This is a genomic window from Pseudomonas sp. FW300-N1A1 (assembly GCF_058789115.1).
Window position 1 is genome coordinate 1 of record NZ_JBYTBK010000024.1, and the last position, 84,719, is coordinate 84,719.

Annotated in this window: 77 protein-coding genes, 1 tRNA gene and 2 pseudogenes; 39 read left to right on the plus strand and 41 right to left on the minus strand. The window is 59.7% G+C overall.

Features of this window, described 5'->3' with window-relative positions:
- Positions 1 to 127 precede the first annotated feature (127 nt).
- Complete coding sequence (locus tag AC3WQN_RS16640) at positions 128 to 1,474, plus strand: CoA transferase (RefSeq protein WP_103400011.1); 1,347 nt, start codon at positions 128 to 130, stop codon at positions 1,472 to 1,474.
- Positions 1,475 to 1,514: 40 nt separating this feature from the next.
- On the opposite strand, the gene AC3WQN_RS16645 is transcribed toward AC3WQN_RS16640, so the two are convergent.
- From AC3WQN_RS16645 to AC3WQN_RS16655, 3 genes are read right to left on the minus strand one after another with little or no spacing between them, the layout of a single operon-like run.
- On the minus strand, positions 1,515 to 2,384 hold the full coding sequence (locus AC3WQN_RS16645; protein WP_103400012.1) for a DNA-3-methyladenine glycosylase family protein: 870 nt from the start codon (positions 2,382 to 2,384) through the stop codon (positions 1,515 to 1,517).
- On the minus strand, positions 2,381 to 3,808 hold the full coding sequence (gene arcD, locus AC3WQN_RS16650) for an arginine-ornithine antiporter (protein ID WP_103400013.1): 1,428 nt from the start codon (positions 3,806 to 3,808) through the stop codon (positions 2,381 to 2,383). Before arcD (AC3WQN_RS16650) ends, AC3WQN_RS16645 begins: the two co-directional genes overlap by 4 nt.
- A gap of 25 nt (positions 3,809 to 3,833) precedes the next feature.
- Positions 3,834 to 4,109, minus strand: coding sequence for a hypothetical protein (locus tag AC3WQN_RS16655; protein ID WP_146038371.1), 276 nt, complete (start codon positions 4,107 to 4,109; stop codon positions 3,834 to 3,836).
- Between the two features lie 134 nt (positions 4,110 to 4,243).
- On the opposite strand from AC3WQN_RS16655, the gene arcD (AC3WQN_RS16660) reads away from it, so the two are divergent.
- The 12 genes from arcD (AC3WQN_RS16660) (at position 4,244) to AC3WQN_RS16715 (ending at position 18,780) form a co-directional block, all read left to right on the plus strand.
- Positions 4,244 to 5,671: an arginine-ornithine antiporter gene (gene arcD / locus AC3WQN_RS16660; RefSeq protein ID WP_103400014.1), complete on the plus strand. Its 1,428-nt coding sequence runs from the start codon at positions 4,244 to 4,246 to the stop codon at positions 5,669 to 5,671.
- 37 nt (positions 5,672 to 5,708) lie between these two features.
- A complete protein-coding gene (gene arcA, locus AC3WQN_RS16665; RefSeq protein WP_103400015.1) occupies positions 5,709 to 6,965 on the plus strand; it encodes an arginine deiminase in 1,257 nt (418 codons plus the stop codon).
- 67 nt (positions 6,966 to 7,032) lie between these two features.
- The gene (locus tag AC3WQN_RS16670) at positions 7,033 to 8,043 is read left to right on the plus strand and encodes an ornithine carbamoyltransferase (protein ID WP_095145266.1); all 1,011 of its coding nucleotides are present in this window, start codon (positions 7,033 to 7,035) and stop codon (positions 8,041 to 8,043) included.
- A 219-nt stretch (positions 8,044 to 8,262) separates the two neighbouring features.
- Positions 8,263 to 9,192: a carbamate kinase gene (arcC, locus tag AC3WQN_RS16675; RefSeq protein ID WP_103400016.1), complete on the plus strand. Its 930-nt coding sequence runs from the start codon at positions 8,263 to 8,265 to the stop codon at positions 9,190 to 9,192.
- Between the two features lie 12 nt (positions 9,193 to 9,204).
- Positions 9,205 to 9,567, plus strand: coding sequence for a DUF5064 family protein (locus AC3WQN_RS16680; RefSeq protein WP_103400017.1), 363 nt, complete (start codon positions 9,205 to 9,207; stop codon positions 9,565 to 9,567).
- 137 nt (positions 9,568 to 9,704) lie between these two features.
- Positions 9,705 to 11,213, plus strand: coding sequence for a transcriptional regulator GcsR (gcsR, locus tag AC3WQN_RS16685; RefSeq protein ID WP_103400018.1), 1,509 nt, complete (start codon positions 9,705 to 9,707; stop codon positions 11,211 to 11,213).
- A 371-nt stretch (positions 11,214 to 11,584) separates the two neighbouring features.
- Entirely contained in the window at positions 11,585 to 11,968 is a 384-nt protein-coding gene (gene gcvH, locus AC3WQN_RS16690) for a glycine cleavage system protein GcvH (protein ID WP_095078536.1), read from the plus strand.
- Positions 11,969 to 11,979: 11 nt separating this feature from the next.
- Positions 11,980 to 14,832 (plus strand): aminomethyl-transferring glycine dehydrogenase, encoded by a 2,853-nt coding sequence (gene gcvP / locus AC3WQN_RS16695; protein WP_103400019.1) that lies wholly within the window; start codon positions 11,980 to 11,982, stop codon positions 14,830 to 14,832.
- A 205-nt stretch (positions 14,833 to 15,037) separates the two neighbouring features.
- A complete protein-coding gene (locus AC3WQN_RS16700; RefSeq protein ID WP_103400020.1) occupies positions 15,038 to 16,414 on the plus strand; it encodes an L-serine ammonia-lyase in 1,377 nt (458 codons plus the stop codon).
- A 41-nt stretch (positions 16,415 to 16,455) separates the two neighbouring features.
- Entirely contained in the window at positions 16,456 to 17,580 is a 1,125-nt protein-coding gene (gene gcvT / locus AC3WQN_RS16705) for a glycine cleavage system aminomethyltransferase GcvT (protein ID WP_103400021.1), read from the plus strand.
- Positions 17,581 to 17,980: 400 nt separating this feature from the next.
- Positions 17,981 to 18,193, plus strand: coding sequence for a cold-shock protein (locus AC3WQN_RS16710; RefSeq protein WP_007931076.1), 213 nt, complete (start codon positions 17,981 to 17,983; stop codon positions 18,191 to 18,193).
- Between the two features lie 98 nt (positions 18,194 to 18,291).
- A complete protein-coding gene (locus AC3WQN_RS16715) occupies positions 18,292 to 18,780 on the plus strand; it encodes an RDD family protein (RefSeq protein WP_095078540.1) in 489 nt (162 codons plus the stop codon).
- Between the two features lie 291 nt (positions 18,781 to 19,071).
- Here AC3WQN_RS16715 and nadA read toward each other — a convergent pair whose 3' ends face one another.
- Positions 19,072 to 20,130 carry a quinolinate synthase NadA gene (gene nadA / locus AC3WQN_RS16720; RefSeq protein WP_095078541.1) on the minus strand — a complete coding sequence of 353 codons (1,059 nt, stop codon included), beginning with the start codon at positions 20,128 to 20,130 and terminating at the stop codon, positions 19,072 to 19,074.
- Between the two features lie 361 nt (positions 20,131 to 20,491).
- Here nadA and AC3WQN_RS16725 point away from each other — a divergent pair, with 361 nt between their 5' ends.
- From AC3WQN_RS16725 to AC3WQN_RS16765, 9 genes are all read left to right on the plus strand, one after another.
- Entirely contained in the window at positions 20,492 to 21,451 is a 960-nt protein-coding gene (locus tag AC3WQN_RS16725; protein WP_103400022.1) for an alpha/beta fold hydrolase, read from the plus strand.
- 740 nt (positions 21,452 to 22,191) lie between these two features.
- Positions 22,192 to 22,938 (plus strand): methyltransferase domain-containing protein, encoded by a 747-nt coding sequence (locus AC3WQN_RS16730; RefSeq protein WP_103400023.1) that lies wholly within the window; start codon positions 22,192 to 22,194, stop codon positions 22,936 to 22,938.
- 13 nt (positions 22,939 to 22,951) lie between these two features.
- Positions 22,952 to 23,869: a class I SAM-dependent methyltransferase gene (locus tag AC3WQN_RS16735; protein ID WP_256587264.1), complete on the plus strand. Its 918-nt coding sequence runs from the start codon at positions 22,952 to 22,954 to the stop codon at positions 23,867 to 23,869.
- Entirely contained in the window at positions 23,866 to 25,011 is a 1,146-nt protein-coding gene (locus AC3WQN_RS16740) for a M50 family metallopeptidase (RefSeq protein WP_178081895.1), read from the plus strand. The genes AC3WQN_RS16735 and AC3WQN_RS16740 overlap by 4 nt, the downstream gene beginning before the upstream one ends.
- Positions 25,012 to 25,021: 10 nt before the next feature.
- A complete protein-coding gene (gene tglA / locus AC3WQN_RS16745) occupies positions 25,022 to 25,177 on the plus strand; it encodes a 3-thiaglutamate biosynthesis pearlin carrier peptide TglA (protein ID WP_158248601.1) in 156 nt (51 codons plus the stop codon).
- Between the two features lie 64 nt (positions 25,178 to 25,241).
- Positions 25,242 to 26,156: a peptidyl (S)-2-mercaptoglycine synthase subunit TglH gene (gene tglH, locus AC3WQN_RS16750; RefSeq protein ID WP_103400025.1), complete on the plus strand. Its 915-nt coding sequence runs from the start codon at positions 25,242 to 25,244 to the stop codon at positions 26,154 to 26,156.
- A complete protein-coding gene (gene tglI, locus AC3WQN_RS16755; RefSeq protein ID WP_103400026.1) occupies positions 26,146 to 26,952 on the plus strand; it encodes a peptidyl (S)-2-mercaptoglycine synthase subunit TglI in 807 nt (268 codons plus the stop codon). Before tglH ends, tglI begins: the two co-directional genes overlap by 11 nt.
- Positions 26,953 to 27,075: 123 nt before the next feature.
- Positions 27,076 to 29,400 (plus strand): lantibiotic dehydratase, encoded by a 2,325-nt coding sequence (locus tag AC3WQN_RS16760; RefSeq protein WP_256587265.1) that lies wholly within the window; start codon positions 27,076 to 27,078, stop codon positions 29,398 to 29,400.
- Entirely contained in the window at positions 29,397 to 30,677 is a 1,281-nt protein-coding gene (locus AC3WQN_RS16765; protein ID WP_178081896.1) for an MFS transporter, read from the plus strand. The genes AC3WQN_RS16760 and AC3WQN_RS16765 overlap by 4 nt, the downstream gene beginning before the upstream one ends.
- 129 nt (positions 30,678 to 30,806) lie before the next feature.
- On the opposite strand, the gene AC3WQN_RS16770 is transcribed toward AC3WQN_RS16765, so the two are convergent.
- The 18 genes and pseudogenes from AC3WQN_RS16770 to AC3WQN_RS16855 all read right to left on the minus strand — a co-directional run bounded on the left by AC3WQN_RS16770 (position 30,807) and on the right by AC3WQN_RS16855 (position 44,657).
- Positions 30,807 to 30,882: transfer RNA gene (locus AC3WQN_RS16770), tRNA-Lys, on the minus strand.
- A 62-nt stretch (positions 30,883 to 30,944) separates the two neighbouring features.
- Positions 30,945 to 31,637 (minus strand): 7-cyano-7-deazaguanine synthase QueC, encoded by a 693-nt coding sequence (queC, locus tag AC3WQN_RS16775; protein WP_103400028.1) that lies wholly within the window; start codon positions 31,635 to 31,637, stop codon positions 30,945 to 30,947.
- Between the two features lies 1 nt (position 31,638).
- A complete protein-coding gene (queE, locus tag AC3WQN_RS16780) occupies positions 31,639 to 32,286 on the minus strand; it encodes a 7-carboxy-7-deazaguanine synthase QueE (protein ID WP_103400029.1) in 648 nt (215 codons plus the stop codon).
- A gap of 167 nt (positions 32,287 to 32,453) precedes the next feature.
- The gene (gene ybgF, locus AC3WQN_RS16785) at positions 32,454 to 33,284 is read right to left on the minus strand and encodes a tol-pal system protein YbgF (protein ID WP_103400030.1); all 831 of its coding nucleotides are present in this window, start codon (positions 33,282 to 33,284) and stop codon (positions 32,454 to 32,456) included.
- Between the two features lie 6 nt (positions 33,285 to 33,290).
- Positions 33,291 to 33,788 carry a peptidoglycan-associated lipoprotein Pal gene (pal, locus tag AC3WQN_RS16790; protein ID WP_003178634.1) on the minus strand — a complete coding sequence of 166 codons (498 nt, stop codon included), beginning with the start codon at positions 33,786 to 33,788 and terminating at the stop codon, positions 33,291 to 33,293.
- Between the two features lie 52 nt (positions 33,789 to 33,840).
- Positions 33,841 to 35,121: a Tol-Pal system beta propeller repeat protein TolB gene (tolB, locus tag AC3WQN_RS16795; protein ID WP_172736433.1), complete on the minus strand. Its 1,281-nt coding sequence runs from the start codon at positions 35,119 to 35,121 to the stop codon at positions 33,841 to 33,843.
- 17 nt (positions 35,122 to 35,138) lie between these two features.
- Positions 35,139 to 36,218 (minus strand): cell envelope integrity protein TolA, encoded by a 1,080-nt coding sequence (gene tolA, locus AC3WQN_RS16800; protein ID WP_103400031.1) that lies wholly within the window; start codon positions 36,216 to 36,218, stop codon positions 35,139 to 35,141.
- Complete coding sequence (tolR, locus tag AC3WQN_RS16805; protein WP_172736453.1) at positions 36,218 to 36,670, minus strand: protein TolR; 453 nt, start codon at positions 36,668 to 36,670, stop codon at positions 36,218 to 36,220. Before tolR ends, tolA begins: the two co-directional genes overlap by 1 nt.
- Positions 36,671 to 36,693: 23 nt before the next feature.
- Positions 36,694 to 37,389 carry a protein TolQ gene (tolQ, locus tag AC3WQN_RS16810; RefSeq protein WP_095078554.1) on the minus strand — a complete coding sequence of 232 codons (696 nt, stop codon included), beginning with the start codon at positions 37,387 to 37,389 and terminating at the stop codon, positions 36,694 to 36,696.
- Positions 37,379 to 37,846 carry a tol-pal system-associated acyl-CoA thioesterase gene (ybgC, locus tag AC3WQN_RS16815; protein ID WP_095078555.1) on the minus strand — a complete coding sequence of 156 codons (468 nt, stop codon included), beginning with the start codon at positions 37,844 to 37,846 and terminating at the stop codon, positions 37,379 to 37,381. The genes tolQ and ybgC overlap by 11 nt, the downstream gene beginning before the upstream one ends.
- Positions 37,847 to 37,982: 136 nt before the next feature.
- Positions 37,983 to 39,044, minus strand: coding sequence for a Holliday junction branch migration DNA helicase RuvB (ruvB, locus tag AC3WQN_RS16820; protein WP_103400032.1), 1,062 nt, complete (start codon positions 39,042 to 39,044; stop codon positions 37,983 to 37,985).
- Positions 39,045 to 39,653: a Holliday junction branch migration protein RuvA gene (ruvA, locus tag AC3WQN_RS16825; RefSeq protein WP_095078557.1), complete on the minus strand. Its 609-nt coding sequence runs from the start codon at positions 39,651 to 39,653 to the stop codon at positions 39,045 to 39,047.
- A gap of 119 nt (positions 39,654 to 39,772) precedes the next feature.
- Positions 39,773 to 40,297 carry a crossover junction endodeoxyribonuclease RuvC gene (gene ruvC / locus AC3WQN_RS16830; RefSeq protein ID WP_103400033.1) on the minus strand — a complete coding sequence of 175 codons (525 nt, stop codon included), beginning with the start codon at positions 40,295 to 40,297 and terminating at the stop codon, positions 39,773 to 39,775.
- 176 nt (positions 40,298 to 40,473) lie between these two features.
- Positions 40,474 to 41,220, minus strand: a complete 747-nt coding sequence (locus tag AC3WQN_RS16835; RefSeq protein ID WP_103400034.1) for a YebC/PmpR family DNA-binding transcriptional regulator — start codon at positions 41,218 to 41,220, stop codon at positions 40,474 to 40,476.
- A 117-nt stretch (positions 41,221 to 41,337) separates the two neighbouring features.
- Complete coding sequence (gene aspS, locus AC3WQN_RS16840; RefSeq protein WP_103400035.1) at positions 41,338 to 43,113, minus strand: aspartate--tRNA ligase; 1,776 nt, start codon at positions 43,111 to 43,113, stop codon at positions 41,338 to 41,340.
- Positions 43,114 to 43,218: 105 nt separating this feature from the next.
- Positions 43,219 to 43,440, minus strand: a complete 222-nt coding sequence (locus AC3WQN_RS16845) for an FmdB family zinc ribbon protein (protein ID WP_010457489.1) — start codon at positions 43,438 to 43,440, stop codon at positions 43,219 to 43,221.
- 178 nt (positions 43,441 to 43,618) lie between these two features.
- A complete protein-coding gene (locus tag AC3WQN_RS16850) occupies positions 43,619 to 43,954 on the minus strand; it encodes a ribbon-helix-helix domain-containing protein (RefSeq protein ID WP_103400036.1) in 336 nt (111 codons plus the stop codon).
- Positions 43,955 to 44,247: 293 nt separating this feature from the next.
- Positions 44,248 to 44,657, minus strand: a pseudogene (locus AC3WQN_RS16855) (Dps family protein).
- Positions 44,658 to 45,146: 489 nt separating this feature from the next.
- Here AC3WQN_RS16855 and AC3WQN_RS16860 point away from each other — a divergent pair.
- The gene (locus AC3WQN_RS16860; protein WP_103400037.1) at positions 45,147 to 45,752 is read left to right on the plus strand and encodes a cold-shock protein; all 606 of its coding nucleotides are present in this window, start codon (positions 45,147 to 45,149) and stop codon (positions 45,750 to 45,752) included.
- 94 nt (positions 45,753 to 45,846) lie between these two features.
- On the opposite strand, the gene AC3WQN_RS16865 is transcribed toward AC3WQN_RS16860, so the two are convergent.
- Positions 45,847 to 46,053 (minus strand): SlyX family protein, encoded by a 207-nt coding sequence (locus AC3WQN_RS16865; protein ID WP_095145248.1) that lies wholly within the window; start codon positions 46,051 to 46,053, stop codon positions 45,847 to 45,849.
- 3 nt (positions 46,054 to 46,056) lie between these two features.
- Positions 46,057 to 46,482, minus strand: coding sequence for an HIT domain-containing protein (locus AC3WQN_RS16870; protein ID WP_095078627.1), 426 nt, complete (start codon positions 46,480 to 46,482; stop codon positions 46,057 to 46,059).
- Between the two features lie 923 nt (positions 46,483 to 47,405).
- On the opposite strand from AC3WQN_RS16870, the gene AC3WQN_RS16875 reads away from it, so the two are divergent.
- The gene (locus tag AC3WQN_RS16875; RefSeq protein WP_095145245.1) at positions 47,406 to 48,704 is read left to right on the plus strand and encodes an OprD family porin; all 1,299 of its coding nucleotides are present in this window, start codon (positions 47,406 to 47,408) and stop codon (positions 48,702 to 48,704) included.
- Positions 48,705 to 48,959: 255 nt separating this feature from the next.
- Here AC3WQN_RS16875 and AC3WQN_RS16880 read toward each other — a convergent pair whose 3' ends face one another.
- Both AC3WQN_RS16880 and AC3WQN_RS16885 read right to left on the minus strand, forming a co-directional pair.
- Positions 48,960 to 49,796: a mechanosensitive ion channel family protein gene (locus AC3WQN_RS16880; protein WP_095078563.1), complete on the minus strand. Its 837-nt coding sequence runs from the start codon at positions 49,794 to 49,796 to the stop codon at positions 48,960 to 48,962.
- 138 nt (positions 49,797 to 49,934) lie between these two features.
- A complete protein-coding gene (locus tag AC3WQN_RS16885; protein WP_103400038.1) occupies positions 49,935 to 50,420 on the minus strand; it encodes a YajQ family cyclic di-GMP-binding protein in 486 nt (161 codons plus the stop codon).
- 143 nt (positions 50,421 to 50,563) lie between these two features.
- On the opposite strand from AC3WQN_RS16885, the gene AC3WQN_RS16890 reads away from it, so the two are divergent.
- From AC3WQN_RS16890 to AC3WQN_RS16900, 3 genes are read left to right on the plus strand one after another with little or no spacing between them, the layout of a single operon-like run.
- The gene (locus AC3WQN_RS16890) at positions 50,564 to 51,481 is read left to right on the plus strand and encodes a putative 2-dehydropantoate 2-reductase (protein WP_103400039.1); all 918 of its coding nucleotides are present in this window, start codon (positions 50,564 to 50,566) and stop codon (positions 51,479 to 51,481) included.
- A 45-nt stretch (positions 51,482 to 51,526) separates the two neighbouring features.
- Complete coding sequence (locus AC3WQN_RS16895; protein ID WP_103400040.1) at positions 51,527 to 53,566, plus strand: sensor histidine kinase; 2,040 nt, start codon at positions 51,527 to 51,529, stop codon at positions 53,564 to 53,566.
- Between the two features lie 2 nt (positions 53,567 to 53,568).
- Entirely contained in the window at positions 53,569 to 54,150 is a 582-nt protein-coding gene (locus tag AC3WQN_RS16900; protein WP_103400041.1) for a cob(I)yrinic acid a,c-diamide adenosyltransferase, read from the plus strand.
- A gap of 277 nt (positions 54,151 to 54,427) precedes the next feature.
- Here the strand turns inward: AC3WQN_RS16900 and AC3WQN_RS16905 are convergent, their stop codons facing one another.
- From AC3WQN_RS16905 to secA, 4 genes are all read right to left on the minus strand, one after another.
- Entirely contained in the window at positions 54,428 to 55,372 is a 945-nt protein-coding gene (locus tag AC3WQN_RS16905; RefSeq protein WP_103400042.1) for a Nudix family hydrolase, read from the minus strand.
- Complete coding sequence (locus AC3WQN_RS16910; protein WP_103400043.1) at positions 55,369 to 56,001, minus strand: glutathione S-transferase; 633 nt, start codon at positions 55,999 to 56,001, stop codon at positions 55,369 to 55,371. The genes AC3WQN_RS16905 and AC3WQN_RS16910 overlap by 4 nt, the downstream gene beginning before the upstream one ends.
- Positions 56,002 to 56,117: 116 nt before the next feature.
- Positions 56,118 to 57,335 (minus strand): bifunctional glutamate N-acetyltransferase/amino-acid acetyltransferase ArgJ, encoded by a 1,218-nt coding sequence (argJ, locus tag AC3WQN_RS16915; protein WP_103400044.1) that lies wholly within the window; start codon positions 57,333 to 57,335, stop codon positions 56,118 to 56,120.
- A gap of 118 nt (positions 57,336 to 57,453) precedes the next feature.
- Entirely contained in the window at positions 57,454 to 60,189 is a 2,736-nt protein-coding gene (secA, locus tag AC3WQN_RS16920; protein WP_103400045.1) for a preprotein translocase subunit SecA, read from the minus strand.
- Between the two features lie 307 nt (positions 60,190 to 60,496).
- Here secA and AC3WQN_RS16925 point away from each other — a divergent pair, with 307 nt between their 5' ends.
- A complete protein-coding gene (locus tag AC3WQN_RS16925) occupies positions 60,497 to 60,952 on the plus strand; it encodes a DUF721 domain-containing protein (protein WP_103400046.1) in 456 nt (151 codons plus the stop codon).
- A 222-nt stretch (positions 60,953 to 61,174) separates the two neighbouring features.
- On the opposite strand, the gene AC3WQN_RS16930 is transcribed toward AC3WQN_RS16925, so the two are convergent.
- Entirely contained in the window at positions 61,175 to 62,662 is a 1,488-nt protein-coding gene (locus AC3WQN_RS16930) for a helicase HerA-like domain-containing protein (RefSeq protein WP_103400066.1), read from the minus strand.
- A 190-nt stretch (positions 62,663 to 62,852) separates the two neighbouring features.
- On the opposite strand from AC3WQN_RS16930, the pseudogene AC3WQN_RS16935 reads away from it, so the two are divergent.
- Together AC3WQN_RS16935 and AC3WQN_RS16940 are read left to right on the plus strand one after the other, a co-directional pair.
- Positions 62,853 to 63,884: pseudogene (locus AC3WQN_RS16935) on the plus strand (HAMP domain-containing protein); the annotation flags it as partial.
- Positions 63,885 to 63,977: 93 nt separating this feature from the next.
- Complete coding sequence (locus tag AC3WQN_RS16940; RefSeq protein WP_492589509.1) at positions 63,978 to 64,742, plus strand: methyl-accepting chemotaxis protein; 765 nt, start codon at positions 63,978 to 63,980, stop codon at positions 64,740 to 64,742.
- Between the two features lie 24 nt (positions 64,743 to 64,766).
- Here AC3WQN_RS16940 and AC3WQN_RS16945 read toward each other — a convergent pair whose 3' ends face one another.
- Both AC3WQN_RS16945 and purU read right to left on the minus strand, forming a co-directional pair.
- Positions 64,767 to 64,946 carry a hypothetical protein gene (locus AC3WQN_RS16945; RefSeq protein WP_103400048.1) on the minus strand — a complete coding sequence of 60 codons (180 nt, stop codon included), beginning with the start codon at positions 64,944 to 64,946 and terminating at the stop codon, positions 64,767 to 64,769.
- 128 nt (positions 64,947 to 65,074) lie between these two features.
- Positions 65,075 to 65,923 (minus strand): formyltetrahydrofolate deformylase, encoded by an 849-nt coding sequence (purU, locus tag AC3WQN_RS16950; protein ID WP_103400049.1) that lies wholly within the window; start codon positions 65,921 to 65,923, stop codon positions 65,075 to 65,077.
- A gap of 349 nt (positions 65,924 to 66,272) precedes the next feature.
- Between purU and mvaT the strand changes: the two genes are divergently transcribed.
- Positions 66,273 to 66,647, plus strand: a complete 375-nt coding sequence (gene mvaT / locus AC3WQN_RS16955; RefSeq protein WP_083356977.1) for a histone-like nucleoid-structuring protein MvaT — start codon at positions 66,273 to 66,275, stop codon at positions 66,645 to 66,647.
- A 99-nt stretch (positions 66,648 to 66,746) separates the two neighbouring features.
- Here the strand turns inward: mvaT and sbcB are convergent, their stop codons facing one another.
- From sbcB to AC3WQN_RS16970, 3 genes are all read right to left on the minus strand, one after another.
- Entirely contained in the window at positions 66,747 to 68,174 is a 1,428-nt protein-coding gene (sbcB, locus tag AC3WQN_RS16960) for an exodeoxyribonuclease I (protein ID WP_103400050.1), read from the minus strand.
- Positions 68,175 to 68,327: 153 nt separating this feature from the next.
- Entirely contained in the window at positions 68,328 to 68,687 is a 360-nt protein-coding gene (locus tag AC3WQN_RS16965; RefSeq protein ID WP_103400051.1) for a pilus assembly protein PilZ, read from the minus strand.
- A gap of 234 nt (positions 68,688 to 68,921) precedes the next feature.
- Positions 68,922 to 69,296, minus strand: a complete 375-nt coding sequence (locus tag AC3WQN_RS16970) for a tetratricopeptide repeat protein (protein ID WP_103400052.1) — start codon at positions 69,294 to 69,296, stop codon at positions 68,922 to 68,924.
- Positions 69,297 to 69,452: 156 nt separating this feature from the next.
- Here AC3WQN_RS16970 and pyk point away from each other — a divergent pair, with 156 nt between their 5' ends.
- A complete protein-coding gene (gene pyk / locus AC3WQN_RS16975; RefSeq protein ID WP_103400053.1) occupies positions 69,453 to 70,904 on the plus strand; it encodes a pyruvate kinase in 1,452 nt (483 codons plus the stop codon).
- Positions 70,905 to 71,024: 120 nt separating this feature from the next.
- Here the strand turns inward: pyk and AC3WQN_RS16980 are convergent, their stop codons facing one another.
- From AC3WQN_RS16980 to AC3WQN_RS16990, 3 genes are read right to left on the minus strand one after another with little or no spacing between them, the layout of a single operon-like run.
- The gene (locus tag AC3WQN_RS16980; protein WP_103400054.1) at positions 71,025 to 71,774 is read right to left on the minus strand and encodes an enoyl-CoA hydratase-related protein; all 750 of its coding nucleotides are present in this window, start codon (positions 71,772 to 71,774) and stop codon (positions 71,025 to 71,027) included.
- A gap of 29 nt (positions 71,775 to 71,803) precedes the next feature.
- A complete protein-coding gene (locus tag AC3WQN_RS16985; RefSeq protein ID WP_103400055.1) occupies positions 71,804 to 72,739 on the minus strand; it encodes an iron-sulfur-binding ferredoxin reductase in 936 nt (311 codons plus the stop codon).
- Complete coding sequence (locus AC3WQN_RS16990; protein WP_103400056.1) at positions 72,732 to 73,838, minus strand: GGDEF domain-containing protein; 1,107 nt, start codon at positions 73,836 to 73,838, stop codon at positions 72,732 to 72,734. Before AC3WQN_RS16990 ends, AC3WQN_RS16985 begins: the two co-directional genes overlap by 8 nt.
- 316 nt (positions 73,839 to 74,154) lie before the next feature.
- Here AC3WQN_RS16990 and AC3WQN_RS16995 point away from each other — a divergent pair, with 316 nt between their 5' ends.
- The 6 genes from AC3WQN_RS16995 (at position 74,155) to AC3WQN_RS17020 (ending at position 82,061) form a co-directional block, all read left to right on the plus strand.
- On the plus strand, positions 74,155 to 75,678 hold the full coding sequence (locus AC3WQN_RS16995; RefSeq protein ID WP_103400057.1) for a fumarate hydratase: 1,524 nt from the start codon (positions 74,155 to 74,157) through the stop codon (positions 75,676 to 75,678).
- A gap of 277 nt (positions 75,679 to 75,955) precedes the next feature.
- A complete protein-coding gene (locus AC3WQN_RS17000) occupies positions 75,956 to 77,722 on the plus strand; it encodes an ATP-binding protein (protein ID WP_103400058.1) in 1,767 nt (588 codons plus the stop codon).
- Positions 77,716 to 79,044, plus strand: coding sequence for a sigma-54-dependent transcriptional regulator (locus AC3WQN_RS17005; protein ID WP_103400059.1), 1,329 nt, complete (start codon positions 77,716 to 77,718; stop codon positions 79,042 to 79,044). Before AC3WQN_RS17000 ends, AC3WQN_RS17005 begins: the two co-directional genes overlap by 7 nt.
- 189 nt (positions 79,045 to 79,233) lie before the next feature.
- Positions 79,234 to 80,553, plus strand: a complete 1,320-nt coding sequence (locus AC3WQN_RS17010; protein WP_095078587.1) for an MFS transporter — start codon at positions 79,234 to 79,236, stop codon at positions 80,551 to 80,553.
- Between the two features lie 401 nt (positions 80,554 to 80,954).
- Entirely contained in the window at positions 80,955 to 81,290 is a 336-nt protein-coding gene (locus AC3WQN_RS17015; RefSeq protein WP_103400060.1) for a hypothetical protein, read from the plus strand.
- A gap of 138 nt (positions 81,291 to 81,428) precedes the next feature.
- Entirely contained in the window at positions 81,429 to 82,061 is a 633-nt protein-coding gene (locus tag AC3WQN_RS17020) for a flavin reductase family protein (protein ID WP_103400061.1), read from the plus strand.
- On the opposite strand, the gene AC3WQN_RS17025 is transcribed toward AC3WQN_RS17020, so the two are convergent.
- Both AC3WQN_RS17025 and AC3WQN_RS17030 read right to left on the minus strand, forming a co-directional pair.
- Positions 82,062 to 82,325, minus strand: a complete 264-nt coding sequence (locus AC3WQN_RS17025; protein WP_095078590.1) for a hypothetical protein — start codon at positions 82,323 to 82,325, stop codon at positions 82,062 to 82,064.
- 9 nt (positions 82,326 to 82,334) lie between these two features.
- Complete coding sequence (locus AC3WQN_RS17030) at positions 82,335 to 82,700, minus strand: putative quinol monooxygenase (protein ID WP_103400062.1); 366 nt, start codon at positions 82,698 to 82,700, stop codon at positions 82,335 to 82,337.
- Positions 82,701 to 83,035: 335 nt separating this feature from the next.
- Between AC3WQN_RS17030 and AC3WQN_RS17035 the strand changes: the two genes are divergently transcribed.
- Entirely contained in the window at positions 83,036 to 83,965 is a 930-nt protein-coding gene (locus AC3WQN_RS17035) for an AraC family transcriptional regulator (RefSeq protein ID WP_103400063.1), read from the plus strand.
- Positions 83,966 to 84,719 lie beyond the last annotated feature (754 nt).

Here is an 84,719-nt window from a genome sequence, read left to right on the forward strand (position 1 = left end):
AGCAAGCTCCCTCGCCACGAAATATCGAGCACCTCCCCTCTGTGACGTATCGACACCTCTCCCGTGGCGAGCGAGCTCCCTCGCCACAATTGCTCTATGCTCAGCCCTCTCTTGCGGAGGGCCTTCGATGACCGATTTCCTGACGTCCATTCAAGCCGCGCTCGGTTTGCCTGCGACGGCCATCACGTTCACCGCCGACGGTGCCCTGCCCTCGGCGTTTGCCGTCACCGACCTGGCCTGCGCCAGCATCGCGGCGGCCGGCCAGGCCGTCAGCGAACTGCTGCGGCAACAGACCGGGCGCCTGCCGCCCCTTGAAGTCGACCGCCGCCTCGCCTCGTTCTGGTTTTCCACCTCGCTGCGCCCACTGGGCTGGAGCGTGCCGCCGCTGTGGGACCCGATCGCGGGTGACTATGCGACACACGATGGCTGGATTCGCCTGCACACCAACGCCCCGCACCATCGCGCCGCCGCCGAGTCGGTCCTCGGTGCTTGTGCCGACCGCAAGACGATGGTCGCCAAGGTCGCGCAATGGGCGAAAGACGATCTGGAGCGCGCGGTGGTCGAAGCCGGTGGTTGCGCCGCGCAAATGCGTTCATGGCAAGCCTGGCAGGCTCACCCCCAAGGGATGGCGGTCAACGCAGAACCGCTGATTGATCTCTCAACCGCTGGCAGCGCACGTTCGCCAGCCTGGCAAGGCTCGGTCGCCCAACCCTTGGCGGGCGTCAAGGTACTGGACCTGACCCGCGTGCTGGCTGGGCCCATTGCCAGCCGATTCCTCGCGGGCCTGGGCGCCGATGTGCTGCGTATCGATCCACCGCACTGGAACGAACCCGGTGTAATTCCGGAAGTCACCCTCGGCAAACGCTGCGCGCGCCTGGACTTGCACGACAGCAGCGAACGCCAGGTATTCGAAAGCCTGCTCAAGGAGGCCGATGTCCTGCTGCATGGCTACCGTGCCGACGCTCTGGAGCGCCTCGGCTATGGCGCCAGCGAACGACAGAAACTCGCCCCGGGCTTGATCGACATCAGCCTCAATGCCTACGGCTGGAGCGGCCCCTGGCAGCATCGCCGGGGCTTCGACAGCCTGGTGCAGATGAGCTGCGGCATCGCTGAGGCCGGCATGCACTGGAAGCACGCTGGCACGCCCACCCCGCTGCCCGTTCAGGCACTCGACCACGCCACCGGCTACTTGATGGCCGCCAGTGCGATCATGGCCCTGACCCAGCGCCTGAAAACCGGGCAAGGGGGTACGGCACGCTTGTCATTGGCGCGAACCGCGAAACTGCTGATTGAACAAGGCCCCGGGACTAGGGCGCCATTACGGGCTGAAGAGACCCGCGACCGAGGCTCGCTGATCGAGCAAACGGCCTGGGGCCCGGCGCATCGCTTGCAGGTACCGCTGAAGATCAGCGCAACGCCGTTGCAGTGGGCGATCCCGGCCGGGGAGCTGGGCGCCCATCGGGCACAGTGGTGAGGCTCACGCCACGGACGTGCTCGCGCTGACCACCTGACACTCAGTCGGCTCGACTCAACGACGTCCACAACACCTGCGCCGCGTACGCCCGGTGCGGTCGCCAGGCTTCGGCGCGGGCCAACAAGCCGCCCGGCGTGACCGGCCCGCCTTCCAGCGCCTTCAGTGCGTTGATCAAGCCCACATCCCCTGACGGAAAGGCATCGGCTTCACGCATCTGCCGCAAGGCGATGTACTGCGCCGTCCAGTCGCCAACGCCCCACAGCGCCAGCAATGGCGCGGTGCAGGCGGGTAAATCACTTTTAGGCTCAAACAACCGGGGATCGTCGAGCAGTGCCTGCGCCACCCCCGACAAGGTCCGCCCACGGCTGCGGGGCATACCGAGGGCCGCCAGATCCGCCTCGGCCAGTACCCGGCTCGACGGAAAGACGTGGGTCAGCGGCGCGAATGACGGCAGCAGACGCTCGCCATACTGCGCAACCAGTTTGCCCGCCAGCCTGATCGCCGCGCCGACGCTGATCTGTTGCCCCAGCACCGCGCGAATCGCCAGCTCCAGGCCATCCCAGGCTCCGGGCACCCGCAGACCGGGATGCCCGGCAATCAACCGCGCCATCAGCGGGTCCGTCGACAGGTGCCGATGAATCCCGGGCAAGTCGGCGTCCAGATCGAACATCCGCCGCAGCCGCCGCACAATTTCCGGTACCGCCAAAATGTCAGGAAACCGCAGCACGACGTCTAGGGCATCACCCTGCGCCTGGGTGATCGAAAACGTGCCGTGCGCACCACCCAGACTGATGCTGCGCGAATACACGCCATCGACCACCGTCTCCAATCCGGCAATCGCCCGGGCCGATAGAAACCCCAGCATCGCCGGCCAGTCATAGGCCCCTTGATAGTCGAGCCGCAGCCTCACAACGACAGCACACCACTGTACAGTCCGTAGGAGGCCACCCCGGCGCCCGCGATGACACAGGCAAAGATGCCTTTCTCGATGTGGGTGAACAGTGGCTGGCCCTGCTCCCGCTTGGCCTTGGCGAACAGAATCACTCCCGGCGCATACAGCAGCGCCGACAACAGCAGGTACTTGACCCCGCCTGCGTACAACAACCAGACCGCGTAACTGAGCGCGATGGCACCGATGATCAGGTCCTTGGTGCGCTCGGCGGACGCGTGTTCATAGGTCTCGCCACGCCCGCTCAACAACACCGCATACGCTGCCGACCACAGGTAGGGCACCAGGATCATCGACGATGCCAGATAGATCAGGCTGGTGTAGGTACCTTCGGAAAAGAGGGTGATCAGCAGGAAGATCTGGATCATCACGTTGGTCAGCCACAAGGCATTGACCGGCACGTGGTTGGCGTTTTCCTTTCTCAGGAATGCCGGCATGGTCTTGTCCCGGGCCGTGGCGAACAGGATCTCGGCGCACAGCAACGCCCACGATAGCAACGCGCCCAACAGGGAAACCGCCAGGCCGAGGCTGATCAGCAACGCCCCCCATGGCCCGACAATGTGTTCCAGCACCGCCGCCAGCGATGGGTTCTGCAGATTGGCCAGTTCCGGCTGGGTCATGATGCCCAGCGACAACACGTTGACCAGCACCAGCAATGCCAGCACCCCGACAAATCCGATGACCGTGGCCCGGCCCACATCCGAACGCTTTTCGGCGCGGGCCGAATAGACGCTCGCGCCCTCGATGCCGATGAACACGAAGACCGTGACCAGCATCATGTTGCGCACCTGATCCATCACGCTGCCGAAGTCCGGGTTGCTGTGCCCCCAAATGTCACGGGTGAAGACATCCGCCTTGAACGCCACCGCGGCAATCACGACGAACATCACCAGCGGCACGATCTTGGCCACGGTGGTCACCTGGTTGATGAACGCCGCCTCCTTGATCCCGCGCATCACCAGAAAATGCACGGCCCACAGCAACAGCGAAGCGCAGCCGATGGCAATCGGCGTGTTGCCCTGGCCGAAGACCGGAAAGAAATAACCCAGGGTGCTGAACAGCAGCACGAAGTAGCCGACGTTCCCTAGCCAGGCACTGATCCAGTAGCCCCAGGCGGATGAGAAACCCATGTAGTCGCCAAATCCGGCCTTGGCGTAGGCATAGACCCCAGAGTCCAGTTCGGGCTTGCGGTTGGCCAGGGTCTGAAAGACAAACGCCAGGGTCAACATGCCCACGGCCGTGATGGCCCAACCGATCAGGATTGCCCCGGCGTCAGCGCGAGCCGCCATGTTCTGTGGCAAGGAGAAAATCCCCCCGCCAATCATCGAGCCGACCACCAGGGCGATCAACGCACTGAGTCGTAGCTTTTGCGCCGGTTGCGACATCGTCACCTCTCAAATCGACTGTTTGTCATGTTGGCGAACCATAACAAGGGTTCACCCGATTAATTATCCAGCGCGGCATATCGTTTATCAGACAAGGATAAAAATAGACCGCTTTTAGAACTATCTCATCTATACCGCTGGGGTATTTTCGCCAGTTTTCAGGCTTATTCCAGATAAATCCATGCTGTACTGAAAACAGCCGCCAAAAATTTGCAGATTCTTGAAAACGAACTAGCTTCAAACCCGGCAGCAATGGCAACAATTCCCGTTCAAATCCATCCGAGGCCTCTGGGAGAGGCATCTCAGCCCGTTCCTTAAGCATTCATAAGTCACTCGCTAACAATGGAATGTCGCAATGAACTGATCTACGTCAGCTGATGGAAACGCAAGCAGTTCTACTCTGTGGTCTCACTTCTCCTGCATTGGAGTCACGCAATGTCTGAATCTCCCGGAAAACTACGACTTGGTGCCTTAGTCGCGCTGGTGGTCGGCTCAATGATTGGTGGCGGGATCTTCTCTTTGCCACAAAACATGGCGGCAAGTGCCGATGTCGGTGCTGTCCTGATTGGTTGGGCGATTACCGCTGTCGGTATGTTGACCCTGGCATTTGTCTTCCAGACACTGGCCAACCGCAAGCCTGACCTGGACGGCGGCGTTTACGCCTACGCCAAGGCCGGTTTCGGTGACTACATGGGTTTCTCCTCCGCCTGGGGCTACTGGATCAGTGCCTGGCTGGGGAACGTCGGTTACTTCGTGCTGCTGTTCAGCACCTTGGGCTACTTCTTCCCGATTTTTGGTGAGGGCAATACCGTAGCCGCAGTGATCGGAGCCTCGGTGCTGTTGTGGGCCGTGCATTTCCTCGTCTTGCGGGGGATCAAGGAAGCGGCGTTCATCAACCTGGTGACCACCGTCGCCAAGGTCGTACCGCTGTTGCTGTTTGTCATGATCGCAGTGTTCGCGTTCAAGCTGGATATCTTCACTGCCGACATCTGGGGCCTGAAAAACCCTGACCTGGGCAGCGTGATGGACCAGGTGCGCAACATGATGCTGGTCACCGTCTGGGTGTTCATCGGTATCGAAGGCGCGAGCATCTTCTCCGCCCGTGCCGAAAAGCGTTCTGACGTCGGTAAAGCCACCGTGATCGGCTTCATCACCGTGCTGCTGTTCCTGGTGCTGGTGAACGTACTGTCGCTGGGCATCATGACCCAACCGGAACTGGCCAAGCTGCAGAACCCGTCGATGGCCGCCGTGCTTGAGCATGTGGTCGGTCACTGGGGTGCGGTGCTGATCAGCGTCGGCCTGATCATCTCCCTGCTTGGCGCACTGCTGTCGTGGGTCCTGCTGTGTGCGGAGATCATGTTCGCCGCCGCCAAAGACCACACCATGCCGGAGTTCCTGAGAAAGGAAAACGCCAACCACGTACCGGTCAATGCCTTGTGGCTGACCAACGCGATGGTGCAGGTGTTCCTGATCATCACCCTGTTCTCGGCCAGTACTTACCTGTCGCTGATCTACCTCGCCACCTCGATGATCCTGGTGCCTTACCTGTGGTCGGCGGCCTACGCCCTGCTGCTGGCGGTGCGCGGCGAGACTTACGAGAACGCCCTGGCCGAACGCAAGAAGGACCTGATCATCGGTGGTATCGCCCTGATCTATGCGGTCTGGCTGATCTATGCCGGTGGGTTGAAGTACCTGCTGCTGTCCGCCCTGCTCTATGCCCCTGGCGTGATCCTGTTCGCCAAGGCCAAGCACGAGTTGGGCAAACCGGTTTTCACCAACGTCGAGAAGCTGATTTTCGCCATGGTGGTCGTTGGCGCCCTGGTGGCAGCCTACGGTCTCTACGACGGCTTCCTGACCCTGTAACAACCAAGTTTGTATTGTCATCTGGAGGATCACTGTAATGAGCACGGAAAAAGTTAAGTACGGCGTACATTCCGAAGCCGGCAAACTACGCAAAGTCATGGTTTGCTCCCCGGGCCTGGCCCACCAGCGGCTGACCCCGAACAACTGTGACGAACTACTTTTCGATGACGTTATCTGGGTTAACCAGGCCAAGCGTGACCACTTCGACTTCGTGACCAAGATGCGTGAGCGCGGTGTCGAAGTGCTGGAAATGCACAACCTGCTGACCGAAACCATCCAGAACCCGGAAGCCCTGAAGTGGATTCTGGACCGCAAGATCACCCCGGACACCGTGGGTGTCGGCCTGTGCAACGAAGTGCGCAGCTGGCTCGAAGGCCTTGAGCCACGCAAGCTGGCCGAGTACCTGATTGGCGGTGTGGCCGGTGAAGACCTGCCGGACAGCGAAGGTTCCAGCGTCATCAAGATGTATCGCGACTACCTGGGCCACTCCAGCTTCCTGCTGCCGCCGCTGCCCAACACCCAGTTCACCCGCGACACCACCTGCTGGATCTACGGCGGCGTGACACTCAACCCGATGTACTGGCCGGCACGACGTCAGGAAACCCTGCTGACGACCGCCATCTACAAGTTCCACCCTGAGTTCACCGGTGCCGAATTCGAAGTCTGGTACGGCGATCCGGACAAGGATCACGGCCAGGCCACCCTCGAGGGCGGCGACGTCATGCCTATCGGCAATGGCGTAGTGCTGATCGGCATGGGCGAGCGGACCTCGCGCCAGGCCATCGCCCAACTGGCCCAGTCGCTGTTCGCCAAAGGCGCCGTGGAAAAAGTTGTGGTCGCCGGCCTGCCGAAATCCCGCGCGGCGATGCACCTGGACACCGTGTTCAGCTTCTGCGACCGCGACCTGGTCACTGTCTTCCCTGAAGTGGTCAAGGAAATCGTGCCGTTCGTGATTCGTCCTGACAGCAGCAAGCCTTATGGCATGGACGTGCGCCGGGAAAACAAATCCTTCCTCGACGTGGTTGCCGAGTCCCTCAACCTCAAGACCCTGCGCGTCGTGGAAACCGGTGGCAACAGCTTCGCCGCCGAACGCGAGCAGTGGGACGACGGTAACAACGTGGTGGCCGTTGAGCCTGGCGTGGTGATCGGTTACGACCGCAACACCTACACCAACACCCTGCTGCGCAAGGCCGGGATCGAGGTCATCACCATCAGCGCCGGCGAGCTCGGCCGCGGCCGTGGCGGCGGCCACTGCATGACCTGCCCGATCGTACGCGACCCAATCGATTATTAACCTTTAGCCAAGGCCCGCGCCTATCCGGCGAGGGCCTTGGGGATAACCGAACCCAAGGAGATCCATCATGGCTTTTAATATTCACAACCGTAATTTGCTGAGCCTGGAACACCACACCCCTCGCGAATTGCGCTATCTGCTCGACCTGTCCCGCGACCTCAAGCGCGCCAAGTACACCGGCACCGAGCAGCAACACCTCAAAGGCAACAACATCGCGTTGATCTTCGAAAAAACCTCGACCCGCACCCGCTGTGCGTTCGAAGTCGCGGCCTATGACCAGGGCGCCAACGTGACCTACATCGACCCGAACTCCTCGCAGATCGGCCACAAAGAAAGCATGAAGGACACCGCCCGCGTGCTGGGGCGCATGTACGACGCTATCGAGTACCGTGGCTTCAAGCAGGAAATCGTCGAAGAACTGGCCAAGTTTGCCGGCGTACCGGTGTTCAACGGCCTGACCGATGAGTACCACCCGACCCAAATGATCGCCGACGTCCTGACCATGCGTGAGCACGCCGACAAGCCGATCCACGACATCAGCTACGCCTACCTGGGCGATGCGCGCAACAACATGGGTAACTCGCTGCTGCTGGTCGGTGCCAAGCTGGGCATGGACGTGCGTATCTGCGCTCCCAAGGCCCTGTGGCCGGCGGACGACCTGGTCGCTCGCTGCAAGCAATACGCAGAAGAAAGCGGCGCCCGCATCACCCTGACCGAAGACCCGAAAGCCGCGGTCAAAGGCGTGGACTTCATCCACACCGACGTCTGGGTCTCGATGGGCGAACCGGTTGAAGCCTGGGCCGAACGCATCAAGCAACTGCTGCCGTACCAGGTCAACGCTGAACTGATGAAAGCCACCGGCAACCCACGCACCAAGTTCATGCACTGCCTGCCGGCCTTCCACAACAGCGACACCAAGATCGGCAAGCAGATCGCCGAGCAATACCCGCATCTGGCCAACGGTATCGAAGTCACTGACGACGTGTTCGAATCGCCGGCCTGCATCGCCTTTGAGCAAGCGGAAAACCGCATGCACACCATCAAGGCGATCCTGGTATCGACCCTGGCTGACTTGTAACGGCTGACGACTGCCCGTTCCAACTGGAACGGGCTCCTGTGGCGAGGGAGCTTGCTCCCGCTCGGCGGCGTAGCCGTCGCAAACGCTTCAACTGCAATGCATCAGAGTTTCTGCATTGCACCCGATTGCGAGCGCTACGCACTCGAGCGCGAGCAAGCTCGCTCGCCACAGGAATCCGTCGTTTCCACGGTAAACGCTTTTCCTAGAAGGACTGCAATTATGCGTATCGTCGTTGCCTTGGGCGGTAACGCCCTCCTGCGTCGTGGTGAACCCATGACGGCAGACAATCAACGCGCCAATATCCGGATCGCCACCGAACAGATCGCCAAGATCCACCCTGGCAATCAACTGGTGATCGCTCACGGTAATGGCCCGCAAGTCGGCCTGCTGTCGCTGCAAGCTGCAGCCTACACCTCCGTCTCCCCTTACCCGCTGGACGTGCTCGGTGCCGAAACCGAAGGCATGATCGGCTACATCATCGAACAGGAACTGGGCAACCTGCTGGCCTTCGAAGTTCCGTTCGCCACCCTCCTGACCCAGGTTGAAGTCGACGCCAACGACCCGGCGTTCAAGAACCCGAGCAAGCCGATCGGCCCGGTCTACACCAAGGCCGAAGCCGAAGCGCTGGCCGCCGAAAAAGGCTGGGCGATTGCCCCCGATGGCGACAAGTTCCGCCGCGTGGTGGCCAGCCCGAAACCCAAGCGCATCTTCGAGATCCGTCCGATCAAGTGGCTGCTGGACCAGGGCAGCATCGTGATCTGCGCCGGCGGTGGCGGCATTCCGACCATGTACGACGAGAACCACAAGCTCCAGGGCATCGAAGCGGTGATCGACAAGGACCTGTGCTCGGCGCTGCTGGCCGAACAGCTGGAAGGTGATTTGCTGGTGATCGCCACCGACGTCAATGCCGCGTACATTGATTTCGGCAAGCCGACCCAGAAAGCCATCGCCCAGGCACACCCGGACGAAATGGAAAAACTCGGCTTCGCGGCAGGTTCCATGGGGCCCAAGGTTCAAGCCGCCTGCGAGTTCGCCCGCAACACTGGCAAAGTCGCGGTAATCGGTTCACTCTCGGACATCGAAGCGATTGTCCAGGGCAAGGCCGGGACCCGCATCAGCACGGCCAAGCCCGGCATTACTTACCTGTAAGGAGAGACGTCTATGGCACAGTTTGAGCCAGGCCACTTGCACATCGAGCGTCACGCACTGACCCCGGATGATGTCAGCTACAACGTGCACCTGGACTACGAAGTCAGCAAGAATTCAAAGGGTGACAAGGGCATCCAGTTCACCATGCATGGCAATATCCAGGGCAAGGATATGAGCGAGATGTTCTTCCTGCCCAAGGAGGAGGCCTACAATTTCGCCAACAACGTGACAAAAATCGCCGAGAAGTACGGCATTCCAAAGACACACAGCCAGATCGGCTCGGTTCACAAACATTACGATTTGATGTTTGAAGACATACGGGTGCAGTTGAATATGAAATCGGGTGACCCGGTAAACCCCGAACATTTCGAATAACCCAGCGACCTGAGGGTGCGGTGTGACCGCTCCCTCAGGGATCCGCGTTGACCCGAAGTCCTGCACTGGATTTCACCTTCCCCCCCGCGCCAAGGCATACTTGCCCCCCTTCGCACTGCAGACCCTAAAACCGCCCCATGCGTATCCACGTCAGCTTCATCGACCGCGTCGGCATTACCCAGGAAGTCCTGGCCTTGCTCGGTGGGCGAAATCTCAACCTGGATGCGGTGGAAATGGTCCCGCCGAACGTTTACATCGATGCCCCGACCCTCAGCCCTCAAGTGCTTGAAGAGTTGCGCGATGCGCTGTTCAGCGTGCGCGGCGTGCAAGCGGTCACCGTGGTCGACATCCTTCCCGGCCAGCGTCGGCACCTGCAACTCGATGCATTGCTGGCGGCCATGACCGACCCGGTGCTGGCCCTCGACAGTGCCGGCAACATCCTGCTGGCCAATCCGGCACTGATTGCCCTGTACGGCCGTGAGCCGGCCGGGGAAAGCGTGACCGAGTTGTTTGCCGACCCAACGTTGCTCGACGCCCTGCTCGAACACGGCTTTCGCCTGGCACTGCGCGAGATCACCGTCAATGGCCAGACCTTGCTGCTGGACGCCACACCGATCACCGATGCCGGCGCCCTGCTGACCCTGTACCAACCCAACCGTATTGGCGAACAACTCTCGGCACTCCACCACGACCACGCCGAAGGGTTCGATGCCTTGCTTGGCGAGTCCCCGGTCATTCGCACCCTCAAGACTCGCGCGCAACGGGTCGCGGCCCTCGATGCCCCGCTGCTGATCCAGGGTGAAACCGGTACCGGCAAGGAGCTGGTGGCCCGCGCCTGCCACGCCATCAGCGCCCGGCACAGCGCGCCATTCCTGGCATTGAACTGCGCGGCATTGCCGGAGAACCTCGCCGAAAGCGAACTGTTCGGCTATGCACCCGGCGCCTTCACCGGCGCGCAACGGGGTGGCAAGCCGGGGCTGATGGAGCTGGCGAACCAGGGTACGGTGTTTCTCGACGAGATCGGTGAGATGTCGCCGTACCTGCAGGCCAAGTTGCTGCGCTTCCTCAACGACGGCAGCTTCCGCCGGGTGGGCGGTGATCGTGAGATCAAGGTCAATGTACGGATCCTCAGTGCGACCCACCGCGACCTGGAAAAGATGGTCTGCGAGGGCCAGTTCCGCGAAGACCTGTTCTATCGCCTCAACGTGCTCAACGTCGAAGTGCCGCCCCTGCGCGAGCGCGGCCAGGACATTCTGTTGCTGGCGCGCTACTTCATGCAGCAGGCCTGTGCACAGATCCAGCGCCCGGTCTGCCGCCTGGCGCCCGGCACCTACCCGGCCCTGCTCGGCAACCGCTGGCCGGGCAATGTGCGGCAGTTGCAGAACGTGATCTTCCGCGCGGCCGCGATCTGCGAAAGCAGCCTGGTGGACATCGGCGACCTGGATATCGCCGGCACTTCCGTGGCACGGCAAGGCGACAGCGAGGTCGACAGTCTGGAGCAGGCCATGGAGTCGTTCGAAAAGACCCTGCTGGAAAAGCTCTACGTCAATTACCCCTCGACCCGCCAACTGGCCAGCCGCCTGCAAACCTCCCACACCGCCATCGCTCATCGGCTACGCAAGTACGGGATTCCCGGCAAGGCCTGAGCCCCGATAACGGCCCCGTGGCGAGGGAGCTTGCTCCCTCCCCACAATTGGCCGCAAGGCAGCGGTTCTTCGCGCCAAAAGCGACCTCTACCTGTACTGAAAGCGCTACAGCGGAACGATATCGCTACACACCTCCTCCGACGTGACTACGCAAGGCTTTGATCCCCATAGGCTTTTTTCCACGCCTTGATCTGTAGCGATTTCGCTACAGACGCACTCGTCCATTATCCAAAAATATCTCGTAACTTATTGATTTTAAACAATTTAAAAACATTGGCCGCGATTTTGCTTTGTAACCATTCATAAAACAGGGCTTTGCCCGAACAATCCATCGCGTCCACCAGACAAGTCTGGCCCCCTGAGGAGTTTCCATGAGCGAGTTGCGTTTTACTGAAGATCACGAATGGCTGCGTACCGAAGCTGACGGCAGCGTTACAGTCGGCATCACCGCGTTCGCGCAGAACGCCCTGGGGGACGTTGTTTACGTACAGCTGCCAGAGCTGCAGTCCTACGAGCAAGGCGCCGAAGCCTCCACCGTTGAATCGGTCAAGGCCGCCAGCGGCGTGTACATGCCGTTGACCGGTGAAGTCGTCGAAACCAACTCGGCACTCGAAGGCAACCCTGAGCTGGTCAACGAAGACCCGCTGGGCCAAGGCTGGTTCTTCCGCTTCATTCCGGCGGACGCCGGCGCTGTCGGCCAACTGCTGGACCAGGACGCCTACGACCGCCTGATCAAAGCCCAAGCCGAAGCCTGAGGAGACCGCACATGACTCAAGTCAACCTGAGCACTGCCAACGAATTCATCGCGCGCCACATCGGCCCGCGTTCGGGCGACGAGCAAGCCATGCTCAACAGCCTGGGGTTTGATTCCCTGGAAGCCCTGAGCGCCAGCGTCATCCCCGACAGCATCAAGGGCACCAGCGTGCTGGGCCTGGGCGACGGCCAGAGCGAAGCCGAGGCCCTGGCGTCGATCAAGGCCATCGCTGGCAAGAACCAGCTGTTCAAGACCTACATCGGCCAGGGCTACTACAACTGCCATACGCCGTCGCCGATCCTGCGCAACCTGCTGGAAAACCCGGCCTGGTACACCGCCTACACCCCGTATCAGCCAGAAATCTCCCAAGGCCGCCTGGAAGCGCTGCTGAACTTCCAGACCCTGATCAGCGACCTGTCCGGCCTGCCGATCGCCAACGCCTCGCTGCTGGACGAAGCCACCGCCGCTGCCGAAGCCATGACCTTCTGCAAACGCCTGAGCAAGAACAAGAGCAGCCATGCGTTCTTCGCTTCCAGCCACTGCCACCCACAAACCCTCGACGTGCTGCGCACCCGTGCCGAGCCATTGGGCATCGACGTGGTGGTGGGCGATGAGCGTGAACTGACCGACGTCAGCCCGTTCTTTGGTGCGCTGCTGCAATACCCGGCCAGCAACGGTGACCTGTTCGACTACCGCGAACTGACCGAGCGCTTCCACGCCGCCAATGCCCTGGTCGCTGTCGCGGCCGACCTGCTGGCCCTGACCGTGCTGACCCCGCCGGGCGAGTTCGGCGCCGACGTGGCCATCGGCAGCGCCCAACGCTTCGGCGTGCCCCTGGGCTTCGGTGGCCCGCACGCGGCCTACTTCGCCACCAAGGACGCGTTCAAGCGCGACATGCCGGGCCGTCTGGTCGGTGTGTCGGTAGACCGTTTCGGCAAGCCGGCCCTGCGCCTGGCCATGCAGACCCGCGAACAACATATCCGTCGCGAGAAAGCCACCAGCAACATCTGCACCGCCCAGGTGCTGTTGGCCAACATCGCCAGCATGTACGCGGTGTACCACGGCCCTAAAGGCCTGGTACAGATCGCCACGCGCATTCATCACCTGACCGCGATCCTGGCCAAAGGCCTGGGCGCGCTGGGCCTGAACGTCGAGCAAGACAGCTTCTTCGACACCCTGACCCTGGCCACGGGTGCACAAACCGCCGCCCTGCACGACAAGGCTCGCGCCCAGCGCATCAACCTGCGCGTGGTCGATGACCAGCGCCTGGGTCTGTCCCTGGACGAAACCACGACCCAGGCCGACATCGAAACCCTGTGGAGCCTGCTGGCCGACGGCAAGTCGCTGCCGGACTTCGCCGCACTGGCCGCCACGATCCACAGTCGCATCCCGGCGTCGCTGGTTCGTCAATCGGCGATCCTCAGCCATCCAGTGTTCAACCGTTATCACTCGGAAACCGAGTTGATGCGCTACCTGCGCAAACTGGCGGACAAGGACCTGGCCCTGGATCGCACCATGATCCCGCTGGGCTCGTGCACCATGAAACTCAACGCTGCCAGCGAAATGATCCCGGTGACCTGGGCCGAATTCGGCGCCCTGCACCCGTTCGCCCCGGCCGAGCAAAGCGCCGGTTACCAGCAACTGACCGACGAACTGGAAGCGATGCTTTGCGCCGCCACCGGCTACGACGCGATCTCGCTGCAACCGAACGCGGGTTCCCAGGGTGAATACGCCGGCCTGCTGGCGATTCGTGCCTATCACCAGAGCCGTGGCGAAGACCGTCGCGATATCTGCCTGATCCCCTCCTCGGCCCACGGTACCAACCCGGCCACCGCTAACATGGCCGGCATGCGCGTGGTGGTCACCGCTTGTGATGCCCGTGGCAACGTCGACATCGAAGACTTGCGTGCCAAGGCCATCGAGCACCGCGAACACCTCGCCGCGCTGATGATCACCTACCCGTCCACCCACGGTGTGTTCGAGGAAGGCATCCGCGAAATCTGCGGCATCATTCATGACAACGGCGGCCAGGTGTACATCGACGGCGCCAACATGAACGCCATGGTCGGCCTGTGTGCCCCGGGCAAGTTCGGCGGCGACGTCTCCCACCTGAACCTGCACAAGACCTTCTGCATCCCTCACGGCGGTGGCGGCCCGGGCGTCGGCCCGATTGGCGTGAAATCCCACCTGACCCCGTTCCTGCCGGGTCACGCGGCCATGGAACGCAAGGAAGGCGCGGTCTGCGCAGCACCGTTCGGCAGCGCGAGCATTCTGCCGATCACCTGGATGTACATTCGTATGATGGGTGGCGCCGGTCTCAAGCGTGCTTCGCAGCTGGCAATCCTCAACGCCAACTACATCTCGCGTCGCCTCGAAGAGCACTACCCGGTGCTGTACACCGGCAGCAACGGCCTGGTGGCCCACGAATGCATCCTTGACCTGCGCCCGCTCAAGGACAGCAGCGGCATCAGCGTCGATGACGTGGCCAAGCGCCTGATCGACTTCGGTTTCCACGCCCCGACCATGTCGTTCCCGGTGGCGGGCACGTTGATGATCGAGCCGACCGAAAGCGAATCCAAGGAAGAACTGGACCGTTTCTGCGAGGCCATGATCCGCATCCGCGAAGAAATCCGCGCGGTGGAAAACGGCACCCTGGACAAGGACGACAACCCGCTGAAGAACGCCCCGCACACCGCGGCGGAAATCGTTGGCGAGTGGTCGCACCCTTACAGCCGTGAACAGGCGGTGTACCCGGTGGAGTCCTTGATCGAAGGCAAGTACTGGCCACCGGTCGGTCGCGTCGACAACGTGTTTGGTGACCGCAACCTGATCTGCGCCTGCCCGTCGATCGAAAGCTACGCTTAAACGAATGAGGGGGCGGGCTTGACCGCCCCCATTTTCAAGAACACCGCATTCCCCTCGTGGGAGCGGGCTTGCTCGCGAAGGCGGTGTGTCAGCCGCCACTTGTGCTGCCTGTTACGCCGACTTCGCGAGCAAGCCCGCTCCCACAGGGATCTGTGCCAAGCCTCAGATTCCGCCTATTCCTATAACAAGAAACCGGAGAACAACCATGTCGTTAAGCGTGTTCGACCTGTTCAAGATTGGCATCGGCCCCTCCAGTTCCCACACGGTTGGCCCGATGCGCGCCGCGGCACGCTTTGTCGAAGGCCTGCGTCGGGAAAACCTGCTCAAAGACACCACCTGCGTCAAAGTCGAGCTCTACGGCTCGCTCGGCGCCACCGGCAAAGGCCACGGCAGCGACAAGGCGGTATTGCTGGGCCTGGAAGGTGAACACCCGGACACCGTGAACACCGAGAACATAGCCGCCCGCCTGCACGACATCCGCAGCAATGGGCGCCTGAACCTGCTCGGTGAGCACCCTATCGAATTCAATGAAAAACTCCACCTGGCGATGATCCGCAAGCCGTTGGCCTATCACCCCAATGGCATGATCTTTCGCGCCTTTGATGCCGCCGGCCTGCAAATCCGCAGCCGCGAGTACTACTCGGTGGGCGGTGGCTTTGTCGTCGACGAAGACGCCGCCGGTGCCGACCGCATCGTCGAAGACGCCACGCCCCTGACCTTCCCGTTCAAAAGCGCCAAGGACCTGCTGGGTCATTGCAGCACCTACGGTTTGTCCATCAGCCAGGTGATGCTGACCAACGAAAGCGCCTGGCGCCCGGAAGCCGAAACCCGCGCCGGCCTGCTGAACATCTGGCAGGTGATGCAGGACTGCGTCGATGCCGGCTGTCGCAACGAAGGTATTTTGCCCGGTGGCCTGAAGGTCAAGCGACGCGCGGCGGCGTTGCACCGACAACTGTGCAAGAACCCGGAGTCCTCGCTGCGCGACCCACTGTCCGTGCTGGACTGGGTGAACCTGTACGCCCTGGCCGTCAACGAAGAAAACGCCAACGGCGGGCGCGTAGTGACCGCGCCCACTAACGGTGCAGCGGGGATCATCCCGGCCGTCTTGCATTACTACATGCGCTTTATCCCCGGCGCCAATGAAGACGGTGTAGTGCGCTTCCTGCTCACCGCAGCCGCCATCGGCATCCTGTACAAGGAAAACGCCTCGATCTCCGGCGCCGAAGTCGGCTGCCAGGGTGAAGTCGGCGTGGCCTGCTCCATGGCCGCCGGCGCCCTGTGCGAAGTGCTGGGCGGCAGTGTCCAGCAAGTGGAGAACGCCGCCGAAATCGGCATGGAACACAACCTCGGCCTGACCTGCGACCCGATTGGCGGCCTGGTGCAAGTGCCCTGCATCGAGCGCAACGCCATGGGTTCGGTCAAAGCCATCAACGCAGTACGCATGGCCCTGCGTGGCGACGGTCAGCACTTCGTCTCCCTCGACAAGGTCATCCGCACCATGCGCCAGACCGGCGCCGATATGAAAAGCAAATACAAGGAAACCGCCCGTGGCGGTTTGGCGGTCAACATTATCGAGTGCTGAGGCATACCCGTCTGCCCCAGTACATTTTCCAGGAGTTGTCTATGTCCACCGAAAACCTGTCGAAAACCCCGTTGCACGCACTGCACCTCGAACTCGGCGCCCGCATGGTGCCCTTCGCCGGCTACGACATGCCGGTGCAGTACCCACTCGGCGTGATGAAGGAGCACCAGCACACCCGTGAGCAGGCCGGCCTGTTCGATGTCTCGCACATGGGCCAGATCCGCCTGACCGGTGCCCAGGCCACCAAGGCCCTGGAAACCCTGGTACCGGTGGACATCATCGACCTGCCCGTGGGCATGCAGCGCTATGCCATGTTCACCAACGAAACCGGCGGCATCCTCGACGACCTGATGGTCGCCAACCTCGGTAACGACGAACTGTTCCTGGTGGTCAACGCCGCCTGCAAGGACCAGGACCTGGCGCACCTGCGCAACTACCTCGGCGGGCAGTGCAGCATCGAGCCGCTGTTCGAAGAGCGCGCCCTGCTCGCCCTGCAAGGTCCGGCCGCGGTCACCGTGCTCGCCCGCCTGGCCCCTGAAGTGGCGAAAATGACCTTCATGCAGTTCGCACGCGTGACCTTGCTGGGTGTCGAGTGCTTTGTCAGCCGTTCGGGCTACACCGGCGAAGACGGTTTTGAAATCTCCGTACCGGCCGCCAATGCCGAAGCCCTGGCCCGCGCCCTGCTGGCCGAACCGGAGGTCGCCGCCATTGGCCTGGGTGCCCGCGACTCGTTGCGCCTGGAAGCCGGCCTGTGCCTCTACGGCCATGACATGAACACCGAGACCACCCCGATCGAAGCGAGCCTGCTGTGGGCCATCTCCAAGCCTCGGCGTGCCGATGGTGCCCGTGCCGGCGGCTTCCCGGGGGCTGAAAACGTATTTGCCCAGCAACAGAACGGCGTCAGCCGCAAACGCGTCGGCCTGCTGCCTCAGGAGCGTACACCGGTGCGCGAAGGCGCGGAGATTGTCAACGAAGCGGGCGAGATCATCGGCAGCGTCTGCAGTGGCGGCTTCGGACCTACCTTGGGCGGTCCCTTGGCGATGGGTTACCTGGACAGTGCGTATATCGCACTCGATACCCAAGTCTGGGCGATCGTGCGTGGGAAAAAGGTGCCTTTGCTTGTAAGCAAAATGCCATTTGTTCCGCAACGCTACTACCGCGGTTGATTGACTGTTCCTATAAGTAACGCGGTTGCGTAACAACGCACTAATCTGTCACGCAACCGCCATAAAACAGTGCAAACGTTTGACTCTAAGCTTCGATAATGAACTTGCGTTATAACGTTCGAAAACATGTGAACAATGCTATCGATCAAACCGCAGCGAAACCCGACGAAAGCGCCACAAGCCCAGCGGAACAAGGCTTACAGGGGGCTTGTTTTTTCTCTCGCAGTTGGCGTAGAGTTTGTTCACTGTGTTTGCATGGGTCGCCTGGAATCGTGACCTGGGCAGTAGCCAACAAGTTTGCTACACCCGTTCTACGTCTTTCTACTTTCCTGCAACCAGCCCCAGTACTCTTTCATGAGAAAGAGGCTGTCATCAATTTTTGCGTCATAGGAAATAAGAAATGTCCCAACGTCAGAGCGGCACCGTCAAGTGGTTTAACGACGAAAAAGGTTTTGGTTTTATCACTCCAGAAAGCGGCCCGGATCTGTTCGTACATTTCCGTGCCATCCAGGGCAACGGTTTCAAGAGCCTGAAAGAAGGCCAGAAAGTGACCTTCATCGCGGTGCAAGGCCAAAAAGGCATGCAAGCTGACGAAGTTCAAGCAGAAGGCTGATCTTCTGTTACTAAAAAGCCTCTGATGCTGACATCAGGGGCTTTTTTGTGCGCGTAATTCCGTAAAATGGCTTCTTTTTATCAGCCGAGAGCCATTCCATGTCGAAACACCTGCTCAGTCCCCAGGGTGAGTTCCCCATCGCCGGCCTGGGTCGTCGCCTGGCAGCGATGTTCTACGACTTCCTGCTGTGCACCGCCCTGCTGATCGTCACAGGCGGCGTCTACAAGATGATCCAGATGGCAATCATCGGCGAAGAGCGGATGCGCGCCCTGACCGATGCCGGCGCACTGGACGGCGATCCCCTGCTCTCCACCATCTTGCTGTTCGTGTTGTTTGGTTTCTTCGCCAAGTTCTGGACCTATTCCGGCCAGACCCTGGGCATGCAGGTCTGGTGCATCCGCGTGCAGAACGCCGACGGCTCGGCCATCAGCCTGTGGCAGGCGCTGCTGCGCTTTGTGGTCTCGATCGCGTCGCTGCTGTGCGTCGGCCTGGGGTTCTTCTGGATGCTCTTCGACAAACAGAAACGCAGCTGGCACGACATGTACTCCAACAGCCAGCTGGTGCGGATTCCGAAGAAGAAAAAGTGACCCGCCAGATACCAAAACGCCCCGAACCATCGAGCACCGCTGCGGTTAAGAAAAGTTTGAAGCGAGTGAAGGACCCGTGGCGAGCGAGCTTGCTCGCGGTGGGGCGCGAAGCGCCCCCAACAAAGCGACTGCGGGCATTCAGAATGAACTCGGCGAGAGTTCTTGGGGCTGCTGCGCAACCCAGCGGGAGCAAGCTCCCTCGCCACGAAGAGGATGTATTGAGCACCCTCCCCTTAACTGACCAGCATGACGAACCATCGGGGCGTTTTGCCAGGCAGTCAAAGTAGACGATCAGGCGTTACCCGCCAGCTTCATCCGCGCAGCCGCGGTGAAGTCGAGCATGCGTTTGAGCGGGCGGATCGCCTGGGGGATCAGTGCCGGCTCGACGAAGATCTCGCCAGAACCCTCTCGCAGGCACTGCAGCGTGCGCTCAAGGGTATTCATCGCCATCCACGGGCAATGCGCGCAACTGCGGCATGCCGCGCCGTTGCCGGCCGTAGGCGCTTCGATAAACACCTTGTCCGGGCACAGCTGCTGCATCTTGTAGAAAATGCCGCGGTCGGTAGCCACGATCAGGGTCTTGTTCGGCAGACTTTGGGCCGCCGCGATCAACTGACTGGTGGAGCCCACCGCGTCGGCCAACTCGATCACCGCCGTTGGCGACTCCGGGTGCACCAGGATGGCCGCATCCGGGTACAACGCCTTCATGTCTTCCAGCTGTTTGGCCTTGAACTCTTCATGGACGATGCACGCCCCGTCCCAGAGCAGCATGTCGGCGCCCGTTTTGCGCTGGATGTAAGTGCCCAGGTGCTTGTCCGGGCCCCAGATGATCGTCTCGCCGTTGTCCATCAGGCTTTCGACGATTTCCAGCGCGCAACTGGAGGTCACGACCCAGTCCGCTCGCGCTTTCACCGCTGCCGAGGTGTTGGCATACACCACCACCGTCCGCTCCGGATGCTGATCACAGAACGCCGAGAACTCGTCTACCGGGCACCCCAGGTCCAGCGAACAGGTCGCCTCCAGGGTCGGCATCAGCACGCGCTTTTCCGGGTTGAGGATTTTCGCCGTCTCGCCCATGAATTTCACGCCCGCCACCACTACGGTCTTGGCCGGATGCGCATTGCCGAAGCGGGCCATTTCCAGGGAGTCGGAAACGCAGCCACCGGTTTCTTCGGCCAGGGCCTGAATGATCGGGTCGCAATAGAAGTGGGCAACCAGCACCGCGTCCTGAGCCTTGAGCTCGGCGGCGATGGCACTGCGGTAATGGGCCTGCTCTTCGGCGGTCAGCGGCTTGGGCTGCTTGGCATCGAGGTGAGCTTGTACAAGAAGGCGTTCGGAAATTTGCGTCATGATCGCAAGACCTGCGGGCGCTTTCGCGCGAGAGTCAAGTATACACCCGGCTCCGGACCTTTCGGGGCACCGCCGGGAGAGTGAGTAGTCATCAGGCACGGACAACATTGAAGCCGGGCAAGGCTACAGAATATCCCGCGGATGCAAAAGATCATTCTGACCTGCGTGATGAATAGAAGCACCCCGATACAAATCCTAGGGCCTTGATCTTTCGGAAAAAACATCCGCAGCTGCATTTATCGCGCAGGACTTGAATGGTTTTACCACTAGCCTGCGCAACTGCGGCCGGCAGTGCGACGCCACTGCCACATACCCCCCCTCCAGGGAAACAGGGCGGACAACAAAAGGACTGAACAACAGCATGTCGATCCAACGCTTGATTAAAACCATAAACAGCCATTCAACATCGCTACTGACGGCATGGCTGATGTCTTCAGCGCTGGTATTTTCTGGCGCTGATCTGCATGCAGCCTCGACAACCGAGCGCTGCGAAACACCACCACTGTGCACCCAGTCGATCCAGGCAGGCAGCAGCACCTGGTCCTATTACGAAGGCGAGCGACATGGCGCGACCGTAATACTTGTCCACGGTTTTGCATCACGCAAGGAGGTCTGGTTCGAATTCGGACAGGCGCTAAGTTCACGCTTCCACGTCATCATCCCCGACCTCCCCGGCTGGGGAGCGTCCAGCTACATTGAACATGCGAACTACGATATCGATACCCAAGTGGCCCGGCTCCATGAGTTTGTTCGTGCACTCGACGCGGACAACATCATTCTCGTCGGGCATTCAATGGGCGGAGCCATTGCCGGCGTATACGCAGCCAATCAACCACAGCGGGTAAGCCGACTGGTGCTGGTTGGGGCGCTGGGGCTGAGTTTCGCTGAGAATGACTTCATGCGGATGCTGAATGCCGGAGGCAATCCGTTTATCTACGATAATCGCGCAGGCGTCGAACGCACTGCCCGTCTCGTGTATTTGAACCCACCACGCATGTCGGATCAGCAAGTACAAAAAGCGATTCTTGCCAACCGTGCGCAGCGAGCGTTTATCGACGCCACACTGGCACAGATCCGCCCGTCCTCCCAATGGCTCGCGCTCAACCACCGACTGAAAGAATTGAGCATGCCAGTACTCGGCATCTGGTGCCGCGAGGATAAGGTGATCGATGTTTCGGCGCTGGACACGTTGCAAAATGGCCTTCCTGCCCGCCAAACGAACAGCACGGTCACTCTTGAAGGCTGCAACCACCTGCCGATGATTGAACGCCCGGCCGAGCTTCTCAAGGCGCTGAGCACTTTCATTGCAACAAGCGACTAGCCCATGCAGCGCAGGCCCGCACGTGAAGAAAACCGGCCTGCCAGAGCCAATCACGTCGTCGGAAGCTCACCAGTGGCGTGAGCACTGTTTCGAAGGCAAAAAAAAACCCGGAAATCCTCACTTGCGTGGGCCTTCCGGGTTTTTAGAACAGCTTGAAAACCAATTGAACAGCCTGCTCCTGCAAGTGTCTGGCGGATGGTTGTGCCTGGACAATATGATGCCGGTCTTCAAGGATCACTTTGACCCTTGTACTGATCTAATCTCGCCCTGACAGCCGACGTACGAATAATCGAACAATCGGTGTGCGAAATATTTAGGACAACAATAAAATCAGCGTTCTGAACTGCACCCTTCCTATCGCTGTGGTGTTTCGTAACGCCGCGTCCCTAGTCAATCCGGCACATCGCCTGAAGTACCAACCGCCCACTGTTATCCTTGCCAGTATCCGTCAGCTAGCCGTTGAACTTTTTCCAGCGCGGAGTAAGCGTTTCGAAGATTTAACCCAAAGACCATCCTGTCCGACTACCAGGGAGAGTTTATCGACGAACCCATGACACGACAGAGTTCCTCTACTCAATGTCTCTATCTGCCATTTCCTAGGAACCCCCCTACAAAATAAATATCAACTTCCCACAAAAACAGTGATGACACATTAATTAGGAGCGGATAACCTCTGTTTGCACAAAAAAATTTAACCACACTCGCGTGCACCATTGTTATCGGACAAGGATGTGACATACATGTCTTCCCTAACGACTTCGCCAGCCACTCTCTACGAAACCGTCGGTGATGGCGTAGAGTCCAGTAATGCCTCATGGAGTTTCGGAGGCACGACCCCTGAGCACTTTGACTCCCATGTATCGAAATCCGTACCCAAATACAAGGAAGGACACGATATCGTGCTGTCGCTCAGCGACTTTTTTGTAAAGAACGATAGCACCTGCTACGAACTTGGCAGTTCCACCGGCACCCTGACTCGGCAACTTGCACAGCGCCATTGCGCCTCGGTGAAGTGGGTGGGAATTGATGTGGAAGAAGCCATGACCCGCAAGGCGAATGAGCTTTTGAGCGCATCACCGCAGCACAATATCAGCTTTACTACTGATGACATCCTGACCTTCCCCTATGAAAAAAGCGATCTGATAGTTGCTTACTACACTATCCAATTCGTGCACCCGCGTATTCGCCAAACCTTGTTCGATCGTATCTACGAGTCCTTGAACTGGGGTGGTACTTTTATCATGTTTGAAAAAGTGCGCGCCCCAGACGCACGTTTTCAAGACATCCTCAGTAGCCTGTATGTAGATTATAAGCGGGACCAAGGTTATAACGCCGATGAAATCCTGGCGAAAACCAGAAGCTTGAAAGGCGTACTTGAGCCTTTTTCCACGACCGGCAATATTGACATGTTATCTCGCGCAGGCTTCAAAGATACAACCAGTATTTTCAAGTACATTTGCTTTGAAGGCTTCTTCTGCATCAAGTAACCAGGATGTGATCGTGAGCACAACTATAGAGCAACAGTACTTGCAACTTTTGCAGATGCCAGACACGTTTCGCGCGCGAAAAATGAGTTGTGAGTTGTGCAATTCAAAAGCACATTGGGTTTTGCTGGAAAATATCCGGGGCCCCGGTGACCAAGCGGTGGCATTACCGGTGTTAGGCTGCCAGGATTGTGGACATATTTTCCAAAAATACCGCTTCGAGGAAGCTTTCTACAGCGCGTACTACGACAAATTCTACCGTTTAAGCTTGTTCGGCAATACGGAACCGGAGCGTGCCTTCTTTCTCGACCAGGTACGCCGCGGCGAATACCTGTATCGGTACTTGCAAGATGTGCTTCCCGCCCAAGGAAAAATGCTAGACGTCGGTTGTTCCGCCGGTGGCGTGATGATTCCTTTCGCTAAACGGGGCTGGACAGTAAGAGGCAATGACCCCGACCGGGCCTATGTGAAATACGGCAAAAACATCGGCCTGGACATCGACCCGGTGGGTGCCGAACGTATGAGCGCAAGTGGTGATTTCAACCTGATCATCATCAATGGTTCGCTGGAACATGTTCATGATGTCAACCAAGTCATGCAACTTTGTCGGCAGGCCAGTGCCGAGGACGGGTTGTTGTTGATTGAAGGTCGCGCGCTGGGTTATGGCATCGAACAAGGGTTTCTAACCCATAACCATCGCCGTTACTTGAGTGCCAGCAGCATCGAGTACCTGATGTGCCGGCATGGTTGGGTACCGATCCAGACCACCCATGAGCCCGTATGCGGGCCGACCCGGCCGGGAGCTGTATTCGTGCTAGGGCGCGTCTGTGCCCAGCCTGTCACCGAACACCTCGAAAGCATTAAGGCCCAGGGTCGCAAGGCACTTCAGAATTCGTACATGCCCAGCCTGCACGCGTTGCGAGCCCGCGCATGAGTGCCTCTGCATGTGCCCTCGAAAAGTCGAGAGCCAAAATCCATTCCTGCTTCAGGGATGATCTGGTCGTGACCCCGTCGCCAGCCGACTCGGTCACGTGGCGCTACAACCTCTACGACCCCCGTAATGATATTGGCTTTGAACTGGGCAGGGCCGAGTACTCACTTGCTTTGCTCTTCGATGGCCAGCGAAGCCTGCACGATATTGCCGAGGCCGCCCTTGCGCAGCATCGAATCAAGGTCAGCCCTGAGAAGCTTGCGCAGTTCGAGCGCAAGTTGCTCAACCTGAAACTGCTGAGCAGCGAGCAAACCGCGCATAAAAAGGACCTGCGCGACCCCGCCACGGGCATCACCTACGGCCCGCTGAAAGAGCATCTGCTGATTAACCTGGTGAAAACCAACCCGCAGCCACTGCTCGATCACATTTACCGATTGGCGCCCTGGTGCTGCCGCGCGGCATTCATTTTGCCGCTGCTGGCACTGGCCCTAGCGAGCTTCGTGTACCTGGGCGTGCACTTCGGCACGTTCATGACCGATGCTGGCGACACATACATACAAAGTTACCGCTGGTTGCTCTGGCACTTCCCGGTCATCTTGACTTCCATCGCCCTTCATGAACTGGGGCACGCGATGGCCTGTCGTCACTATGGGGTCAAGGTCAACGATTTCGGAATCGGCATTTACTTGTTGCTGGCTACCGGCTGGGTACGTCCGGTGCAGGCGCAGTGGTCGCGGCTGCCGCTGAACCAACGAGTGATCACCATTCTGGCAGGCCCCTTGGTCAGCCTTCTGTATGCAGGTCTGGGCATTGTCCTGTGGGCAATGTTCCGTGATTCCCAAGGGGGTTTGCCTGCTCTTTTTGTGGTGATGATCGTGGCTTCGTTAGTTTCCCTCGTACCGACGCTGCTGCCCATTTTTAATGGTGACACGTACCTGGCGATTACCGAAGCTCTCGGACAACCGCGCCTGCGCCAGCGTGCATTCAACTATGTAAAGCGGCATTGGCGCACCGCACCGCTGGAAGCGGTTTCCCCAGCATTGCGCAGGCTCTACTGGAGCACATTCCTGTTGACCTGCCTGGGCTGGGTAATCGCCTGGTGTTTCACCGCAGCCACCCTGATTCGCCTTTTCAACCACCCGTAAGGACAGTGTCATGACTCAATCTACAATGGCCCCAGCTATCGCCAACACGGATGAACTCACCACCGAATCCGCTAGTAGCGTCGCGCCGCAAGCCCTCAACGATACGCCGTTCGAGGAATTCGACCTCGACGATATCGAAATCATCGAAAGCAAAGTTTTCGCCTGATCGTCCCGCGCTTCCTCGGCTTTACGCCGAGGGAGCCGCCTTCTTCCTCTGACTGGGCAACCACATGGCTCACTTCGTTAAGCCCGAACCGATTGGTGTGGGTATCCAGTACAACCCCGAGATCCTCGACTGGTTTCCATTTGAGGACATCGAAGTCGATGTGCTGGAAATACTGCTCGACAACATCATGGCCCCCATGGATGGCCCGCAGATTATCAGGCCCGCGGCCCAGGTGATGATCAACCGGCTGGCTGAGAAATTCACGCTGCTGGCGCATTCCAATTACGGTTGCGACTTTGGTTTCAGCCCTCTTGAAAAAACCGCCGCCGTGCAACGCCACGTACCCCTAGCCAAGATGCTGAACAGCCCATGGGTCGCCAACCATTGTTTTTATGGCGACAACTCCTGGCTGGATATCTGGAGCAGCCCGCTGCAGTTTTCCAATGCCGAGGTGCTGCGCTGCGCCGAACGCGCGAAGACGTTACAGGCGCATTACGGGACGCCGCTGGCCCATGAAAACGCCGCCTATTATCTGCAATGTCCGGGCGCGGAAATGCGTGAAGCCGAGTTCCTGGCCCGACTCGTGCAGCAGTCCGGCACCTTTTTGCATCTGGACTTGCACAACATCTACACCAATCACCTGAACCTGAAAAACTTCGACTTGCGCGACTACCTCGACACCTTGCCATTGGACAAGGTGATCTCGGTGCATCTGGCCGGCGGCAGTTGGCACGAAGGGCTTTACCACGACTGGCATGACTCGTGTGTACCCGAACCTGTTTGGGATCTGTACCAGGAACTCATGTCACGTACCCAACCCTCGGCGATCATCCTGGAATACCAGGGGCAGGCTCACCACGCACTGACACGAGTGATGGACGCCAATGACGAACACATGATCGTCACCGATGTGCGGCGCGCACAGAAAATCTGGAACCACTACACAAAACCGATACAGGAGCTGATGCATGGATGCTGAGCTAGTCTGGAAGCTATGGCGACGCCTGCTACGCGATGAAACACTGCAGAAGCAGTTGTATGAGGCTCAGGGCGCGACTCAATGGCTGCAACACTTTCCCAATGACGAGCGGGCGATTCTGCACGCCTACGCCAGTCAGTTTGAGAGGGTGAAATGGTTCGTCGAAAACTATCAGTTCCGCTTGGCCAATTCCTTTATCAATGCGCTGGAAACCGGCGCCCCATTGACTTTGCGTGCACTGATCAACATCGGGCTGGATCTACCGACACTGTCCAAGGCATTCCTGCGTCAACAAGAGTGGTTCGACTACGGGCCAAGGGTTTATGGCTATTGCGATTCGGCGTTGGGCTTTTTGCTCGAACGCCAGGAACTCGCTGACTACCCGCAGATTCGCGACCTGATGGGGCTTGAGCGCGAATGTGTGCGCCTCTACACCGGACTGGTAGAAGCCTGCGACGTAGTGCCGGGATATTATCAGCGCACTGACGGTGCACGCATTTACCAGAGCCGTTATGCACTGTCGCACTGGTTGCGTGATAAAAGCCTGCTGGGGCGTAGCAGCCCTGAGGAAACCAGCCAACACATCCTGGTGTATTTGCCCAACCCTGAGGCCCGCCACAAATTTACGCTGATAGGCCCGCGCGCGGCGCACCTCTACCGATGCCTGGAGCAACCGCAGTCACAAGACACCTTGATGCAGATGCTGAGTTCCACAGCCGCCGCGCAACTCAGCGGCGAAGACCTGGAACTGCTCGGTAAACTGCATCGACTCAACGCAATCAGGATGCCGGTCTAGAACATGGAAAGCTCACAGTACTTTTGGCTGCGATCGACCGGTTTCCCCATTCATCACTTGACGGATTTGGGCCGATTCGCTGAGCTGCCATCGTGCCGCGCCTTTGAACAAGACTTCCGCTCATTGCAGGCACAAAAGGCAACGTTACTTGAAGAGGCCAACTCGCATTCACCCCAGGCCTGCCGAAAACTCATCCGCAAACTCAACGAGGACCAAGTCCTGCAGTCCTCCGACCTGCCGGAAGTGTTGCGCGAATCTCTGGCCGAGGCTTTGCAGCGCTGGAACGGTTTGTTGGAGCGAACTTCGGCGTGTGAAGAGGCCACCCAGGAATACGACGCCTATCTGGAGAGCGCCCGCCAAGGGCTGATCGACTTCCTGGATGACGAAGCGGTGGCCGAGGCCTTGTTCATATCCAACCCGTCGGCGATGACACGCATCCGTGAGCTGGTCAGGGACCGGCACAACAGAAACGACACCCGCAAAAAGCAGAAGCTGCGTTTGGGCTGGAGCTACGCGCAACGTTTCTGCGCCAAGAACGATACCTCAAGTTTTTTCGGACCTTTGGCCTGGGGCCGGTTCGATGACCGCCAGACGGACCATATACGGCTAACCCAGGGCAACACGGCGTGGATCAAGGATCGCCGCACCTTCTTCGAAAATTGGGTGGTACAGCGGTTGGTAGAACAGATCAACCTTCAGTGTCCAGACACCGACCGCATGCCCTTGCAGCTCAATACCGGTTGCTACCTGAACGAACAGACCCTGTTCATGCCGATTGGCAAAAGCCAGCCCCTCAACCCGCAAACCGCACAGGTACTGCACTACATCAGTGACCAACAGGGTCGAGAACCGACGTTTGCCGGGATGTTGAGCGCCTGTTCGGAAGTCGCGGCCAGCACATTGCACGATCTACTGGAACACCTTGTGAGCAAACGGATCGTGCACCGAGGCTGGCAAATGTCCCCTCGTGAGCGTAATCCAATCGTGCGGCTACAACACTGCCTGGCCAACGCAGGGGTATCCCAAAGGTTCAGCCAGGTCTGGCAATCGCGCCTTGAAGCACTGGAAGGTTTGCGCCGCGACTATGCCCACGGCGACCTGCTGCGCCGGACCGAATGCCTGGAGGGTTTGAACCAACTGCTGGGCGAGGCAGGGGTCGACCTCAGCCGAGAAACCGGCGCCATGTATGTCGGCCGTTACCCGGTGTACGAGGATTGCTCGAGAAACATGGACATCAGCCTCGGCCAAGCCGTGCTCAGTCAAGTCAACGAAGAGCTGGCGCCGCTGATGCGCATCAATCAGTGGCTGATCAAAGCCATCGCGCATCAACTCAACGAGGCTTTCATTGAGGTCTGGGAACAGCGCCACACTGATAACCCCGGGCAGCAGGTTGATTTTCTCGACTTGATCAGCACGCTTGCTCCTCTGTTTCCGGCACTGGAAGTGCGCATCACCCTCGACCTCGATCAGCGCCTGAAAACGGCCTGGACGCATCTACTTCGGGACTTCCCAGCGCATCCTGAGGTGCATCTTTGTGCGGCGGACATCGAACGCCTGATCGCCCTGTTGAACGCCGATCTGGAGGTCGCCGGCTTCGAGGTCTTTGGCAGTGACTATCACTCTCCAGATATCCTGCTTTCCAGCGCGTCGGTGGCGGCGTTCAATCGTGGCGATTACGAAATCATCGTGGGTGAAGTGCATCCGGCAGTCCATACGCTGAGCCAGCCCGTTGCCGCACCATTCGGACCGTTCAATACGCAGATAAACCAGCAGGTAGAGGCGATTTTCCAACGCCCTCGCCTGATACTCGCGGACTCGCCCGACAGTTATCAACGCTCGCACATAGACTGGCCGCTGCAGCCCTCTTACTTGCAACTGGTACTGCCTTCTGGTGGCGGTTGTGTCGCGGCGAACCAGCAGTTTGCCGCCGGTAGGGCAAAAGTGCTGCGAGTGAATGGTCGCCTGCAAGTGGTCGATGCCCTGGGGGAGTTCAGCGAAGACTTGCTGTGTGTGTATTCCACCGCTACTCATCGGCTGGGCTTCGCCCTCGCCGGTAGTGCCGTGGCCAAACACGAGCACCGACGTATCTGGTTGGGTCGTACCCTCTACAAGCGCGCTTCCTGGCTATTCACCAGAGATCGCCTGCCAGAGCCGAAGGGCTCGGTCGACGAGCTTGAACACACTCTGCAATGGCGTGCCTGGGCCGCCGATCATGGCTTGCCCCGTTATGCCTTCATCAAGATCGATACCGAACCCAAACCGCTGTTCCTCGACTTCGATAACCCGTTGTCCTTCGACGGCATCAGCAACGCCCTGAAGAACGCTGGTCACGTCAAGTTCTCGGAAATGCGACCGTGCCCCGATGAGCTTTGGTTTGAAGAAGAGCGGGGGCGTTTCTGCTGTGAAATACGCACAACCTTTTCCACATGCGAGACGCCTGCGACATGAGCAATGAGAACATAGACTCTTGCACCAAAGCCGATCAGGAAGCCAAACACTCGTTTTTGTACTTGTTTTTGACCATATTCATTCCATTTGGCCTCGGGCATTTTGTTTCGTATCTGTTTCGCACGGTCAACGCCTTGATCTACGTGGATCTGGAACGGGAACTGCACCTGCCCGCCAGTAGCCTCGGCCTGTTGACCGGTGTGTACTTTCTGACTTTCGCCGCAGCGCAGATTCCGCTGGGCGTCATGCTCGACCGCTACGGTCCGCGTAGCGTGCAGGCACCCATGCTGCTGTTCGCTGTGTTGGGCTCGCTGATTTTCAGCGTCTCCCATACGGAACTGGGCCTGATCATTGGTCGCGGCCTGATCGGCCTAGGTGTTGCTGGCTCGCTGATGAGTGCAATCAAGGCGTGCGCGATCTGGCTACCTGCCGAACGCCTGCCGCTGAGTACAGCATGCCTGTTATCTGTGGGCGGCTTGGGCGCAATGGCGTCCACCACGCCGCTGCATGAACTGCTCAAGTGGATCTCATGGCGTGAAGCATTCTTGATTCTGGCGCTGCTGACTTTGTTCGTCTGCGTAGTCATTCATCGGAGCGTGCCGCGCACCTACAACCCCAAACACACCACTCTTGCCGAAATGTCCAAGGCCGTGGGAACGCTTTACTCCTCCTGGGTATTTTGGCGACTGGCGTTGTACTCGGTGTTTGCCCATGCGATCTACATGTCGGTGCTGTCGCTATGGATGGGGCCGTGGCTACGCGATGTCGCCCAGTTGAACGAGTCCGGCATGGCCAATACCTTACTCTGGGGCACCGTGGCAATGGTGGCAGGCTCGCTGGCCTTCGGCTCGCTCACCGACTACCTGCGGCGCTTTGGTGTACAGCCGATCATGGTGTGCGGCGCCGGGGTTTCAATCTTCATCGTATTTCAATCACTGATGATCAGCGAACTACCCGTATCGCCGTTACTGATTGCAATGGGGTTCAGCTTCTTCGGCACCTCCACCACCATGAACTACGCGATCGTCGCTCAGTCGGTATCGCCTGAACTGGCCGGACGGGTCAGTTCATCGTTCAACCTGGTGGTGTTCGTGCTGGCGTTCGTCTTGCAATGGTTGATGGGGGAAATCCTGAATCTGTGGCCAAGATCTGGACAAGGGCATCCAGTGGAGGCTTATCAGTGGTCGCTGGGAGTGATGATCGCGTTGCAGGTACCAGGGGTGTTGTTGTGGCTGAGTTTTAAACCGTGGGAACTGAAAGTCGCGGCGACGCGGTAAAACCGGGCAACCACTACTACCTTAGCGAAAGCCCTACCCTCCAGACCTGCCAGCACTGAATTGCAGGCAAAAAAAAACCCGGAAATCCTCACTTGCGTGGGCCTTCCGGATTTTCTAAACCGCCAAATATGGTGGGTCGTGTGGGATTCGAACCTACGACCAATTGGTTAAAAGCCAACTGCTCTACCAACTGAGCTAACGACCCGCTGTGTGGTGCGCGTATAATACTGATTTTTAAGGACTATTCAACACCTTTTTGAAAATAATTCAAAAATAAGGTGTTGGGTCGCTGATCCCGGCCGCCGCGAAGCCTTCCGCACGCAGGCGGCAGCTGTCGCACTTGCCGCAGGCACGGCCGTTATCGTCCGCCTGATAGCAGGATACGGTCAGCCCATAATCGACGCCGAGCTTGACGCCGGCCTGAACGATTTGCGCCTTGCTCAGGTTCTGCAGCGGCGCCTGGATACGGAAACCCTGCCCTTCCACTCCGGCCTTGGTCGCCAGGTTGGCCATGCGCTCGAAGGCTTCGACGAACTCGGGACGGCAATCCGGGTAACCGGAGTAGTCCACGGCGTTGACGCCAATGAAGATGTCCCGCGCACCGAGCACTTCGGCCCAGCCCAGCGCCAACGAAAGGAATACGGTATTGCGGGCCGGCACATACGTTACCGGAATGCCTTCGCTCGGCGCTTCAGGGACATCGATGGAACTGTCGGTCAGTGCCGAACCGCCAATGCCGTTCAGGTTCAGGCCGATCACTTTATGCTCGACCACACCCAGATCACGCGCCACGCGCTCGGCTGCGTGCAACTCGGCACGGTGACGCTGGCCATAATCGAAGCTCATGGTGTAGCAGCTGTAGCCTTCGGCTTGGGCCATGGCCACGACAGTCGCCGAGTCCAGTCCGCCGGACAGCAGAATGACAGCACGTTTTTCTACTTGATTCAGTTGTTCAGTCATCTCAGCGCCCCGGCTCGTCGTTCCAAAGATATTTGTGCAGCTGCAATTGCAAGCGCACCGGCAGGTTGTCCGCGACAACCCAGTCAGCCAGGTCGCGTGCATTCAGGTCGTGATGGCTCGGCGAGAACAGCACCTCACCGGCACGCTGATCGAGGCCGTACTGGATCAGCTTGGACACCGCCCAGTCATAATCCTCCCGCGAGCAGATCACGAACTTGACCTGATCGTTGGGGGTCAGCAGCTCGATGTTCTCATAGCGGTTACGGTGCGCTTCCTTGGAACCCGGGGTCTTCAGGTCGACGACACGACTGACCCGCGGATCGACCGCACTGATATCCAGGGCGCCGCTGGTTTCCAGCGACACCTCGTAGCCGGCATCACAGAGTTGCTTGAGCAAAGGAATGGCATTGGGTTGCGCCAGGGGTTCGCCGCCAGTCACGCAGACATAACGGGGCCTGAAGCCGGCAACCTGCTCGAGGATGTCGTCAAGGGAGCGAATCGTGCCGCCGCTGAACGCATAGGCACTGTCGCAGTAACCGCAACGCAATGGGCAACCGGTCAGGCGCACGAATACGGTGGGCAGCCCAGCAGTCCGCGTTTCACCCTGCAACGAGTAGAAAACTTCGGTAATTCTCAATGTGTCTTGCATAGTCGCCACGGGCGTAACAGCTAAACAGGCTGTCCGCCTCCGTCAGGCACTTGATGGAACCCCGCCAACGCGCAGATCCCAAAAAGCGGTGTTGCTAAAAAGGGCGTGAATTCTAACGAAAAAACCCGCGGCAAGCGCGGGTTTCTTGTAAAGCCGGTCAAACAACCTTACATGCGCTGCAGATCGCGCTGGGCCAACTGAGCGGCGGAAGTCCCCGGATACTGGGAGACGACCTGCTGCAGAATGCCCTTGACCTTGTCAGTATGACCCAGGCGGCGCTCTACATCAGCCAGCTTGTACAGCGAATCCGGCACTTTGGCGTGCTTGGGATACAACTGCGAAACCTTGGCAAATGCCTGGCCGGCACCTTGCAGGTCGCCTTTGGCCAGGTTCACTTCGCCCAGCCAGTACTGGGCGTTGCCCGAATACTGGCTGTTGGGGTACTTGCGCAGGAATGCGGTAAACGCCAGGCTGGCCTTGTCGAAGTCCTTGGCCTTGATCAGGTCGAAGGCCGCATCGTAGTAGAGCTTTTCCTTCGCCGGATCACCCGGTTCGCTGCTGGCCGCTGGCGCCTGGGTTGCAGCACCCGCGCCTACAGCTGCACCGGCGGCATTTGCGTCGCCACCGGCTGGAGAATTTTCAGGAGCCGCAGCGGATGCACCGCCGGTTCCAATACGCCGATCAAGATCCTGGTATCGCTCCAGGCTTTCTTGCTTCATGCGCGCAACATCGTTTTGCAGAACTTCGATCACGCCTTGTTGGCGTGCGATCTGTTCCTGCATTTGTTGCAGTTGGTTGAACAGCTCGCCCTGTGCCGAGACAGGGGTCGAAACCCCTCCCCCGGCATAGGCGCCGCTCGTACCGTAACCCGCAGGCGGATAACTGCTCCCGCTATTGTTATAACCGGAATCGTTATCGACCACAGGAACCGCAGCCCACACCGCAAGCGGGGCGAGACTGAGAGCCAAGACAGTTACAGCACGACGGCACGTTCGCATGACGAATTACTTACGCAGTTCGACGCGACGGTTTTGAGCCCAGGACTGCTCGTCGTTGCCGGTAGCAACTGGACGCTCTTCGCCGTAGGAAACCAGTTCCAGCTGAGCTGGGGAAACGCCTTGCAGTACCAGGTAGCGCTGAACGGCTTTCGCACGACGCTCGCCCAGTGCCATGTTGTACTCACGAGTACCACGTTCGTCGGTGTTGCCTTCCAGAACAACGCGAGCGCCGTTTGCTTTCAGGTCCTTGGCGTGAACGTCCAGAGCGCGCATGGCTTCTGGCTTCAGGTCCGAACTGTCGTATTCGAAGTAGAAGGTGGTGATTGCGCGCAGAGCAGCTTCTTCGCTCAGGGAACCGTCAACAGCACCAGTGTTAGCGCCGTAACCAGCGTTTGGATCTACTGCGCCTTCACCGGCATTGTCGCCGCCTTTGGACGAGCAACCTACAGCTACAGCCATGGCCAGGGCCAGCGCAGCAAACTTACCAAACTTCAGCATTTCCATCGTGAAACTCCTAATGAACCCCAATGTGTTATGTAATACGTGTTGCGCCGCGTCAGTTCAGGTAAGGGGACCAGGAAGGTTCTCTGACTTCGCCTTGTGCGGTAGGAAGTGGGAGCCTTACGCGTCCATTGATGGACACGAGCATCAAGACTCCCCGGCCCTGCTGGCGGGTGGCGTAGATTACCATGGTGCCGTTGGGCGCGACAGTAGGCGACTCGTCCAGAGTGCTATCAGTGAGGATTTTTACGCTACCGCGCTGCAAATCCTGGGCCGCCACCTTGAAATTGGTGAAGCCTTGCTGACGATGGATCATCACCAGGGTCTTTTCATCGGCCGACAGTTTCGGGTTGGCGTTGTAGTTACCGACGAAAGTCACACGCTCGGCACCACCGCCACTGGCACTGGTCTTGTAGATCTGTGGCTTGCCACCGCGGTCGGAGGTGAAGTAGATGGTCGAACCATCCTTGCCCCAGAACGGTTCGGTGTTGATACCAGGACCTGCGGTCACTCGGCTGATCTGACGCGAACCCAGGTTCATCACGTAAATGTCCGGGTTGCCGTCCTTGGACAGCACGAACGCCAGGCGAGAACCGTCCGGCGACCAGGCTGGCGCACCGTTCAGGCCTTCGAAGTTGGTGATCTGCTCACGACGACCGGTGTCGATGTTCTGCATGAAGATACGCGGGCGCTTCTGCTCGAACGAGACATAAGCGATGCGCTTGCCATCGGGTGCGAAACGCGGCGACAGGATCGGTTCACGCGATTGCAACAGGGTCACCGCGCGAGCACCGTCGTAGTCGGAGCGTTGCAGGGTGTAGCGGGTGTTCTTCTCGGAGAAACGCTCGGCCGTCACGTACAACAGACGCGTGGAGAACGCGCCCTTGATACCGGTGAGCTTTTCAAACGACTGGTCCGAGATGTAGTGCGCCATGTCACGCAGTTGATCGACACCGCCCGACACGCTACCGGTCAGCACTTGCTGCTCGGTGTTGACGTTGAACAGGGCGTACTGCACCTGCAGGCGACCGCCCGCCGGAACAATGCTGCCGACCATGATGTACTGGGCGCCCAGGGCCTTCCAGTCGCGGTAGATGACTTCGCTGGCCTGGGTTGGCTGGCTGATCATGTTCTGCTTTGGAATCGGCGAGTAGTAACCCGAGTTGCGCAGGTCGTTACCGATGATTTCCGCCATGTCATCCGGCAGGACGCTACCGCCCTGCCAGCCAAACGGCACGACTGCAATCGGGGTTGCCCGGTCACTACCGCTGGTAACCAGAATGTTTTTTTCATCCGCCGCCGCTATCCCTGCCATGCAGCAAATAACGACAAGCATTCCTCGAAGAAGGTTTCTCACAAGGCTAGATCCTCAGGTGTGAATGTCATCTTGAATGAACGATAGGGAGCGAAGTCGCTTGGTTTCATTCCCTGCATTTCCGTCAAACGACCAATGTTTTTGACCGCCGCCACAGCCGAGCTGTCGAACGGACCATCACCACTGGTCTTGGCCACGCTGACCGAAGTCACCGTACCATCGGGCAACATGCCAATTTGCAGCACGACCGTCATGTTCTTGCGTGCCGAAGGAGGACGAGCCCAGCCTTCCGCTGCCCGAGCACGAATCAGATCGTCGAAACTACCCGCGACTTCATCGCCCTGCTCATCGGCCAAGGCCTGCTGGCGCTGCGGCGTGTCGGAAAGCAAATCAGCCAGGGCCTGGGCCTTTTTCTCTTCGGCGGATTTACGTGCCGCTTCCTGCGATTTCTTCTTCGCAGCATCGGCAGCAGCTTTCTTCTTCGCATCTTCGGCGACTTTCTTCTTCGCCTCTTCAGCTTCAGCTATCTTCTTGGCGTCTTCCGCGGCTTTTTTCTTCGCGTCTTCGACTATCTTTTTCTTCGCTGCTTCAGCGGCCGCTTTCTTGGCCTCTTCTTCAGCGGCTTTCTTGGCTTCTTCTTCGGATTTCTTCTTGGCTATATCAGCCAATTGTTTCTCTTCAGCCTTTTTGGCTTCGGCGGTCTTCTTCGCGTCGTCGGCTTTTTTGGCTTCATCAGCCTTCTTCGCCTCTTCCGCTTTCTTGGACTCGTCGGCCTGCTTGGCTTCCTCGGCTTTTTGAGCCACCTCTTCCTTCTTTTGTTCCGCAGCCTTCACCGCTTCCTGCTCGACCTTCTTCTGCTCCATCTGTTCGACTTCAGTCTGGCGCGCAGCGGATTTCTTCGCTTCACCCGCAATCTTCTGATTGGTCTGAGTGGTCGCCTGACTTTTCGATTTCAACTGGTACAGGGTCGCCTGGACGATCGGCTTGGCCGGCGGCAATTCCGGGGTAAAGGCAAAACTGACGAACAGCATGCCAAACACCAGAATGTGCAGGGCAATCGCCCAGACACTAGGCCAGAAGTAGCTTTCCGAGGCTGTTGGCTCTCGCTGTTGCTGCATCAGGGCGCCTCGGTAATCAGGCCAACGTTACCGACCCCGGCTTTCTGCAACCCACCCATGGCGCCCATGACGGAACCATAGTCGACGGTCTTGTCGCCGCGAATGAATACCTGGGTGCGCTTGCCGCCTTCGGTGCCGGCGCGAATGATCTTGGTCACCGCGTCGGTCATCTGCGGCAAGGTCATTGCCCGGTCCTGTTGCTTGTCGGTGTCGACTTCGCTGCCAAGGTTCCAGTAATAGGTCTTGTCAGCCTTGATCGAAATGGTCAGGACCTGAGTGTTGTTGTCCTGCGGCAAGGCTTCGCTGGAAACCTTGGGCAGATCAACTTTCACGCCCTGATTGAGCATCGGCGCGGTCACCATGAAGATGACCAGCAGTACCAGCATCACGTCGATGTAAGGCACCACGTTCATCTCGGCAACCGGCTTGCGCTTTTTGCGAGCTCGAGCGATTAAAGCCATTGGGAAATACCTGCTTATTCTTCGCTGGTGTGCACTTTACGGTGCAGGATCGCCTGGAACTCATCGGCGAAGGTGTAGTAACGGCTGGTCAGGGTTTCGCTGCGCGCCGCAAAACGGTTGTACGCGATGACGGCCGGGATGGCGGCGAACAGGCCGATCGCCGTGGCGATCAGTGCCTCGGCAATACCTGGAGCCACGGTGGCCAGGGTCGCTTGCTGGGCAGTGGCCAGGCCGCGGAACGAGTTCATGATGCCCCAGACCGTACCGAACAGACCGATGTACGGGCTCACGGAACCGACGGTGGCCAGGAACGGCAGGCTCTGCTCGAGCTTTTCTTCCTCGCGGGAAATGGCCACGCGCATGGCACGGGCCACGCCTTCCATGACCGCTTCCGGGTCAACGCCCGGCTGCTGGCGCAGGCGGGAGAATTCCTTGAAGCCGGCACGGAAGATTTGTTCCACGCCCGAATCAGGGTCCGGGTTGCTGCCGGCCTGACGGTACAGCTTGGACAGGTCGATACCGGACCAGAAGCGCTCCTCGAAGCTCTCCAGGGCACGTCGACCGGCGCGCAGCAAGTTGCTGCGCTGAAAGATCATGATCCATGAGGTCACCGATGCGGCTACCAGGATCAGCATTACCAGTTGCACAACGATACTGGCATTGCTGACCAGGCTCCACATGGAGGAATGGTCGACGACGTTAGCTTCCACGCTTTATCTCCTGCTCTGAGTGTGTACCCGCGCCGCTCTCGCCGGCAAAAGCCGCGCGTAGAGCTTCGGGAATGGCCCGGGGTTTCAAACTATGGGTGCGCACACAGGCCACCAAAAACTGCCCTTCGCAGAGCAGTGCATTATCCGCGGCTCGCCTGACCTGCTGTTTAAAGCGCAGGCTGACACGGTTCAATTCGATTACTTGTGCACTTACCAGAAGCTCGTCGTCCAGTCGCGCCGGCGCGTGGTAGCGCGCTTCGCTGGAATGCACGACAAACAACAGGTCCTCGCCTGCCAGCTGCGACTGGGCAAAGCCCAGCTCACGAAGCCGCTCGGTTCGAGCCCGTTCCATAAACTTGAGGTAATTAACGTAATACACGATGCCGCCGGCATCGGTGTCCTCGTAATAAACGCGACAACGATGTGCGAACGACTCTAGCCCGTTTTGCGCGCGCATACTCTAGTGCTTACTCCTCAGGTTGCCAATCCGCCAGGCAACTGTTTTTCATACTTCTGCGCCTTTCCTGGCAAAGAAGGGTTTCGCAGCCACTTGGGACAGCGCAAAACCCGAAAAAATCGGCGCAGACCGCTTATTAATCGTCCACTGCATCCAGAAACTCGCCTACCACGGGCATCTCACCCATGCGCGACGGAATGTTCAAGCCAAAATGCAGATACGCGTGCCGCGTGACCACCCGGCCACGGGGCGTGCGCATGATATAGCCTTGCTGGATCAGGTACGGCTCCAGCACATCCTCGATGGTGTGTCGCTCCTCACTGATCGCCGCAGCAAGACTGTCCACCCCCACCGGTCCGCCATCGAACTTCTCGATCATGGTCAGCAACAAGCGCCGGTCCTGATGATCGAAGCCACGCTCGTCGACGTCCAGCAGGTTCAACGCCAGGTCGGCAATCGGCTTGGTGATATGTCCCTTGGCCCGGACTTCGGCAAAATCGCGCACCCGACGCAACAAGCGGTTGGCAATACGCGGCGTGCCACGTGCTCGCCGGGCAATTTCGAACGAGCCTTCCGGGTCCAGCGGCAGCCCGAGAATACCGGCCGAACGGCTGACGATGGTCGCCAGGTCCGCCGTGCTATAGAACTCCAGCCGCTGGACGATACCGAAACGGTCACGCAGCGGATTGGTCAGCATCCCCGCGCGCGTGGTTGCCCCCACCAGGGTGAACGGCGGCAGGTCGAGCTTGATGGAACGGGCAGCCGGCCCCTCACCGATCATGATGTCGAGCTGGAAGTCCTCCATGGCCGGGTACAGCACTTCCTCGACAATGGGCGACAGGCGATGGATTTCATCGATGAACAGCACATCGTGAGGTTCCAGGTTGGTCAACAGCGCCGCCAGGTCGCCCGGCCGCTCCAGCACCGGCCCGGAGGTGCTCTTGATCGACACCCCCATTTCCTGGGCGATGATGTTGGCCAGCGTGGTTTTACCCAGCCCGGGCGGTCCAAAGATCAGCGTATGGTCCAGGGATTCGTTGCGCCCGCGGGCAGCCTGGATAAACAGCTCCATTTGCTCGCGAACGGTCGGCTGGCCAATGTACTCGGCCAGGCTGACCGGACGAATCGCCCGGTCCTGGACTTCTTCGCGCTCACGCGGGCCACCGGTGGCGGCAATCAGACGATCAGCTTCAATCACTTAGATCATTCCCTTCAGGGCACGACGAATCAGGTCTTCGCTGCTCAAGCCTTTCTCCTTGATGCCTGCGATCGCCTTGCTGGCCTCCTGCGGCTTGTAACCCAGGGAAATCAGCGCGCTGACCGCATCGTTTTCAGCACTGTGCAGCGGCGCCGGCGCATCCGGCTGGTTCGGCACCAGCGCGAACATGCTCGGCACGGTCTCCCAGGCCTTGAAGCGATCCTTGAGCTCCACCAGCAAACGCTCGGCGGTCTTTTTCCCGACACCCGGCACCTTGGTCAGCGCCGAGGTGTCCTGTGCCTGGACGCAGCGCACCAACTCATCGACCTCAAGGCTCGACATCAAGGCCAGCGCCAGCTTCGGGCCCACGCCATTGAGGCGGATCAACTCACGGAAGAAGTCACGCTCGCGCTTGCCGATGAAACCATAGAGCAACTGGGCGTCCTCGCGCACCACCAAATGGGTGTGCAAGGTGATCGGCTCACCGACCGACGGCAATCGGTACAGGGTGGTCATCGGCACTTCCAGCTCATAGCCCAGGCCGTTTACATCCAGAATCAGGTGCGGCGGCTGCTTCTCAGCCAAGGTGCCGCGTAAACGTCCAATCACGTTTCAAATCCTTAAGCGTTGGCCAGATCTGGCTTTCGGGTACCAAAATGAGCGTGATCGCCGACAGGACAGGCGCAAAACGCTCAACGGGAAAAAACACGTGCGCCGATGCTATCAGATCACAGGCGAAGACGACCGCCGCGACTGCGAGCAGACCCCAAGCCATGAGGTAACAGGCTGGACCGGGTGTGGGCATGGCAAATGGCGATGGCCAGGGCATCCGAGGCGTCGATTTGCGGCTTGCTGGTGAGCTTGAGCATGTGCATGACCATCATCTGCACCTGCTCTTTATTCGCCCCACCGGTCCCGGTCACCGCCTGCTTGACCTGGGTGGCGGTGTATTCGGCGATTTCCAGGCTTTCTTCCGCCCCGGCGACAATGGCCGCACCACGTGCCTGCCCCAGCTTCAGGGCCGAATCGGCGTTACGCGCCATGAACACCTTTTCGATGCCCATGGTCACCGGGCCATACGTCTGAATGACTTCGCGCACGCCGCGGTAAACAATTTGCAACCGTTCATGTAGCTCGCCGCTGCCGGTACGAATACACCCCGAAGCCACGTACACGCAGCCACGACCGGTATCGCGCACCACGCCATAGCCGGTAATGCGCGAACCGGGGTCGATACCAAGAATTAAAGTCATAACGCCTGCGGGTTATAGGAAAAGTACGTCTCGAGTCCACAGTACTGTAGCAAGACACCAGCCTCCCTGTAGGACCGAGCGTGCTCGCGATGGTCGTTAACGATAACGCTGATGACTTGAATCAGCGCGCCGCTCTCGGGCTCATCGCGAGCACGCTCGCGCCTGCAAAGGGCGAATCAGCCGAGCTGTTGGGCCACCGACTCGGGGATGTCCGCATTGGAATAGACGTTCTGCACGTCATCCAGGTCTTCGAGCATGTCGATCAGCTTGAGGACCTTCTCGGCCCCCTCCAGGTCCAGTTCGGCACTGGTGGTCGGCAACATCACGATCTCGGCATCGTCCGCCTTGAAACCCGCTGCTTCCAGGGCGTTACGCACCGCATAGAAACCGGCGAACGAAGTAAACACGTCGATGGAACCGTCGTCGTTGGTAACAACGTCATCGGCGTCAGCTTCCATGGCGGCTTCCATCAGCGCATCCTCATCAACGCCCGGGGCGAAGGAAATCTGCCCCTTGCGCTCGAACAGGTACGCCACCGAGCCGTCGGTACCCAGGTTGCCGCCGCACTTACTGAAAGCATGGCGAACAGCCGCCGCCGTACGGTTGCGGTTATCGGTCATGCACTCGACCATCACGGCCACGCCACCCGGGCCGTAACCCTCGTAGCTCAGCTCGACCATGTCATCGGTATCGGCCGCACCGGCACCACGGGCAACGGCACGATCGATGATGTCGCGGCTCATGTTCGCGCCAAGGGCCTTGTCCAGCGCCAGCCGCAAGCGCGGGTTGGAACCCGGGTCACCGCCACCCTGACGGGCCGCGACAGTCAGCTCGCGAATCCACTTGGTGAAAATCTTGCCCTTCTTGGCATCCTGACGTTCTTTGCGGTGCTTGATGTTCGCCCACTTGGAATGACCCGCCATAACTCGCTCCGAATTCTCTAAAAAAACAATGCCCGCACGCCCTGGAAGGCGAGCGGGCAACGTAATCTGCTCTGACACCCCGTGACGCATCCTGCGATGCGTCACGGCGATCAAGCCTTACTCAGCCTTCGGCTGTTCGCGCAAACGGATGTGCAGTTCGCGCAGTGCCTTCGCATCCACCAGACCCGGTGCCTGAGTCATGACGCAAGCCGCACTCTGGGTTTTCGGGAAAGCGATCACTTCACGGATCGACTGGGCGCCAGTCATCAGCATCACCAGACGGTCCAGGCCGAATGCCAGGCCACCGTGCGGCGGCGCACCGTACTTCAGGGCGTCGAGCAGGAAGCCGAACTTCTCTTCCTGTTCCGCTTCGCTGATACCCAGCAGACGGAATACCGATTGCTGCATTTCCTTGCGGTGGATACGGATCGAACCGCCACCCAGCTCGGTGCCGTTCAATACCATGTCGTAGGCACGGGACAGCGCGGTTGCCGGATTGGCTTCGAGCTCTTCTGGCGTGCACTTCGGCGCGGTGAACGGGTGGTGCAAGGCGGTGAAGCTGCCGTCGTCGTTCTCTTCGAACATCGGGAAATCGACTACCCACATCGGTGCCCACTCGCACGTCAGCAGGCTCAGGTCGTTACCGACCTTGATCCGCAGCGCGCCCAGGGCTTCGCTGACGATCTTGGCCTTGTCGGCACCGAAGAACACGATGTCGCCATCAACCGCGCCAACGCGATCCAGGATCACATTGAGGTTGGCTTCAGGGATGTTCTTGACGATTGGCGACTGCAGGCCTTCAACGCCCTTGGCACGCTCGTTGACTTTGATGTACGCCAGGCCCTTGGCACCGTAGATGCCGACGAACTTGGTGTAGTCGTCGATCTTGCTGCGCGGCATGCTCGCCCCGCCCGGAACCCGCAGGGCGGCGATACGGCTTTTCGGGTCGTTGGCCGGGCCGCTGAACACCTTGAAGTCGACTTCTTTCAGTTGGTCGGCCACGTCAACCAGTTCCAGCGGGTTGCGCAGGTCCGGCTTGTCGGAACCGTAACGACGCATGGCCTCTTCGTAGGTCATGTGCGGGAACTCACCGAATTCCAGACCCAGCACTTCCTTGAACAGGTTGCGGATCATGCCTTCGGTGATGCCGATGATGTCTTTTTCATCGAGGAAGCTGGTTTCGATGTCGATCTGAGTGAATTCAGGCTGACGGTCAGCACGCAGGTCTTCGTCGCGGAAGCACTTGGCGATCTGGTAGTAGCGATCGAAGCCGGCAACCATCAGCAGTTGCTTGAACAGCTGCGGCGATTGCGGCAAGGCGAAGAACGAACCGGCGTGAGTACGGCTCGGCACCAGGTAATCACGAGCACCTTCAGGGGTAGCGCGAGTCAGGATCGGCGTCTCGACGTCGAGGAAGCCGTTCTCGTCCAGGTAACGACGGATGCTGGTGGTCATGCGCGAACGCAGACGCAGCTTCTCGAGCATTTCCGGACGACGCAGGTCAATGAAGCGATAACGCAGGCGGGTTTCTTCACCCACGTCGGAGAACTCGTTGAGCGGGAACGGCGGAGTTTCCGCTTCGTTCAATACTTCCAGCTCGTAGCCCAGCACTTCGATCATGCCCGAAGCCATGTTGGCGTTACCGGCACCGGCCGGACGCAGGCGCACCTTGCCGGTGACCTTGACCACGTACTCGCTGCGCACGCGGTCGGCGGCGGCGAAGGTTTCAGCACGATCCGGGTCGAACACCACCTGGGCCAGACCATCACGATCACGGATATCGAGGAAAATCACCCCGCCGTGGTCACGACGACGATGGACCCATCCGCAAAGGGTAATTTCCTGACCTTCCAGGCTTTCGTTCAGTTGGCCGCAATAATGGCTGCGCATCATGGTAGTGGTTTCACTTCTCGTAATTCGAAATTCGATGGAGGTCTTGCCGACCGCTGCATTTGAATGAAGCGTCAGATAATGCAAGAGCCCGGTGTGTCGTTCAACTCAGTCAGCTTTGTCGCCGCCAGCCAGATTTTTCTTCGAACCGGTCTTGAAGTCGGTTTCGTACCAACCGGTACCGCTCAGGCGGAAGCCTGGCATCGACAGCATTTTTTTCAGTTCGGGTGCCTGGCAGGCGGGGCAGTCGACCAACGGTGCTGCGCTGATCTTCTGAATGGCTTCCAACTGATGACCACAGGAAGCACATTGATAGTCGTACATCGGCATGGGGCTGTCTCGGCAATCAGATAGTTCCCGCGTAAACATTCGGTTTCGCGGCAAAGAGCGGGATTATATCCATTAAATCGAGCCTGTGCAGCCGTAACGCTGTACGGGCACGCGCTCAGCCGGGTCTGCCACCGACAGGCACCTGAACACGGAGCCGTCCAGACCGGCAATCCACCGATCACCGCGGGTGATGGCCGCCCTCGCTCAAGCTGTGCACAACACACACCACCCGGACCAACCCACTGAAATTCTTCACACCGCCATGACGCAGATGCACCTCCCGATCGACATAAGAAAGCAGGGCGCTTACCGAACAATCATTGAGCCTTGCCATATCGGCCAGAATATCCCAGTAGACCCGCTCCAATCTCAAACACGTCGCGAATCCGTTCAACCGAACCGATCGCGACAACGGGCACACCAGCCCCATATCAAACTCCCGGACAAAGGGATCATTCCTTATATCCGGAAACCTGGCAACTTCACTTACATCACGCCCTGATAATCGAGCCATACCGTCGACACTCCCTTGCCTTAGTTCCATAACAGAAACAACGATCCGTTCCGTTATATAAGCGCAAACCGACCGTTATTTCTAGACGCCTTTATAACCACGCACGTAGGACAAACCAACTAAAGAAAGAAGATTATTAACGCAGCCCTGATTTAATCTACAAAAACAGGCACACAGAAAAACTCAATAACCGCGCGCGCAAAAGCGTTGCACGCGATCAGGAAACACCCCCCACCACCCCGCAGGACGGAACGCACCAATGGCACCGCAGGACGCCACCCGCCAACGGGCGGCTACCGATTAGCCAACAGCGAGCGCAACATCCACGCGGTCGCTTCATGAACGCGCATGCGCTGCGCCAGCAGGTCCGTCGTGGACTCGTCACTGACTTTATCCAGCAGGGGCAACAGACTTCGTGCAGTGCAAGTGACCGCCTCCTGCCCTGGGACAAGTTACTGGATCATGTCCTCGGCACTTGGTACGCCCTCTTGTTCCCAGATGAAAGAAATACGCGCACAGATCGAATATGCGCCCAGCCGTGGAAAACCCGCTGCACGAACACACTCGACAATCAGATCCACCGCCGACGCCAACTCGTTATATTGTTCTTTAAACATTAAATGAAGGATGCGAAACACCCACCTTGTCACATTCCAGTGAAATCACGGGCCTTCAGATAAAACACATAAATATCCGATAACAATCACAAAAAACCGTCAACGATGGACTTGCAACCTACCTCACCGATACCGATGTCAATGACCTTGCCTTTGCCCTTGTTGGTAATGAATCCATTCCACGAGTGCGCCACCACTGCAGCAAGAGCCCCTGCACCTCACAGACTCGTTTCACGTCCCTCCCGCGACAGATTGCCCCTCCCATTCCGCATTGCCTGGCGACACCTCGCTCAAGCTCCCCGAAAACCGGGAAAAACCCTCTAGGACAAGCGTTCAGGCGGCACCGGGTTCAGCTCCCGCGCCGATTGCTCCGCGCCCTTGGTCACATGCCGCCCGCGCTGATTTGAGAAGGTACGGCCTTTGCTGTTAAATAGGCGATGTGTCACTGCCGCTCTTTCCTTGCGTGCCGTGCATAGGCTGATAGCGGGCGCGTGCCCAACGCCTCCCATTGTTCAGAAGCGAACCGCGCTCAATCAGCTCTTCCTTGCGATCCGTCTTAACGTGAGTCAATCAAAATGTTGAAAATCGTCCACCTGCTAACGGGCGCAGCAGCCTTGCTGTTGTCCTTTATCCCTAGCCTGCGAACCGAAGCCATACCCTACCTGCAACAACCTGACGCGCTGTACCTGGCGTTCTTCGGCCTGCTCAACCTGACCCTCGCACCGGTGATTCCGTACTGGAACAAAGGCGTTCGTCAGCAACTGCAAAATCTGGTCAGCGCCTTGCTGGTGCTCACTGTCGTCCTGCAAACCCTGACACTTCTGGCGCCCATGCCGGAAATTGGCGGTCATCCCGCCGTCCTGTTCAGCCTTATCGTCGCGCTGGTCGCGGTAGTGCTGCATCTGGCCGTCAGCTTCTACAAGTCCTCGCCAACAGTCGCTACTCATCAAAACTATGACATGACCAACCGTGATACCGGGACCGTCAAGTGGTTCAATACCTCCAAGGGCTTTGGCTTCATTTCTCGCGACTCGGGTGATGATATTTTCGTGCACTTCCGCGCCATTCGCGGCGAAGGTCACCGTGTCCTGGTCGAAGGCCAGCGCGTGGAGTTCTCGGTCATGAACCGGGATAAAGGCCTGCAAGCCGAAGATGTGATCGCAGCGTTGCCGCGCCGCTGATTCCAGCCACGCAACCACGCTCAAAAAAAACCGCGAGCAGCCAGGCTGCTCGCGGTTTTTTTATTGCCCGCCGACAGGCGGCACACAGCAACACTCAGTAGTGCGGTGGCGGAGCTTCCTCTTCAAAGGACTCAAACTGCCCCGCCATTTCCTCCTGTCGCTTGAGCAGCGCGGTCATCTGCAACTGCAAGCGCTCCACCACCCGTTGCTGCGCCACCAGCACGTCGTTCATTGCCTCAATGGTGTCGTCCTGGAAAGCCAGTCGACTTTCTAGATCCATAACGCGCTCTTCCAGGCTCATGACTCAACCCTCCAGAAACGTGAAATCATCGGTCAACACCAAACGCAGCCGCTCTCGAATCGCCGCCACCTGCTCGGCCGTGTAAGGCGTGGCCGGGTGCTTGCCCCAGACTGGCGCTGGCCAGGCCGCATCCTCGCGCTTACGTACAATGACATGCATGTGCAACTGACTAACCACATTACCCAGGGTCGCGACATTCAACTTGTCGGCGTCGAACGAGTCCTTGAGCAACTCGGCAAGTCCTGTAGTTTCTCGCCACAACTGCGCCTGGTCTTGACTGTCCAGTTGAAACAGCTCGCTGATATCCGCCCGTCGCGGCACCAGGATGAACCAGGGGTAATTTGAATCGTTGGACAACAACAACCGACAGAGAGGGAAGTCCCCGATCGGCAGGGTGTCTTGTTCAAGTCGTGGATCTAAAGCGAACACCGCACACACTCCCGCATATTCAATGAGTTTTGCCAAACGCCCGGCCTTCGAGACTGCGGCGCATGCCATACCAGACCAGCATACCCGCGAACCGGGCGCGGTTCACGACCAATGTCACACCCCGACCAAGGTCACTTCGCACAGGAACCTGCCACGCACGACAACGCCCCACCACGGAACAACCTCACCTTCCCCCGCACCAATCCGGTACGAATGTACAGGCTCCGGATCGAGCATTTTCTCCGTCCAGGCCGGACAACGCCCGAGCCCAAGCCCCCTGGTTCGCTGGCCTGACTAAAATTTACAGAGTTTTTGCGGCACGAATCTGTAATGCGTCTACGCTGAGTCCCTCAAGCATCCGCCGTTTACTCACTCGAAAGGGTGGACCGGTAACATTTCGTGTTGATCACCACGCCCAGTCTTGGTGCAACACCAGAACAACCAGGGAGTCAAGCACGAACAATCGGGCCTCACACCCCCGTATTCATGAGGCCTTGCCCACAGAAACGAAGCTGATTGAAAAAACCGGGAGAAAAAAGCCGATTTGTGCACGTTTGTTGCATTCATTCCCACATCGTCTATAAGGCGGCCGCCGGAAGCGGAAACCTCTAGACCATAAAAAAATAGCGGCAAGGTAGCCCAAGGAGATTCAAGTGCGGGACAAGGACTCTTTTTTCTGACACCCAAGCCTTGCCAAACAACGCTGAAGTTGTCGGTCCGAATGCACAGAATTTGCAGAATTACGACCTCGAGCGAGCATTTTGCGACAGGCCCGTACAGATGCAGAAAGGATGAAAGCGCAAGTATCGCCAACATTGTCGGCGTGATATAAGTTTGCGCCGACACAAAAAGAAAGAGCCGCCCAGATAATAAATCAGGTGGGACGGCAGAACTCTTCAAAAAAACCAAAGGAGCAAATCACGATGCGCGTGATGAAGTGGAGCATGATCGCACTGGCTGTTTCAGCAGGCACCTCGCAGTTCGCAATCGCGTCTTCTCAGGACGAAGCCAAAGGCTTTATTGAAGACCAAAGTCTGAATGCCAAGACTCGTATCGAGTACATGAACCGCGACTTCAGGAACGGCGCTGGCAACATTGCCAAGTCCGGTGGCGGCTACAAAAGCGGCTATCGTCAGGACACCGGTATCAGTGAACTGGTTACCTACGAATCCGGTTTCACTCAAGGCCTCATCGGCGTAGGCGTGGACGCAATGGTCATGGGTACCGCCAAGCTGGATGGCGGTGAAGGTCGCTCCGGCAACGGCATGTTCGCCCGCAACGGCGCTGGCGAACCTGAAGACGCACAAGGCAAATCCGGTGCCGCAGTCAAGTTCCGCCTCTCCGACACCACCCTGAAGTACGGCCGCCAGTTCGTTGCCAGCCCGGTATTCGCGACCGACGACAGCCGCTTGCTGCCAGAAGTTGCCGAGGGTACCTACCTCACCAGCAAAGAGATCAAAGGCCTGGAAGTCAGTGCAGGTCGTTTCACCGCCCTCAGCTCGCAAACCGGCATGGGCAAGGACAGCATCAACGGTGCTGGCAACCCTGGCCTGACCAGCGCCAACATCGCTGGCGCCACCTACCAGTTCACCGACAACTTCGTGGCAGGCATCGCGGCATCCGACGTTGAAGACTACTTCAAGAAGCAGTACATCAACGCCAACTACACCCTGCCGATCAACGAAGATCAATCGCTGAACTTCGACTTGAACGCGTACAAGACCAAAGACCAGGGCCAGGCGCTGTACGGCGCGCAGGACAACAAACTGTGGAGCTTGGCAGCTGCCTACAGCCTCGGCGCACACAAGTTCACCCTGGGCTACCAGCAGTCGTCCGGCGACACCAACTACCTGTACGGCGTTGACGGTAACGGCACGATCTTCGTCGCCAACTCCATCCAGATCTCCGACTTTATCGGTCGTGAAGAGAAATCCTGGCAGGGTCGCTACGACCTGAACATGGCCACCTACGGCGTACCAGGCCTGAGCTTCATGAGCCGTTATGTTTACGGTGACAACATCGAGACCGATTCCGGTACCGAAGGTAAGGAGCACGAGTTCAACTTCGAAACCAAGTACGTGTTCCAGGAAGGTCCGGCCAAGGATCTGTCGCTGCGTCTGCGTAGCGCCATCTACCGCGCCAACACCGCTTACAACGAAGAGTACACGGCTGACAACAACGACGTACGTATCATCGTTGAATACCCTCTGAGCATCTTGTAATCAGCGGCTTTCAATAGCGTCTAGAGCCTGGCTCAACTAAAAAGCCCCTCACCCGAATAAGGTGAGGGGCTTTTTTGTTACTGTTTGATGACAGTTACAAACAAAGGCGGTGCCGCAGAAAATTTAATAGCAAGCTAATAATAAGTTAGCGCACTATTAAACTTCCCGCTTTGTAAAAACACTCAAGGGGCCAATTGGCCCCTTGAGTCAAACACCAATACCCGACCTGCAGCGCCGGACTTCCAACCGATGTGTTCAGGCGGTTTCCTGAACCATGCGAATCACGCGCTGTGGAAACGGAATATCAATACCCGCCCCTTTCAGGCGATCGCGGGAGTGCTCGTTGAAGTGGAACAGCACATCCCAATAGTCCGCCGTCTTCACCCAGACGCGCAGGGAAAGCGTGATCGAGCTATCGCCCAGGGTCGATACCACCGCCACCGGCTCAGGATCGGCCAGTACACGTGCATCATTGGCCAGTTCCAGCAGCACCGCGCGGGCCTTCTGCAAATCGGCGTTGTAGTCCACGCCAACGTCGAACACCACTTTGCGGGTAGGTTGACGGTTAGTGTTGGTGATGATGCCATTGGACAGCACGCCGTTCGGCACGATGACGGTCTTGTTGTCGCCGGTGCGAATAATCGTGTGGAAGATCTGAATGCTGTCGACGGTGCCCGCCGTGCCCTGGGCTTCAATCCAGTCACCAATGCGGAACGGACGGAACAACAGAATCAGCACGCCGCCCGCGAAGTTCGCCAGGCTGCCCTGCAAGGCCAGGCCGATGGCCAGACCCGCGGCACCGATGGCGGCCACGAACGAGGTGGTTTCAACGCCGATCATCGACGCGACACTCACCACCAACAGCACCTTGAGTACGATGTTGGCCAGGCTGCTGATGAACCCTTGCAGGGCCAGGTCAGCATTGCGCAGCGCCAACAGCTTGCCAACCTTGTGGGTCAGCTTGTTGATCAGCCACCAGCCAATGGCCAGTGTCATGACCGCCAGCAGCACACGACTGCCGTACTCCATGATCATCGGGATCCAGGCCTGGGAAGCCTTCACCAGGTTGTCCACTTCAGCGTTCAAATCCATATTTTCTCTCCTGATTCCCGGCTACCCGGCACATAAAAACCAAGCGACAGAAAGATCATGCCCCTCGAGGCTCGATCATTTCTGCCGTTGCTTGGGCCTCGGACGTCAATAACGCCGAGAGGTTCCCCCGAAGACTGATCAGTCGCGGAAGTTGTTGAACTGCAGTGGCATGCCGAATTCCTTGCCGCGCAGCGCCGCGATGGCTTCTTGCAGGTCGTCACGCTTCTTGCCGGTGATACGCACCTGCTCGCCCTGAATGGCGGCCTGGACCTTGAGCTTGGCATCCTTGACGTGAGCAACGATCTTCTTCGCCAGCTCCTTGTCGATGCCTTCCTTGAGTACGGCTTCCTGCTTCATCAGCTTGCCGGAAGCGTAGGCCTCTTTGACCTCAAGGCATTGCACATCGATCTTACGCTTGACCAGCGCCAGCTTGAGGATCTCGATCATCGCCTCCAGCTGGAAGTCGGCTTCGGCGGTCAGGTTGACGGTCAGGTCCTTTTCCTTGAACTCGAAGCTGCCTTTGCCTTTCAGGTCATAACGACGGTCGAGTTCCTTGACGGCGTTCTCGACCGCGTTGGTGAGTTCGTGTTTGTCCAGTTCGGATACCACGTCGAACGACGGCATGTAGTCTCTCCAGTAAAAAAGGGCGCGCGCAATAAAGATGGAGCACGCCTGGCTTGCGGTTAAAATCCGCGCTGATTATAACGGGTCTTTCCCCATCTTCGCTGCGAGCCTCACATGCGCCTGCCAATCCGAGCAAAAAACTGATGTCGACCACCTGGCATGTCCTCGGCGCCGGCAGCCTGGGCACCCTGTGGGCCACGCGCCTGGCAAGGGCCGGGCTACCCGTGCAATTGATACTGCGCGATGCAGCGCGATTGCAGGCCTATCAGGCAACAGGCGGCTTGACCCTGGTCGAGCAAGGTGAAGCGACCCACTATGCGATCCCTGCGACGACCCTCGAGTGTGTCGGCCCGATCGATCGTTTGCTGGTCGCCTGCAAGGCCTACGATGCCGAAGGCGCCGTGGCGCAATTGGCGAGGCGCCTGACACCCGACGCCGAATTGATCCTGCTGCAGAACGGCCTGGGCAGCCAGGATGCCGTGGCCGCGCGCGTTCCGCACGCTCGCTGCATTTTTGCCTCGAGTACCGAAGGCGCCTTTCGCGATGGCGACTGGCGCGTGGTGTTCGCCGGTCACGGCTACACCTGGTTGGGCGACGCCCGTCAACCCGTGGCACCGGTCTGGCTGGAGGACATGAGCGCGGCGGGCATCCCTCATGAGTGGAGCACGGAGATTCTGACTCGACTCTGGCGCAAGCTGGCACTCAATTGCGCAATCAATCCGCTGACCGTCCTGCACGATTGCCGCAACGGCGGCTTGCAACAGCACCATTGCGAAGTCGCCACCCTGTGCGCCGAGCTGAGCGAGTTGCTGGAACATTGCGGCCAGCCCGCCGCCGCCCACGACCTGCAGCAGGAAGTCGAGCGGGTGATCCTGGCGACGGCAGCCAATTACTCATCCATGTACCAGGATGTGGCCAACCAGCGCCGGACCGAAATCAGCTACCTGCTGGGTTATGCCTGCACCGTCGCCTCGCGGCATCAATTGGTATTGCCGCACCTCAACCAACTCCAGCAACGCTTGATTGCGCACCTGCGTACCCGTGGATTGCCCAGCGACTGAGCAGCGGCTACGCTGGCCTCCTGTTCTTCTTTAGCGACGACCCCCATGCCTTTGCGCCAGCGCCTTGAAAACCTTCCGGTCGGCCAGAAACTGCTGGCCGCCCTGTTGGTGCTGTTGATCACCGTGTTACTGGTGGCCAACCTGACCTTTATCAGCGCCGCCTACTGGATCTCCCAGGAAAGCATGGCACCGCAAGCCCTGCAGACCATCGGCCGGCTGGTCTCCAACCCGGCGCTTGCCAGCCAGTCATTGAATTCGCCACAAGACGCTGAAAACCTGCTCAACGAACTCAACAGCTACACCCCGTTACGGGCAGCGGCCCTGTATGACGGCAAAGGCCAGCGCCTGGCCCAGGTGCAGCATGGCGAGACACTCGAACTGCCCAAACACTTTCGGCACATTGAAACCTGGCAGGCCACGGAGTTCCGCAGCAATCAACTGATCACACTGCCACGCCCGGGCCAGGCCCCCGGCCATCTGCTGCTGGTCGCCAGCAGTGAGTTGCCGGTCGCGTTCTATACCGGCACCCTGACAGCCAGCCTGGGGATCCTGATTTTCAGCGTGCTGCTGTGGATGCTGATTGCCCAGCAGATCAAACGCCTGATTACCCAGCCGATTCATCAACTCGAAGAACTGTCCCGACAGGTGACCCGCGAAGAAAACTATGCCCTGCGTGCCGCTCGCGGTAACCACGACGAAATCGGCAGCCTCGCTGAAGCCTTCAACACCATGCTCTCGCGCATCGAAGCCCGCGAGCAGCAACTCAAGCGCGCCCGCGACGACTCCCAGGCCGCCTACGACCAGGCCCAGGGCCTGGCTGAAGAAACCCGCCATACCAACCGCAAGCTGGAGCTGGAAGTCCAGGTGCGCAGCAAGATCGAGAAGAAGCTCACGGGCTTTCAGAACTACCTCAACAGCATCATCGACTCGATGCCGTCAGCCCTGATTGCCCTGGATGAACAGCTGTACGTGACCCAGTGGAACCAGGAAGCCAGCGCCCTGTCCGGCACACGCCTGGATGAAGCCTTGAACCAGCCGATTTTTCTCGCCTTTGAACCACTCAAACCGTTTCTGCCGCAGCTTCGGGAGACCGTCGAACAGCACAGCGTGGTCAAGATCGAGCGCGTGACCTGGACCCGGGATGATGAAGCCAAACACTATGCGCTGACCTTTTATCCGTTGATGGGCGGTGCCGGACGCGGCGTGGTGATCCGGATCGACGACATCACCCAGCGCCTGTCCCTGGAAGAAATGATGGTGCAGTCGGAGAAAATGCTCTCGGTGGGCGGCCTCGCGGCCGGCATGGCCCACGAGATCAACAACCCGCTGGGCGCCATCCTGCACAACGTGCAGAACATTCGCCGGCGCTTGTCCGCCGACCTGCCCAAGAACATCGAAACCGCCGAACAACTGGGCCTGGAACTGGACAGCGTCAATCAGTACCTGCAAAGCCGCGAAGTGCCGCAATTGCTCGACGGCATCCAGCAGGCCGGCGCCCGGGCGGCGAAGATCGTCACCCACATGCTCAGTTTCAGCCGCCGCAGCAACCGGCAAATGGCGCCCTGCGACTTGCCAGCGCTGATCGACCAGGCCGTGGAGATCGCCAGCAATGATTTCGACCTGACCATTGGCTTCGACTTCAAGGGCCAGGCCATCGTTCGCCAGTTCGACCCGCAACTGGGCCCTGTCCCCGGCACTGCCAACGAGCTGGAACAAGTGCTGCTCAACCTGCTGAAAAATGCGGCCCAGGCGATCCACCAGCGCGAGGACGACCGCGAACCTGGTCGAATCATCCTGCGCACTCGCCTGAACCCGCCATGGGCGGAAATTCAGGTCGAGGACAACGGTATCGGCATGAGCGAAAGCGTGCGCAAGCGCACCTTCGAACCGTTCTTCACCACCAAGGAAATCGGCCAGGGCACGGGCCTTGGGCTTTCGGTGTCGTACTTCATCATCACCAACAACCACAAGGGTCAGATGGAAGTGCAATCGACCCAGGGCCAGGGCACCTGCTTTACCTTGCGCCTGCCATTAGTCGCGAGCGCCCCGCTCGCCCCCCACGAACTCAGACAACTGGAGCGCTAAGCATGGGTTTTCGCCTGTCGAAAATTTACACCCGCACCGGCGACAAAGGTGAAACCGGGCTTGGCGATGGTCGCCGGGTCCCCAAGGACCATCCACGGGTCGAGGCCATCGGCGAAGTCGACACACTGAACAGCCAACTGGGACTGCTGCTGGCCGGTCTGGCCGAAAGCCGTCGCGCACATCCCGGCTTGCAAGAGATCTGCGAGGTGCTGGAACCTTGCCAGCACCGCTTGTTCGACCTGGGTGGCGAACTGGCGATGCCGGTGTATCAAGCGCTGAATGCGGCGGAAGTCGAACGCCTGGAAGCGGCCATCGATGCCTGGAACGAAGAACTGGGGCCGTTGGAGAATTTCATTCTGCCCGGTGGCTCGGCGCTGATCGCTCAGGCCCATGTTTGCCGCAGCCTGGCCCGCAGTGCCGAGCGCCGCTGCCAGCACTTGAATGCTGTCGAGCCGTTGGCCGGCGTGGGACTGGCCTACATCAATCGCTTGTCGGATTTGTTGTTTGTAGCGGCGCGGTTGATTGCCAAGCGCCAGGGGATTGCGGAGATTTTGTGGCAGGCGGCGAAAAAGCCCGAGGTTTAGTGGAAAGCCATTTCGTCAGATACGCCGCCTTCGCGGGCAGCCCCTGGAGCCTCCGCATATGCAGTAATGCCACTCATTCAAGTGTGAACGCTGCTCCCGTGGCGAGCAAGCTCGCTCGCCACGGGATATGTGTTCGGCATCCCGCACCTGACGAGAGCGGCCATATGTCCCAGACCGTTGCTCCCACAATAGACCTGCTGTGACCACATTACGTGTGAACACCAAAGATCTAATGTGGGAGCTTGCTCACGATGACGCCAGTAGCCTCACCGCGTATTCAAGCCTCTGGCCAGAACGCCCGGATCCCCGCCACGCCCTGCGCGCCTGCTTCCCAAGCCTTTTGCCGCTCGGCAGGGCCAACACCGCCCAGCAGAAACACCGGCTTGCTGAACCCGGCAATCAGCTGTGAGGCCTGTTCCCATCCCAGCGGTACTGCATCGGGGTGAGTCTGGGTCGGCTGGACCGGCGACAGGGTGACGAAATCCACTCCCATCTGTTCGGCCAGGCTCAATTCCTCAGCGTTGTGGCAGGACGCCGCCAGCCAGCGCGACGCGGGCAGTGGACGCCCGGCGCTGGCGTACTTGCGCAGTTGAGCCGCCGTGATGTGCCAGCCGGCGGACGGGAAGTCGCCCAACCACTCGAACGGCCCCTTGAGCATCAGTTGCGCCTTGCCGGCACACAATCCCACCGCATCCACCGCCAGATCGCGATACTTGGGATCGTAGCCATTGGGTGCGCGCAACTGGATCAGCTTGACCCCTCCGGCAATGGCCTTCTGGATACCCCGCAACATCACCGGGGTTTCCAGATCATCCGGGGTGATCAGGTACTCGCTCGGCAAACGGGCCGCCGCGACAATCGGCTGGTTGGCCGCCGGAAACTCGTAGTTGCCCAGCTCACGCCCGGTCACCCAGGCCAATGGCTGGCCTTCAGCGCCGTGGGGCTCACCGGTAAACGCCGAGACCTCCCAGACATCCAGCAGCACCTGCTTGTCCGGGTAATCATGGTGAACCGTGATCAGCGGCCGTGCTGCCGTGACCACAATCCCCAGCTCTTCGTGCAGTTCGCGGGCCAGCGCAACCTGCACGGCTTCGCCCTCCTCGACCTTGCCGCCGGGAAACTCCCACAATCCGCCCTGGTGCTGGGCATCAGCACGGCGAGCGATCAGGATCTTGCCACCGGCATCACGGATGACCGCTGCCGCTACATGAACTCGTTTCACCGCCCTGCTTCCTCTAGACCGGCTTTCTGCCAGACCTTGAAGGCTGGCCACTGGTAAATCGTCTCGACATACGCCGCATCGACCGCTGGCAACTCGACCTGATAGGTGCGCAGGCGCACGGCAATCGGTGCGAAGAAGGCATCGACCAGGCTCACCTCACCGAACAGGAACGGACCGCTTTCGCTCGAAGCGGCGCGGCATTCGGCCCACAGCGCCAGCATGCGCTCGATTTCCGTCTTCACTTCAGGCGGCATCGGCGACAGCGGTGCGTCGCGGCTCAAGTCGAACGGCATGTTGCCGCGCATGGCAAAGAAACCGCTGTGCATTTGCGCACAAGCTGAACGGGCCTGGGCACGGGCGGCGATGTCCTTGGGCCAGAGACTGGCACTCGGGAAACGTTCGACCAGGTACTCAGCGATGGCCAGCGAGTCGGCGATGGTGCCGTGCTCGGTTTTCAGCAAGGGAACCTTGGCGGTTGGCGAATGCTTGAGCAGTTGCTCGCGGGTATCGGGCTGGTTGAGCTTGATCAGCTCTTCGGTGTAGCTAGCGCCGGCCAGGTCAAGGGCCAGTGCAGCACGCAGGGACCAGGATGAGTGCAATTTGTCGCCGATGATCAGGTGATAACTCATGTTCGGGACCTTTTGAAGTAGGAAACATGCCAGTCTAGTTAGCGACTGACAAACCGCCATCGCGAGCAGGCGGCGCTCCGTCTGCTCGCGATGGGGGCGACACGATCCAAGCGTGATTACGTCCGGTATTCGGCGTTGATTTTCACGTACTCGTGGGACAGGTCAGTGGTCCAGATGGTTTCGCTGCAATCACCACGACCCAGTTCGATACGAATGGTGATTTCTTCACGCTGCATCACGGCCGAGCCCTGGGCCTCCGTGTAGGTCGCTGCACGGGCACCCCGGCTGGCGATACACACTTCACCCAGGAACACGTCGATCTTGCTCACGTCCAGGTTCGGCACGCCGGCACGACCTACCGCCGCCAGGATACGACCCCAGTTCGGATCGGAGGCGAACAGCGCAGTCTTGATCAACGGCGAGTGTGCCACGGTGTAGCCGACATCCAGGCATTCCTGGTGATTGCCGCCGCCGTTGACTTCGACAGTAACGAACTTGGTGGCACCTTCGCCGTCACGCACAATGGCCTGCGCCACATCCATGCACACCTCGAACACTGCCTGCTTGAGCGCCGCGAACAACGGACCTTCGGCGGTGGTGATTTCCGGCAACGCAGCCTTGCCGGTGGCGATCAGCATGCAGCAATCGTTGGTCGAGGTGTCGCCGTCGATGGTGATGCGGTTGAACGACTTGTTCGCGCCGTCCAGCATCAGGTTCTGCAGTACCTCGCGGGAGACCTTGGCGTCGGTGGCAATGTAGCCGAGCATGGTCGCCATGTTCGGGCGAATCATGCCGGCGCCTTTGCTGATGCCGGTCACGGTGACGGTCACGCCATCGTGCTGGAACTGGCGGCTCGCCCCCTTGGGCAGGGTGTCGGTGGTCATGATCCCGGTGGCCGCGGCTTCCCAGTTGTTTTCCGACAGGTCGTCCAGCGCCGCTTGCAGGGCGCCTTCGATCTTCTCGACCGGCAGCGGTTCGCCAATCACGCCCGTGGAGTACGGCAACACCAGGCTTGCATCAACGCCGGTCAGCTCTGCCAGCTTGGCGCAGGTGCGCTCGGCGGCGGCCAGGCCCGGCTCACCGGTACCAGCATTGGCGTTGCCGGTGTTGGTCAACAGGTAGCGCACCGGGCCTTGTACGCGTTGCTTGGCCAGGATCACCGGTGCCGCGCAAAAGGCGTTCAGCGTGAACACACCGGCAACGGTCGAGCCTTCAGCACAGCGCATGACCACAACATCCTTGCGCCCGGGGCGCTTGATGCCAGCCGAGGCGATACCGAGTTCAAAACCGGCAACCGGGTGCAACGTTGGCAAAGGACCAAGACCAACAGCCATGAATGCGCTCCTCAATAGGTGATGTCTGCACCGTCGCCACGACGGTGTTTCGAATGGTAAAACGCCGCGACGGCTGATGCCGGTCGCGGCGCGGGTATTTCAGCGTATGAAACGGGTTTTACTGGATCTGCCCGTGGCAATGCTTGAATTTCTTGCCCGAACCGCAGTAGCACAGCTCGTTGCGACCCAGCTTCTGCTCGCTACGCACCGGTGCGGTGGCGAGGGCTACATCGACCTCCTCACCGATCAACTCCGGCTGTTCCAGGCCAGGGGCTTCGTCGTGCTGGAACTGCATGCGTGCAGCCAGTGCCTCGGCTTCCTGACGCAGACGCGCTTCTTCTTCGATCGGATCTTCGCGGCGAACCTGAACGTGAGACAGCACACGGATCGAGTCGCGCTTGATCGAATCCAGCAGCTCGGAGAACAGGGCGAACGACTCGCGCTTGTATTCCTGCTTCGGGTTCTTCTGGGCGTAGCCACGCAAGTGGATGCCATGACGCAGGTGGTCCATGGTCGCCAGGTGGTCTTTCCACAGGTCGTCCAGCACGCGCAGAACGATTTGCTTCTCGAAGGTGCGCAGCGCTTCGGCGCCCGCCTGGTCTTCTTTCTCGTTGTACGCCGCAATAAGCTCCTGCATCAGCTTCTCACGCAGGGTTTCTTCGTACAGGTGATCGTCTTCGTCGAGCCATTGCTGGATCGGCAGCTTCACCCCGAAGTCGCTTTCCAGGGCTGCTTCCAGACCAGCAACGTCCCACTGCTCAGGCAACGATTGCGGAGGAATGTGCGCGCTGACGGTAGCGTTGAGCACGTCCTGACGGAAGTCGGCGATGGTTTCACCGATGTTGTCGGCGGCCAGCAACGTGTTACGCATGTGATAGATCACTTTACGCTGTTCGTTGTTGACGTCGTCGAACTCAAGCAACTGCTTGCGAATGTCGAAGTTACGGCCTTCAACCTTGCGCTGGGCCTTTTCGATGGCGTTGGTCACCATGCGGTGCTCGATCGCTTCGCCAGGCTGCATGCCCAAGGCCTTCATGAAGTTTTTCACCCGGTCAGAGGCGAAAATGCGCATCAGGCTGTCTTCCAGCGACAGGTAGAAGCGGCTGGAACCGGCGTCACCCTGACGGCCGGCACGGCCACGCAGCTGGTTGTCGATACGGCGCGATTCGTGACGCTCGGAAGCGATGACCTGCAGGCCGCCCGATTCGAGCACCTGCTGGTGACGCTTCTGCCAGTCGGCCTTGATCTGGGCGATCTGCTCGGGTGTCGGGTTTTCCAGGGTCGCCACTTCCACTTCCCAGTTACCGCCCAACAGGATGTCGGTACCACGACCGGCCATGTTGGTGGCGATGGTCAGGGCGCCCGGACGACCGGCCTGAGCGATGATCTCGGCTTCTTTTTCGTGGAACTTGGCGTTCAGGACCTTGTGCTCGATGCCTTCTTTTTCGAGCAGACGGGACATGTGCTCCGACGTTTCAATCGTCGCGGTGCCCACCAGGACGGGGCGACCCGCCGCCATGCTTTCCTTGATGTCGGCAACGATGGCGGTGTATTTTTCGTCCGCGGTGAGGAACACCAGGTCGTTGTAGTCTTTACGCGCCAGCGGCTTGTTCGGTGGAATGACCATGACCTGCAGGCCATAGATCTGGTGGAACTCGAACGCTTCGGTGTCGGCGGTACCGGTCATGCCGGACAGCTTGTTGTACAGGCGGAAGTAGTTCTGGAACGTGGTCGACGCCAGGGTCTGGCTTTCGGCCTGGATGTTCAGGTTTTCCTTGGCCTCGATGGCCTGGTGCAGGCCTTCGGAGAGACGACGGCCCGGCATGGTACGCCCGGTGTGCTCGTCGACCAGCACTACCTGACCGTCCTGCACGATGTATTCGATGTTGCGATGGAACAGCTTGTGCGCACGCAGGCCGGCATAGACGTGGGTCAGCAGGCTCAGGTTGTGCGCCGAGTACAGGCTCTCGCCTTCAGCCAGCAGGCCGATGCGGGTCAGTACTTCTTCGATGTACTGGTGACCGGCTTCGTTGAGCTCGACCTGGCGGGTCTTCTCGTCAACGGTGTAGTGACCGGCCTTGGTGACGACGCCTTCCTCTTCCTCGACGTGCAACTCCAGCTGCGGGATCAGCTTGTTGACCTCGATGTACAGCTTGGAGCTATCCTCGGCCTGACCGGAGATGATCAGCGGGGTACGGGCTTCGTCGATCAGGATCGAGTCGACTTCGTCGATCACGGCAAAGTTGAGTTCGCGCTGGAATTTTTCTTCCATGCTGAACGCCATGTTGTCGCGCAGGTAGTCGAAACCGAATTCGTTGTTGGTGCCGTAGGTGATGTCGGCGGCGTAGGCGGCACGCTTCTCTTCCGGCGGCTGGAACGGCGTGACCACGCCGACCGTCATGCCGAGGAATTCATAGAGCGGGCGCATCCAGTTGGCGTCACGACGAGCCAGGTAGTCGTTCACGGTTACGACGTGCACGCCATTGCCCGACAGCGCGTTGAGGTAAACACCCAGTGTCGCCACCAGGGTCTTGCCTTCACCGGTACGCATTTCGGCAATCATGCCTTCGTGCAGTGTCATGCCGCCGATCAACTGAACGTCGAAGTGGCGCATGCCCATGACGCGCTTGCCGGCTTCACGGGCTACCGCAAAGGCTTCTGGCAACAGCTTGTCGAGGCTTTCCCCTTTGGCGATGCGGGCCTTGAATTCGTCGGTCTTGGCACGCAATTGATCGTCCGAAAGGGCCACCATTTGCTCTTCGAAGGCATTGACGAGTTGCACCGTCTTGAGCATGCGTTTGACTTCACGCTCGTTCTTGCTTCCAAAAAGTTTCTTTAACAAAGGCGCAAACATATCGGCAGGATCTTCCACACTAAAGGGATGGAGGGCGGCCCCGTGAGTCGCCCGAGCAGCCCTCATGGCCGCATGCGAACGAGCATTCTACCCGGAAACGGTGGTGAGGAAAGTGGCGTTATTCCACGATGCTGGCACAGCGCTGTGAGGGGGCTCACTTAAAATAAGGGCTTTTTACTGAACTTCAAGCCACCCAAGGCAGAAGTTACTCATTGATTTAATGAGTAAAGCGCCAACAAAGCAATGGGGCGAGTGCATCCCGTGCTTTCTGCTACCATGGCGGCTCTGTTACTTCAGGTGTCTGATCATGGCATTTCGCCCTCTTACGGCCAGAGCCCCCGCCGTTCTGCTACGCGAAGCCAAACCGTTAAAAGCCATCCTTGGTCACGCGCAACGCCTGGGTCACTTGCAACGCTTGCTCGAAAGTCAATTGCAACCGGCCGCCCGTGAACACTGTCATGTGGCGTCCTGGCGCGAAGGCAGCTTGCTGCTGATCGTCACCGACGGTCACTGGGCCACCCGCCTGCGCTATCAGCAAAAACGCCTGCAGCGGCAACTACAGGCCTTCGACGAGTTCGCCAGCCTGACGCGGATTCTGTTCAAGGTTCAACCGCCTACCGTGCAGCACGGGGCGGCCGGCCACACCATGGATCTGTCGACCGATGCCGCGGCCACCATCCAGGCCACAGCCGACGGCATCAGCGATCCCAGCCTGCGGGCAGCGCTGGAACGATTGGCGGCTCACGCCAGACCCAAAGACTGATCTTGGCGCATGCTGCTCAACAAAGCGTAAACGCGATCCCCGTGGCGAGCGAGCTTGCTCGCGCTGGCGCGCACAGCGCGCCTTGACGAGGTAATTGCGGTCTAACAGAAAGACCCAGGCGACCGGTTGGGGCTGCTGCGCAGCCCAGCGCGAGCAAGCTCGCTCGCCACGGGGCAGGTGTTCGATACGCGTCTGGGTGGCGAGAGCGAGCCGCGCCTGCCGTCAACGGCGTTTGCTGCCGCCAAGCAACGAGCCCATCAAACCTCGAACCAATTGCCGGCCCAACTGGTTGGCCGCCTGACGCATCGCGGATTTCAGCGCCTGCCCGGCCGCCGTGCCCAGGAATTCGCCAGCCTGCTCGGTGAAGCTCGGTCCCTCGGTAGCCGGCTTGCCCGGAACGACCTCGGCCTCGGGCGCCAGGCCCTTGCGCCCCATCAGCACTTCATACGCCGACTCTCGATCGATCGGTTTGTCATACCGTCCGACCAACGGTGAACTGGCGATCAAGGCCGCGCGCTCGGATTCGCTCAACGGCCCAATCCGCGATTGCGGCGGTGCCACCAGGACTCTCTGGACCATTTCCGGCGTGCCTTTGTCCTGCAGCGTCCCCACCAGCGCCTCGCCAATCCCCAGTTCGGTCAGCACCTCAAGGGCACTGAATGCCGGGTTAGGCCGGAAGCCATCGGCCACTGCCCTCAGGGATTTCTGTTCTTTGGCGGTGAATGCCCGCAGGCCGTGCTGGATACGCAACCCCAGTTGCGCCAGCACGTCATCCGGCAAGTCACCCGGTGACTGGGTGACGAAGTACACGCCCACGCCTTTGGAGCGGATCAGGCGGACCACCTGTTCCAGGCGCTCCTGCAAGGCCTTGGGGGTGTCGGCGAACAGCAAATGCGCCTCATCGAAGAACAGCGCCAGCAGCGGTTTTTCGGCATCGCCACGCTCCGGCAACTGCTCGAACAACTCGGCCAGCAGCCAGAGCAGGAAGGTCGCGTAGACCTTGGGCGCTTCGTGCACCAGGCGACTGGCATCGAGCAGGTGAATCCGCCCGCGACCATCGCTGGCAGGCGCCAGGATATCTTGCAGTTGCAACGCCGGCTCACCGAACAGCGCTTCGGCACCCTGCTGTTCCAGGGTCGCCAGGCGCCGCAACAGCGCCTGGCTCGAGCCGGTGGTCATCAGCGCGGCGTCATCGCCCAGCAACTCGGGATTGTCCTTGAGGTGATTGAGCAGCGCCTTGAGGTCCTTGAGGTCCAGTAACAACAACCCTTCGCGGTCCGCCACCTTGAACGCGGCATAGAGCGCCGACTGCTGGCTGTCGGTCAGCTCCAGCAGGCTGCCCAACAGCAATGGCCCCATTTCACTCAAGGTAGTACGCAATGGATGGCCGGACTGACCATGGATATCCCACAGTGTGACCGGATAGGCCGCGGGCGAGTAATCGAGCCACGGCATGCCGGCGATCCGCTCGGCCACCTTGCCCTGTGGATTGCCCGCGGCCCCCAGCCCACACAAGTCACCCTTGATGTCCGCGGCAAATACCGCCACGCCGGCATCACTGAAGGCCTCGGCCAAGCGTTGCAGGGTGACCGTTTTCCCGGTCCCTGTGGCACCGGCCACCAGGCCGTGGCGATTTGCCAGGCGCATCGCCTGGGCAATCGGTTGCCCCTTCAGGTCTGCACCGATAACGAGTTGCAATGAGTCAGGCATTTTGTCACCCATGGTTAAGCTTTGGTCCTACACAGCCGATAGAGATAAGCGAGAGACCAGACTGATAATCAGGTCCGATAATTCCCTAAGGAAAGACGGAAATATCAACTTACGTGAACCAGCGCCTATTTTGCGCGCTTTTTATCGCAACACGCCCAACACAATAAGACCTTAGCGGACACCACAAGCCATGAATAAAAATCTGCGCTTCAGCCACAAAATCCTGCTTGCCGCCGCCCTCATCGTCATTGCCGCGTTCGCCACATTTACGCTGTACAACGACTACCTGCAGCGCAATGCGATTCGCCAGGACCTCGACAGTTACCTGCATGAAATGGGCGATGTCACGGCGAGCAACATCCAGACCTGGCTGACCGGGCGCATTCTTCTGGTCGAAAACCTGGCCCAGAACATCGCCATCGACGCCGAAGACACCCAGGTTGCCGCACTGCTGGAACAGAAAGCCCTGACGTCGACCTTCATGGCGTCCTACCTGGGTGATGCCGGTGGCAGCTTCACCATCCGCCCGGACGTGAAAATGCCGGACGGCTTCGACCCGCGTGTTCGCCCCTGGTACAAAGGCGCTGAAAACAGCCCCATGGCTACCCTGACCGAACCCTATGTCGATGCGGCAACCGGCCAGACCATTATTTCCATCGCCACGGCCTCGAAAAAAGCCGGTAAAAGCGTGGGCGTCGTGGGTGGCGACCTGAGCCTGCAGACCCTGATCGACAACCTCAAGGCCCTGGACTTCGACGGCATGGGCTATGCCTTCCTGGTCAGCGCCGACGGCAAGATCCTGGTGCACCCGGACAAAGCCCTGGTGATGAAGTCCCTCACCGAGGCCTTCCCACATAACACCCCGCGCATCAGCAGCGACTTCACCGATGTCGAGGTCGATGGGAATACGCGAATTGTCACCTTCACCCCTATCAAAGGCCTGCCATCGGTCAACTGGTACATCGGCCTGTCGGTAGACAAGGACAAAGCCTACGCCATGCTCAACGATTTCCGTGCCTCGGCAATCGTTGCCACGGTGATCGCGGTCGCCATCATCATCGCCTTGCTGGGCATGCTGATCCGTATCCTGATCCAGCCGCTGCACGTCATGACCCGCGCCATGCAGGACATTGCCGATGGTGAAGGCGACCTGACCCGGCGCCTGAGCATCCAGAACCAGGACGAATTCGGCCAACTCGGCAACGCCTTCAACCGCTTTGTCGAACGCATCCACGGCTCGATCCGCGAAGTCTCGTCGGCCACCGAACAGGTCAACGAAGTCGCTTTGCGGGTGGTCAGCGCCTCCAACTCCTCGATGCTCAACTCAGACGAACAATCGAGCCGTACCAACAGCGTGGCCGCCGCGATCAACCAGTTGGGCGCCGCCGCCCAGGAAATCGCCCGTAATGCGGCGCAAGCCTCGCACCAGGCCAGCGACGCCCGCAGCCTGGCCGAAGACGGCCAGCAAGTGGTCGACCGCAGCATTGCGGCGATGAATCAACTGTCGAAGATGCTCAGCGCCTCCAGCACCAATATCGAGTCGCTGAACAGCAAGACCGTGAACATCGGTCAGATTCTCGAAGTGATCACCAGCATTTCCCAGCAAACCAATCTGCTGGCGCTCAACGCTGCCATCGAAGCGGCACGGGCCGGTGAAGCCGGTCGCGGGTTTGCGGTGGTGGCCGATGAGGTGCGCAACCTGGCGCACCGTACCCAGGAGTCGGCACAACAGGTTCAGACCATGATCGAGGAGCTGCAAGTCGGCGCCCGCGAATCGGTCAGCACCATGGGGGACAGTCAGCGTCATAGCCAGGACAGCGTGGAAATCGCCAACCTGGCCGGTGAGCGCCTGAACAGCGTCACGTTGCGTATCGGCGAAATCGACGGCATGAACCAGTCGGTGGCCACCGCGACCGAGGAGCAGACCGCCGTGGTGGAGTCCATCAACATGGACATCACCGAGATCAATACCCTGAATCAGGAAGGCGTGGAAAACCTGCAATCCACCTTGCGCGCGTGCTCCGACCTGGAACAACAGGCGGCGCGACTCAAGCAGTTGGTCGGCAGTTTCCGGATTTAAAGCCCTTCAGGGCTTGTTCGTCGGTCAGTCCGTACCTGCAACAGTAGGTGCGGACGCCTCCTGCAACTGCTCCCAGAGCTCGGCGGCACCAGGGAACTCGGTGCCATCCTCGACACTCAGGTCATCCAGGTCGTAGCGACTCAGACAACCCTCTCCCAGGGTCGCGGGAGCCCTGGAGGTTGCTTTATCCAGTGGATCCGTCATTTCCCCTGCCTCCCCCAGACCGAGTGACGCAGAGCGTCACAGGCGGCATTCCCACGCAGAGCGCGGGAACGATCAGGGCCTGGAGCGATGAACGCCCAGGCCCTTGTCTTTACAACCGCTGCGTCCGATCAGAACACCACGGTCTTGTTGCCGTGCACCAGCACGCGATCTTCCAGGTGATAACGCAAGCCGCGGGCCAGCACCATCTTCTCGACATCACGGCCGAAGCGCACCATGTCTTCAATACTATCGCTGTGGCTGACGCGAACCACGTCCTGCTCGATGATCGGGCCGGCATCCAGCTCTTCGGTGACGTAGTGGCAGGTGGCGCCAATCAGCTTCACGCCACGCATCGAGGCCTGGTGGTAAGGCTTGGCCCCCACAAACGACGGCAGGAAGCTGTGGTGAATGTTGATGACCTTGTGCGCATACTCGCTGCACAGCTCAGGCGGCAGGATCTGCATGTAGCGCGCCAGCACCACGACTTCAGCATCGTGCTGTTTGACCAGGCGCGAGACTTCGGCAAACGCCGGCTCTTTGTTCTGTGGGTCAACCGGCACATGGAAATAAGGAATACCGTGCCACTCGACCATGCTGCGCAGGTCGTTATGGTTGGAAATCACACAGGCGATTTCGCAGTCCAGTTCGTCGCTGTGCCAGCGGTGCAGCAAATCTGCCAGGCAGTGGGACTCACGGCTGGCCATCAGGACAACGCGCTTTTTCTGCGCGGTGTCGGTGATACGCCAGTCCATCGAGAACTCTTCGGCAATCGGCGCAAACGCCTCGCGGAATGCCTCAAGGCCGAATGGCAGCGAATCGGCACGAATTTCGTGACGCATGAAGAACCAGCCACTGAGATTGTCCGAGTGATGGCTCGCTTCAGTGATCCAGCCATTGTGTGACGCCAGAAAGTTACTGACTTTAGCAACGATGCCGACGCGGTCCGGGCAAGCAATCACTAGCCGAAAAGTGCGCATGGGGGGAAAACTCCAGAACTTCGCAAAGGCCGCCATTCTAGCGATTGCGCAGCAAAACTGCAGTACTCCCGAACAATCGCGGGATGTGCCCACCCCGTGATCGGGGCTGGTCCAGCCGGATTTCCACGCTCGATTCCGATGCCGACACCATTGAAAAACGGACAAAAAGGATTGTGTGAGTAACTGTAATCATCCTCACAGAAGTTTTAACTGTCAGTCATTTTTTCATGCCATCGACATTAATCACCGCAAATAAAAGTTTGCATTAATGTTTACTTGATGAAACACCCTGACTATTATTGCGCCACTGTCTTCCCCGCTACTCAGCGCCCAACATAAGGTAATCCTCATGTCCCTGATCAACGAATACCGCGCCACCGAAGAAGCTATCAAAGAGCTGCAGGCCCGTTTGAAGAACCTGTCCCAAGACGACAAACTGCAAACCGAGCTGGAATTCGAAGGTAAACTGCGTACCCTGATGGGCGAATACTCCAAATCCCTGCGCGACATCATCGCCCTGCTGGATCCGGAATCGAAAGTTAAAGCCCCGCGCGGCGCAGTCAAAACTACCGGCACCAAACGTGCTCGCAAGGTTAAACAATACAAAAACCCGCACAACGGCGAAGTCATCGAAACCAAAGGTGGCAACCACAAGACGCTGAAAGAGTGGAAAGCCAAGTGGGGCGGTGACGTGGTTGAAAGCTGGGCTACCCTGCTGGGCTAAGCCTCGACGCGTATCGCAGGTTCACTTGCGAACACCAGAAACGCCAGCGAGAGCTGGCGTTTTTTTATGCCCGGCATTCGCCGGCTTCATGCCGTGGTTTCAAAGATTCAAACGTTTACGTAATTCGTCTGCGTACTCACGCCACTCATCCAGCACCTGACGCTGAGTATTCGTGGCACTAAGCGCCCATTGCTCCATCGCCTCATGAAAGTCCTGCAGAGTATTGGGGGCCCCCCATCGAGGGTCCGACAATCGTTGCTGGCAGAATAATTTCCAGCGTTCTTGCTCCGTCGCATTCAACGTATCGGGGAAGTTACGTGCGCGATATCGAAATAACAATTCCGGCAACCGCTCATCATCGAACGGCCATTGTTCTTGTGCTAATTGCAGCGGATCGGCCGCTCTGACTTGCTCGCATAAACGTCGATCTCGATCCCCGATGAAGCCGTCGTACAACTGTTGCTCGGGATCCTCGCTCGGCGTGAAATCATCACGGGCATAAATGGCCGAAACTTTGTCTCGCCATAGTTCCTGTGCGTCACTTAGCCGCAGTGCCCGCGCCTGATACAACGCCATATCCAGTTGCAGTCGTTGCTGATCCTCGCCGCGCAACACCGATAACGGTGCCACCACCGGACAACGGTTGATTTGAATCAGCTTGAGCGGCACCGGCAACTCACCCTCGCCAAGGTCTTCATGACGGGTATATAGGCGCTCACGCAAGGTCTCGGCGTCCAGGTCCAGCAACCCCTGCGGATCCAGATGCAGGTCGCAGACAATCAAGGCATTGCGATTGCGCGGATGCCAGGCCAGTGGAAGGACAACCCCCACATAACTACGGGCAGCCGAAAAGCGTCCGGAAATATGCACCATCGGTTGCAACAGACGGACTTGATCCATGACTTTCTGCTTGCTGCGCAACGTGAACAGCCAGTCGTAGAGCCTGGGCTGTTTGTCCCGGATCAACCGCGCCAGGGCAATGGTTGCGCGCACATCGGACAATGCATCGTGGGCCTGGCCATGATCGATGCCATTGGCGGCCGTCAGGCGCTCGAGCTTCAAGGTGACGCGGCCATCCTCCTGCGGCCAGACGATACCGTCCGGGCGCAACGCATACGCGGCACGCACGACATCGATCAGGTCCCAACGACTGTTACCGCCCTGCCACTCTCGCGCATAGGGATCGAAAAAATTGCGGTAGAGGCTGTAGCGGGTCATTTCATCGTCAAAGCGCAAGGTGTTGTAACCGGCGCCACAGGTCCCGGGGGCCGCGAGCTGCCCATGCACCCGGGTCATGAAATCGGCTTCACACAGCCCCTGCCCGGCCAGCCGGCCCGGGGTAATCCCGGTAATCACACACGCCGCCGGGTGAGGCAGGATGTCGTCGCTGGGCTGGCAATAGAGATTGACCGGCTGATCGATCTCGTTGAGGTCGAAATCGGTGCGAATGCCGGCCACTTGCAGCGGACGGTCGCGGCGCGGTGTGATGCCAGTGGTTTCGTAGTCGTACCAGAAGATGGAGGTCACGGGCTGTTCCTGAACTTGAGACCGGCGAAGTCTAGGCGCTCTAGCGCTGCGCCGACCAGTCCTCTTGTCATTCAAGCCGTTATCGCCAACACCTTGTCAGACAGCGTTATCTCATTCCCGGGCGAAGTAACCGACCCTCATGACAGCTGAACCTCACACCGAGGCCGACACGGGATAAAAGCTGAAATAGTGCCGCAAGCCACTCACCACCTGCCCGTATTCAGGCGGTACATGCTCTATCACGAACCCGGCATCATAATGATGGGGTGTCGCATCTTCATGGCACCACAAGCAACAGGCCCGCAGGTCGATCACTTGCACGACGCCGTCGATGGCGGGAATCTTCAAGCGCAAATCAAACACCGCGCCCACCATCATCGGCAACTGGCTGATGAGCATCAGCCCGTCTTCGCAGACACTGCCAATAGAGCCCATGGGCTTGTCGGTGACGCGGTTGAATACTTTCAGAAAACACGGCAACTGGTGCCGCTCGATCCGGCGTTCTGTGAACATGCTGGGTATCGCTTTGCCAGGACCCTTGAGCAGAGTCGCATTAATGCTTCGCAACGGCCCGCATCGCCGGCGCGCTGTGCCTGATTCCGGAGGCGAACACCCTTGTTATCGAGGTGCTCGCATGATCTGTGCCGTTCACAGGTATCAACGACATTCGGGGTCAACACTCCAAACGTCTTGATCGAATACTAGCTCAAGGACGGCGCACGACCAGCCTTCAAATGATAATCAACATCACAGAGGCGCGGGTGTGCTCCTGGCACTGCTTCGTGCTGGATACCAGCCCAACGACTGCAGGGTCTCCAGGCGTGCACGGGCACGGTAGGCGTACTCGTTGTCGGGATACCGGGCCATGATGAACTGGTAGGTCTGGGCGGCGTCGACGTACAGTTTCTGACGTTCCAGGCACTGCCCGCGCAGCATCGAGACCTCAGGCTGAATATAACGCCGCGCGCGGCTGTCACGGTCGACCTGGGACAGTTCGAGCATGACACGCTCGCAGTTGCCGGCGTCATAGGCGCGGTAGGCGGTGTTCAGGTGATGGTCCATCGACCAACGGGTGCAACCCACGGCACTGAGGGCAAGGGCAGCTATGAGCACGAATCGCATGGGAGTTCTCCTGTCTTGAGCTCTATATCGACCCGGGGTCAAAAATCTTCAGTGCGGCTTGTTCAATAAAGAAAGCGTTAAGTAGTGCAAACGAACAATGACTACAACTTCGCAGCATAGTAGCCTCACTCAGCGCTTGAACTCAGGAGTCTTTGCATGTCCGTCCGTCGTACTAAAATCGTCGCCACCCTTGGCCCGGCCAGTAACTCGCCGGAAGTTCTCGAACAGCTGATCCTGGCTGGCCTGGACGTTGCCCGCCTGAACTTCTCCCACGGCACCCCCGACGAGCACAAGGCTCGCGCCCAACTGGTCCGTGACCTCGCCGCCAAGCACGGCCGCTTCGTTGCCCTGCTGGGTGACCTGCAAGGCCCGAAAATCCGCATCGCCAAGTTCGCCAACAAGCGCATCGAGCTGAAGATCGGTGATCAGTTCACCTTCTCCACCAGCCATCCGCTGACCGAAGGCAACCAGCAAGTGGTCGGCATCGACTACCCGGACCTGGTCAAGGATTGCGGCGTGGGCGACGAGCTGCTGCTCGACGACGGCCGCGTGGTGATGCGCGTTGATACCGCCACCGCCAACGAACTGCACTGCACCGTGACCATCGGCGGCCCGCTGTCGGACCACAAAGGCATCAACCGTCGTGGTGGTGGCCTGACCGCTCCGGCCCTGACTGAAAAAGACAAGGCCGACATCAAGCTCGCCGCCGAAATGCAGGTCGACTACCTCGCCGTGTCATTCCCGCGTGACGCCGCCGACATGGAATACGCCCGTCAACTGCGCGACGAAGCCGGCGGTACTGCCTGGCTGGTAGCCAAGATCGAACGCGCCGAAGCCGTGGCCGACGACGAAACCCTCGACGGCCTGATCAAAGCGTCCGACGCAGTCATGGTGGCCCGTGGTGACCTGGGCGTGGAAATCGGCGACGCCGAACTGGTGGGCATTCAGAAGAAGATCATCCTGCACGCACGCCGTCACAACAAAGCGGTGATCGTGGCGACCCAGATGATGGAGTCGATGATCCAGAACCCGATGCCGACCCGTGCCGAAGTGTCCGACGTGGCCAACGCCGTGCTCGACTACACCGATGCCGTGATGCTCTCGGCCGAAAGTGCCGCTGGCCTGTACCCGCTGGAAGCCGTGCAAGCCATGGCGCGCATCTGCGTCGGCGCTGAAAAGCACCCGACCAGCAAAACCTCCAGCCATCGCATCGGCAAAGTGTTCGAAAGCTGCGACCAGAGCATCGCCCTGGCCGCCATGTACACGGCCAACCACTTCCCGGGCGTCAAGGCGATCATCGCGCTGACCGAAAGTGGCTATACCCCCCTGATCATGTCGCGTATCCGCTCTTCGGTGCCGATCTACGCGTTCTCCCCGCACCGCGAGACCCAGGCCCGCGCGGCCATGTTCCGCGGCGTCTACACCGTACCGTTCGACCCGGCGTCCTTGCCGCCTGAGCAAGTCAGCCAGGCCGCCATCGACGAGTTGCTGGCACGTGGCGTGGTCGAGAAAGGCGACTGGGTCATCCTGACCAAGGGCGACAGCTACCACACCATCGGCGGCACCAACGGCATGAAGATCCTGCACGTTGGCGACAAGATGGTCTGAGTGATCGGTTGCTGAAAAACAAAAGCCCCGCCATGAGAATGGCGGGGCTTTTTGTATTCTGATCCAACAAACGGATTACCTGATCGGGCCTCATCGCGGGCAAGCCCAGCCACCGCAAACTCAATGTCGGTTGATAAACCCCGACAACGCGGCAATCGCTTCCGGCGAACGCAACCGTTGGACAAACAACTTGCCCTCCTCCTCGACCACCGCACGCAGCCGTTCGCGGTCGGGGGCTTTCATCAGCTGCTTGCTGATACGCACCGCTTCCGGTGGCAGCTTGTCGAAACGCAACGCCATCTCGCGGGCCTTGGCGAAGGTAGCCTCTGCGTTCGGCAATGCCTGGGTGGCAATGCCCCAAGCGGCAGCCTGCTCACCGTTGAAACTTTCACCCAACAGCAACAGCTCGGCGGCTTTGGCCTGGCCGAGCAACTGAGGCAGGATCAGGCTTGAGCCAAACTCGGGGCACAGCCCCAGGTTGACGAATGGCATGCGCAACTTGGCATCCGCGCTGACATAAACCAGATCGCAATGCAGCAGCAGCGTCGTGCCGATACCCACCGCGGCACCGGCCACGGCGGCAACCACCGGCTTGCGGCATTCCAGCAAGCTGCGCATGAACCGGAACACCGGGCTGTCGAGGTCGCTGGGCGGTTCCTGGATGAAGTCCGCGATGTCGTTGCCGGCGGTAAAGCACTCGTGGCTGCCGGTAATCAGTATCGCCTTGATCTGCGGATCGGCGTCAGCCTGCTGCAAGGCTTCGCCCAACTGACTGTACATCGCACGGGTCAGGGCGTTTTTCTTGTCCGGGCGGTTCAGGCGCAAGGTCAGCAGACCCTGCTCGCGCTCTAGCAAAATGGCGTCGGTCATGGTGAATCTCATGAAAAGAAAATCAGCGTTCAACCACGGGGCAGGAACACATCGGCCAGCAGTTGATTACGCGGCAGCCCCGCCAGGTACAGGCGCCGGGCAAAGGCGTCGACGCTGTCAGGGTGACCGCAGAGTAAAGCCAGGGTCTGCCGGGAAACAAGGCGCAATTGCGCCAAAGCGGCTGACTGCTCGGCCGTCGTCAGCAGTTCGATACAGAGATTTTCACGGCTCGCCGCCAGCGCCGCCAAGGGTTTGGCCAGGTAGTGCTCGCTGGCGTCATGGGCCAGGTGAATGACCCGGATCGGGCCTTGGTGATCCTGGCGCAACGCCTCACGCAACACCCCGAACAATGGCGCCAGTCCGGTGCCGGCAGCCAGTAGCCAGAGGGGTTGGGTTTGCCAGTCGGGATCGTAATGCAGCGCACCGCCGCGCAACTCACCCAGGCGGATCGGGTCACCGATCTTCAGCTGGCGCGCCGCATCGCTGAAGGCCCCCGGCAAGCGGCAATCCAGGTGAAATTCGAGAAAACGATCTTCCTGCGGCAGGCTGGCCAGTGAGTAAGGCCTGGCCACTAGACCGGCCCACAGCACCAGGTGCTGCCCGGCCTGATAACGCAGCGGTCGCTCGGGTTGCAACCGCAGGCGCAGGACGGTGGGGCTCAGCCAGTCTGCGGCCTGGACAACGGCAGGCAAGCCGTCGCGCACGGGATCGAACACCGCCACCTGCAGATCATCGACCACCTCGCACTGGCAGGCCAATCGCCAGCCTTGCTGGCGCTGATCCGCACTCAGCGCATCCGGTCGGCGATCACTGACCTCGCCGTGCAGGCAATGCACCAGGCAGGCGTGGCAACTGCCCGCACGACAGCTGTAAGGCACCTGCATCCCGTTGCGGTTCAAGGCATCGAGCAGGTTGCTACCAGCCGCCACCGTCCATTGCTGTTCGCCCACGCGCAACTCAGGCATCGGCACTTTCCCAGGCCGCGGCGCAGCGGTTACGGCCATCGCGCTTGGCGCGATACAACGCCTGGTCGGCGCGGTGCAACGCGTTGTCCAGATCCTCCTCCGCCTCAAGCAGGGTCATGCCAGCGGACAGACTCAGATCCCGCACGTTCAGGCCGACCAACTCGACGCCAGTGAAAGCGACGCGCAGGCGCTCGCAACAGGTCGTCAGGCGCTCGGGATCGGAATCGGGCAGCAACAACACAAACTCTTCTCCGCCATAACGCGCCACCACATCGCCATCGCGCAGACAGGCGGTGGCGACAGCCGCGAAGGCCTGCAACACCTGATCGCCGGCCGCATGACCGTGGAGATCATTGATGCGTTTGAAATGATCAAGGTCAATCAGCGCCAGGCCATGCGCGACGCCAGGCTCCATGCGCTGCAGTTCGCGGGTCGCCAGGCGCAGAAAATGCCGTCGATTGAACAAGCCGGTCAACTCATCGGTGGCCACCAGGTCTTCGAGCTGGCGCATCATCCCGCGCAAGGTGTCCTGATGCGCCTGCAAGGCAAATCGTCGTTGCCGCATGCGCAGGCGCGAGGCCTGAACATAACTGGCATACAGCGCCAGCCAGACCAGCACGATAAACAGCACACAGACTTGCAGCGCCGCCAGCGCCGGGTCCGCCAGCTCGAAGTGATAACCTTCCCAGAGGTTGATGCCGGCAAAGCTGAAGAACACCAGGGCCGCACAGCGGACAAACGTTCGACGCGGCAAGTGGAACAGTCCGAACAATAGAATCAGGACGTAGAACACCAGGAAGGCACCACGGGCCGAGTCCAGGTAGGCAATGAGCCAGCTCTGCCAACCGATCCCCAGCAGCACCTGGACTTCAGTCAGGCTGGGATCGGCAAAGCGCAGGTTGCGCCCGGTATAGAACAGTGTAAACAGCAGCGACTGGCAAGCTATCACCAACACCGTGCCGATCACCGCGCCCAGCACGGAGCCTTGGTAATGCCCGCTGAGAACGGCCAGCCACAGCAGCAGTAACGCCAGCGCATACGTGCCCGTCGCCAGAATGAAGCGCTTGAGCAAAAGACTCTGGATCGCGTTATGGGCCAATCGTTGACTCACCGTGCAGAGGATGGCTGATAAGAGTGTCCTACCCTAAAAGGCCTGCTGTCACTTTAGTGTTGCTGCTCGAAAATGACCATTCAATTTTCGGGGCGTCCCCCTCGCCCCCCCCGCGATCCAGGCATGCGACCTTCGTTTGACTGCCGGCGGGTGTGCCCGGCCTTGATGCACGGTATACTGCCGCGCCTTTTTAGCGTCGCGCCAGCAACCCCGGCGTGCCTTGAAAGGTGTTTGCAGCCGACCGATGCACCCCAACTGCAAGCACCTTTATTAAATGTTCCCGTCTTTTAGAGGAGCGCGACTCATGACCGTGATCAAGCAAGACGACCTGATTCAGAGCGTTGCTGACGCCCTGCAGTTCATTTCCTACTACCACCCCGTGGACTTCATCCAGGCGATGCACGAGGCCTACCTGCGCGAAGAGTCGCCGGCAGCCCGCGATTCGATCGCGCAGATCCTGATCAACTCGCGCATGTGCGCCACCGGCCACCGCCCGATCTGCCAGGACACCGGTATCGTTACCGTGTTTGTCCGCGTGGGCATGGACGTGCGCTGGGATGGCGCGACCATGAGCCTGGACGACATGATCAACGAAGGCGTGCGTCGCGCTTACAACCTGCCGGAAAACGTCCTGCGTGCCTCGATCCTCGCCGACCCGGCGGGCGCTCGTAAAAACACCAAGGACAACACCCCGGCGGTGATCCACTACTCGATCGTCCCGGGTAACACCGTGGAAGTCGACGTGGCGGCCAAGGGCGGCGGCTCCGAGAACAAGTCGAAAATGGCCATGCTCAACCCGTCCGACTCGATCGTCGACTGGGTGCTCAAGACCGTTCCGACCATGGGCGCTGGCTGGTGCCCACCGGGCATGCTGGGTATCGGTATCGGCGGCACCGCCGAGAAGGCCGCTGTCATGGCCAAGGAAGTGTTGATGGAATCCATCGACATTCACGAGCTCAAGGCCCGTGGTCCGCAGAACCGCATCGAAGAAATCCGCCTGGAGCTGTTCGAGAAGGTCAACCAGCTGGGCATCGGCGCCCAGGGCCTCGGTGGCCTGACCACCGTGCTCGACGTGAAGATCATGGACTACCCGACCCACGCCGCGTCCCTGCCGGTGTGCATGATCCCGAACTGCGCCGCGACCCGTCACGCGCACTTCGTGCTCGACGGTTCCGGCCCGGCGTCCCTGGAAGCGCCACCGCTGGACGCCTACCCGGAAATCGTCTGGGAAGCCGGCCCCTCGGCCCGTCGCGTCAACCTCGACACCCTGACCCCGGAAGAAGTGCAGAGCTGGAAGCCGGGCGAAACCGTCCTGCTCAACGGCAAGATGCTCACCGGTCGCGACGCGGCGCACAAGCGCATGGTCGAGATGCTGAACAAGGGCGAAACCCTGCCGGTAGACCTCAAGGGTCGCTTCATCTACTACGTCGGCCCGGTTGATCCGGTGCGCGACGAAGTGGTTGGCCCGGCTGGCCCGACGACGGCGACGCGGATGGACAAGTTCACCCGCCAGATCCTCGACCAGACCGGCCTGCTGGGCATGATCGGCAAGTCCGAGCGCGGTCCGACCGCCATCGAGGCGATCAAGGACCACAAAGCCGTTTACCTGATGGCCGTGGGCGGCGCGGCTTACCTGGTGGCGCAAGCGATCAAGAAGTCCCGCGTTGTCGCGTTCGCCGAACTGGGGATGGAAGCCATCTACGAGTTCGACGTCAAAGACATGCCAGTGACCGTTGCGGTCGACAGCAAGGGCGAGTCGGTGCACATCACCGGCCCAGCCATCTGGCAGCAGAAAATCAGTGAAAGCCTGGCGGTAGAAGTGCAGTAAGAAGCACTTCACCCCTGGAACAAGGAAGCCGTGCTGTTTGCAAAAACAGCGCGGTTTTTTTATGCGCCTCTGTAGCCCTCCATCCCATAGGGTCTTGTCGAGCTTTCACAGGTGATGCCGGTGTAATCCCACTTCAGGGCTTCATTCGTTGCAACACGCCGATGGCATTTGAGCCAGGCAAAGGTTTCTGAATGGTTCGCCAGCGACTTCGGTCAAGTGCTGATGGAGCACTGCATGCTATCGTGCGCACCCCGAACCTGTAGCCTGTGCCAACAGCATGCCGACCCTTTTTCGCCCCCTGCGCCTGACGCTCTACATCCTGCTCATCGTTGCCGGCACCGTCCTGGTGACTAGCGCGGCCATGCGTCACGCTGAGCGTCAGGCCCAGGAAGACGACGCCCAGCGCGCCAATCAGCAACTGGCGTTGTACGCCAACTCCCTGCACACCCTGATCGAACGTTACCGCGCCCTGCCCGCCGTACTGGCACTGGACCCGGAGCTGCGTTCGGCCCTGGATGGCCCGGTGAGTGCGCAGCAACAGGACTCACTGAACCGCAAACTCGAAAAAATCAACGGCGCGGCAGAGTCCTCCACCCTCGAACTGCTCGATCGCACCGGCCTTGCGGTGGCCGCCAGCAACTGGCGTCTGCCCAGCAGCTACGTCGGCCACAACTACGGCTTTCGCCCCTATTTCAGCCAGACCCGCAGCCAGGGTGCCGGGCGCTTCTATGCGGTGGGTGTGACCAGCGGGATTCCCGGCTACTTCTTGTCCAGTGCGGTCACCAACGATAACGACGAGTTTCTCGGCGCCATGGTGGTAAAGCTCGAATTTCCGGAGCTGGAGCGCGAATGGCGCCAGGGCAGCGACACGCTGCTGGTCAGCGATGCCCGCGGTATTGTATTTATCGCCAACCAGCCGGGCTGGCGCTATCGCCTGCTGGAAACCCTGTCGGACACCGATCGTGCCGAGCTCAAGGCCACGCGCCAGTACGATAAGCAAGCGCTCGTCCCGCTGGCCCATCAAATGATCCGGCGGTTTGACGACAACAGCTACCTGGCCCGCGTCGACGGCCCGCAGGGCTCGGCCGAGTACCTGTGGGAGTCACTGCCACTGAGTGCCGAAGGCTGGACCCTGCACCTGTTGCGCCGCCCCCAGGTCACCTTCGAGGACTTGCGCAACGCGGGGCTTGCCGCCGCCGGACTGTGGCTGACCCTGGTGTTCCTGCTGCTGTTTCTCAGTCAGCGCTGGCGCCTGGCCAAGTTACGCCAGCGCAGTCGCGAAGAGCTCGAACGCCTGGTCGAAGAACGCACCCGCGACCTGCGTACCGCGCAGGACGGCCTGGTGCAGTCGGCCAAACTTGCCGCGCTGGGACAAATGTCGGCGGCCCTGGCCCATGAAATCAACCAGCCACTGACCGCTCAACGCATGCAATTGGCAACCTTGCGCCTGCTGCTTGAGCATGGGCGGGTCGATGATGCCTACAAAGCACTGAAACCGGTGGACGACATGCTGACCCGCATGGCGGCCCTCACCGGCCACCTGAAAACCTTCGCCCGCAAAAGCCCCAGCGGCTTGCGCGAGCAACTGGACCTGGCGGCAGTGGTCGATCAATCCTTGCAGTTGCTCGATACCCGCGTGCGCGATGAACAGGTCGACTGCGTGGTGCAACTGACCCGTCCAGCCTGGGTCCGCGGCGACGCGATCCGGCTGGAACAGGTCATGATCAATCTGCTGCGCAACGCCCTCGACGCCATGCGTGACAAACCGCTCAAGCGGCTGCACATCCAACTCGAAGCCGATGATCAACTGTGGCGCCTGAGCGTTGCCGACAGCGGTGGCGGTATCGCCGAGCAGGACCTGCCGAATGTGTTCGACCCCTTCTTCACCACCAAGCCGGTGGGTGATGGCCTGGGCCTCGGACTGGCCGTATCCTTTGCCATCATCCATGAACTCGGTGGCCGCCTGAACGCCGACAACCAAGCCGATGGCGCGATCTTCACCGTCACCCTGCCGATCGATCTGGAGGCGCACATTCAATGCTGAACTCGGTAATCCTGGTTGATGACGAACGCAGTATCCGCGACGCGGTCGAGCAGTGGCTGAGCCTCTCGGGGTTCGACGTCAAACTGTTCAGCCGCGCCGAAGAATGCCTGGCGCACCTGCCCGCCCACTTCCCCGGGGTGATTCTCAGCGATGTGCGCATGCCAGGCATGAGTGGCCTTGAATTGCTGGCGAAACTGCAACACCAGGACGTGGACTTGCCGGTGATCCTGCTGACCGGTCATGGCGATGTGCCGATGGCGGTCGAAGCCATGCGCGAGGGTGCCTACGACTTCCTCGAAAAGCCCTTCAGCCCCGAGACCTTGCTCAACAGCCTGCGCCGGGCGCTGGACAAGCGGCGGCTGGTGCTGGAAAACCGGGCCCTGCACGAACAGGCCGACCACCGCAGCCGACTCGAGGCCAGCCTGCTGGGTGTTTCCAAGGGCTTGCAGACCCTGCGCCGACAAGTGCTGGACCTCGCGGCGCTGCCGGTGAATGTGCTGATCCGCGGCGAAACCGGCAGTGGCAAGGAACTGGTAGCCCGCTGCCTGCATGATTTTGGCTCGCGCGCCGATAAGCCCTTTGTGGCCCTGAACTGTGCGGCGATCCCCGAGCAACTGTTCGAGGCCGAGCTGTTCGGCCACGAAAGCGGCGCCTTCACCGGCGCCCAGGGCAAACGCATCGGCAAACTGGAATACGCCGATGGCGGCACCCTGTTCCTCGATGAGATCGAAAGCATGCCGTTGGCGCAGCAGGTCAAACTGCTGCGGGTGCTGCAGGACAAAAAGCTTGAGCGACTGGGCGCCAACCAGAGCATTGATGTCGACCTGCGCATCATCGCCGCGACCAAACCCGATCTGCTGGATGAAGCCCGCGCCGGACGTTTTCGCGAAGACCTGGCCTATCGGCTGAACGTTGCGCAGTTGCGCCTGGCGCCGTTGCGCGAGCGCCGTGAAGACATTCCCTTGCTGTACGAACATTTCGCCCAGGCCGCGGCGCAACGACTGGGACGCAGCCACGGGCCCCTGAGCGGTGCGCAATTGAGCCGACTGCTGAGTCACGACTGGCCCGGAAATGTGCGCGAATTGGCCAACGTGGCCGAGCGCCAGGTACTGGGGCTGGACGAACCGGAACCCGCCGCAATCGAGACCGGCCAGTCCCTCGCCGCCCAACAGGAAGCCTTCGAAGCCCAATGCCTGCGCGCCGCGCTGACCCGCCACAATGGCGATATCAAGGCCGTCCTCGAAGAGCTGCAACTGCCACGCCGCACCTTCAATGAAAAAATGCAGCGCCACGGCCTCACCCGAGAGATGTTCCTGCCCTGAGCCCTCGAGCGATCAACACCAATAAGCGGATTTCCGCTCATAAATTCCAGGTGATGAGCGGTATCTCGCTCACAAAAATAACCAAACCCCTCTAAACCGGCCCTCTACGAGTTGGCACAGCTCCTGCAATAGCCCCTGCAGGCTGCGTTTTTGCGCGCTCCACAAAAACAATTAAATGAAGGATCCGTCATGGATAACTCACAAGCCCTGCCTCTTGGGTCGGCTGCTTCGCCTGCCAAAGTAAGAACCACGGCCAGCCGCATCAAATCGATTTTCAGCGGTTCCGTCGGCAACATGGTCGAGTGGTACGACTGGTACGTCTACGCCGCATTCTCCCTGTACTTTGCAAAAGCCTTCTTCCCTGCCGGCTCTTCCACTGCACAGTTAATGAATACCGCAGCGATCTTTGCCGTCGGCTTCCTGATGCGTCCTATCGGTGGCTGGCTGATGGGCATTTACGCCGACCGTGTCGGCCGTAAAGCCGCGTTGATGGCCTCGGTCTACCTGATGTGCTTCGGCTCGTTACTTATCGCCCTGAGCCCGGGCTACGAGACCATCGGTATTGGTGCGCCGATCCTGCTGATCTTTGCCCGATTGCTGCAAGGCCTGTCGGTCGGTGGCGAGTACGGCACCTCCGCCACTTACCTGAGCGAAATGGCGACCAAGGAGCGTCGCGGCTTCTTCTCCAGCTTCCAGTACGTGACCCTGATTTCCGGCCAGCTCATCGCACTGGGCGTGCTGATCGTTCTTCAGCAAACGCTGACCACCGAGCAACTGTATGCGTGGGGCTGGCGTATCCCGTTCGCCATCGGCGCCCTGTGCGCGGTCGTAGCGCTGTACCTGCGTCGCGGGATGGAAGAAACCGAGTCGTTCACCAAGAAAGAAAAGTCCAAAGAAAGCGCCATGCGCACGCTGATGCGTCACCCCAAGGAACTGATGACCGTGGTCGGCCTGACCATGGGTGGCACCCTGGCGTTCTACACCTACACCACCTACATGCAGAAGTACCTGGTGAACACGGTGGGCATGAGCATCAGCGACTCCACCACCATTTCGGCGGCCACCCTGTTCCTGTTCATGTGCCTGCAGCCGATCATTGGCGGCTTGTCGGATAAAATCGGTCGTCGCCCGATCCTGATCGCCTTCGGTGTACTGGGGACCCTGTTCACCGTGCCGATCCTGATGACCCTGCACACCATCCAGACCTGGTGGGGCGCGTTCTTCCTGATCATGGCCGCCCTGATCATCGTCAGCGGCTACACCTCGATCAACGCCGTGGTCAAAGCCGAACTGTTCCCGACCGAGATCCGTGCACTGGGTGTCGGCCTGCCATATGCACTGACCGTATCGATCTTCGGCGGTACCGCTGAATACATCGCCCTGTGGTTCAAGAGCATCGGCATGGAAACCGGCTACTACTGGTACGTCACTGCCTGCATCGCGGTGTCGCTGGTGGTCTACCTGACCATGAAAGACACCCGCAAACACTCGCGGATCGAGACTGACTAACGGCTACTTTTCCGCCAGCTTCTACAGGCTTTGTAGAAGCCGGCGGGTACGCCTGCCACACCGCTTTCTTCCCCTGAATCTTCGACATACCGCTCCTGCAATCTCCCCTCGCCGCACTCCCCCCGCTCCCTCGAAAAAGACACCACTCGGTCATCCCGCGATGATTAATGATCGGTTAATTCCCGGTTGTCATTCTGCTGCCATCTGAATCCCTATCGACGTCTCGTCCGTACAGAGAATGCAGGCCTGGGAAGCCGTGTCTGAAAGCAATCTGCGACACCTAACACATCGAATAAATCGATACATAAAGGCAAATATTTGCGCTTTTTAATCAAATTCATCCGCGTAGTATGAACCCCATACCCAACGCACAACACGTCAACGCACCTGGAGCACACACCATGAAAACCAAACTGATCCTCGCCCTGACCCTCTCCGTACTGGCCGCCAACACCTTCGCCGCCGATGGTTTTGAGCGCACCGGTTCTGCTGTCGCCGCTGACGGTTACGACCGCACGGGCGCTGCCACCCTGGCCGCCGACGGCTTCGACCGCACCCCACAAGGCCAGACCGTTGCCGAAGGTGGACGTGATCGCCTGGAAGAGAAAGGCCTGGTTGAAAATGGCTACGATCGCACCGGTTCCGCCACTGTCGCTGAAGATGGTTTTGACCGCACCGGCTCCGCCACGCTTGCGGCTGACGGCTTTGATCGCACGGGTTCGGCTTCCATCAGCTGACATTTGAACGCGGCATCACAGCCCGGCCTCGCCGGGCTTAGTCGTTTTTACGGGGTAGGATCCCGAGCAAAAAAGCCTTGGAGTAATCCGCACACGCCTTGCACTATTGCACCCTTTCCCCGCCCTGGAACCGCGCCTATGCCTGACGATATCCACTTCTACGAACCCGCCTTGGGCCACGGCCTGCCCCACGACCCGTTCAATGCCATCGTCGGCCCACGGCCTATCGGCTGGATTTCTTCACAGGACGCTCAAGGCCGCCTGAACCTGGCGCCCTACAGCTTTTTCAACGCGTTCAACTACATTCCGCCGATCATCGGGTTCTCGAGCGTGGGTCGCAAAGACAGCCTGAACAACATCGAACAGACCGGCGAGTTCGCCTGGAACCTGGCCACCCGCCCGCTGGCCGAGCAGATGAACCAGAGCTGCGCCATGGTGGCGCCCGACGTCAACGAATTTGAACTGGCCGGGCTCACGACCGTGGCCTCGAAGATCATTCAGGTACCGCGCGTCGCCCAAAGCCCGGTATCCTTTGAGTGCAAGGTTACCCAGATCATTCAGTTGCAGCGCGCAGACCAGGAAGTGGTGCCGAGCTGGCTGATTCTCGGCGAAGTGGTCGCCGTGCATATCGCCAAGTGGTTGCTCAAGGATGGGGTCTACGACACCGCCGCGGCAGAGCCGATTCTGCGTGGCGGCGGTCCGGCGGACTATTTCCAGGTGGGCCCGGAGGCCTTGTTCAAAATGTTCCGTCCGGGGGCAAGCGGGCGGTGATTACCAGACCAGTTCGCCGTCTTCGCTGACGTCGGCCAGGTGCTCGAGTTGCTGCTCGGCGGCCTGATCGGCCTCAAGGGCGGTCTTGAATGTCTGTTCGATGAGGACTTTATTAAAGCGTGGGGCGCCCGAGCCACCCAGTGCCTTGACGGCGATGGCGGCGTTGTAGCCTTCCTCAGCGCGTACCGCGGCTGAAACGGCTTCGAATTGTGCAAACTCTTTACGTGCCATGTTGCGGATCCTGGCCAATGGAAAGTCGGCCATTCTAAACCCTCAGCAGGCCAACTGCTGCATGGCCGAGGCGTTGAACTGCGGAGACTCACCGCGCGCCTGTTGCGCCGACACGTCGCTGAAGGTGTGGAAATCCAGGTGGTTGACCACCAGTTCCTGCACCAACTCGCCGAATATCGCCATGGCCGGATTGCCGAAATAGGCAGTCATGGCCTGCTGGTCGGCCCAGAAGCCGGACACCAGCCACAAATCGGGGTCACACAACGAGTGCTGCAAGGCGAAGTGCAGGCACCCGCGCGCCTGGCACGAAGGCTCGATCAGGCTGCTCAAGCGCGCACCCAACTCCATCGAGCGGCCCGCTCGGGCACGGACAAACGCCATATGGCTGACGGGGATTTGCATGGACATGTTCGAGTCTCCCTGGGTGTCGACGGTCCGCAGCCTTGAGAGAGGCGGCGACAGGAACAGAGGTTAAGCACCTGGTTCAAGGGGCGTTAGTCGATTCCTGCCGGCTTGTTGCACAATCCTGCATCGGCACGGGATCGCTGCCACCCCCATCCCCACCTGAGCAATGAACGCCACTGGGTGTTTCGAGCAAGTTTTTCAGTGCCCCCGGCAGATTTACCATGTTCCACTGGGCGACACGGCAGGATCAGGCAAGTTTTGCGCAGGATCGGCCTACCGCCCTGCCTTGCACAAATTTAAGCTGTGCCCATTCCATCAGCCTTGCCGAGGATGTGCCCATGACGTCTCTGGATTCCACCCACGCCCCGCTGGACGCCAACCTGGAACAACAGCGCGTGGAGCTCTCGGCAATCATTGGCCGTAATACCTGCGAGGACGGCAGCTACGCGACCGCCATCGGTTCGTTGTTCCTGTCGCGTCACAGCCAGTCCCACGAGTTCGCCCCGGTACTCGCGCAGCCTGCGCTGTGCATCATGGCCCAGGGCCGCAAAGAAGTGCGCCTGGCGGACGAAGTCTTCAACTACGACCCGCTCAACTACCTGGTGGTCTCGGTCTCGATGCCGCTGAGCGGACGGGTGGTGAATGTCTCGCCCCAGGAACCGATCCTCGCCCTGCGCCTGGACATCGACCCCGCGGAGATCACCGCATTGATCGCCGACGCTGGTCCCCTCGGCGTCCCCACCCGCCCGATCGGGCGTGGCCTGTATGTCGAGCAACTGGATCAACCGATGCTCGATGCCGTGCTGCGCCTGGCACGCCTGCTCGACACACCGAAAGACATCGCCATGCTCGCACCGCTGGTGCGCCGGGAGATTCTCTATCGTTTGCTGCGCAGCCCCCAGGGCCACCGGTTGTATGAAATTGCGATCGCCAACAGCCAGAGCCATCGCATCAGCCAGGCCATCAAATGGCTCAACGGCAACTATGAACAACCCTTGCGCATTGATGACCTGGCCCGGGAAGTGAACCTGAGTGTGTCGACCCTGCACCACCGCTTCAAGGCGATGACGGCCATGAGTCCACTGCAGTATCAGAAGCAACTGCGCCTGCAAGAGGCGCGGCGCCTGATGCTGGCCGAGGGCATCGACGCCTCGGCCGCCGGTTACCGTGTCGGTTACGAAAGCCCCTCACAGTTCAGCCGCGAATACAGCCGACTGTTCGGCGCCCCGCCGCTGCGGGATCTGGCGCGGTTGCGGATGTCGGTTTGATCAGAATCTTCGGTGGGCAAATGGAGCATCACCCGTGGCGAGGGAGCTTGCTCGCGCTCGGTGGCACAGCCGCCATAAAGCTGAATGCGGATTACCTGACCCACCTCGATGGCCTTGTTGGGACGGCTGTGCCGTCCAGCGCGAGCAAGCTCGCTCGCCACAGGGGATCTTCATCAACCACCGCGTTTTCAGTTGGCAGGTGGCAGCTCATGACGCAGGCACACTACTTTCAGGCAGCACTTACCCCCGTGGCGAGGGAGCTTGCTCCCGCTCGGTGGCGTAGCCGCCACAAAGCTGAATGCGGTTTTCCTGACATACCTCGATGGCCTTGTTGGGACGGCTACGCCGTCCAGCGCGAGCAAGCTCGCTCGCCACAGGGGGAGCTTCACTCACCGCTGGAATTTCACCTGGCAAGTGGCACCTCATGATTCAGGCTCACTACTTTCAGGCAGCACTTGGCCCCGTGGCGAGGGAGCTTGCTCCCGCTCGGTGGCGTAGCCGCCGCCACTAAGCTGAATGCGGCTTGCCTGCCACACCTCGATGGCCTTGTTGGGACGGCTGCGCCGTCCAGCGCGAGCAAGCTCGCTCGCCACAGGGGGAGCTTCACTCACCGCTGGAATTTCACCTGGCAAGTGGCACCTCATGATTCAGGCTCACTACTTTCAGGCAGCACTCAGCCCCGTGGCGAGGGAGCTTGCTCCCGCTCGGTGGCGTAGCCGCCGCCACTAAGCTGAATGCGGCTTGCCTGCCACAC

Coding starts and splice junctions, on each gene's coding strand:
- AC3WQN_RS16640 (WP_103400011.1), top strand. CDS start 128: ATGACCGATTTCCTGACGTCCATTCAAGCCGCGCTCGGTTTGCCTGCG.
- arcD (WP_103400013.1), bottom strand. CDS start 3,808: ATGTCGCAACCGGCGCAAAAGCTACGACTCAGTGCGTTGATCGCCCTG.
- AC3WQN_RS16655 (WP_146038371.1), bottom strand. CDS start 4,109: ATGCCTCTCCCAGAGGCCTCGGATGGATTTGAACGGGAATTGTTGCCA.
- arcD (WP_103400014.1), top strand. CDS start 4,244: ATGTCTGAATCTCCCGGAAAACTACGACTTGGTGCCTTAGTCGCGCTG.
- arcA (WP_103400015.1), top strand. CDS start 5,709: ATGAGCACGGAAAAAGTTAAGTACGGCGTACATTCCGAAGCCGGCAAA.
- AC3WQN_RS16670 (WP_095145266.1), top strand. CDS start 7,033: ATGGCTTTTAATATTCACAACCGTAATTTGCTGAGCCTGGAACACCAC.
- arcC (WP_103400016.1), top strand. CDS start 8,263: ATGCGTATCGTCGTTGCCTTGGGCGGTAACGCCCTCCTGCGTCGTGGT.
- AC3WQN_RS16680 (WP_103400017.1), top strand. CDS start 9,205: ATGGCACAGTTTGAGCCAGGCCACTTGCACATCGAGCGTCACGCACTG.
- gcsR (WP_103400018.1), top strand. CDS start 9,705: ATGCGTATCCACGTCAGCTTCATCGACCGCGTCGGCATTACCCAGGAA.
- gcvH (WP_095078536.1), top strand. CDS start 11,585: ATGAGCGAGTTGCGTTTTACTGAAGATCACGAATGGCTGCGTACCGAA.
- gcvP (WP_103400019.1), top strand. CDS start 11,980: ATGACTCAAGTCAACCTGAGCACTGCCAACGAATTCATCGCGCGCCAC.
- AC3WQN_RS16700 (WP_103400020.1), top strand. CDS start 15,038: ATGTCGTTAAGCGTGTTCGACCTGTTCAAGATTGGCATCGGCCCCTCC.
- gcvT (WP_103400021.1), top strand. CDS start 16,456: ATGTCCACCGAAAACCTGTCGAAAACCCCGTTGCACGCACTGCACCTC.
- AC3WQN_RS16710 (WP_007931076.1), top strand. CDS start 17,981: ATGTCCCAACGTCAGAGCGGCACCGTCAAGTGGTTTAACGACGAAAAA.
- AC3WQN_RS16715 (WP_095078540.1), top strand. CDS start 18,292: ATGTCGAAACACCTGCTCAGTCCCCAGGGTGAGTTCCCCATCGCCGGC.
- nadA (WP_095078541.1), bottom strand. CDS start 20,130: ATGACGCAAATTTCCGAACGCCTTCTTGTACAAGCTCACCTCGATGCC.
- AC3WQN_RS16725 (WP_103400022.1), top strand. CDS start 20,492: ATGTCGATCCAACGCTTGATTAAAACCATAAACAGCCATTCAACATCG.
- AC3WQN_RS16730 (WP_103400023.1), top strand. CDS start 22,192: ATGTCTTCCCTAACGACTTCGCCAGCCACTCTCTACGAAACCGTCGGT.
- AC3WQN_RS16740 (WP_178081895.1), top strand. CDS start 23,866: ATGAGTGCCTCTGCATGTGCCCTCGAAAAGTCGAGAGCCAAAATCCAT.
- tglA (WP_158248601.1), top strand. CDS start 25,022: ATGACTCAATCTACAATGGCCCCAGCTATCGCCAACACGGATGAACTC.
- tglH (WP_103400025.1), top strand. CDS start 25,242: ATGGCTCACTTCGTTAAGCCCGAACCGATTGGTGTGGGTATCCAGTAC.
- tglI (WP_103400026.1), top strand. CDS start 26,146: ATGGATGCTGAGCTAGTCTGGAAGCTATGGCGACGCCTGCTACGCGAT.
- AC3WQN_RS16765 (WP_178081896.1), top strand. CDS start 29,397: ATGAGCAATGAGAACATAGACTCTTGCACCAAAGCCGATCAGGAAGCC.
- queC (WP_103400028.1), bottom strand. CDS start 31,637: ATGACTGAACAACTGAATCAAGTAGAAAAACGTGCTGTCATTCTGCTG.
- queE (WP_103400029.1), bottom strand. CDS start 32,286: ATGCAAGACACATTGAGAATTACCGAAGTTTTCTACTCGTTGCAGGGT.
- ybgF (WP_103400030.1), bottom strand. CDS start 33,284: ATGCGAACGTGCCGTCGTGCTGTAACTGTCTTGGCTCTCAGTCTCGCC.
- pal (WP_003178634.1), bottom strand. CDS start 33,788: ATGGAAATGCTGAAGTTTGGTAAGTTTGCTGCGCTGGCCCTGGCCATG.
- tolB (WP_172736433.1), bottom strand. CDS start 35,121: ATGCTTGTCGTTATTTGCTGCATGGCAGGGATAGCGGCGGCGGATGAA.
- tolA (WP_103400031.1), bottom strand. CDS start 36,218: ATGCAGCAACAGCGAGAGCCAACAGCCTCGGAAAGCTACTTCTGGCCT.
- ybgC (WP_095078555.1), bottom strand. CDS start 37,846: ATGCGCGCGCAAAACGGGCTAGAGTCGTTCGCACATCGTTGTCGCGTT.
- ruvC (WP_103400033.1), bottom strand. CDS start 40,297: ATGACTTTAATTCTTGGTATCGACCCCGGTTCGCGCATTACCGGCTAT.
- AC3WQN_RS16835 (WP_103400034.1), bottom strand. CDS start 41,220: ATGGCGGGTCATTCCAAGTGGGCGAACATCAAGCACCGCAAAGAACGT.
- aspS (WP_103400035.1), bottom strand. CDS start 43,113: ATGATGCGCAGCCATTATTGCGGCCAACTGAACGAAAGCCTGGAAGGT.
- AC3WQN_RS16845 (WP_010457489.1), bottom strand. CDS start 43,440: ATGCCGATGTACGACTATCAATGTGCTTCCTGTGGTCATCAGTTGGAA.
- AC3WQN_RS16850 (WP_103400036.1), bottom strand. CDS start 43,954: ATGGCTCGATTATCAGGGCGTGATGTAAGTGAAGTTGCCAGGTTTCCG.
- AC3WQN_RS16860 (WP_103400037.1), top strand. CDS start 45,147: ATGTTGAAAATCGTCCACCTGCTAACGGGCGCAGCAGCCTTGCTGTTG.
- AC3WQN_RS16865 (WP_095145248.1), bottom strand. CDS start 46,053: ATGAGCCTGGAAGAGCGCGTTATGGATCTAGAAAGTCGACTGGCTTTC.
- AC3WQN_RS16875 (WP_095145245.1), top strand. CDS start 47,406: ATGCGCGTGATGAAGTGGAGCATGATCGCACTGGCTGTTTCAGCAGGC.
- AC3WQN_RS16880 (WP_095078563.1), bottom strand. CDS start 49,796: ATGGATTTGAACGCTGAAGTGGACAACCTGGTGAAGGCTTCCCAGGCC.
- AC3WQN_RS16885 (WP_103400038.1), bottom strand. CDS start 50,420: ATGCCGTCGTTCGACGTGGTATCCGAACTGGACAAACACGAACTCACC.
- AC3WQN_RS16890 (WP_103400039.1), top strand. CDS start 50,564: ATGTCGACCACCTGGCATGTCCTCGGCGCCGGCAGCCTGGGCACCCTG.
- AC3WQN_RS16895 (WP_103400040.1), top strand. CDS start 51,527: ATGCCTTTGCGCCAGCGCCTTGAAAACCTTCCGGTCGGCCAGAAACTG.
- AC3WQN_RS16900 (WP_103400041.1), top strand. CDS start 53,569: ATGGGTTTTCGCCTGTCGAAAATTTACACCCGCACCGGCGACAAAGGT.
- AC3WQN_RS16910 (WP_103400043.1), bottom strand. CDS start 56,001: ATGAGTTATCACCTGATCATCGGCGACAAATTGCACTCATCCTGGTCC.
- argJ (WP_103400044.1), bottom strand. CDS start 57,335: ATGGCTGTTGGTCTTGGTCCTTTGCCAACGTTGCACCCGGTTGCCGGT.
- secA (WP_103400045.1), bottom strand. CDS start 60,189: ATGTTTGCGCCTTTGTTAAAGAAACTTTTTGGAAGCAAGAACGAGCGT.
- AC3WQN_RS16925 (WP_103400046.1), top strand. CDS start 60,497: ATGGCATTTCGCCCTCTTACGGCCAGAGCCCCCGCCGTTCTGCTACGC.
- AC3WQN_RS16930 (WP_103400066.1), bottom strand. CDS start 62,662: ATGCCTGACTCATTGCAACTCGTTATCGGTGCAGACCTGAAGGGGCAA.
- AC3WQN_RS16940 (WP_492589509.1), top strand. CDS start 63,978: ATGCTCAACTCAGACGAACAATCGAGCCGTACCAACAGCGTGGCCGCC.
- AC3WQN_RS16945 (WP_103400048.1), bottom strand. CDS start 64,946: ATGACGGATCCACTGGATAAAGCAACCTCCAGGGCTCCCGCGACCCTG.
- purU (WP_103400049.1), bottom strand. CDS start 65,923: ATGCGCACTTTTCGGCTAGTGATTGCTTGCCCGGACCGCGTCGGCATC.
- mvaT (WP_083356977.1), top strand. CDS start 66,273: ATGTCCCTGATCAACGAATACCGCGCCACCGAAGAAGCTATCAAAGAG.
- AC3WQN_RS16965 (WP_103400051.1), bottom strand. CDS start 68,687: ATGTTCACAGAACGCCGGATCGAGCGGCACCAGTTGCCGTGTTTTCTG.
- AC3WQN_RS16970 (WP_103400052.1), bottom strand. CDS start 69,296: ATGCGATTCGTGCTCATAGCTGCCCTTGCCCTCAGTGCCGTGGGTTGC.
- pyk (WP_103400053.1), top strand. CDS start 69,453: ATGTCCGTCCGTCGTACTAAAATCGTCGCCACCCTTGGCCCGGCCAGT.
- AC3WQN_RS16980 (WP_103400054.1), bottom strand. CDS start 71,774: ATGACCGACGCCATTTTGCTAGAGCGCGAGCAGGGTCTGCTGACCTTG.
- AC3WQN_RS16985 (WP_103400055.1), bottom strand. CDS start 72,739: ATGCCTGAGTTGCGCGTGGGCGAACAGCAATGGACGGTGGCGGCTGGT.
- AC3WQN_RS16995 (WP_103400057.1), top strand. CDS start 74,155: ATGACCGTGATCAAGCAAGACGACCTGATTCAGAGCGTTGCTGACGCC.
- AC3WQN_RS17000 (WP_103400058.1), top strand. CDS start 75,956: ATGCCGACCCTTTTTCGCCCCCTGCGCCTGACGCTCTACATCCTGCTC.
- AC3WQN_RS17005 (WP_103400059.1), top strand. CDS start 77,716: ATGCTGAACTCGGTAATCCTGGTTGATGACGAACGCAGTATCCGCGAC.
- AC3WQN_RS17010 (WP_095078587.1), top strand. CDS start 79,234: ATGGATAACTCACAAGCCCTGCCTCTTGGGTCGGCTGCTTCGCCTGCC.
- AC3WQN_RS17015 (WP_103400060.1), top strand. CDS start 80,955: ATGAAAACCAAACTGATCCTCGCCCTGACCCTCTCCGTACTGGCCGCC.
- AC3WQN_RS17020 (WP_103400061.1), top strand. CDS start 81,429: ATGCCTGACGATATCCACTTCTACGAACCCGCCTTGGGCCACGGCCTG.
- AC3WQN_RS17025 (WP_095078590.1), bottom strand. CDS start 82,325: ATGGCCGACTTTCCATTGGCCAGGATCCGCAACATGGCACGTAAAGAG.
- AC3WQN_RS17030 (WP_103400062.1), bottom strand. CDS start 82,700: ATGTCCATGCAAATCCCCGTCAGCCATATGGCGTTTGTCCGTGCCCGA.
- AC3WQN_RS17035 (WP_103400063.1), top strand. CDS start 83,036: ATGACGTCTCTGGATTCCACCCACGCCCCGCTGGACGCCAACCTGGAA.